The organism is bacterium (assembly GCA_026708015.1).
GTDB lineage: Bacteria > Actinomycetota > Acidimicrobiia > Acidimicrobiales > Bin134 > Poriferisocius.
Genome location: JAPOVT010000029.1, coordinates 57,672 through 166,912, shown reverse-complemented (window position 1 = coordinate 166,912; position 109,241 = coordinate 57,672). Strand labels below are relative to the sequence as shown.

The 109,241-nt window shown below is 64.7% G+C and carries 98 protein-coding genes and 1 tRNA gene (1 of these 99 only partly in view); 31 read left to right on the top strand and 68 right to left on the bottom strand.

The window, feature by feature from the left end; all coding sequences use genetic code 11:
• Positions 1 to 195: 195 nt before the first annotated feature.
• The 7 genes from OXG30_06955 to OXG30_06925 all read right to left on the bottom strand — a co-directional run bounded on the left by OXG30_06955 (position 196) and on the right by OXG30_06925 (position 9,307).
• A complete protein-coding gene (locus tag OXG30_06955) occupies positions 196 to 1,683 on the bottom strand; it encodes a CoA-acylating methylmalonate-semialdehyde dehydrogenase (protein ID MCY4134639.1) in 1,488 nt (495 codons plus the stop codon).
• Positions 1,684 to 1,713: 30 nt separating this feature from the next.
• Complete coding sequence (gene hydA / locus OXG30_06950; GenBank protein ID MCY4134638.1) at positions 1,714 to 3,123, bottom strand: dihydropyrimidinase; 1,410 nt, start codon at positions 3,121 to 3,123, stop codon at positions 1,714 to 1,716.
• A gap of 84 nt (positions 3,124 to 3,207) precedes the next feature.
• Positions 3,208 to 4,506 carry an aspartate aminotransferase family protein gene (locus tag OXG30_06945; protein MCY4134637.1) on the bottom strand — a complete coding sequence of 433 codons (1,299 nt, stop codon included), beginning with the start codon at positions 4,504 to 4,506 and terminating at the stop codon, positions 3,208 to 3,210.
• Between the two features lie 48 nt (positions 4,507 to 4,554).
• Complete coding sequence (locus OXG30_06940; protein MCY4134636.1) at positions 4,555 to 5,397, bottom strand: acyltransferase; 843 nt, start codon at positions 5,395 to 5,397, stop codon at positions 4,555 to 4,557.
• 61 nt (positions 5,398 to 5,458) lie between these two features.
• The gene (locus tag OXG30_06935; protein ID MCY4134635.1) at positions 5,459 to 5,659 is read right to left on the bottom strand and encodes a hypothetical protein; all 201 of its coding nucleotides are present in this window, start codon (positions 5,657 to 5,659) and stop codon (positions 5,459 to 5,461) included.
• Positions 5,660 to 5,797: 138 nt separating this feature from the next.
• Positions 5,798 to 7,543 carry an amidohydrolase family protein gene (locus tag OXG30_06930; GenBank protein MCY4134634.1) on the bottom strand — a complete coding sequence of 582 codons (1,746 nt, stop codon included), beginning with the start codon at positions 7,541 to 7,543 and terminating at the stop codon, positions 5,798 to 5,800.
• 36 nt (positions 7,544 to 7,579) lie between these two features.
• On the bottom strand, positions 7,580 to 9,307 hold the full coding sequence (locus tag OXG30_06925; GenBank protein MCY4134633.1) for an amidohydrolase family protein: 1,728 nt from the start codon (positions 9,305 to 9,307) through the stop codon (positions 7,580 to 7,582).
• Positions 9,308 to 9,527: 220 nt separating this feature from the next.
• Here OXG30_06925 and OXG30_06920 point away from each other — a divergent pair, with 220 nt between their 5' ends.
• The 6 genes from OXG30_06920 to OXG30_06895 all read left to right on the top strand — a co-directional run bounded on the left by OXG30_06920 (position 9,528) and on the right by OXG30_06895 (position 14,112).
• The gene (locus tag OXG30_06920; protein ID MCY4134632.1) at positions 9,528 to 9,749 is read left to right on the top strand and encodes a hypothetical protein; all 222 of its coding nucleotides are present in this window, start codon (positions 9,528 to 9,530) and stop codon (positions 9,747 to 9,749) included.
• A gap of 124 nt (positions 9,750 to 9,873) precedes the next feature.
• A complete protein-coding gene (locus tag OXG30_06915; protein ID MCY4134631.1) occupies positions 9,874 to 10,650 on the top strand; it encodes an RDD family protein in 777 nt (258 codons plus the stop codon).
• The gene (locus OXG30_06910) at positions 10,640 to 11,710 is read left to right on the top strand and encodes an ABC transporter ATP-binding protein (protein MCY4134630.1); all 1,071 of its coding nucleotides are present in this window, start codon (positions 10,640 to 10,642) and stop codon (positions 11,708 to 11,710) included. Before OXG30_06915 ends, OXG30_06910 begins: the two co-directional genes overlap by 11 nt.
• A 33-nt stretch (positions 11,711 to 11,743) precedes the next feature.
• Positions 11,744 to 12,766 (top strand): ATP-binding cassette domain-containing protein, encoded by a 1,023-nt coding sequence (locus OXG30_06905; GenBank protein MCY4134629.1) that lies wholly within the window; start codon positions 11,744 to 11,746, stop codon positions 12,764 to 12,766.
• Positions 12,767 to 12,864: 98 nt separating this feature from the next.
• The gene (locus OXG30_06900; GenBank protein MCY4134628.1) at positions 12,865 to 13,074 is read left to right on the top strand and encodes a hypothetical protein; all 210 of its coding nucleotides are present in this window, start codon (positions 12,865 to 12,867) and stop codon (positions 13,072 to 13,074) included.
• A gap of 9 nt (positions 13,075 to 13,083) precedes the next feature.
• Positions 13,084 to 14,112, top strand: coding sequence for a serine protease (locus OXG30_06895; protein ID MCY4134627.1), 1,029 nt, complete (start codon positions 13,084 to 13,086; stop codon positions 14,110 to 14,112).
• Here the strand turns inward: OXG30_06895 and OXG30_06890 are convergent.
• From OXG30_06890 to OXG30_06855, 8 genes are all read right to left on the bottom strand, one after another.
• A complete protein-coding gene (locus OXG30_06890) occupies positions 14,048 to 14,758 on the bottom strand; it encodes a hypothetical protein (protein MCY4134626.1) in 711 nt (236 codons plus the stop codon). The two genes, OXG30_06895 and OXG30_06890, sit on opposite strands and share 65 nt — an antisense overlap.
• Complete coding sequence (locus OXG30_06885) at positions 14,742 to 14,885, bottom strand: hypothetical protein (GenBank protein MCY4134625.1); 144 nt, start codon at positions 14,883 to 14,885, stop codon at positions 14,742 to 14,744. Before OXG30_06885 ends, OXG30_06890 begins: the two co-directional genes overlap by 17 nt.
• An 11-nt stretch (positions 14,886 to 14,896) precedes the next feature.
• Positions 14,897 to 15,214: a DEAD/DEAH box helicase family protein gene (locus tag OXG30_06880; protein MCY4134624.1), complete on the bottom strand. Its 318-nt coding sequence runs from the start codon at positions 15,212 to 15,214 to the stop codon at positions 14,897 to 14,899.
• Entirely contained in the window at positions 15,211 to 15,666 is a 456-nt protein-coding gene (locus OXG30_06875; protein ID MCY4134623.1) for a hypothetical protein, read from the bottom strand. The genes OXG30_06880 and OXG30_06875 overlap by 4 nt, the downstream gene beginning before the upstream one ends.
• Positions 15,663 to 16,190, bottom strand: a complete 528-nt coding sequence (locus tag OXG30_06870) for a site-specific DNA-methyltransferase (GenBank protein MCY4134622.1) — start codon at positions 16,188 to 16,190, stop codon at positions 15,663 to 15,665. The genes OXG30_06875 and OXG30_06870 overlap by 4 nt, the downstream gene beginning before the upstream one ends.
• Entirely contained in the window at positions 16,076 to 16,402 is a 327-nt protein-coding gene (locus tag OXG30_06865; GenBank protein MCY4134621.1) for a hypothetical protein, read from the bottom strand. Before OXG30_06865 ends, OXG30_06870 begins: the two co-directional genes overlap by 115 nt.
• Before the next feature lie 60 nt (positions 16,403 to 16,462).
• Positions 16,463 to 16,636 (bottom strand): hypothetical protein, encoded by a 174-nt coding sequence (locus OXG30_06860; GenBank protein MCY4134620.1) that lies wholly within the window; start codon positions 16,634 to 16,636, stop codon positions 16,463 to 16,465.
• 135 nt (positions 16,637 to 16,771) lie between these two features.
• Complete coding sequence (locus OXG30_06855; GenBank protein ID MCY4134619.1) at positions 16,772 to 17,203, bottom strand: GNAT family N-acetyltransferase; 432 nt, start codon at positions 17,201 to 17,203, stop codon at positions 16,772 to 16,774.
• 64 nt (positions 17,204 to 17,267) lie between these two features.
• Between OXG30_06855 and OXG30_06850 the strand changes: the two genes are divergently transcribed.
• Together OXG30_06850 and OXG30_06845 are read left to right on the top strand one after the other, a co-directional pair.
• The gene (locus OXG30_06850; protein ID MCY4134618.1) at positions 17,268 to 18,152 is read left to right on the top strand and encodes a PAC2 family protein; all 885 of its coding nucleotides are present in this window, start codon (positions 17,268 to 17,270) and stop codon (positions 18,150 to 18,152) included.
• A 14-nt stretch (positions 18,153 to 18,166) separates the two neighbouring features.
• Entirely contained in the window at positions 18,167 to 18,670 is a 504-nt protein-coding gene (locus OXG30_06845) for a hypothetical protein (protein MCY4134617.1), read from the top strand.
• A gap of 20 nt (positions 18,671 to 18,690) precedes the next feature.
• On the opposite strand, the gene OXG30_06840 is transcribed toward OXG30_06845, so the two are convergent.
• A complete protein-coding gene (locus OXG30_06840; protein ID MCY4134616.1) occupies positions 18,691 to 19,350 on the bottom strand; it encodes an MT-A70 family methyltransferase in 660 nt (219 codons plus the stop codon).
• A gap of 335 nt (positions 19,351 to 19,685) precedes the next feature.
• On the opposite strand from OXG30_06840, the gene OXG30_06835 reads away from it, so the two are divergent.
• Together OXG30_06835 and OXG30_06830 are read left to right on the top strand one after the other, a co-directional pair.
• On the top strand, positions 19,686 to 22,022 hold the full coding sequence (locus tag OXG30_06835; protein MCY4134615.1) for a [protein-PII] uridylyltransferase: 2,337 nt from the start codon (positions 19,686 to 19,688) through the stop codon (positions 22,020 to 22,022).
• A gap of 70 nt (positions 22,023 to 22,092) precedes the next feature.
• Entirely contained in the window at positions 22,093 to 22,791 is a 699-nt protein-coding gene (locus OXG30_06830) for an NUDIX hydrolase N-terminal domain-containing protein (GenBank protein MCY4134614.1), read from the top strand.
• Positions 22,792 to 22,798: 7 nt separating this feature from the next.
• Here the strand turns inward: OXG30_06830 and OXG30_06825 are convergent, their stop codons facing one another.
• Genes OXG30_06825 through OXG30_06810 form a run of 4 tightly spaced genes read right to left on the bottom strand, consistent with a single transcriptional unit; the run spans position 22,799 to position 26,749 of the window.
• Positions 22,799 to 23,530, bottom strand: a complete 732-nt coding sequence (locus OXG30_06825; protein ID MCY4134613.1) for an ABC transporter ATP-binding protein — start codon at positions 23,528 to 23,530, stop codon at positions 22,799 to 22,801.
• A gap of 30 nt (positions 23,531 to 23,560) precedes the next feature.
• Positions 23,561 to 24,418: an ABC transporter ATP-binding protein gene (locus OXG30_06820; protein ID MCY4134612.1), complete on the bottom strand. Its 858-nt coding sequence runs from the start codon at positions 24,416 to 24,418 to the stop codon at positions 23,561 to 23,563.
• Between the two features lie 4 nt (positions 24,419 to 24,422).
• On the bottom strand, positions 24,423 to 25,430 hold the full coding sequence (locus tag OXG30_06815; GenBank protein ID MCY4134611.1) for a branched-chain amino acid ABC transporter permease: 1,008 nt from the start codon (positions 25,428 to 25,430) through the stop codon (positions 24,423 to 24,425).
• Between the two features lie 35 nt (positions 25,431 to 25,465).
• A complete protein-coding gene (locus OXG30_06810) occupies positions 25,466 to 26,749 on the bottom strand; it encodes a branched-chain amino acid ABC transporter permease (GenBank protein MCY4134610.1) in 1,284 nt (427 codons plus the stop codon).
• A gap of 50 nt (positions 26,750 to 26,799) precedes the next feature.
• Between OXG30_06810 and larE the strand changes: the two genes are divergently transcribed.
• The 3 genes from larE to OXG30_06795 all read left to right on the top strand — a co-directional run bounded on the left by larE (position 26,800) and on the right by OXG30_06795 (position 29,456).
• Positions 26,800 to 27,672: an ATP-dependent sacrificial sulfur transferase LarE gene (gene larE, locus OXG30_06805; GenBank protein MCY4134609.1), complete on the top strand. Its 873-nt coding sequence runs from the start codon at positions 26,800 to 26,802 to the stop codon at positions 27,670 to 27,672.
• A gap of 28 nt (positions 27,673 to 27,700) precedes the next feature.
• Positions 27,701 to 28,171: a hypothetical protein gene (locus OXG30_06800; protein ID MCY4134608.1), complete on the top strand. Its 471-nt coding sequence runs from the start codon at positions 27,701 to 27,703 to the stop codon at positions 28,169 to 28,171.
• A gap of 85 nt (positions 28,172 to 28,256) precedes the next feature.
• Positions 28,257 to 29,456 carry an ammonium transporter gene (locus OXG30_06795; GenBank protein ID MCY4134607.1) on the top strand — a complete coding sequence of 400 codons (1,200 nt, stop codon included), beginning with the start codon at positions 28,257 to 28,259 and terminating at the stop codon, positions 29,454 to 29,456.
• Positions 29,457 to 29,489: 33 nt separating this feature from the next.
• On the opposite strand, the gene OXG30_06790 is transcribed toward OXG30_06795, so the two are convergent.
• From OXG30_06790 to OXG30_06750, 9 genes are all read right to left on the bottom strand, one after another.
• Positions 29,490 to 30,761 carry an ABC transporter substrate-binding protein gene (locus OXG30_06790; protein MCY4134606.1) on the bottom strand — a complete coding sequence of 424 codons (1,272 nt, stop codon included), beginning with the start codon at positions 30,759 to 30,761 and terminating at the stop codon, positions 29,490 to 29,492.
• 42 nt (positions 30,762 to 30,803) lie between these two features.
• Entirely contained in the window at positions 30,804 to 31,505 is a 702-nt protein-coding gene (locus OXG30_06785) for a chlorite dismutase family protein (protein MCY4134605.1), read from the bottom strand.
• Positions 31,506 to 31,514: 9 nt separating this feature from the next.
• Entirely contained in the window at positions 31,515 to 32,663 is a 1,149-nt protein-coding gene (locus OXG30_06780) for an ABC transporter substrate-binding protein (GenBank protein MCY4134604.1), read from the bottom strand.
• 139 nt (positions 32,664 to 32,802) lie between these two features.
• On the bottom strand, positions 32,803 to 33,102 hold the full coding sequence (locus OXG30_06775; protein ID MCY4134603.1) for a DUF1330 domain-containing protein: 300 nt from the start codon (positions 33,100 to 33,102) through the stop codon (positions 32,803 to 32,805).
• Positions 33,103 to 33,124: 22 nt separating this feature from the next.
• Positions 33,125 to 34,762 (bottom strand): OB-fold domain-containing protein, encoded by a 1,638-nt coding sequence (locus OXG30_06770; protein ID MCY4134602.1) that lies wholly within the window; start codon positions 34,760 to 34,762, stop codon positions 33,125 to 33,127.
• 11 nt (positions 34,763 to 34,773) lie between these two features.
• Positions 34,774 to 35,568: a formate dehydrogenase accessory sulfurtransferase FdhD gene (locus OXG30_06765; protein ID MCY4134601.1), complete on the bottom strand. Its 795-nt coding sequence runs from the start codon at positions 35,566 to 35,568 to the stop codon at positions 34,774 to 34,776.
• Positions 35,565 to 36,035, bottom strand: coding sequence for an FABP family protein (locus OXG30_06760; protein MCY4134600.1), 471 nt, complete (start codon positions 36,033 to 36,035; stop codon positions 35,565 to 35,567). Before OXG30_06760 ends, OXG30_06765 begins: the two co-directional genes overlap by 4 nt.
• Before the next feature lie 35 nt (positions 36,036 to 36,070).
• Positions 36,071 to 37,696, bottom strand: a complete 1,626-nt coding sequence (gene groL / locus OXG30_06755; GenBank protein ID MCY4134599.1) for a chaperonin GroEL — start codon at positions 37,694 to 37,696, stop codon at positions 36,071 to 36,073.
• A gap of 169 nt (positions 37,697 to 37,865) precedes the next feature.
• On the bottom strand, positions 37,866 to 38,141 hold the full coding sequence (locus OXG30_06750) for a MoaD/ThiS family protein (protein ID MCY4134598.1): 276 nt from the start codon (positions 38,139 to 38,141) through the stop codon (positions 37,866 to 37,868).
• A gap of 99 nt (positions 38,142 to 38,240) precedes the next feature.
• Between OXG30_06750 and OXG30_06745 the strand changes: the two genes are divergently transcribed.
• Entirely contained in the window at positions 38,241 to 39,137 is an 897-nt protein-coding gene (locus OXG30_06745) for a glucosyl-3-phosphoglycerate synthase (protein ID MCY4134597.1), read from the top strand.
• A 42-nt stretch (positions 39,138 to 39,179) separates the two neighbouring features.
• Here the strand turns inward: OXG30_06745 and OXG30_06740 are convergent, their stop codons facing one another.
• Genes OXG30_06740 through OXG30_06730 form a run of 3 tightly spaced genes read right to left on the bottom strand, consistent with a single transcriptional unit; the run spans position 39,180 to position 41,128 of the window.
• Positions 39,180 to 40,166 carry a glycerate kinase gene (locus tag OXG30_06740; protein MCY4134596.1) on the bottom strand — a complete coding sequence of 329 codons (987 nt, stop codon included), beginning with the start codon at positions 40,164 to 40,166 and terminating at the stop codon, positions 39,180 to 39,182.
• A 29-nt stretch (positions 40,167 to 40,195) separates the two neighbouring features.
• A complete protein-coding gene (locus OXG30_06735) occupies positions 40,196 to 40,846 on the bottom strand; it encodes a LytR C-terminal domain-containing protein (protein ID MCY4134595.1) in 651 nt (216 codons plus the stop codon).
• Positions 40,847 to 40,867: 21 nt separating this feature from the next.
• Positions 40,868 to 41,128, bottom strand: coding sequence for a DUF3263 domain-containing protein (locus OXG30_06730; GenBank protein MCY4134594.1), 261 nt, complete (start codon positions 41,126 to 41,128; stop codon positions 40,868 to 40,870).
• Between the two features lie 107 nt (positions 41,129 to 41,235).
• On the opposite strand from OXG30_06730, the gene OXG30_06725 reads away from it, so the two are divergent.
• Both OXG30_06725 and OXG30_06720 read left to right on the top strand, forming a co-directional pair.
• Positions 41,236 to 41,308: transfer RNA gene (locus tag OXG30_06725), tRNA-Thr, on the top strand.
• An 83-nt stretch (positions 41,309 to 41,391) separates the two neighbouring features.
• Positions 41,392 to 42,531, top strand: coding sequence for a carboxylate-amine ligase (locus tag OXG30_06720; protein ID MCY4134593.1), 1,140 nt, complete (start codon positions 41,392 to 41,394; stop codon positions 42,529 to 42,531).
• Positions 42,532 to 42,540: 9 nt separating this feature from the next.
• Here the strand turns inward: OXG30_06720 and tcmP are convergent, their stop codons facing one another.
• The 3 genes from tcmP to OXG30_06705 all read right to left on the bottom strand — a co-directional run bounded on the left by tcmP (position 42,541) and on the right by OXG30_06705 (position 44,709).
• A complete protein-coding gene (gene tcmP, locus OXG30_06715) occupies positions 42,541 to 43,620 on the bottom strand; it encodes a three-Cys-motif partner protein TcmP (GenBank protein ID MCY4134592.1) in 1,080 nt (359 codons plus the stop codon).
• A 4-nt stretch (positions 43,621 to 43,624) separates the two neighbouring features.
• Positions 43,625 to 44,368 (bottom strand): phage Gp37/Gp68 family protein, encoded by a 744-nt coding sequence (locus tag OXG30_06710; protein ID MCY4134591.1) that lies wholly within the window; start codon positions 44,366 to 44,368, stop codon positions 43,625 to 43,627.
• 116 nt (positions 44,369 to 44,484) lie between these two features.
• Positions 44,485 to 44,709 (bottom strand): hypothetical protein, encoded by a 225-nt coding sequence (locus OXG30_06705; GenBank protein MCY4134590.1) that lies wholly within the window; start codon positions 44,707 to 44,709, stop codon positions 44,485 to 44,487.
• A gap of 135 nt (positions 44,710 to 44,844) precedes the next feature.
• Here OXG30_06705 and OXG30_06700 point away from each other — a divergent pair.
• Positions 44,845 to 46,040, top strand: a protein-coding gene (locus OXG30_06700) for an IS3 family transposase (protein ID MCY4134589.1) whose coding sequence is annotated in 2 segments (ribosomal slippage) — positions 44,845 to 45,109 and positions 45,109 to 46,040 — 1,197 coding nt in all. Because the reading frame shifts where the segments join, the coding sequence is not laid out codon by codon here.
• Positions 46,041 to 46,056: 16 nt separating this feature from the next.
• On the opposite strand, the gene OXG30_06695 is transcribed toward OXG30_06700, so the two are convergent.
• The 7 genes from OXG30_06695 to OXG30_06665 all read right to left on the bottom strand — a co-directional run bounded on the left by OXG30_06695 (position 46,057) and on the right by OXG30_06665 (position 53,400).
• The gene (locus OXG30_06695) at positions 46,057 to 47,052 is read right to left on the bottom strand and encodes a hypothetical protein (GenBank protein ID MCY4134588.1); all 996 of its coding nucleotides are present in this window, start codon (positions 47,050 to 47,052) and stop codon (positions 46,057 to 46,059) included.
• A 21-nt stretch (positions 47,053 to 47,073) separates the two neighbouring features.
• Positions 47,074 to 48,000, bottom strand: a complete 927-nt coding sequence (locus tag OXG30_06690) for a hypothetical protein (GenBank protein MCY4134587.1) — start codon at positions 47,998 to 48,000, stop codon at positions 47,074 to 47,076.
• Positions 48,001 to 48,812: 812 nt separating this feature from the next.
• Entirely contained in the window at positions 48,813 to 50,516 is a 1,704-nt protein-coding gene (locus tag OXG30_06685) for a DNA methyltransferase (GenBank protein ID MCY4134586.1), read from the bottom strand.
• A gap of 235 nt (positions 50,517 to 50,751) precedes the next feature.
• Positions 50,752 to 51,630 (bottom strand): 23S rRNA (guanosine(2251)-2'-O)-methyltransferase RlmB, encoded by an 879-nt coding sequence (gene rlmB, locus OXG30_06680; GenBank protein MCY4134585.1) that lies wholly within the window; start codon positions 51,628 to 51,630, stop codon positions 50,752 to 50,754.
• Positions 51,627 to 52,109 (bottom strand): 2-C-methyl-D-erythritol 2,4-cyclodiphosphate synthase, encoded by a 483-nt coding sequence (gene ispF, locus OXG30_06675; protein ID MCY4134584.1) that lies wholly within the window; start codon positions 52,107 to 52,109, stop codon positions 51,627 to 51,629. Before ispF ends, rlmB begins: the two co-directional genes overlap by 4 nt.
• Positions 52,106 to 52,744, bottom strand: a complete 639-nt coding sequence (ispD, locus tag OXG30_06670; protein ID MCY4134583.1) for a 2-C-methyl-D-erythritol 4-phosphate cytidylyltransferase — start codon at positions 52,742 to 52,744, stop codon at positions 52,106 to 52,108. Before ispD ends, ispF begins: the two co-directional genes overlap by 4 nt.
• Before the next feature lie 5 nt (positions 52,745 to 52,749).
• Positions 52,750 to 53,400: a dienelactone hydrolase family protein gene (locus OXG30_06665; GenBank protein MCY4134582.1), complete on the bottom strand. Its 651-nt coding sequence runs from the start codon at positions 53,398 to 53,400 to the stop codon at positions 52,750 to 52,752.
• A gap of 58 nt (positions 53,401 to 53,458) precedes the next feature.
• On the opposite strand from OXG30_06665, the gene hemB reads away from it, so the two are divergent.
• Positions 53,459 to 54,445: a porphobilinogen synthase gene (gene hemB / locus OXG30_06660; GenBank protein MCY4134581.1), complete on the top strand. Its 987-nt coding sequence runs from the start codon at positions 53,459 to 53,461 to the stop codon at positions 54,443 to 54,445.
• Between the two features lie 16 nt (positions 54,446 to 54,461).
• Here hemB and OXG30_06655 read toward each other — a convergent pair whose 3' ends face one another.
• Positions 54,462 to 55,892 carry a hypothetical protein gene (locus OXG30_06655; protein MCY4134580.1) on the bottom strand — a complete coding sequence of 477 codons (1,431 nt, stop codon included), beginning with the start codon at positions 55,890 to 55,892 and terminating at the stop codon, positions 54,462 to 54,464.
• 59 nt (positions 55,893 to 55,951) lie between these two features.
• Entirely contained in the window at positions 55,952 to 58,465 is a 2,514-nt protein-coding gene (locus OXG30_06650) for an ATP-dependent Clp protease ATP-binding subunit (protein ID MCY4134579.1), read from the bottom strand.
• A gap of 157 nt (positions 58,466 to 58,622) precedes the next feature.
• On the opposite strand from OXG30_06650, the gene OXG30_06645 reads away from it, so the two are divergent.
• Complete coding sequence (locus OXG30_06645; GenBank protein MCY4134578.1) at positions 58,623 to 59,618, top strand: polyprenyl synthetase family protein; 996 nt, start codon at positions 58,623 to 58,625, stop codon at positions 59,616 to 59,618.
• A 13-nt stretch (positions 59,619 to 59,631) separates the two neighbouring features.
• On the opposite strand, the gene lysS is transcribed toward OXG30_06645, so the two are convergent.
• Positions 59,632 to 61,059 carry a lysine--tRNA ligase gene (lysS, locus tag OXG30_06640; GenBank protein MCY4134577.1) on the bottom strand — a complete coding sequence of 476 codons (1,428 nt, stop codon included), beginning with the start codon at positions 61,057 to 61,059 and terminating at the stop codon, positions 59,632 to 59,634.
• Between the two features lie 8 nt (positions 61,060 to 61,067).
• A complete protein-coding gene (locus OXG30_06635) occupies positions 61,068 to 61,862 on the bottom strand; it encodes a type III pantothenate kinase (GenBank protein ID MCY4134576.1) in 795 nt (264 codons plus the stop codon).
• A 295-nt stretch (positions 61,863 to 62,157) separates the two neighbouring features.
• On the opposite strand from OXG30_06635, the gene OXG30_06630 reads away from it, so the two are divergent.
• The 6 genes from OXG30_06630 (at position 62,158) to OXG30_06605 (ending at position 69,545) form a co-directional block, all read left to right on the top strand.
• The gene (locus tag OXG30_06630) at positions 62,158 to 64,590 is read left to right on the top strand and encodes a copper resistance protein CopC (protein MCY4134575.1); all 2,433 of its coding nucleotides are present in this window, start codon (positions 62,158 to 62,160) and stop codon (positions 64,588 to 64,590) included.
• 82 nt (positions 64,591 to 64,672) lie between these two features.
• On the top strand, positions 64,673 to 65,770 hold the full coding sequence (locus OXG30_06625; GenBank protein MCY4134574.1) for a peptidylprolyl isomerase: 1,098 nt from the start codon (positions 64,673 to 64,675) through the stop codon (positions 65,768 to 65,770).
• Between the two features lie 95 nt (positions 65,771 to 65,865).
• Positions 65,866 to 67,437: a hypothetical protein gene (locus OXG30_06620; protein ID MCY4134573.1), complete on the top strand. Its 1,572-nt coding sequence runs from the start codon at positions 65,866 to 65,868 to the stop codon at positions 67,435 to 67,437.
• A gap of 143 nt (positions 67,438 to 67,580) precedes the next feature.
• On the top strand, positions 67,581 to 67,844 hold the full coding sequence (locus OXG30_06615; GenBank protein ID MCY4134572.1) for a type II toxin-antitoxin system prevent-host-death family antitoxin: 264 nt from the start codon (positions 67,581 to 67,583) through the stop codon (positions 67,842 to 67,844).
• 1 nt (position 67,845) lies between these two features.
• Positions 67,846 to 68,247 carry a type II toxin-antitoxin system VapC family toxin gene (locus tag OXG30_06610; GenBank protein MCY4134571.1) on the top strand — a complete coding sequence of 134 codons (402 nt, stop codon included), beginning with the start codon at positions 67,846 to 67,848 and terminating at the stop codon, positions 68,245 to 68,247.
• Positions 68,248 to 68,414: 167 nt separating this feature from the next.
• The gene (locus tag OXG30_06605; protein ID MCY4134570.1) at positions 68,415 to 69,545 is read left to right on the top strand and encodes an ATP-binding protein; all 1,131 of its coding nucleotides are present in this window, start codon (positions 68,415 to 68,417) and stop codon (positions 69,543 to 69,545) included.
• Positions 69,546 to 69,663: 118 nt separating this feature from the next.
• On the opposite strand, the gene OXG30_06600 is transcribed toward OXG30_06605, so the two are convergent.
• The 8 genes from OXG30_06600 to folE form a co-directional block, all read right to left on the bottom strand.
• Positions 69,664 to 69,921 (bottom strand): helix-turn-helix transcriptional regulator, encoded by a 258-nt coding sequence (locus tag OXG30_06600; protein MCY4134569.1) that lies wholly within the window; start codon positions 69,919 to 69,921, stop codon positions 69,664 to 69,666.
• 2,552 nt (positions 69,922 to 72,473) lie between these two features.
• The gene (nadC, locus tag OXG30_06595) at positions 72,474 to 73,316 is read right to left on the bottom strand and encodes a carboxylating nicotinate-nucleotide diphosphorylase (protein ID MCY4134568.1); all 843 of its coding nucleotides are present in this window, start codon (positions 73,314 to 73,316) and stop codon (positions 72,474 to 72,476) included.
• Positions 73,317 to 73,363: 47 nt separating this feature from the next.
• A complete protein-coding gene (panC, locus tag OXG30_06590) occupies positions 73,364 to 74,227 on the bottom strand; it encodes a pantoate--beta-alanine ligase (protein ID MCY4134567.1) in 864 nt (287 codons plus the stop codon).
• Positions 74,228 to 74,232: 5 nt separating this feature from the next.
• Positions 74,233 to 74,715 carry a 2-amino-4-hydroxy-6-hydroxymethyldihydropteridine diphosphokinase gene (gene folK, locus OXG30_06585; protein MCY4134566.1) on the bottom strand — a complete coding sequence of 161 codons (483 nt, stop codon included), beginning with the start codon at positions 74,713 to 74,715 and terminating at the stop codon, positions 74,233 to 74,235.
• A 47-nt stretch (positions 74,716 to 74,762) separates the two neighbouring features.
• Positions 74,763 to 75,131, bottom strand: coding sequence for a dihydroneopterin aldolase (gene folB / locus OXG30_06580; GenBank protein MCY4134565.1), 369 nt, complete (start codon positions 75,129 to 75,131; stop codon positions 74,763 to 74,765).
• Positions 75,124 to 75,636 carry a hypothetical protein gene (locus tag OXG30_06575; protein ID MCY4134564.1) on the bottom strand — a complete coding sequence of 171 codons (513 nt, stop codon included), beginning with the start codon at positions 75,634 to 75,636 and terminating at the stop codon, positions 75,124 to 75,126. Before OXG30_06575 ends, folB begins: the two co-directional genes overlap by 8 nt.
• Positions 75,637 to 75,724: 88 nt before the next feature.
• The gene (folP, locus tag OXG30_06570; GenBank protein MCY4134563.1) at positions 75,725 to 76,522 is read right to left on the bottom strand and encodes a dihydropteroate synthase; all 798 of its coding nucleotides are present in this window, start codon (positions 76,520 to 76,522) and stop codon (positions 75,725 to 75,727) included.
• 72 nt (positions 76,523 to 76,594) lie between these two features.
• On the bottom strand, positions 76,595 to 77,179 hold the full coding sequence (gene folE, locus OXG30_06565; protein MCY4134562.1) for a GTP cyclohydrolase I FolE: 585 nt from the start codon (positions 77,177 to 77,179) through the stop codon (positions 76,595 to 76,597).
• A 293-nt stretch (positions 77,180 to 77,472) separates the two neighbouring features.
• Between folE and OXG30_06560 the strand changes: the two genes are divergently transcribed.
• Both OXG30_06560 and OXG30_06555 read left to right on the top strand, forming a co-directional pair.
• Positions 77,473 to 80,985 carry an indolepyruvate ferredoxin oxidoreductase family protein gene (locus tag OXG30_06560; GenBank protein MCY4134561.1) on the top strand — a complete coding sequence of 1,171 codons (3,513 nt, stop codon included), beginning with the start codon at positions 77,473 to 77,475 and terminating at the stop codon, positions 80,983 to 80,985.
• A gap of 56 nt (positions 80,986 to 81,041) precedes the next feature.
• On the top strand, positions 81,042 to 81,338 hold the full coding sequence (locus OXG30_06555) for a transcriptional regulator (GenBank protein ID MCY4134560.1): 297 nt from the start codon (positions 81,042 to 81,044) through the stop codon (positions 81,336 to 81,338).
• 441 nt (positions 81,339 to 81,779) lie between these two features.
• Here OXG30_06555 and OXG30_06550 read toward each other — a convergent pair whose 3' ends face one another.
• The 5 genes from OXG30_06550 to OXG30_06530 all read right to left on the bottom strand — a co-directional run bounded on the left by OXG30_06550 (position 81,780) and on the right by OXG30_06530 (position 87,524).
• Positions 81,780 to 82,841 (bottom strand): ABC transporter permease, encoded by a 1,062-nt coding sequence (locus tag OXG30_06550; protein MCY4134559.1) that lies wholly within the window; start codon positions 82,839 to 82,841, stop codon positions 81,780 to 81,782.
• Positions 82,834 to 83,952: an ABC transporter permease gene (locus tag OXG30_06545; GenBank protein MCY4134558.1), complete on the bottom strand. Its 1,119-nt coding sequence runs from the start codon at positions 83,950 to 83,952 to the stop codon at positions 82,834 to 82,836. The genes OXG30_06550 and OXG30_06545 overlap by 8 nt, the downstream gene beginning before the upstream one ends.
• A 61-nt stretch (positions 83,953 to 84,013) precedes the next feature.
• On the bottom strand, positions 84,014 to 85,870 hold the full coding sequence (locus OXG30_06540; GenBank protein MCY4134557.1) for an ABC transporter substrate-binding protein: 1,857 nt from the start codon (positions 85,868 to 85,870) through the stop codon (positions 84,014 to 84,016).
• A 113-nt stretch (positions 85,871 to 85,983) separates the two neighbouring features.
• On the bottom strand, positions 85,984 to 86,889 hold the full coding sequence (locus OXG30_06535; GenBank protein ID MCY4134556.1) for an alpha/beta hydrolase: 906 nt from the start codon (positions 86,887 to 86,889) through the stop codon (positions 85,984 to 85,986).
• Entirely contained in the window at positions 86,886 to 87,524 is a 639-nt protein-coding gene (locus tag OXG30_06530) for a 4'-phosphopantetheinyl transferase superfamily protein (protein ID MCY4134555.1), read from the bottom strand. Before OXG30_06530 ends, OXG30_06535 begins: the two co-directional genes overlap by 4 nt.
• A 38-nt stretch (positions 87,525 to 87,562) precedes the next feature.
• On the opposite strand from OXG30_06530, the gene OXG30_06525 reads away from it, so the two are divergent.
• On the top strand, positions 87,563 to 87,937 hold the full coding sequence (locus OXG30_06525; GenBank protein ID MCY4134554.1) for a hypothetical protein: 375 nt from the start codon (positions 87,563 to 87,565) through the stop codon (positions 87,935 to 87,937).
• Positions 87,938 to 87,954: 17 nt separating this feature from the next.
• Here OXG30_06525 and OXG30_06520 read toward each other — a convergent pair whose 3' ends face one another.
• From OXG30_06520 to OXG30_06480, 9 genes are all read right to left on the bottom strand, one after another.
• Complete coding sequence (locus tag OXG30_06520) at positions 87,955 to 96,351, bottom strand: SDR family NAD(P)-dependent oxidoreductase (protein ID MCY4134553.1); 8,397 nt, start codon at positions 96,349 to 96,351, stop codon at positions 87,955 to 87,957.
• 19 nt (positions 96,352 to 96,370) lie between these two features.
• Positions 96,371 to 98,137, bottom strand: a complete 1,767-nt coding sequence (locus tag OXG30_06515; GenBank protein ID MCY4134552.1) for a hypothetical protein — start codon at positions 98,135 to 98,137, stop codon at positions 96,371 to 96,373.
• Positions 98,138 to 98,222: 85 nt separating this feature from the next.
• A complete protein-coding gene (locus OXG30_06510; protein ID MCY4134551.1) occupies positions 98,223 to 99,290 on the bottom strand; it encodes an ABC transporter permease in 1,068 nt (355 codons plus the stop codon).
• Entirely contained in the window at positions 99,283 to 100,236 is a 954-nt protein-coding gene (locus OXG30_06505) for an ABC transporter permease (protein ID MCY4134550.1), read from the bottom strand. Before OXG30_06505 ends, OXG30_06510 begins: the two co-directional genes overlap by 8 nt.
• 112 nt (positions 100,237 to 100,348) lie before the next feature.
• Positions 100,349 to 102,247 carry an ABC transporter substrate-binding protein gene (locus tag OXG30_06500; protein MCY4134549.1) on the bottom strand — a complete coding sequence of 633 codons (1,899 nt, stop codon included), beginning with the start codon at positions 102,245 to 102,247 and terminating at the stop codon, positions 100,349 to 100,351.
• Between the two features lie 51 nt (positions 102,248 to 102,298).
• Complete coding sequence (locus OXG30_06495; protein MCY4134548.1) at positions 102,299 to 102,862, bottom strand: hypothetical protein; 564 nt, start codon at positions 102,860 to 102,862, stop codon at positions 102,299 to 102,301.
• 36 nt (positions 102,863 to 102,898) lie between these two features.
• Complete coding sequence (locus OXG30_06490; protein MCY4134547.1) at positions 102,899 to 103,339, bottom strand: hypothetical protein; 441 nt, start codon at positions 103,337 to 103,339, stop codon at positions 102,899 to 102,901.
• Positions 103,340 to 103,446: 107 nt separating this feature from the next.
• The gene (locus OXG30_06485) at positions 103,447 to 103,656 is read right to left on the bottom strand and encodes a hypothetical protein (protein ID MCY4134546.1); all 210 of its coding nucleotides are present in this window, start codon (positions 103,654 to 103,656) and stop codon (positions 103,447 to 103,449) included.
• A gap of 125 nt (positions 103,657 to 103,781) precedes the next feature.
• On the bottom strand, positions 103,782 to 105,440 hold the full coding sequence (locus OXG30_06480; GenBank protein MCY4134545.1) for a putative DNA binding domain-containing protein: 1,659 nt from the start codon (positions 105,438 to 105,440) through the stop codon (positions 103,782 to 103,784).
• A gap of 107 nt (positions 105,441 to 105,547) precedes the next feature.
• Between OXG30_06480 and OXG30_06475 the strand changes: the two genes are divergently transcribed.
• The 3 genes in view from OXG30_06475 to OXG30_06465 are tightly spaced (at most 33 nt apart) and all read left to right on the top strand, a layout consistent with a single transcriptional unit that may run on beyond the window.
• Positions 105,548 to 106,750 carry a CoA transferase gene (locus tag OXG30_06475; GenBank protein MCY4134544.1) on the top strand — a complete coding sequence of 401 codons (1,203 nt, stop codon included), beginning with the start codon at positions 105,548 to 105,550 and terminating at the stop codon, positions 106,748 to 106,750.
• A gap of 33 nt (positions 106,751 to 106,783) precedes the next feature.
• A complete protein-coding gene (locus OXG30_06470) occupies positions 106,784 to 107,629 on the top strand; it encodes an SDR family NAD(P)-dependent oxidoreductase (GenBank protein ID MCY4134543.1) in 846 nt (281 codons plus the stop codon).
• On the top strand, positions 107,622 to 109,241 hold the 5' portion of the coding sequence (locus tag OXG30_06465; protein MCY4134542.1) for a molybdopterin-dependent oxidoreductase. The gene runs 369 nt beyond the window's last position; 1,620 of the gene's 1,989 nt are visible here — the first part of the coding sequence; it begins with the start codon at positions 107,622 to 107,624; its stop codon lies beyond the right edge, outside the window. Before OXG30_06470 ends, OXG30_06465 begins: the two co-directional genes overlap by 8 nt.

The window sequence follows — 109,241 nt, the reverse complement described above, 5'->3', positions numbered from 1 at the left end:
ACCGACTAGAACAAGCCGCATAAACCAAGTGACCGGACAACAGGGGGAACCTCAGATCCGCCAATTCCCTGCCGGGATTCAACTACAAACGAGCCAACTCGGGGGGGGGGGGGGGGAAGCAGTCACATTTGCACCCTACAACACCACATCAACGCCCCAGCCAATCCGTTGTCAACCAGACAACCGGCCTAGCTATCACTCGTTGGTGGGAAAGCCCAGGTCCACTGAGCTGGTGGCGGGGTCGGGCCAGCGGGAGGTGATGACTTTGGGGCGGGTGTAGAAGCGGATTCCCTCGGGGCCGTACATCGTGGTGTCGCCGAAGAGGGAGTCCTTCCAGCCGCCGAACGAGTGGTAGCCCACGGGCACGGGTATGGGGACGTTGATGCCCACCATGCCGGCGTCGGCGTCGGTTTGGAACTGGCGGGCTGCTCCGCCGTCGCGGGTGAAGATGGCAGCCCCGTTGCCCCAAGGGTTGTCGGCGATGAGCTGAACTGCTTCGCCATAGGTGTCGCACCTCACGACGCTGAGGACCGGACCGAAGATCTCGTCGCGGTAGGCGTGCATCTCAGCGGTGACGTTGTCCAGCAGCGACACCCCGAGGAAGAAGCCGTCGTTGTCGAACCGGGTGTCGCGGCCATCCACCACCACGGTTGCCCCCTGCTCGGCGGCGGAGCCGATGTAGCCGGCGACCCGGTCGCGGTGCTCGCGGGCAATCAGCGGCCCCATGTCCGATGCCGAATCAGTGCCGTCGCCGATCACCAGCTTCTCCATGCGGAGTTTGATGGCCTCCACCAGGGAATCGGCCACATCGCCCACCGCGGCCACCACCGAGATGGCCATGCAGCGCTCCCCCGCTGAGCCGTAGGCCGCCGATACCGCCGAGTCGGCCGCCAGCTCCACGTCGGCATCGGGCAGCACCACCATGTGGTTCTTGGCCCCGCCCAGCGCCTGCACCCGCTTCCCGTGCGACGTGCCGGTGGTGTACACGTAGCGGGCGATGGGAGTGGAGCCCACAAAGCTGGCCGCCTTCACGTCAGGGTGTTCCAACAGCCGGTCGACCGCCACCTTGTCACCGTTCACCACATTCAGCACGCCGGGCGGGAAGCCCGCCTCTTGGAACAGCTCAGCCATGAACATCGGTGCTGACGGGTCGCGCTCCGACGGCTTGAGCACGAAGGTGTTCCCGCAGGCGATGGCGTTGGGCACCATCCACATCGGAACCATGGCCGGGAAGTTGAACGGGGTGATCCCGGCTACCACCCCGAGCGGGCGGCGCACGGTGTAAACGTCAATGCCGGTGGACGCCATCTCGTTGTGGCTTCCCTTGAGATGCTCGGCCAAACCGCAGGCGTATTCGATATTGTCGATGGCCCGGGCCACCTCGCCCATAGCATCGGCGTACACCTTCCCGTGCTCGGCAGTAAGGCGCTTGGCGATCTCTTCAGCGTTGTCCACCACCAAGTTCCGGAAGGCGAACATCAGGGTGGTTCGTCGGGCAACCGAGACATTGCCCCACTCGTCGAACGCGGCCTGGGCCGAAGCCACCGCGGTGTCCACTTCAGCGGCTGACGCCAGCGAGAGCCGCCCGGTCTGCTCTCCGGTGGCCGGATTGAAGACCGGCGATGTTCGGCCCGATTCGCCAGTAACCGACTGGCCGTCGATCAAATGATGGATGTCACGCATTCGCCCTCCTCTTCCGCGTGGTCCTCGGCTCTAAATCAGATAGGAGCTGAGGCCTCGGCGCAGGTAATGGCCGTGGCCCATGGAGCCCAGGTACTGGTCGTTGTCGATGATGACCCGGCCCCTCGACAGCACGGTGTCGACGTGACCGCCGACCTGGATCCCCTCGTAGGCCGAGTGGTCGATGTTCATGTGGTGGTTCTCGACGCTGATAGTCCAGGTTGCCCGAGGGTCGTAGATGACGACATCAGCGTCAGATCCGGGTTGGATGATGCCCTTGCGGGGGTAGAGGCCCATCATGCGAGCCGGAGTCGTCGAGCACAGCTCCACCCACCGGGGCAGAGTGATCTCCCCGGTGACGACACCCTGATAGATCAGGTCCATCCGGTGCTCGACGGTGCCGATGCCGTTGGGTATGGCCCGGAAGTCGCCCACGCCCAGTTCCTTCTGCTCCTTCATGCAGAACGGGCAGTGGTCGGTGGACACCACGGCGAGGTCGTTGGTGCGCAGCCCCTTCCACAGCTCGTCTTGATGGTGGTCGTGGTGGGAGCGGATCGGCGTCGAGCACACGTAGGCCGCGCCGTCCCAGCCCTGGTCGAGGTGCTCCTCGAGGCTGAAGTACAGGTATTGAGGACAGGTCTCGGCAAACACGTTGGCGCCGTTGTTGCGGGCAATGGCCACCTGCTCCAGCGCCTGCTTGGCCGAGAGATGCACGATGTAGAGAGGAGCGGCGCCCACCTTGGCCAGCTGGATGGCCCGATGGGTGGCTTCTGACTCGAATTCGGCCCGACGCACGTATCCGTGGTTCACCGGGCCGGTCTCGCCCCGCTCGAATGCCTGCTCGGCCAGCACATCGATGGCAATTCCGTTCTCAGCGTGCATCATCATGAGCCCGCCGTTGCCGGCGCACTGCTGCATGGCCCGCAGGATCTGGCCGTCGTCGCTGTAGAAGACTCCGGGGTAGGCCATGAACAGCTTGAAGCTGGTCACCCCCTCGTTCACCAGCAGGTCCATCTCCTTGAGGGCGCCGTCGGTCACGTCGCCGATGATCATGTGGAAGCCGTAGTCGATGGCGCACCGGCCCTCGGCTTGTGCCATGCGGGCGTCGAAGCACTCGCGCACGTCGAGCCCGTAGCTCTGGGTAGCGAAGTCCACAATGGTGGTGGTGCCGCCCCAGGCGGCGGCCCGGGTGCCGGTCTCGAAGTCGTCGGACGCGATGGTGCCGCCGAAGGGCAGCTCCATGTGGGTGTGTACGTCCACCCCGCCGGGCACGACCAGTTTGCCGGTGGCGTCGATCACCCGGTCGGCCCCGTTCTCAGCCGACAGGGCCAAATCGGATCCCGGTTGCAGCACGGCGACGATGGTTTCGCCGTCGATCAGAACCTCAGCCGGACCAGCCCCGGTAGAGCTCACCACCGTGCCGTTCTTGATCAGGGTGGTCACGGCAAGAGTCCTTCCGTGCCGTTCTTGATGAGCGTTGTCATAGTCTCTGCCCCCTATCTCTCCTCGATGAAAGTTGTCATAGCGTCATACCTGCCTATCGATCTCCTCAATCGTCTCCAAGATGGCGGTCACGCCCTCGTCGATCTCCTCCTCGGCCACATCCAGCATCGGGGTGATCCGAAGGGCATTGCCGTACAGCCCTCCCTTGCCCACCAGAAGCCCCCGCCGCTTGCAGCCCTCCAGCAGCTCGCCGGCCCGGCTGGCGTCGGGTTGGATCGTGCCCGGCTCCACGATCTCTATGGCCTGCATGAGGCCCTTGCCCCGCAGCTCGACGATCCATGGCGTCTGCTCGGCCACCGGCCAGAGGGCGTCGGCCAGCCGCTTGCCCATGCGCAGGGCGTTGCCCTGGAGGTCGTTTTCCCGCACGTAGTTCAAGGTGGCCAGCCCGGCGGCGGTAGACAGCGGATTGCCGCCGAAAGTGGAGAAGCTCAGGGCAGAGATGGTGTCCATGATCTCGGCCCGGGCCACGATGCCGGCCAGCGTGATCCCGTTCCCCACGCCCTTGGCGAAGGTGAGCATGTCGGGGATGATGTCGTGGGCCTGATAGCCCCAGAAGTGTTCGCCGGTGCGCCCCCAGCCGGTTTGCACCTCATCGGTCACGAACAGGATTCCCCGGTTGGCCAGCACCTTGTGCATCGACCCGAAGAAGCCGTCCGGTGGCGTGGCGAAGCCGCCCACTCCCTGAATGGGTTCGGCGATGAGGCAGGCCGCTTCTCCGGTGGTCATCATGTCGATGACCTGCCGGAGATCATCGGTGCAGGCCTCGGTGAACTCGTCATCGTCCAGGTGCCGGAAGGGACTGCGCAGCCGGTAGGCCCCGTGGACGAAGTGTACCGCCAGGCCCGACAGCGCGGTCGACGACCACGACGAGTGGGAGGTGATGGCCTGCGCGGTAAACGAACGCCCGTGGTAGCTGTTGCGCATGGCCAGCACCTCGTTGGACTTGCGATAGCTGGTGGCCAACAAGATGGCGGTGTCGTTGGCCTCGGTCCCTGAGGTGGTGAAGAACACTCGGGCGTCGGGGATGCCGCTTATGGCCGCGATCTCCTCGGCCAGCTCGATCATCGGCTCGCAGAGGTACAGCGTGGAGGTGTGCAGCACCTTGGACGCCTGCTCCTGGATGGCCGCAGTGACCGCGGGGTTGTTGTGTCCCACCATCGTGGTGAGCACGCCGCCGAAGAAGTCGAGGTACCGATTGCCCTCCACGTCCCACACATAGCTCCCCTGGCCGCGCTCAATGCTGATGGGTTCGGCGTAGAGCGGCTTGACGTAGGAGGGCAGAATCGCCTGATAGCGCTGATGCAGAATGGCGTTGGTGGTCACGACAGCTGGCTCACGGGCAAGTCGGCGTTGGCGGACACGGGACTCGGCTTACGCCTCGGTGAGGGGCCCATACATGTCGGGACGGCGATCGCGGTAGAACGCCCACAGGGAGCGGATCTCATCGATCATGTCGAAGTCCAGGTCGCGGATCACCAGCTCCTGTTCCTGGTCTGATGCCGGATCCTCCACGAACTGGCCCCGCGGGTTGGCGAAATACGACGTGCCGTAGAAGTCGTTGTCGCCCAGCGGCTCGACGCCCACCCGATTGATCGCCCCAACGAAGTACATGTTGGCCGCCGCCGACGCCGTCTGCTCAAGCTTCCACAGATAGGCCGACAACCCCCGGCTGGTGGCCGAGGGATTGAACACCACCTGGGCGCCGTTGAGGCCCAGGGCCCGCCATCCCTCGGGGAAGTGGCGGTCGTAGCAGATGTAGACACCGACCCTTCCCACCGCGGTCTCGAAAACCGGATAGCCGAGGTTTCCGGGACGGAAGTAGAACTTCTCCCAGAAGCCCTTCACCTGGGGGATGTGGGTTTTGCGGTACTTGCCCAGATAAGTCCCGTCGGCGTCGATGACCGCCGCAGTGTTGTAGAGAATCCCGGGCTGCTCCTCCTCGTACATGGGCAGAACCAGCACCATGCCGTGCTTGGCGGCGGTCTCCTGGAACCGCTTGGTGGTGGGTCCGTCGGGAATGGCCTCGGCGTAGCTGTAGTAGTCGGTTTCCTGCACCTGGCAGAAATAGGGGCCGTTGAAGAGCTCCTGGAAGCACATCACCTGAGTTCCCGCCGCGGCGGCTTCCGCCACGTATTTCTCGTGCTGCTCGACCATTGACTCCTGGTCACCGGTCCACGCGGCTTGCACGATTGCGGCCCTGACGACACTGGACATGGGGCGCCTCCCAAGCTCATTCGTCCGGTGCAATAGGGGGTTAAATCCCAAATGCGCCGACTTAAGGAATAAACCTCCGATTATTGCCGATGCCGACCCCCTTCCGCCAGAGGCTCTTTCCCAACTTGGGGTTTTCGATGGAATTCCCCAGAAGCAGTTGTTCGATGCCGTTGGAGGCCATTCCAGCCTGCACTCGGCCGATGCCGTCGAGGTCTTGGTTGACCACCTCAGCGATGACGGTTCCCTCGGGGAAGTGGATCATCTCGGGGGCGGGCCTGTTTTTGCTCGATCGCCCAGCCGATGGAACAACCAGAAGTCGAAATGCGAGTGACCGGCGTGGTCGCCGTTGCCGGATCGGAGCCGGTAGCGGTCCAGGTCGATGCCCATGTCGGATCGACGGCTACCGGGTGCCGCGCACCAGTCGGCCGGGCCGGGCCCCGGTGTCGGCTCCGTTGTTGCGGGTGACCTCGCCGGCCACCACGGTGGCCACATAGCCGTCCGCCCGCTGGTCCAGCCGGCGGCCTCCGGCGGGCAGGTCGTGAACCACCCGGGGAGAGCGCAGGGTCAACGCCTGGTGGTCGATCACGTTGGCGTCGGCCCGCTTGCCCACTTCCAGGGTTCCCCGGTCGCCCAGCCCGTAGAGGGAGGCGGTGTCATGGGTCTGCTTCTTTACCACCCACTCCAGAGGGAGCTGCTCGCCCCGGGTACGGTCCCTGGTCCAATGGGTGAGCATGAAGGTGGGAATAGAGGCGTCGCAGATCATGCCGCAGTGGGCCCCGCCGTCCGACAGCCCTGACACCCCGGCGGGATGCAGCAGCTGCTCTCGAATGACGTCGTGGTTCTCCTCCACGTAGTTGAACATGGGCAGCATCATCAGCGCGTGCCCATCTTCTTCCAGGTAGAGGTCGTAGAGCATCTCGAATGGATCCACCCCCCTTTGGGCGGCCATGGCGGTCACCGTCCGGTCGTTGGTGGGCTCATAGTCGGGCGGATCGCCGATCACGTACAGCTTGTGGATCATCGACGCCACCATGTTGGGCATCTGGTCGAATAGCACGGTCGGGTCGGGGGGCAGGTCGTCCTCGGCCAAGATGGCGGCCCTGACCGCCGGCTTGCGCAGCTCGGCCACCAGCTCATCGAAGGACAGGTGGGCCAGCGATGCGAAGGTGGGCCGCTTGGCGAAGGCGTGGTTGGTCTGCAAGCCGATGAGCATTCCGAACGGCCGGCCGGCGATTTGGGGGTACACCCGGGCACCCTCGTCGGTCGCCCGCAGCGACTCGTCCATCATCTCCCGCCACAAGTCAGGAGCGGCCTCAAGCTGCAACAAGGCGAACGACACCGGCACGTCGAAGCGAGCCGACAGGCGACGCATCCAGTCCATCTCTTTGGGCGGGGCCACCAGATCAAGTCCCGCTGCGCCAGCCGGGGCCAACTCGAACACCCCAGAGCCAGAATCGGCCAGCGCTTGGCCCAGGCCGAACAGCTCGTCCTCGGCGGCGAAGGTGCCCGGCACCGGTTCGCCGTCGATGGCCCGATGACCCAGCGTGCGCGACGTGGACACTCCCAGCGCGCCAGCTTCGATGGCCTCGCGCACGATGGCGTACATGGCCTCGATGTCTTCGGGGGTGGCCGGCTCGTTCTTGGCCCCCCGCTCCCCCATCACGTAGCCCCGCACCGCGCCGTGGGCCACCTGGGCGGCCACATCGATCGACAGGCGGCGCTCGTCCAGAACGTCGAGGTACTCGGGGAAGCTCTCCCACCCCCAGGTAATGCCCTCGGCCAGGGCAGTGCCGGGGATGTCCTCCACCCCCTCCATGAGCTGAATGAGCCAGTCCTCCTTGCCGGGCTGCACGGGGGCGAAACCCACCCCGCAGTTGCCCATCACCACGGTGGTCACCCCGTGGTTGGACGACGGTTGGAGCTTTTCGTCCCAAGTGACCTGGCCGTCGTAGTGGGTGTGGCAGTCAACGAAGCCCGGGGTCACCAGGAGCCCGGTGGCGTCGATGGTTTCGGTCGCCTCGGGGGCGGGACCGCCGCTGCGGTCCACCACCGCCACCTTGCCGTCTTTGACCCCGATGTGGCCCACGAACCGGTCGGCGCCGGTCCCGTCCACCACGGTGCCGTTGGCGATCACCAGATCAAGCATGGTGTTACCTCTCTGTCTTACGGCTTGCGTTGTCTCCTAGACGCCCGCTCGGAGCAGCTTGCCGGGGCGGGCCCCGGTGTCTACTCCGTTGCGACGGGTCACCACTCCGCTGACCAGGGTGGCCACATACCCGGTGGCCCTCTGGTCGAAGCGCCGGCCCCCTGCGGGCAGGTCGGCCACCAGCTTCGGCGGGTGCAAGGTAAGCCCCTCGTGGTCGATGATGTTCACATCGGCTTTCATACCCTGTTCCAGGGTTCCCCGGTCGGTGAGCCCGAACAGCCGGGCGGTGTCGCGCGACTGCTTCTGCACCACAAACTCCAGGGGGAGCTTGTCACCCCGCTGGCGGTCGCGGGCCCAGAAGGTGAGCAGCCAGGTGGGCATGGAAGCGTCGCAGATGGCCCCGCAGTGGGCCCCTCCGTCCGACAGCCCCGACACCCCAGAGGGATGCATGAACATTTCTCGCACCGCGTCGGCGTTGCCGTGGCTGTAGTTGAGGAACGGGAACAGCAGCAGCGCTCGGCCGTCGTCCCCCAACAGCAGGTCGTACAGCAAGTCCTCGGTCTCCCGGCCTTGGGTCTCGGCGATGGCGGCCACCGACCGCTCTGGGCCGGGCTCGTAGTCGGGGGGGTCGCCCAGCACGTAGATCCGGTGGAGTTGGGTACCCATGTACTCGGCGAACTGATTGGTGAACGAGCTCTTCTCCGACAAGATGGCGGCCTTGCGTTCAGGACGGCGCAGCTCGGCCACCAGCTCTTCCAGGGGCAGTTCGGCGATCTCGGCGAAGCTGGGCCGGCTGCTGAACGCGTGGTTGGTCTGAAGCCCGATCAAGATGCCGTTGCACCGGGGAGCCACCTGGGGATGGAGCTGGGCCCCATCGGCCACCGCGTCGGCCGAAAGATCCATGACCTCCCGCCACAGCTCAGGGGCGGCGTCCACCTGCACCAGGGCGAAGGTAACCGGACGGCCGGTTGCGGCCGACAGGCGGCGCATCCAGTCGACCTCTTTGTGGGGAGCGGCCAAGTCCTCACCAATTACTCCGGCAGGGGCTAGCTCGTACAGGCCGTGTCCTACCTCGGTCAGCGCCTCTCCGATGCCGAACAGCTCGTCCTCAGCCGCATAGGTGCCGGGTACCGGCTCGCCGTCGATGGCCATGTGGGCGATGGTGCGGGACGTGGAGAAGCCGAAAGCGCCGGCCCGCAGCGCCTCGGCCACGATGTCGCGCATCTGGGCGATGTCTTCGGGGGTGGCGGGCTCGTTCTTCGCTCCCCGCTCCCCCATCACATAGGCCCGGACCGCGCCGTGGGGCACCTGGCAGCCGATGTCCAAAGACAAGGGCTTGCGCTCCAGGGCGTCGAGGTACTCGGGAAAGGTCTCCCACTCCCAGGTGATCCCCTCCGACAGGGCAGCGCCGGGAATGTCCTCCACCCCTTCCATAAGCTGGATGAGCCATTCTTCGGTGCCGGGCCGCACCGGGGCGAACCCCACCCCGCAATTGCCCATCATCACCGTGGTCACCCCGTGGTGGGCCGACGGCTCCAGAATCGGATCCCAGGTCACCTGGCCGTCGTAGTGGGTGTGGCAGTCCACGAACCCCGGGGTAACCAGCAGTCCGGTGGCGTCAAAGACCTCTTCGCCGTCCAGGTCGGGATTGCCGCCCGGATACACCCCGGCAATCTGCTCCCCGTCGATGGCCAAATCTCCCGTGAACGGCTCGCCACCGGTGCCGTCCACAATCAAACCGCCCTTGATCACCAGGTCGTGCATAACGCCATGGTAGATGGTGGCGTACTCCCACCGCCGATCCGCAGACGGTCTCGGAAAAGAACAACTTGCCGTGCTGGGGTAACGTCGAGGGATGGCTGAGATTGTCGTGTACCACAACCCCGGTTGAGGCAAGTCCCGGGGCGCGCTCGACATTCTCGAGTCGCGGGGCGTCGAGTTCGACGTCGTCCAATACCTCAAAACCCCGCTGAGCCGCGACGACTTGGAGCGGTTCTTGGAGATGCTGCCCAATGAGCCTGCCGAGCTGGTGCGGGTAGACGGCCACTTCAAAGAACTCGGGCTCGACATCGGCGACTACCAGAGCGCCAATGCGGTTGCGGATCTGCTCATGGAGCACCCCAAGCTGATGCAGCGCCCCGTGGTTGTGCGCGGCGACCGGGCCGTGATCGCCCGCCCCTCGGAGTTGGTTGAAGAGCTGCTATGAGGGCGCGGCCATGATGGGAAGAGGCAGTCCTTTGGGAGACTCTGCGATTGCCCGTGCGGAGTCCAAGGCGCGTCGGCAACTGGCTTCTGCGCCAACAAGGCGCTCGAAGCCCAGAAAAACACCAGTGGGTGACGAGGAGTTCCCCGAGGGCGCGACCATCGTGGCCGGGCCCGACGGCAAGCCGTATCCGGTGGCCGCGGTGTGGCGGCGGGCGCTGGCCCGGATCATCGACGCCATCACCGTGTTCTTCATCCAGTGGATGCTCACCGTGATCCAGCTCTTGTGGTTCATGGACGACGTTTCCACCCGCTGGCAGCCCGAACCCTGGGGCCGGGCCACCGCCGCCATCCTGGGCTACATCTTCTTCCACTTCGTCTACACGATGGTGTTCCTGCGCTGGAACGAGGGCCAGACCCCGGCCATGGATCTGATGAAGTTGCGGGCCGTGCGCACCAATGACGGCGGCCACCTCAGTCTGGGCCGGTGCGGTGCCCGATGGCTGGTGGGCGGAGTGCCGTGGATCTTGCCCCCCGTGGTGCTCGGCGGAGTCATCGCAAACGCGGCCACCTACCTCACGGTCCCCTTCGACCGCCGCCGCCGCACGGTGTCGGACTGGGTGGCCGGAACCACCGTCATCGCCTACAACCGAGACCAGGAAGACCCCGACGGGGAACTTGAGGAAGTGCTGGATGAGTTCGGCCAGCCGATGACGGTTCGAGAGCAGATTCGGCGCAAGTACGGCCTCTTCGGCGGGCTTACCGGGATAGGCCGACAGGTCGAGGGCCGACGCCGAAACAGGCCGGGTGCGCCGAGGGATTCCCAGTCGGACCGTGATTCGCTTAACATGTCAGCCACGTCTGGGCCAGCCCACAGAAAGCAGGGGGAACGCAGTGGAATCTGAGCGTCCGCTACTGGAGGTGGAGAACCTCCGAACTTACTTCGACACGCCGCGCGGGATCCTCAAGGCCGTTGACGGAGTGAGCTTCTCGCTGGCCAAGGGCGAGACCATCGGCATCGTGGGCGAGTCGGGCTCAGGCAAATCGGTGCTAGTGCGCTCGATCATGAACATCTTGACCAGCAACGCCATCGTTCCCGACGGCTCAAAGGTGATCTTCGACGGCAAGGACACCCGCCAACTGAGCCGCAGCGAGGCAAAGCACTTCTGGGGCACCCAGATGGCGATGATCTTCCAAGACCCCATGACATCGCTGAACCCGGTCAAGAAGGTGGGCATCCAGATCACCGAGTCCATCCGCTACCACCTCGGGGCATCCAAGCAGGAGGCCATGGAGCGAGCACTCGAGCTGATGATCCAGGTGGGCATCCCCGAACCCCGTAAGCGGCTCAAGGAGTACCCCCACCAGCTCTCGGGCGGAATGCGCCAGCGGGTCACCATCGCCATCGCCTTGGCCTGTAACCCCAAGCTGCTGATTGCCGACGAGCCCACCACCGCGCTGGACGTGACCGTGCAGAAGCAGATCCTCGACTTGTTGGCCTCGCTCCAGGAGGAGCTGGGTATGGCCATGATCCTCATCACCCACGACTTGGGCGTGGTGGCCGGCCGAGCGCGTCGCATCGGGGTGATGTACGCCGGAAAGATGGTGGAGACCGCCGACACCACCACGCTGTTCCACCACATGAACCACCCCTACACCGAGGCGCTGTTCAAGTCGATCCCCCGAGTGGAGCACCAGAGCCACACCCGGCTGGACGCCATCAGCGGCCGCCCGCCCGACATGGTGCTGGAGCTGGTGGGTTGCCGGTTCGCCCCTCGGTGCCGCTACGCCCAGGAGCAGTGCACAACCGAGGAGCCAGAACTGTTCGACACCGGCCAGACCGGCCACAAACAGGCCTGCTTCTATCCAGTGGGATCGCCGGAGAACGCCGAGGCGCTGGCCGCCAACCAGGCGACGGGTATCACCGCCGCCGGTCTTGATCTGACCGCCGCCGCGGTCTCGTAGTCCGGCTTTCACCAATCCGAGGAGGACGAACGAATGGCTGGAACAGGCAAAGTCCACATGAGGGGCGACGAAGCCCTGGTCACCGTGGAAGATCTGGTGATGGAGTTCCCCGCCGGACGCCGGGCGGTGGTGCATGCGGTGTCGGGCATCAGCTTCGACATACTCGAGGGCGAGACCTTGGGGTTGGTCGGCGAGTCGGGCTGCGGCAAGTCCACCACCGGACGGGCCATGATGCAGCTTCCCTCGCCCACCGCAGGGTCGGTGCGCTTCGACGGCGTGGAGATGACCGAGCTATCCAAAGAGGAGCTGCGCCGCACCCGCACCCGGATGCAGATGATCTTCCAGGATCCGATCTCGTCTCTGAACCCCCGGCGCAAGGTGAAGGACATCGTGGCCGAGGGCCTGTCCATCTGGCACAACGATTCCGGGGATATGGCCAATCAGAAGGTGAACGAGGTGCTCGATGCGGTCGGGCTCGACCCCGAGGTTGTCTCCGACCGCCGCCCCCATCAGTTCTCGGGGGGCCAGTGCCAGCGCATCTGCATCGCCCGGGCCCTGGTGCTCGACCCCAAGGTGATCATCTGCGACGAGCCGGTGTCGGCGCTGGACGTGTCGGTGCAGGCCCAAATCCTGAACCTCCTGGAAGAGATGAAAGACCGCTACGGGCTGACTCTGGTGTTCATCGCCCACGACCTGGCCGTGGTCAAGAACGTCTCCGACCGGGTTGTGGTGATGTATCTGGGCAAGGTGTGCGAGGTGGCCGGGCCCGACGCCCTCTACGCCCACCCCGCCCACCCCTACACCGATGTGCTGCTGGCCTCGATCCCCGAACCCGACCCCGATCACCCGGTGTCCGATCGCCAGATCGAGGGCGAGCTTCCATCGCCCATCAACCCCCCGTCGGGGTGCCGGTTCAGAACCCGGTGCGAGAAGGTGCAAGACGTTTGCTCAACCGAGGAGCCGGTGCTGCGGGAGATTTCCGAAGACCACTACGTGGCCTGCCACTTCCCCAACGAGGTCCCCGTCAGCGTCAACGGCAACGGCGACGACAGTTAGCCAGACGGCATTGAGCATGTGCCACTAGGATTATTGGAGCAATTGATGACACGACTCACCGTTACAATCGCTACATTCTACCTTCTAGGAGGTGAGTGGTGACCACGTACAACGATAGTGAAGGTGCCATAAGCAGGGAAATCGCTGAAGTGCCACTTGACGACCTCGAAGCCCCAGCCGGAATAATCGAGGCCGTGCAGCTATACGAGTCGGCCATGGCTGCCTATTCGGCCGCGCAAGGCCAGATGAGTTACACAGTCACTATCTCATCTTCTTCGTCCACCGGAAAGTACATGCCCGCAATATAGAGTTACCCGGTGGCCACCTGGGGACAAGTAGAAAAAGAGCTGATCAATAGCCAGGCAGGAAACGGGCCGCCTGACTTTGACGGGGTACGACGCCGCTACATGCGCGACCTTGCTGACTATACCGAGCGATCCCTCATCCTCTACGAAACCGCTGGCTTCGCACCACCCCCAGGAGCAGCACCAGACGACACCCAAATCTCTCTAGATCCAGATGTTGGTGCGTTCATGGAAGTGGTCCACGGCCTCGACCGAGAACGACCAATCGACCTGATCCTTCACTCTCCTAGAGGCACTGCAGAAGCCGCAGAGTCGATAGTCGAATACATACGTGGGCGATTCCCAGGTCTTCGGGTCATTGTTCCGGTGGCCGCAATGTCAGCGGCAACCATGATGGCCATGGCAGCCGATGAGATCGTATTGGGGGATCACTCACAACTGGGGCCAATCGACCCTCAGATGACTATCGCCACGCCAGAAGGTCCAAGGACTGCTCCAGCGGCAGCGATACGAAAACAGTTCCGAGATGCCACCGAAGACCTCAAGCAGAATCCTGACCACATTGCCGCCTGGCTTCCAATTATTCGAGGTCTATCACCAGCGCTCCTTCAAATCTGTGACGACGCTGAGCACTTGGCTACTTCGATGGTGACAGACTGGCTCGAGAAATACATGTTTGCCTCCGAAGACGATGCACGGGCCAAGGCAGAGGCGGTCGCAAGAGTGCTCTCTGACTACGACCAGCACATGAGCCATGGTCGACGCCTTGGCAAAGCGCAACTCAGAGACCTTGGCCTACGTGTAGTGGACTTAGAAGAAGACGACAAGCTTCAAGACCTCGTCTTGAGCATCCACCATTCAGTCAATCACCTGATGAATCACACGGGAACGGTGAAGATTGTCGAGAACCATCTTGGCAAGGCATTCATTAGGCGCGTGGGCCAGATTGCCGTACCAGTACAACAAGGTCCGCCCCCTAAGCCACCACGCGTTCAATCGCAAAAGGAAATCCAACCCCGGCCGCGAAAAAAGAAGCGCTAAAAAGGCACGGGTCAACGCGAGCACCTGACATGGCTTCTTTGCTACGCCGACGGCAGTTGGCGCTCAGCAAGTGAACGCGAGCGGGAGTCCTGTCTTTCATGTTGCCATAGAGGACCCCTCTCTCTTCGTCTGAGAACAGCATCCCGTTCAGGCGGGCCTGCCGCTCGTCTTCATCGACGACCACGAAGCGGAGCACCTTGGTCTGCATGGTGGGTACGAATTCAGCCCAATCGGTCTCCCCGGCGTGCTTGCTGCAGATGTCGAAGACCGTTCGCTTGTACTCCGAGTCTTCTGAACCACTGAGATGGACGCCCTTGGTCTCGACTACGAAGACCTTGTGGAAGTCGTCGTCTCCAGGTTCGTCACCTTTCAGTGTCACGATGAAGTCGGCGTAAATCCGGCGTGGCTTCCAGCCCTGTACGTAATAGTCCTTGCGGGCACGGTTGCGGTACCAGAAGAACAGCCTCGCTTGGGCGTCGAGATACGTCGCGACGGAGTTTTCGAACTGGTTGAGGTCATCCTCAGTGGTGATGTCGAAAAGGTTGTGCTGGTAGTGCGCGCCATCGTCGCGGTTTGCTTGTCTCATCTTGGGTGCCTTGATCTCGTAGGGAAGCCGATTGAAGTGGAGGTCATTGGCGACGACCAAGAATCGCATCTCGCCAGTCGCCGCTCGCCTTGTTGCGAATGCGAAGGTCTAGCTTGATCATCTCCTCCGCGTGGCGAAGCACCGCCAAACGGTGCCGGATCTTGCGCTGCTGGTCTCTTTCGTCCATAGGTCTTCCTCTCACGAAAGACCCCGACTGTCAACAACCTCCGCCAGTTTTAGATTGACGAGACCGATGACCAGCGTCGCGAGCAACGTCTTGCCGCCTCCCGTCGGGATCTTCAGGCAAAAAGCGGGCAGTTGCTCGTCAAGGCCGTTACGGCGCGAGGAGTAGGGACGCCCAGTCGTGGACTTGGTCCAGGCCCGCTCTATCCAGTCGAACCCCCAGCCAGGATCCTGGCTCCGAGCTTCCTCCTCCTTTTCCCGCCACACCGCGAGCTCTTCAAGGAAACTGCGCACAGCCGCCAGCGCCCGCTGCTGGTACTCCTTTAGGATCAACTTTCAAGCCTCTCGATGGCTTCGTAGATCTGGAAGGGGAGCTGCTGGAAGTCGATCCGGTGCTGGTGAAGGAACTCGGGGTCTAGGTATTTGGTCGGAGCGAAGACGAGCTTGCGCCTCGATCCTGCTGGCAGGACGCGGGCCACTGGAAGCGATAGCGCCAGGCTCTTGAGCTTTTCGACGTCCGGCTCATAGATGAGGAATACATCGTGGGACTCAGTGCTTCCCACAAATCCGGTCTCCCGGTCGGTCTGGGCCGGGTCGAACTCCTGTCCGGTTGCGGTGAAGAATATGTATGAGGCGAGTTTCTCCCATGTCGGCAGGTGGGATCCGTCGAGGAGTGACTCCTGGCGCATGGGACGCCCGAGCTCGAAGTAGCTGAAGGTGCCGCCGAGCCCGGCTTTAAGGTCGTCGTCCTTTGCCTTTGGCACGCCGTTGATGACACGCCTCACCCGCTCAGCGGTGAGCTGTCGGCGTAGTCCTCAAACTCAACAAGGATAAAGCGACGGTTGCCGGCGTCTTCTCGGTTTTCTGCAAGAACCGCATGGGCCGTGGTACCAGAGCCGGCGAAGGAATCCAAGACGATGGAATCCGGGTCGGTAGCGACCTGGAGGATGCGGCGGATGAGTCGGGAGGGCTTGGGTGTTACGAAAGCGTCTTCCCCAGGTCCGAGATCCAGCGCTTGACTCAATTCCTGCTTGGCGTGTCGCGTACTACCAACATCTTTCCAATGCCAGATTGTCTGCGGAACAACACCTTGCTGAACTTCGGAAAGGAATCGTTTGATTCCTGGCCGATTCGAACCAGATTCTCCCCACCAGATCCGGTTGTCGGCGTCAAGCTCCTCGAATTTCTCCTTGCTCACCCGCCAATAGCTCTCTGCAGGTGGCCCTTCGATAGTCTTGCCGGTTGGCGTCGTGATCGAATAGCGGCCTTTGAGTACGCATTTCTCGCTGCCAAGTCGCTCAACAGCCATTCGCCTCGCGGGTCGTTGTCTGGATTCTTGTAGCGCTTCAACATCTCCTCGGACCGGGGCAGACGATTTGGTCGCCACTGTTCAGCACTTCGCGCATAAAGCAATACGTAGTCATGATCCTCACTGAAGTGACGAGCGGTGTTCTTGGGACTCTCCATCTTGTGCCAGCAAATTGTTGCGACGAAGTTCTCCTCTCCGAATACCTCGTCCATTAGGGCGCGCAAGTGGTGCATCTCGTTGTCATCGATCGATACGAAGATCGCGCCGTCCTCTCAGAGCAGTTCGCGCAGGAGTTTGAGGCGCGGCAACATCATGCAGCACCCCTTGTCGCGCACCGGCAGCAGTTCGTGGAAAGGCACAGCCAGATGGTAGATCTCAACAAAGACCCTCCCCTTGAAGCTCAGCCTTGGCATGGCGCCCTCCTCCAGCATCTTCAGCGCAGGCAAATGCTACTCCCAGAGCATCCTTCCCAGACCGGACTAAACACCTTCAATTGATCCGCACACCAAGGCCAGCCGGGCGGAAGCCCTGGGACAATGCCCGCAGTCAGCGTCAACGGCAGCTAGCCGCTCTGGCCCAACTCAGAGCTTGTAGCGGTAGACGTTGGTGTCGCGTACTTCGAAGCCGAGGCGCAGATAGAGGCGATTGGCGGCCTCTCTCGACGGTCGGGAGGTGAGATCCACGGTCACCGCGCCAGCGGTGCGGGCCACCTCCAGCGCAGCCTCGTTGAGCGCCCGGCCCACGCCCTGGCCCCGGGAGTGCTCGTCTACCACCACATCCTCGATGATGGCCCGCAGCCCGGTGGGGATGCGCACCAGCACCAGGGTGAGGCTGCCGACGATTTCGCCGTCGGCATGGGCCACCAGCAGGCGGGTGGCGTCGGAGGAGGCGACTGCCCCCAGGGCCTCAGCCGACGGCGGCGGGTTAGACGACGACAGCTGGGGGGTGAGCTGCTCGAACGCCTCTACCAGTTCCGCGGTGGCCGCGGTGGCCTCGGTGATCTCAACCGCCATGGGGCGAGACTACCGGCGCGAGATGGGGTTGATCGGAGCGGGGCGATAGGTTGGGCGGGTGACGATGATCACCTGGGTGGATGAATCCCCTCGCAATCGGCCGGCCCTGGTGGCCGCCTTCACCGGTTGGAACGATGCCGGAGACGCAGCCACGGGGGCGCTGGCCTGGCTAGCCAGTCGTTGGGACTCCACCGAGGTCGCCACCCTCGATCCCGAGCCGTTCTACGACTTTGCTGAGACCCGGCCCCATCTCCGCTTGGAGGACGACGGCTCCCGATCGCTGATATGGCCCAGCAACGGCCTTGTCGCCGCCACTGTCAACGGCGCTGACACGTCCGACGGCGACGACACCGAAGTGGCCCTTCTGGTGGGTGCCGAGCCCCAGCTCAAGTGGCGCACCTTCGCCCAGCAGATCGTGGACATGGCCAAGCGGCTCGACAGCCCCCTAGTGGTCACCCTAGGGGCGCTGTTGTCCGACGTGCCCCACACCCGGCCCACCCCGATCTATGGCAGCAGCGACGACCCGGCGATGGCGTCCCAGTTGGGGCTCACCCCCTCCAGCTACGAGGGCCCCACCGGCATCGTGGGGGTGCTGCACAATGCCTGCGCCACCGCCGGACTGCAAACCGCTTCGCTGTGGGCCGCCGTGCCGGGCTACGCCTCGGAAATCCCCTCACCCAAGGCCTCCCTGGCCCTGGTGCGCCGACTCGGAACCCTGTTGGACCTCTCCCCCGATACCTCAGAGCTGGAGGAGATGTCCGAGAGCTACGAGCGCCACGTGTCAGAGCTGGCCGAGCAAGCCGACGAGACCTCCGAATACATCGCCCAACTGGAGAGCGCCTACGACCAGGAAGCCACCGAGAACGGCGAGATAGAAGAAATGCGCTCCACCGACCCCGGCGAGTTCGTCGACCAAATCGAGCAGTTCCTCCGCGACCAGCGCAGCTAAGTACCATCGCCTCGGTGGAACACGACGGTGAGACCATTACTGACTCACAGGATGTCGTAGATCTCGCAGGCCAAGTTCGCGGCATCACGGTCAGTGGCCTCCCCAACGGGTACGACTACAAGGCAACCCGCTATGCCGACGTCATCCTCAAGGAGGCGTTCCCCAACCGGTTCCGTGACCTGACCAATGCCCTGGAGCAATTCGAACCAACCCTCGATGAGCTGAGATCAGGAGGCGGCGGCAGAACTGTATTTGTTCGACGGTTCGACGAGTCTTTGGCAGAGCAGCAAGAAGATGGCAACACCGTCTGGGGGAAGCAGAACATCACCATTCAGAAGGGTCTTGGGTTCGAGGGGATCGAACTGGCTTACCAAGTTCGAGACGGCTTGGACGACGCAGAAGAACTAAAAGCCAATTGGCGAGAACTGCAATATTCGAGTTGGAGTGAAGCGAAGCCTGACTATGAAGAACTCAGGGACGAGGCATTGGCACTCATGCCTCCCGTGTCCGGCAACTAGCCCTACGAGCGTTCCCTTCGTCAGCTATAGGCAGGGTAAAGTTGCCCTCGTGGGGTGACTTTTTCGTCAGCCTCAAGGCCCCAAGACACCCAGTCAGGTCTGGAGTAGCGGGCAAACAGCTCCAGATACGGCCCGGGAGAGCAGCCTTCGATTATGTCGTACTGCTCGTCCGGCTTTCGGGAGTGCTCACGCTTTCGGGTCTCGATCATGTTCACTTGCCGACGGCCAGGGGGCAACGTCCTCATGCTGCCTCGCACCCCGAACAAAATCAGCTCAGTCACGTTGCGGAAATAGAAGCCCACACCTCGGCCGTCAGGGCCGCCGTCCTTGCGCCGCTTCGCCCAAACGATGTTCGACTTGTAGGTGAACCCCCACGACTCCAAGACCTGGAGGCCGTCGGAGATGAGTGCATTGGGCACCCACAGGTAGAGGTGGGCGTTTTCGGTCATGACCTCTGAGATCGGAAGCGCACGAATCTCGGCCGTCGTCATCGTGTCGTATCGCGATAAGCGGCGATGCTCAGGGGCCACCTTCCCGGTGCGATTCATAAACCGCCATGGCAGGTCGGCCAGAATCGTCGAAAACGGGCCCCCCTCCACTCTTCGAAGCTCCTCAGCGGCCGACACAGTGCCAGTCGCCCTTTCAGCAGCCGCCGTCAGCTCTTCCCTCGACTTGGGCATGACGCGAATCTCGTGCCCAAGAACCTCAGCTAGGGCAGCCACAGTAGAAATCTGCGGATTGTGGCCGCTCCCTGAGAACAACCGGCGTACTGCCGCCGGCTGTGTCCCTGCCAATCGAGCTAATTCAGTCTTGGAAAGCCCCGCCCTTCGACGAGCCTCGTCCAACTCCTTCAACAACAAGTTCGACTCCATCCGAATCTAACCGTAACACCTGTGTTACGCCTCCTTGGGTATTTCTAAGCCACCTCATCGCACCGACGAGAAGCGGCACCCTACTCGCGGTCGATGACACTTACGTCGCTATTGGAGCGATGGACAACTAGCCTCAACGGGTAGTGGCGATAGGCGAGGCGAGAACGAGCGCACTGCGCCGCGATGAGCTGTTGGCTGATCGCAGCATGGTGGGAACAGTTTTGTGCCGCGCGCTGGCTCGGCGGGTTGACGAGTGGCTCCAAGGCATCTTTTCGGCGGAATTGGCTGATAGCGAGAACATCGCTCTGGTGGCGGTGGGCGGGTACGGCCGGGCCGAGCTGTGTCCCTATAGTGATATCGACCTGCTGCTGTTGCACCGCGACCGCCCCGACATCGGCGACATCGCCACCCGGTTGTGGTATCCGATCTGGGATGAGGGGTTGAAGCTCGGCCACTCGGTGCGGACGCCACGGGAAACCCGGGAATTGGCCAAGGCCGACCTGGATACGGCCACGTCGCTGCTGGATGTCCGGCACATTGCCGGCGATGCCGAGCTATCCGGCGACCTAGCCGGCGACAACGCGGCCCAATGGCAGCGCAACGCTCGGCGGTGGCTTCCCATGCTGGCTGAGGGCGTGGCCGAGCGCCATCGACGCAGCGGCGAAGTGGCCTACAAGCTTGAGCCCGACCTGAAACAGGGCCGGGGTGGGCTGCGAGACGTTCACGCGCTGCGCTGGGCTGAGGAGGCCGTGTTCGAGATGGACGAGGCTGACAGCCGCAAGCTGTGGGCCGACTACGAGGTGATTCTGGCGGCACGGGTGGAGTTGCACCGAACCACCGACCGCCCCGGCGACCAGCTTCTGCTCCAAGAACAGGATGGCGTGGCCGCCGCGCTGGACTACGCCGATGCCGATGAGATGATGGCCGCTATCGCCAGCTCGGCCCGGTCCATCGCATGGCGCAGCGACGAGATCTGGGCATGGCTGCGGGATTCCGAGCTGCCCCCCGAATGGCGCCGGAGGCTGCGCCGCCGTACCAGCCGCAACAACACAGTGCTGGATGCCGGCGTGATGACCCACGAAGGCCGAGCCATGCTGGCCGATGATGCCAATGCCGCTGACCCCTGCACTGCGCTGCGCTTGGCCCGGGCGGCCGCATCCCACGGACTGCGCATGGACCGTCCCAGCCTGGAGCGGCTCCAGGAGCAAATGGCCCCCATGCCCGAGCAGTGGCCTGATGAGGCTCGCAAGATGTTCGTGGATCTGCTATTGACTGGCGCGGCTGCCCCACCAGTGATCGAGGCCCTGGATCAGATGGACCTCTTCGTCCGCATCCTGCCCGAGTGGGCCCCCAATCGCAGCCGCCCCCAGCGCAACGCCTATCACCAGTTCACCGTGGACCGGCACTTGTGCGAGGCCGCTGCCCTAGCCGCCGATCTGGTCGACCGGGTGGACCGTCCCGATCTATTGGTGCTGGGAGCCCTACTCCACGACATCGGCAAGGGCTACCCCGGAGACCACACAGAGGTGGGTATGGAACTGGTGGCCGACATCGCCCACCGAATGGGCTATCCGCCCACCGATGTGGACGTGCTGGTGTCGATGGTGGAACATCACCTGCTCTTGCCCGATGTGGCCACCCGGCGCGATCTGGAAGATCCCGACACCATTGCCGAAGTGTCACGCAAGGCTCGCACTGTGCAGACCCTGCGCCTACTGGGAACGCTGACTGAGGCCGACTCGGTGGCCACCGGACCCTCGGCATGGAGCAAGTGGAAGGCCAGCCTGGTACGCGAACTGGTGGCCCGCTGCGCCCACGTGATGGAGGGCGGCGACATCGACGAGATCACGTCGAGGTTCCCCACCCCCGAACAGCGGGACATGATGGAGGCCGGCGAGCGACTGGTACTGGGCGAGGGCGACACACTGCTGGTGATCGCTCCCGACCAGCACGGCATGTTCTCCAGAGTCGCCGGAGCGCTGGCGCTAAGCGGCCTGCGTGTGCTTCTCGCCGCCGCTCACACTGAGTACGGGATGGCGCTGGAGCGGTTCCATGTGGAGAGCAACCTGGGTTTGGAAATCGACTGGCCCCTAGTCACGGCTTATGTGGAGCAGGCTCTGGCCGGTCGGCTGGCCATTGAGGCCAGATTGGCCGAGCGGATCAGCACCTATGAGGTGGTGCCCGATCTCTCGCCTAGGCCGGTGGTGGCCCCCAAGGTGACCATCGACAACGACTCCTCATCCACCGCCACCATCATCGAGTTGGCCGCCCAGACCCGCATCGGTCTACTGAGCCGGGTCACCAGCGCGTTGTCCCATCTGGATCTGAACATTCTCAGCGCCAAGGTGCAGGACCTCGGCGGCGACGTAGTCCACGCCTACTACGTTCGCAACGGCCAAGGCGAAAAGGTAACCGATCCCGATCACCAGCACGAGATCAACCTCGCCCTCCAGCACGCCATCGACTCCTGCAACGCTTGACCATGGCGCCATCCCAATCCGAGCTGCAACGCTTGACAATAATGGCTCCCCTCTTAGTCGCTGAGCGTCCATGACCGACGAGGACCGGCCCGTGGTGGGGGCGGACGATCTCCGGCGGTGGTCGGAAGCTCTAGCCGGAATCGCCCGCACCGGGCTGGCCTTCACCGACAACAAGTACGAGCAGGAACGATTCGAAGAGGTGCTGCACGTGGCTGCCGACATGGCCGCCGCTCTGAGGTCAGGCTGGACACCGGACAATTTCGTGGCCGAATGGATGAAGTCGGTGGGCGAAGGCGTGCCCGGGTACGTCACCCCCAAGGTGGCGGTGGGCGCAGTGGTGGGCAACGACGCCGGCGAGATCCTGCTGATGCAGCGGGCCGATTCCGGGGTGTGGCTGTATCCCACCGGATGGGCTGATGTGGGCTATTCGCCATCAGAGGTGGTGGTGAAGGAAGTACTGGAGGAGACCGGCATTGTGTGCGAGGTGGACCGGCCCATTGCCATCCACGACGGTCTGCGCCGGGGGTTCACCACCGTTCCCATGTATTCAATGGTGTTCCTGTGCCGGGCCGTCGGTGGCCAGCTAGTTCCCCATCCCCTGGAATGCAGCGATGTTGGATTCTTCGGTCCTGACAACCTGCCCGACGGCGTCCACGGCAGTGATTGGTGGCTGTCTCATTCCTTTGCCGCCATCCGCGGCGAGTCCATAGAGTTCCTCTTCGACCGCCCCCGCACCCCTCCCTGGCGCGGCGACGGCCATTTAGGCTGACGGCAGACTACCTGCCCATCAAAGTGCCCAGGTAGAGGCTGATCACCTTGGGGTCTTCCAGCAACTCCTGGCCGGTTCCGGTGTAGGCGTTGACCCCCTGATCCAGCACGTAGCCCCGGTCGCAGATATCCAGGCATCGCCGGGCGTTCTGCTCCACCAGGATCAGCGACACCCCATGTTGGGCTATGCGGGTGATCTGTTCGAAAACCTCGTCTTGGTACGCCGGCGACAGGCCAGCGGAGGGCTCGTCGAGCAGCACCACTTGGGGATCCATCATCAGCGCCCGGCCTATCGCCACCATCTGGCGCTGCCCTCCCGACAGTCCGTCAGCCCGCTGGCCACGGCGTTCGGCCAGCAGGGGGAACAACTCGGCGACCACCTCGAAACGCTCGTCGAACAGGTCGGGCTTCTGGAACGCACCCATCTCCAGGTTCTCCTGAATGGTCAGCCGGGGGAACACGTTCTCGGTCTGGGGCACGAAGCCGATGCCCCGGGCCACCAACTGGTGCGGCGACAGGCCGGTGATTTCTTCGTCGCCCAGATGGATGCTCCCCGACCGAATGTCCACCAGACCGAACACCGCCTTCAACAAGGTGGATTTGCCCGCGCCGTTGGGGCCGATGATCCCGACGACCTCTCCGGGGTGAAGCTGCAAGGAACAGCCGTTCAAGATGTCCACCTCGGGCAGGTATCCGGCCACCAGGTCATCAGCCCGCACCAGCGCCTGACCCGCGCTCATGGCCCCGCTCTTCTCATGATCCGACCCCGCTCATGATCCTGCCCTGGCCCGGCGCCGGCCCAGATAGGCATCGATGACCACCTCGTCGTGGATGGCCTTCCACGGCGGCCCCTCGGCGATTATCTGGCCTTGGGCCAGCACCACCACCCAGTCGCTGATGCCGGTGACCACTTCCATGGCGTGCTCGATGAACACCACGGTGAGGCCCTCGAAGGCCAGTTGGGTGATGTGGCCCATCAGCGACTGGGCCAGGGCGGGGTTCACTCCGGCCATGGGCTCGTCCAGCATTATCAGCACCGGATCGGCCATCAATGCCCGGGCCACCTCCAGCAGCTTGCGCTGCCCGCCCGACAAGGTGCCGGCCAGGTCGTCGCGCATGTGGGCCAGGTTGAACCGATCCAGCAGCTCCCCGGCCTTTTCGGTGTTGGCCTGCTCCTGGTCCTGCCACCGCGACCGGAACGGAGCAGCCAACAATCGCTCTCCAATCTGGCTGGGAGCGCCCAGCAGCACGTTGTCGAGCACGGTCAGCTTGGCCAGCGACTTGGTGAGCTGAAACGTGCGGATCATGCCCTTGCGAGCTAGCTGGTCGGGCGAGGGAGCGACTACCGCCTCCCCGTTGAACGACCAGCGCCCGGTGTCGGCCCGGTCAAAACCGGTCAACAGGTTGAACAGGGTGGTTTTGCCCGCGCCGTTGGGGCCGATGAGGGCGGTCACCACGCCGCGCTCGACTTCCAGGTGGTCCACATCCACCGCTCGCAGACCGCCGAAGCTCCGGCTCAGGTCGTCCACCACCAACAGGGGATTGGGTTTGGGAGCGCCGGGCACCGGAGGCACGGTCAGGATCGGCTCGATTTCGGCCTTGGCGGACGCCGATTCCGGTGGCGGCATCACGTCATCGGGCATCCAACTGCATTTCTGTGCGATTGCCGGTGACCCCCTGGGGGCGGAACAGCATGAGCAGAACCAGCGTCAAGCCCACCATGGCCACGCTGATGACCCCCTCGGCGCCGCTCAGGAAGTCGGCCACCGCATCCGGCAGCCATGCCTCGGCCGACAGCTGGCGCAAGAACGACTCAATCCACTCCCGCAAGAACCAGAACAAAATGGCGCCGAGCACCGGCCCCAAGTAGGTGGCCGTCCCGCCCAGCAGCAGTGCGGTGTAGGCGAAGAAAGTCACCTGGGGGCGGAACCCGTTGGGGTCGGCCCCCGATGTCTTGATGGCATCGATCACCCCGCCCATGCCGCCGATCACGCCGCCGATGATCAGGGCCTGCATCTTGTAGGAGAACACATTCTTGCCCAGGCTGCGGGCCGCATCCTGGTCTTCTCGGATCGACTTCAGCACCCGTCCCCATGGGCTGCGCACTACGAGAAACACCACCAGGCTGATCAGCGCCACCAACACCCAGCCCACGGTGATTACCCACATCTGCTGGCCGGTAAATTCAAACGTGCCGACGCCATAGCGGTCGTGGGGACCGTCGGGGTAGGGATTCAGATCGTAGAACGCTCCGGCGTCGAAGCTCACGCTGAGCGGCCCGCCGGTGAGGCCGATGGCATCGGTGGAACCGATGAGGATCCGGATGATCTCGGCCGCGGCAATGGTGACGATGGCGAACATCACCGCATGCAGGCGCAGGGTCGGGAAGCCGAGGGCCACCGCCAACGCCACCGACAGAACCAGGCCCACCACCACGCCCACCCACAACGACCAGCCGAAGGTGGCCACCGACACGCTGGTGCCGTAGGCCCCCAGCAGCAGGAACCCGACTTGACCGAAGTTCAACAGCCCGGTAAAGCCGAAGTGGACGTTCAGGCCGATGGCGGCCAGCGCCAGGATCACCGCCTCGGGTCCGAAAGCGGCTCGGGCCGCGTTGCCGAAGATAATGTCGAAGTCCACTTACCGCGCCCGTCTCATCTGGAGACCCAGTCCACTTATCCCACCCTGGCCTTGATCCCGAACAGGCCATGGGGCCGAATCAGCAGAACGAGGATGAGGGCGGCCAGCGGCACCACAAACTTCAGCTCGGGCGAGATCCACAGCGTGCTCACCTCGGTGGACATGCCGATGATCAGCGACCCGGCCAGGGCGCCGAACGCCGTGCCTAGGCCGCCGAGCTCCACCCCGGCAAAGATTAACAACAAGAGCTGGAAGCCCAGGAACGGGTCGATGTCGGTGTCGAGACCCTGGAACACCCCGCCGAGTCCGGCTAGGGCAGCTCCCATGGCCCACACCATCAGCACCACCCGGTTCACGTTGATGCCCGATGCCTCGGCCAAGCTGGCGTTGTCCGACACCGCTCGGGTGGCCTTGCCGAAGCGGGTCCACTGAAGCATTATCCCCACTGCCAGCAAGATGGCGACGATCACCACCACGGTCACCAGCTCTCGGGGGGTCACCGCCCAGGGTCCGAACTCCCACCGCTCCTGCACTTGGAAGTCGGTATAGGGAAGGGGCTCGGCCCCGAAGAACAGTTGGATCACCTGGCGTCCCAGCAGGGACAGGCCGATGGTGACCACCACGAGCTGGAAGATGCCCAGCCGTCGGTGGCGCAGCGGGCGGAACAGTCCCGTTTCCAACCCCGCACCCAGCATCCCGCACACGATCATGGTCACGATCGCGGCCAAGACCAGGTTCAGCCCTCCCCACGAGCTGTTGAAGTACCAGGCGATGACGGCGCCGAAAGTCACCAACTCCCCGTGGGCGAAGTTGACCAGGCCGGTTGTCCCGTAGATGAGCGACAGCCCGATGGCGCTCATGGCGATGATCAGGCCAAATTTCAGGCCGTTGAACACCGTTTGCGCCGCCCGCTCCCCAAACGGCGTGCCCTTGGGGGCGTCGCCCACCGCGAACACCACCGCTCGGGACGCCCCCTCGGTCACTGCTGCCTCGACTGTGGACTCGAAGCCCTCCCTCAACCCGGTCCCGTCGGGAAGCGTGCTCTCGTCGAGGGTGACCCGGTAGGTGCCCGCGCCGGGCACCACCACCGACCATTGGCCATCGGCATCGGTGACCGCCTGGCCGATCAGGGTGCCCGACTGGTCGGCCACGGTGATCTCAACTCCGGCGAAGAACTGGTCGAAACCCAATCGAAGGGTGCCCACCAACTCCGTGGGCTGGGAACCCTCTGTATCGCCCTCTGCCTGGGCTGCGGCAGAACCCGCCCAGACCAGCATGAAGCTGAGCACAATTCCCGCGAGCGCGACCCATCTCCGCATCCAGAATCACGTTACCGCCCGGCACAAGACGCCTAGCGGAGCAGCCAACAGTGACCAATTATTCCTGCTTCCCGTTTCATGAGCGGTCGAATCGCGACCACAATGGGAGCGTGGGCGACTGGGAGCGGCTGCGGAGCAACCTGGCTGAGATGGACCGGGTGATGGTGGCCTTTAGCGGCGGGGTCGATTCCTCGTTCCTGGCCTGGGTGGCCCACGATGTGCTGGGCGACCGGGCCCAGGCGGTGACCGCGGTGTCGCCGTCGCTGGCCGAGGCCGAGCGTCGAGACTGCGCTTCTCTGGCCGCCGAGTGGGGGATCCAGTGGCGGGAGGTACACACCGCTGAGATGGAGCGGGCCGACTACGTGGCCAACGACGGCGAGCGGTGCTACTGGTGCAAGGACGCGCTGATGGAGGCGGTGGCCCCGCTGGCCGAGGCCGATTCGTACACAGTGGCGCTGGGGGTGAACACCGACGACTTTGGCGACCATCGTCCAGGCCAGCGGGCCGCGGCCGAGCGGGGAGCGGTGTTTCCCCTGGTGGATTCCGGTTTCTCCAAAGCCGATGTTCGAGAGTGGTCTCAGCGGCTGGGGCTGCGCACCTGGGACAAGCCGGCCGCCCCGTGCCTGGCCTCCCGAATCCCCTACGGCACACCGGTGACGCTGGGCGCGCTGGCCTCGGTGGAAGACGCCGAGGCCGCCCTGCGGCAGATGGGCTTCGCCGAGCTGCGGGTGCGCCACTACGGCGATTTGGCCCGTATCGAGGTGCCCGATGACCGTTTGGCCGACGTGGTGGCCCAGCGGGCCGAGGTGGTGCAGGCCGTGCGCCAGGCCGGCTACCGGTACGCCACGCTCGATTTGGAGGGCCTCCGCTCCGGCAACCTGAACGCCGCTTTGGGGCTCGACTCCCCGACGCCGTGCCCATGAGCGAGGCCCTGGGCCTGGACGTCTGGCCTTGAGCGATCACGAGCTAGCCGCCGCCGAGCAGCAGTTGGCCGACAGCGCCCGGAGGCTGGCCGAAGGAATCGCCCAAGCCCTGCCCGGCTGGGTGGTGGCCGCGATTCACAGCCGCCTGCCACACATGGACTCCGAAACCCGAGAGGCCGCTGAAGCCGCCGGCCTCGCCGCCGCGGCCGACATCGGCGGCCAGGTGGCCCGGCTGCTGGCCGTCGACATCGACGATCAGCGGGACAATCCCCTGGCCCTGTTGCGCCGGGCGGTGCGCTATCCCACCGAGGTGCTGTCGGCCGCCGGCGCAACCCCGATAGAGCGGGATGACTTCGCCACCGAGCGGTTCCCCGACGACATCTACCACCTGACCCCAGCGTCGTTCGCCGACATCCACCCCGACCTTCAAGCCCCTGGGCTGGAATGGGGGGCGGCCAAGGCATTTGCACACCGCCGACGCCATGGCCAATCGGGCTGAAGGCAGTTCGGAGCCTGAAATACCCAAATCTGGCATACTTGTGTTGCCGACAGGCGGAGTAGTCGTCAACCCAAGGGGAGTTGAGATGGACGCTGATACCGCATGGGTACTCATATCTGCTGCGCTGGTCTTGTTCATGGTGCCGGGCCTGGCCTTGTTCTACGGGGGCATGGTCGGGGCGAAGAACGTGCTCAACATGATGAACATGAACCTGTATTGCCTGGGCATCGTCCCCATACTGTGGGCCGTGGTCGGATATGGGTTTGCCTCCGGGAATTGGGACTTCCCGCTGTTCGGAGACTTCGACGCCTTCTGGCTCAACGGGGTTGACGACATGGTGGCCAAGCGGGAATTCGTGTTCGGCATGACCTTTGCCGCCATCACCCCTGCGCTCATCTCCGGCGCGGTGGCGAGCCGAATGAAGTTCTCAGCCTGGGCCATCTTCGTGCCGTTGTGGTCGTTTTTGGTGTACTCGCCGGTGGTCTACTGGATCTACGCCAACGAAGGCTGGATCTACAACCTCCCCGCCCACGACTTCGCCGGCGGTACCGCCATCCATATCAACGCCGGTGCGGCGGCCCTGGCCCTGGTTTTCGTACTCGGCCCCCGCAAGGGCTGGCCCCGTGAGGTGGAATTCCCCCATAGCCTCCCCCTCGTGCTGCTGGGCGCGGGCATCCTGTGGTTCGGCTGGTTCGGGTTCAACGCCGGCTCCGCGCTGGCCTCCGACATCGCCGCCTCCCACGCCTTTCTGACCACCTTCCTGGCCGCGGCCGCCGGACTGTGCTCGTGGATGGTGGCCGAGACCGTCAAAAACGGCAAACCCACCGCATTGGGCATGGCTTCGGGCATCGTGGCCGCCCTGGTAGCCATAACCCCGGCAGCCGGTTTTGTGGGGGCCATGTCCTCCATCGTGATCGGCGCCGCGTCAGGGGTGCTGTGCTTTTTGGCCATCGGGCTCAAGCTGCACTACAAGTACGACGACAGCCTCGATGTGGTGGGCATCCACATGTTCGGCGGCATCATCGGCGGCGTGCTGATCGGGTTCTTCGCCGACTCCGGCGCCAGGGGAGAAGGCGCCGATTTCATCGACGGCGTGTTCTTCGGCGGCGGCGAGCTGCTGGGTAACCAGATCATCTCCATCGTGGCGGTGATGGCCTATAGCTTCGTGGCCACCTACATCATCGCCATGGTGCTCCACCGCACCATGGGGATCCGGGCCTCCGCCGACGACGAAAGCGTCGGCCTCGACCAGTCGCTCCACGCCGAGACGGCCTACAACAGCTAGATCACTCTCCGCCCGAACGGGCTGGGTTTCGGCTCAGCCCAGTTCGGCCAAGTCGACATCCTGGCTGCCGGTGACGGTCAACTCACCGTCGATGAACTCGGCGATGATGTAGCGGCCGAACGTGGGATCGCCCACGTCGTCTAGTTCCAGCGGGCCGGAGACGCCGTCATAGTCGATGTCGGCGCCATCGGCTATCAGACCAGCGCATTGGGCGTAGGAGAAGCACTTCTGGCCGCCGCGGGTCACCGTCTGAATCTGGTCGATGATGGTAGGACCGGCGGTGGAACCAGCGGCCAGCGCGGCCAAGGCCAACACGGTTACGCAGTCGTAGGCTTGGCCTCCGTAGGCCACGTCGCCCCCGGTCCGGTCGACTAAGCGTTCGCTGAACTCATCGCCGCCCCCCGCCGTCAGAGCCACGAAGCCATCGAGCACGTTGGGGTTGGATGGGTCCACTGTTTCGGCCAGGTGCCGGTCGTAGATGCCGTCGGTGCCGTACATGACCTCGGGGGGGATACCGGCCTCAAGCATTCCGCGGATGATCTGAGCGCCCTCGGCAAACGTGACCAAGACCACTGCATCGGGCACCATGTCCTCAATCGCTGCCACTGTGGCGTCGTAGCTGGTGGCATCATCGTCGTAGGAGATGATCTGGTAGCCCACTCCCAGCTCGGTGAAGCTCTCCGCCAGCAGGCTCGACAGGGCGTTGCCCCAATCGTCGGCCCGGGCGGGAATGGCCACGTTGGTGGCCCCGTCGGCCGCGACAATGCCGGCCAAGATCGGCGACACCGCCTGGTCGGGCGGCACCGTCCGGAAATAGAAGGCGGCGTTTTCCTGCGTGGAGAACGATGGCGAGGTGTTGGACGGGGAGCACTGGGGGATCTGGGCGTCGTAGAGGGTCTGAATGAACGACTGCGACACTCCCGACGCCGCCGCGCCCACGATCACGTGGGCCCCCTCGCCCAGCAGCCGGTTGACCGTCTCGGGGGCGGTGTCGGGATCAGTGGCGGTGTCGCCGGTCAATAGCCGCACATTCCCGCCCGCCGCCACGGTGTCTTCTATCGCCAAGCGGACGCCCTCGATCATCGGCGAGGTCAGGAACGCCAGCGAACCGGTCTCGGGCATCACCGAGCCGATGACCAACTCGAAATCGGCTGACCCTGGGTCCGCCGGTTCGGCGGTTGGCGCCGGCTCGGCGGTCGGCGCCGGCTCCACCGGCTGGGCAACATCGCCACCGTCGTCGTTGCCGCACCCTGCGGCAATCAGCGCCACGAAGACAGCAACCCAGATACAGCGAGTCCTCTTCATGCCCACGAGCCTTTCATGTATGTGTGACAATTTCAGCAACAACTAGGCCAGTCGGTGGAGCACGGCTTCGATCGGGGCCACCATACCGGTGTAGAAGGGGCCGAATTCGGCGTAGCGGGCCGACGCCTCGTCGTAGCGCATGGTGTACACCACCTCTTTGAGGTCGTCGGGGTGCTCGCAGAACAGGGTTACTCCCCACTCGTGGTCGTCGATGCCGGTGGAGCCGGTGATGAGCTGGAGCACACGGCCAGCGAACTTGCGGCCGGTGGCCCCGTGCTCGTACATGAGCTCTCGCCGGCGCTCGAAAGGCAGCTCGTACCAGTTCTGCTCGGGGTTGCGCCGCTTGGACATGGGATAGAAGCACCATGCCGGTTTGCCCTCGGGGGGGAGCTGGGGATACAGCCGGGCCTGCTTCGTCTCCTCCGGCAACCCGGCGGCGTACTCCGACAGTTCGGTGAGCGAGACGTAGGAGTCCACGATGTCAAGGCCGGCCTGCTGCACGGAGGCCTGGAAATCCCGAAGGCACCACAGGTCGGCGTGCAAGGCCATAAAGGCGATGTCGGCTTTGTGGCCGAGCACGGCCGCGGCCACCACTTGAACGCCGTTGCCCTCGGCCTGCTGGACCGCAGCAATGATGCCATCGGGTGCCGAAGTCGAACCCAGTTTGGCGAACAGGTGAAGCACGCCGATCCCGACCGACGGCTGCACCGCGCCTACCGCTCCGCTCCCCTGGTCGCTCACCATCGTTGAATCCTACGGCCCGAGAACGACATCCTCGATATCGACCACCTCGAGGGTCCCGCCGCGCACATTGGCAACGGCGTAGCGCCCAACCGTGGTGTCGCCCACATCGTCGAGCTCCACCGGACCGGAGGCGCCGTCGTAGTCGATGTCCACACCGTCGGCCAACAGAGCGGCGCATTCTCGGTATGTGGTGCACTTTTGGCCCCCGCGGGTGATGTCGGGAACCACGGCGATCAGCTCAGGCCCGTTGACGGTACCCGCGGCCAGCGCGGCCAACGCCAGCACCATCACGCAGTCGTAGGCCTGCCCGCCGAAGATGATGTTCCCGCCCACCGTCTCCGACAGCCTCTCGTTGAACTCGTCCCCTCCCGATGCGCCGTAGACGGTGAGCCCGTCCAAGTCGGACGGATTGCCAGGACTCACCAGCGAGGGCAGCTCAAGGTCGAACATGCCCGCACCAGCGTGGATGACGCGGGGCGGCACGTTGATCTCCAGCAAGCTGCGCAGTATCTGGGCACCCTCGGCAAAGGCAAGCACCGCCACGGTGTCGGCACCCATCGTCACCACCGACTGGGCGATATCGTCAAAACTGGGGGCGTCCTGGGAGAACGGCACGATCTCAGAGGCAATGCCCAGTTCTTGCAGGCTTGCTTCCAGCAGAATCGAAAGCGACCTCCCCCAGTCGTCGGACCGGGCCAAGATGGCCACGTTGGTCCCCCCACCCCGGCCAATGTTGTTGGCCATGATCGGCGCGTCGGCCTCGGCGGTGACCACCGTGCGGAAGTAGTACTCAGCGTTCTCCTGCGTGCTGAACAGCGGCGACGTGTTCGATGCCGCACACTGGACTATCTGAGTCTCATACAGGGTCTGGATGATCTGCTGGGAGACTCCCGATGCGGCCGCACCCACGATGACCTGGGCGCCCTCCCCCAGCAGTCGTTCCACCGTATTCGCAGCGACATCGGGGTCGGTGCCCGAGTCGCCCTCCAGTATCCTCACCTTGCCGCCCGCGGCCCGGATGTCGTCCACCGCCAGTTTCACGCCGGCAATCTCCGGTGGATGCAGGTAGCTGAGCGCTCCGGTCTCGGGGAGGACGGTGCCGATCACCAGTTCAGGAGCGTCGGCCAAGAAGTCCGCTGAGCCCTCGGCCTGCGCCACCCCCGTTGGCTCGGCTGTGGTGCTCTCTTGGCTCGATCGGTCAGAGCTGCCGCCACAGGCGGATGCCAAGAGCCCAAGGACAAGAACCAGGGCGACAGAACCGGCGCCCCGACGTCCTATCACCCTTGTCTGGGCATGGTCAGTCGCCGAAGCCGTTCACCAGCACGGCGAAGTGGCGGCTGGTGGCGTCGTGGCGCTTGCCCACCACGGCCCGGTAGGCATCCGACTCCCAAACTTCGCGAGCCTTCTCCTTGGAGTCGAACTTGAGCACCACCGTCTGGTGACCGGCGGTGTCGCCCTCGACCACCTCCGACTCGGTGTCGAAGGCGATCAGGTCAACCCCGTCGCCCACGCCCAGAGCACCAGCGGCACCCTGCATGTACTCCCCGTACATCTCAGGGTTGTCCACCTGATAGTTGACGATTATGTAAGCAGTCATGACTCACTTTTAGCAGGTCGAATCAGCCGCGGACGAAGAGGAAGGCACCGCCCGGGTGACCGCCTCCGGTGCTCACCACCGCCACCTCGGCGTTGTCCACCTGCCGTCCGCCGCCGTGACCCCGGAGCTGGGTCACCGCCTCGTGCAGAAATCCGTAGCCGTGCAGCCGCCCCGCCGAAAGCTGGCCACCGTGGGGATTGAGTGGGATCTCACCGTCTCGGGCGATGCGGGTACCGCCATCCACAAACGCCGCCCCCTCGCCCTTGCCGCAGAATCCCAGGCCCTCCAGCCACGACAGGGCGTTGAAGCTGAACCCGTCGTACAGCAGGGCCACGTCCACGTCGGCGGGCTTCAGATCGGTGCGGCTCCACAGGTGGGCCGCCGGGCCGTCCACCATGGGCTCGTGCAGCAGCGTCCCCTGGTCCCACGACATTCGCTCGCGCATCTGAGTGCCCACCGCCTCCACCAGCACCGGGCGATGCGGGCCGTCGGCGGCGGCATCCACTGCCGACACCACCAGCGCGGTGGAGCCATCGCAAGGCACATCGCAGTCGAACAAACCAAACGGCGTGGTGATCATGCGGGCATCCAGGTAGTCGTCGATGGTCATGGGCTCCTGGTAGATGGCCACTGGGTTGTGGGCCGCGCCAGCCCGCTCGGTCACCGGAATCCACCCCAGCTGCTCCCGGGTTGCGCCGTAGCGGTGGAAGTAGTGGCTGGCCATGAGCGCGATCCAGTTCCCCGCCGACATGGCCCCATACGGCAGCCGCCACTCCATCTCCCCGGAGATGCGGGCGCCGCCGCCCACCCCGGTGTTCTGGCGGTTGCCCCAGGCGATCGACGTGGTCTCCCACACCGTGCGATAGCACAACACATGGCGGCACAGCCCCGAGGCCACCGCCAGCATGGCGTTGACCACCGCCCCGCTCTGGCCGGGGGTCTCCATGGTGCCGCAGAACCAGGTGGGGGCGATGCCCAGGGCGTCGGCCACCGGGTAGATGCCGCCCTCGGAGTGGCCGCCGTCTTTGGCCCCGCCGCCCGGATAGGTGGACAGGCCGTCGATTTCACCCATGGTCAGCCCGGCGTCGGCCACCGCGGCCCGGCAGGCGTCAACGGCCAGGCTCATGGGGTCGCGGCCCAGCCGGCGTCCCACGTCCGACAGGCCAACCCCGGAAATGGCCACCTTCGACTCGAACTTCTCGGTCGTCGGCATGGGCCGTACCGACGCCGGGGTTGGCTCGGGATACTCCTCTATCTCAGACACCGGCTCGCCGGTGGGGGCGAACACCGGCAGCCACACATCCTTGTGCTGCTCGAAGCGCGCCGATACCCGCAGGCCGATGACCACATCGTCGGGCTCCGCGTCCACGATCAGGGTGGTGAGCCGCACCAGGGGGTCTTCTTCGATGGCCACCAGCCCGATGACGTACGGGATTTCCATGTCGGGCAGCCACGGCTGATAGTTGACGGTGAACCCCACCACCGTTGCCCGACCCGATACGTCTCTCACCTTGGGAACGCCACCGCATCGCGAGCAGACCACGCCGGGCGGGTGGAGATAGCGGTTGCAGAGCTCGCAGTACTGAAACCGCAGCACACCATCGGCCCCGGAAGTCCAGAAGAACTCGTTTTCCGGAGTGAGCTTGGGCAGGGGGCGCATGCCCAGGATTCTTATGCAGACGGGAAGTAGAAGTTGAGTTGGCCGTCGCGGACAAAGCCGGCCAGACGCAAGCCGGCAACCGCCGCCGTTTCCACCGCCAACGCGGATGGAGCGCTCACCGCGACCAACGTGGCGAAGCCTGCCGCCCACGCTTTCTGCACCATCTCAAACGAGGCTCGGCCGCTCACAAACAGTCCCTGGCCATGGGCCGGCAGGTCGCCGTCAAGCAGCAATCGGCCCACCACCTTGTCCACCGCGTTGTGGCGGCCGATGTCCTCCCGCACCAGGGTGGGCTCCCCCTCGGCCCCGAAGACTGCCGCGGCGTGGACTCCACCAGTGGTGCCGAACAGGTCTTGGAAGGCCCGAACCCTCTCCGGCACCGCAGCCAGAACGTCGGCAGAGATGGGCGTTTCTCCGAGGGGCAGCGGATCCAACCGTTCGCTCAGCGCTTCAATGCTCTCGGCCCCGCACAGCCCGCAGGCCGAGGTCGTGAGGCCGAGTCGGGGGGTGGCCGGAGGAGCGCCGTCGGTCTCCACAGTCACCAGATTGAATTCAGTGTCGGCAGCCGGCTCGGTGGCGCAATAGCGAATGGACGTAACCGACGCATCGCCGAGCAGGCCCTCGGTGAAGCAGAACCCGGCGGCCAGCTCGAAGTCGTGCCCCGGGGTGCGCATGGTGGTGGTGACGGTCACGTCGTCAAGCTCGATGGTGAGGGGCTCCTCCACCACCAGGTCATCGGGACGCCGGTGCTCTTTGCTCCCGTCCCAATGGCGAACCAGCACTCGCTGGGACCTGCCTCGGGTCATGACAGCCGGTACATCTCGGAGACCACATGATGCTGGAGGTCCAGCCCCATAGCCGCCATGGCTACCGAGGAGTGCAAGACCTCTCCGTCCACCCAGAAGCGCCGCTCGGTGGCGGTCACCGGCTTGGCCGAGAGGGTGCCTAGTACCGCGGTCGACGCCAGCTGGATGTTGTGCCCCTCCAGCTTGCCCTCCAGAATCTCGGCAATGCCCGACGGCTGCACCAGCACCAACTCCACCCGTCCGTCGCCTTGAGGACGCAGATACCCAGCCTCAGCGTGCAGGGGCAGGCCCGTGCTGGAGTCCTTGGTCTTCTGCGCGTAGGCCACGAACGGCTTGCCCACATGGGTGAAGGAGACCTCCTCTGCATAGGAGAAATCCTCAATGGTGGGATACACCCCCGTGCCTGTGCCCTGCCAAGTTCCCAGTAGGAACGCCAGCGATACACACGCCGGATGAAGCTCGGCCATACAACGACGTTACCGCCGCTGCCAGTGTTTTCGGGCTAGAAATCCATGTCAGGCATACCGCCGGGCATGCCGCCGTTATCGTCGGGCTTGTCGGCCACCACGGCCTCGGTGGTCAAGAACAGGCCGGCAATAGAGCCGGCGTTCTGGAGCGCCGAGCGGGTGACCTTGGCGGCGTCGATAATCCCGGCGGTGAGCAGGTCTTCGTACTCGCCGGTGGCCGCGTTCAGCCCGGAGTTGCCCTCCAGGTTGCGGACCCGCTCCACAATCACGCCGCCCTCAAGGCCGGCGTTGACCGCGATCTGGGCCAGCGGGCCTTCCAGTGCCTTGGACACGATGCGGGCGCCGGTGGCCTCGTCGTCGGCCGACAGGTCCTCCGCGGCGGAGTTCACCGCCTCCTGGGCCCGCAGCAGGGTCACGCCCCCGCCGGCAACAACGCCCTCTTCGATGGCGGCCTTGGTGGTGCTCACTGCGTCCTCTATGCGGTGCTTCTTCTCCTTGAGCTCCACCTCGGTGGCAGCGCCCACCTTGAGCACGGCCACACCGCCCGACAGCTTGGCCAGGCGCTCTTGCAGCTTCTCCCGGTCGTAGTCGGAGTCGGTGTTGTCGATCTCACCCTTGATCTGGGAGATGCGGCCCTCGACGTCGCTGCGGTCGCCGGCGCCCTCCACGATGGTGGTCTCGTCCTTGGTGATGACGATCTTGCGGGCCCGGCCCAGCAAGTCGAGCGTGGTGTTCTCCAGCTTCAGGCCCACCTCTTCGCTGATCACCTGGCCGGCGGTCAAGATGGCCATGTCCTGGAGCATGGCCTTGCGCCGGTCGCCAAAGCCCGGAGCCTTCACCGCGGTGGAGTTGAAGGTGCCCCTGATCTTGTTCACCACCAGGGTGGCCAGGGCCTCGCCCTCCACATCCTCGGCGATGATCAGAAGCGGCTTGCCCGCCTGCATCACCTTCTCCAGCACGGGCACGATGTCGCGCACTGCGGTGATCTTCGAGCCCACGAACAGGATGTAGGGCTCGTCCAGCACGGCTTCCATCCGCTCGGCGTCGGTCACGAAGTACGGCGAGATGTAGCCCTTGTCGAAGCGCATACCCTCGGTGAAGTCCAACTCCAGGCCGAAGGTCTGAGACTCCTCCACGGTTACCACACCGTCTTTGCCCACCTTGTCGATGGCTTCGGAGATCAGCTCGCCGATCTCGGGGTCGGCAGCAGAGATGGCGGCCACGTTGGCGATTTGGGCCTTGTCCGACGACACGTCCACCGACTGGGATTGAATGGCACCCACCGCGGCCTCAACGCCAGACTCGATGCCCTTTTTGATGGACATGGGGTTGGCCCCGGCGGCCACGTTCCGCAGCCCTTCGCGCACCATCGACCAAGCCAGCACGGTGGCGGTAGTGGTGCCGTCGCCGGCCACGTCGTCGGTTTTCTTGGCCACCTCTTTGACCAGCTCAGCGCCGATCTTCTCGTAGGGGTCCTCCAGCTCGATCTCCTTGGCGATGGACACGCCGTCGTTGGTGATCGTGGGGGCGCCCCACTTCTTTTCCAGCACCACGTTGCGGCCCTTGGGGCCGAGAGTGACCCGCACGGCGTCGGCCAACTGGTTCATTCCCGACTCCAGCGCGCGCCGGGCTTGCTCATCGAATGAGATGATCTTGGGCATCCTCGAATACTCCCTTTTGTACTATCGGCCCGTACCCCATTGGCATGGTGCCGATTCTTGGCCTTCCGGCCGTTTAGCACTCTCAGTGTGAGACTGCTAAAGGTTACCGATGAGTCGCGGGAACGCCAAACTCAAGTGGAGCTAAATCAAGCAGGACAACAGTGAGAAATCAGCCGCCAGCCACCGCGGGAACGATGGCCACGGTCTGGCCGTCGGGCACCGACGTGGCCAAGCCGTCGGCGAATCGCACGTCGTCGTCGTCCACGAACACGTTGACGTACCGGTGCAGGCCGCCCGACTCGTCGATCAGGCGGTCTTTGAAGCCGGGGTGGGTGGCGTCCAGCGAGGCAATCACGTCGCGGACGGTGCTGCCCTCAACGGTGACCTCGCTGGCCCCGCCAGACAGGGGGCGAAGGGTGGTCGGTATCCGGACGGTCACGCTCATGGGCCATGATGCTATTCGGATGAAGCTCGGGAAACGACTCGTGAATCAGGGATTGGCACGTATGGAGCTCGGGAAGCGAGCTATGAATCGGAGGACGGCGTGAGCGGGCGGCGGAGATTCACCGCCGGGGAGTTCTCAGCCGACGACCTCGCGGCCCGCAAAGGCTCGAAAACGGTGTCGGTGTGTCTGCCGGCCCGCAACGAAGAGGCCACCGTGGGAGCCATTGTGGAGGTGGTGCGAAACGAGCTCATGGACAAGGTGGGCTTGGTGGACGAGCTGATCGTGATGGACGACCACTCCACCGACCACACCGCCGCGGTGGCCAAAGACGCCGGGGCCAACGTGGTGGCCTGCGCCGATGTGCTCATCGATCTGGGCAATCAGCCCGGCAAGGGGGAGACGCTGTGGAAGTCGCTGTACGCCTCCACCGGTGACATCGTGGTGTGGTGCGACGCCGACGTGGCCAACTTCGGCCCCCACTTCATCTCCGGCCTTCTGGGACCGCTGTTGGTAGACGATGCCATCTCCTATTGCAAGGGCTTCTACCACCGCCCGGTGGGGGCCGACCAGCGAGGCGGGGGGCGCACCACCGAGTTGGTGGCCCGACCGCTTATCGCCCTGTTGTTCCCCGAGTTGGGCGACATCGTCCAGCCTCTGGCCGGGGAATACGCCGGGCGGCGCAAAGTGCTGGAGCGGGTGCCGTTCGTGCAGGGGTACGGGGTGGAGATGGGCCTGCTCATCGACGTCTGGCGCCTGGCCGGCTACGAAGCCATCGCCCAGGTGGACTTGGGCACCCGCGTCCACCGCAATCGACCCCTGCACGAGCTGTCGTCTCAGGCCACCGAGGTCATGCAAGCGGCTCTGCACCGGGCCGACCGCACCCTGGTGAACACCACCATCACGCTGCGCCGCCCCGGCTTCGGCGGCACCGAGATAACCATGCAGGAGCGCCCTCCCCTAGTCGAGGTCACCGGCTACTTCCGCCAAGCCCTCTGAGCCGCCCGCAGGCTGGGGCCCGCTGGCTGGGGTAGAGCCCGGCTATGCCTTCAAGTAGTCCAGCACCACCCTGGTGACGAGTCCGGCCGTGTCGTCCATTGCCGCCTCGGTACCGAACCGTTCGCTGAGGCTCACCAGCTCCCCGCAACCCGGCGCCGCAGTGTCGTCGGCCCGGCCCACCACTGCCAGCACCGGCACTCCGGCAGCAGCGGCCATTTCCGCCACCCCGCCCACCACCTTGCCCTCCAGCGAGGTGGCGTCGAGTGCGCCCTCCCCGGTAACCACCAGATCGGCCTGCTCGATGCGCCCGTACAGGTCCACCTCCTCGGCCAGCAGATCGAAGCCATTGCACAGCTCGGCGCCCACGCACGCCAGACCGCCGGCCAGGCCTCCCGCCGCCCCCGAGCCCTCCAGGTCGCCCACCGCCACCCCATAGGTCTCGGCATACACCCCGCAGAGCCGCTCCAGACGCCGGCGCAACAGCTCCACCTGCGATGCAGTGGCCCCCTTCTGGGGTCCGAACACCTCGGCGGCGTCCACAAACCGGGTCCTCACGTCGCAGGCCACGGCCATCTCCACCCCCCGGAGCCGCTGAGTGGGATACAACGCCCTCAGCGCGCCCAAACCACCGTCGGTGGTGGCCGAGCCCCCCACCCCCACCAACACCCGCCGGGCGCCCCGCTCCACCGCCGCGTCTATCAACTCCCCGGTGCCGTAGGTGGTGGCCCCCAGCGGGTCGTTGCCCTCGGCCCCGCCCACCAAGGCCAACCCCGACGCCCGGGCCATCTCGATCACCGCGGTGTGGCGGTGCAGGCGCCACGGAGCCTCCACCGGGTCGCCCAGAGGCCCGGTCACGATGCTCGACCGGTTGGCTCCGCCTACCACTTCCAGCGTTCCCTCGCCTCCGTCGGCCATGGGGACGGCATCAACGGAGGCCCCGGCCTGTGCTGCCGCTTGGGCTATAGCGTCGGCAACCTCGGCAGCGGTGGCCGTTCCCCGAAATTTGTCGGGGGCGGCAACGATATGCATGCAGTCGCAGCCTTTTGGCTGTGAGACTGTCAGCCGGGGCGCTGGGCCAGGCTGTCGGGTCCGATCAGGATGAGGATGAATGCGTTGCCCAGCGATTCGAGGGTGAGGCCACCGGGGGGAGGATCGGGCATCGGCCACAAGGGCTTCTCAGACTCGCCCAGCAGCCGGGCAATACACTGGGCGTCCACCTCATACCCGGCCCGGTAGTAGAAGGCCGAGCCCGTCTGAGGACTGGCATTATGCGGACGCAGTGTCACGTAGTTGGCCGCATTCAACTCCCCCGAGAGCCGACCGGCTGCTCCGTTCACGTCGGTCCCATTGGCCACCAGCACGCCGATGGTGGACGGATCGCGGCACTCGAGCTCCTCGTCGGGAGGGGGAGGGGGAGGTTGGGTTACCTGTGGAGCGGGCTCGGTGGTCTCCGACTCCCCGGCGTCATCGGTCTGAGGCGCAGGAGTGGCGGCCGGTTCGCCTTCCTCGGCCGGGGTCTCCACCGGGTCGGGGATCTCCTCGGGCTCCATCGTGGCCTCGGCCGTGGGCTGGTTGGTGGTTACCGCCGTCGAATCCTTCTCGTCATCGAGGCCGCGGGCCAGCACGAAGGCCCCGGCTGCGATGAGGGCGAGAACCAGCACCACTCCTTTGAGCGCCATCTGGTTGTTGGGGGCTCGATTTGACTCCATATTGCGTCTGGCTCCGGACTGTCAGCGCGACGGCTGCCGGCCAACCGAGGTCTGGCCGAACTTCGAACGCCTGCGGCGATCGCGCAGTCGCCGCAAACGCCGCACGACCATCGGGTCGTACTCCATGGCATCCGCCTGTTCCAATAATTCGTTCAGCAGCTGGTAGTACCGGGTTGTGGAGAGCTCGAAACGCTCGCGGATCGCCGCCTCCTTCGACCCGGTCTCCTGCCACCAAGTGCGCTCAAAATCCAAGATCGCCCGATCTCGTTTCGTGAGAGCCATTCCACAAGCGTTACCCACCACTAGGCGCTATTCAAGCACCCTCCCCAAACCGCGCCCCTTATGCTCTTTGTGGAGGGGCAAGAAACCTCTCAATAACCAAATTCGACGCCCGAGTAGCTCAGTCGGCAGAGCAGCTGTCTTGTAAACAGCAGGTCGCAGGTTCGATTCCTGTCTCGGGCTCAAGTCGAGTACTCGTCGCCAGAAAGCCGACTTGACTCCTCCTAGCCGCCTAGCCTCGCGGTGGCAATCGGAGAGGAGCGCCAGTGGCAGACGAACCTGCCTGGTCGATAGGGATCGAGGAGGAATACCTCATCGTCGAGCGTGAGAGCGGGGCCCTGATCACCGAGCAGCCGCCCGGGATCCTGGAGAAGGTGGCCGACCTGCACCACGGCATCGTCGCCCGGGAGCTGTTCAGCTCGCAGCTCGAGATCGGCACCGGCATCTGCACCGACTTCAAGCATCTGCGGGCTGACATAGGACTCCTGCGCCTCGCCGTCACTGAGGCCGCCGACGAATACGGGCTGGCTCCCATCGCGGCCTCTTCCCACCCGTTCGCCAGCCCGCAAGATCAGAAGGTGACCGAGGGTGCCCGTTATCAGGCTCTGGCTGACGACCTGCAAGGCGTGTCCCGCGGGCTGGTCATCTCCGGACTGCATGTACACGTCGGCATCGAAGACCCCGACCTCCGGGTGGACCTAATGAACCAGGTCTCCTACTTCCTGCCCCACCTGCTGGCCCTGTCCACCTCGTCGCCGTTCTGGGAGGGCCGCGACACCGGTCTGAAGAGCTACCGCATGGCGATGTTCCGCTCGCTTCCCCGCACGGGATTGCCGGAGAAGTTAGACTCGTGGGCCGAGTACCGGCGCCATGTAGACGTGCTGGTGCAGGCCGGAGTCATCGAGGACTCCACCAAGGTGTGGTGGGACATCCGGCCGTCGGAGCGCTACCCCACCCTGGAAATGCGGGTCACCGACCTGCCCACGAGGATGGAAGACACGGTTTGCGTCGCGGCTCTGTACGTCTGCTTGCTGCGGATGCTGTGGCGGCTCAAAGTGGAGAACCGCCGGTGGCGCAGCTACGCCAACTTCCTGGTGTCGGAGAACATGTGGCGGGCTGAGCGCTACGGAATCAGCGATCGCCTCATCGACTTCGGCAAGGGCGAGATGGTGCCGATGCCCGACTTGGTGGAGGAAATGATCGAGTTGGTCCGACCCGACGCCGAAGCCCTCGACTGCGTGTCGCAGGTCGAGCACGCCCGCACCATCTGTCAGCGCGGCACCTCGGCCGACCGCCAACTGGCCGTGTACTACGGAGCGCACGAGGACGGCGCCACTGACGAAGAGGCTCTGAATGCCGTCGTCCAAGCCCTGATCGCCGACACCCTCGCCCCACCCCAGACCTAGTCCAATGGCTCAGAAAAGTTGCTCTGCCGCCAAGCGAAACACTCGATCCGCATAGGACCGGCCGGTTCGCACCTGTTCCACTTTGCACTGCGATAGGAGCTGGTCCACAACTGGCTTGACGTGGGTCTCCTTATAAATGGTTTCGAGGAGTGCGTCCTCGCAAAACTCCGCCATGCTGTAGTCACGCCCACTGAGCAGTTCCAAGATACGACTCTCTAGTGGGGTGAAGTCTGGGTGCAGAATGTCGAACGACATCTGGTTGGGATCACGCGGGTCTCGGAATCGCTGACCGGAGACGCCGTCGACCTCCCACAATCCGTCCTTGAACTTCTGCACGGCGACTTTGCTCGTAGTCCCGAAGAAGAGATGTAAAGAGTGCCCACCTTCGTCGATCATCTCGAAAGTCAGCACGTACGGAAAGCCAGCCGAGTGAAGTCCCTTGCGGTACAAATTCAAGAGGAACGGCTTCTTCTCAGCAGTCGGTAGCCGATCAACGCGCCGCCAATCGCTATGCCCAAAGACACGCTCGCCCGCTTGCTGTTCACCGTTGGCGAAGCGGATGAAGAACTGATCCTCAAAAGTGACGAGCACCTCGGATGATTGCTGTTGAGCAATCCGCTGCACAATCTCATAGTCGGTATCAACACCCCAGCCGTCGAGATTGGCGAACACTGGCCCATCCCATCCGTCCACTTCAGCGATCGCCTGCTCAAAGAGGTCACTGCACTCGCCGCGGCGGACCCTCACTACTAGGCCGGGCGGCCGAGCGGTGAGCGGGAACCGAGCGTCCAGAAGCTCCTCGAGGTGCGCAGCGCGTCCGAGATGATCCTCGACGAAGACGAGCCGTGTCTGAGTACCCCAGCGCGTCACCTCGCCCCGCAACGCTTGTTCCATTGCGATCACAGGCGAACTGTCCTGAGCGTTCTTGTACTCTCCTGGACCTGCGAAGCCGTCAAAAAACGTGATCCCGATGTCGCGAAACTGCCTTGCCATGATCGGAAACCACGCTGACATGTACCGGCGCAACAGCGTGTGTTTTGCAGCTGTGTGGGGGTCGCGCTCCCAGAGGATCCCGGTTGGAACGGCCATTAGGTCAGGCCGCCGCCTCCGGAAGCTCGTCCCAAACTTCGCCCTCTAGTTCTCGACCACCGGCCTTGGGGGTTCTGCCTCCCCATTGTTTGAAGAAGAATGCTACGCCTGCTGAGGTGCAGGTATCGCGAAGCTCGGTGGCCCAGTCAGCCTCCATGGGCCGCGCGTTTGCACCAGATTCGCCGCCAGCAATTAGCCACTGGATGCCCTCAAGATTGAGTGCGCCGAGTGGACCGAGAAGAGGTTCGGCGCTTACGAACCGCACTGCTGCCGGAACCTTACGTAGATGATCGATGCGGAAGGCGTATCGGCGAGACTCCACGCTGACGCCCATCCATAGGTTCGGTGGCCAGTCGAGCTCACCTGCGACGCGACTCAGTCGCTGCGCTCTCTTGGTGAGCACCTGATAGGTGTGCTGTGGCGTTTCTCGAATTACCTCGAAGACCTGCTTGATGAACTCAAGTGGAACGTCGTCATGAAAGAGGTCGCTCATCGAATTCACAAAAACGAGCCGCGGAGTACTCCAGCGGTGAGGCACATCGAGCGAAGAGGGATGGAGCGTAAGCCTGAAGCCCGGCCCACTCGTTCTCGGGTCACCATCATGCTGGTACTTCGGCGAGCCCATTGCCTTAAGCCGCTTCGACAGCGTGAGTGCATAGCAGCGATCACACCCCGTCGACACGCGGTCGCAACCCGTGGTCGGATTCCACGTGGCTTCGGTCCACTCGATCGCCGAATTGTCAGACACGCCTCCAATGTAGGCCCGGGGTATGACAGTCAAGAATTTGGCTCCGTGGCAACTCGCTGAGCAGCAGCGGGAAGCCGTCCTAAACGCGTCCAGATCCGAGGTGTTGTTCGGTGCACTTAGAGCTCCTGAAGCGTGCCGTCCTCCTTGGCCTCAAGAACGCCTGCGATGAGGAAATCCAACGCCCCTTCATCTGCATCGGCTTCGATCTGCTTGTCCCACCTTTCCCAATCCAAATCGCTGAACCACTCCCTTAGCTGCGCATACTCGTCTTCTGGAAGTCCAAGAATCGCCTGCTGAATGTCAGACACGGTCGACGCTGACCCATCACTGTCTGTTCCCATACGCTGATGATACGTACCCAAGTTAGCGGTGGCGGACGATTTCGCAGTAGCCACTATGGCGTGACCCCTTGAGGTTGGTTCGCCTGTTGTGGGAGTTCGTTGTCCGGTATTGCTGGATGGAGGAGGGTCACGGCTGTGGCGGATCGGGGGCGGCGCACGCCCGAGCAGGTTGTGCGCAAGCTGGGTGGGGCGGACCTGTTGTTGGGCGGGGGCGCTTCGGTGGCGGATGTGGCCCGGCGTCTGGAGGTGTCGGAGCAGACGTTTCATCGGTGGCGCAGCCAGTGCGGCGGGATGAGGGCCGATGACGTGAAGCGGCTCAAAGAGCTGGAGGCCGAGAACGCCCGCCTGAAGCGGGTCGTGGCCGACAAGGAGCTGGAGATCGACGCCTGGAGGGAGATCGGCCGGGCAAAATGGTAGGCCCGCCGCAGCGGCGCAGAGCCGTCGAGATGCTCCAGGAGCGGCTCGGGGTGTCGCAGCGGCGGGCTTGTCGGATCGTGGGCCGGCACCGCTCCACCCAGCGCTATGAGCCGGCTGAGCCGGACCCGGACTGGGATCTGCGGGCCGAGTTGCGGGAGTTCGCCGGCGACTGCCCCCGGTGGGGGTATCGGCGTGCCCATGCGGTGCTGCGGCGCGAGGGCTGGAGGGTGAACCGCAAGAAAGTCCAGCGCCTGTGGCGCGAGGAGGGTCTGCGGGTGCCGCCCGCAAAGCGCAAACGCCGGCGCACAGGCGGCTCGGACGCCGACGCGGGCCTGCTGGCCGCCGAGCGCCCCGATCACGTGTGGGCGCTGGACTTCCAGTTCGACGCAACCGCGTCGGGCCGCAAGTTCAAGATCCTGCACGTGATCGACGAGTTCACCCGCGAGTCCTCGGCGGACCTCGTCGACCACAGCATCGACGCCGACGCGACGGTGGCCTGCTTGGACAAGGCCGCCTCGGCCAGGGGCCGCCGCCCCGAGCTCGCGCGATGCGACAACGGCCCCGAGCCCACCGCGAACGCGCTGCGCGACTGGTGCCAGCTCACTAACACCAAGACCAGCTGCATCGACCCCGGGTCGCCCTGGCAGAACCCCTGGGTCGAGTCCTACGGCTCCCGCATGCGCGACGAGCTGCTGGCCATCGAGCAGCTCGACAGCCTGCTAGAAGCCCAAGCACTTGTCGCCGACTGGAGAAGCGACTACAACACCTACCGCCCGCACTCCGCTCTCGGCATGCTCACACCAGCCGAATACTCGGACCAACGGGCAAAGAACAACCCGAAAAAACTCTCACAGCAAGCGGACCAAAAAACGGGGTCCGGTCAGCGGGACTGCGCCGTAAGCAGATGCACCTAAATGGCCGACCTCGGAGCTAGGCGCAGGAATCCAGTAGCTGGTCGAACGCTTCTGGCCACGACAAGGCCACACCATGGGACTCGCAGAGGTCAGGCCAATAAGCCGACGATGGTTCCCGCTCTACGGCCAGCACTGGCCGATTGATGTCGACACCCCAATCGACAAGATGCGCGTAGCTGAGCACTTGCCCAAGACCCAGCCGCAGCTGCCGCTCTTCGTTGGCGGAGGTGAGGCTCTTCACTTCCGCGATCCATGCCGCATCGGCCGCAATCCAGCCGACATCGAAGAGAGGATCGGAATCACTTGGCGAGAGCGGCTCCCAGCCACGGGCATTGATAGCGTCGGCAAGCTGGTTCTGCACCTTCTTGTGTGCGTTCGTTCCCCGGTCGATCGCATCAGGGTCAAATCTGAACACTCGCGATCTGGGTGTGGCGGAACCACCGGGTGGAGGACGCATGTACGGCTGTCCCGGAGTTACGGAGGGGCCTGCACTACGTGACTTGACTTCCCCGCTTGACGCACGCTCCTCAATGGCCTGAATCGCTAGCTGACTCGGTGCACAGATCACGACCTCCATCCCGGTCTTCAAGCGACGGTGTTGACGCACACGTTCGCCCGACGCAGCCGCCGCCTCAACTTTGGGCGTCTTCACCTGGAGGTTTGTCGAGTAGGCGAAGTCGATGCGCAGAGCAGCGTCCCAAAACACGAAAACGTCGTGCTCAACGGCATAACCGCAAAGCAACACGAAATCGACTTCCGACCAATCGAAGTCCCCTCTTTCCCCACGTCGCTGACCAGTGAGTTGAATCTTGTATTCCCGCGTGGATCGACCGCCGGGTGGATTCGTCGCGTTGTAGATGTAGACCCGAACTCGGTTGGGGAGGGGAGAGCGGAGTTCCACCACGAGTTCGCCAGAGGCATCCGTCCCTGCGGCAACTAATGCGGCAGGGCCGATTGCAGCAACGAATCGGTCGTGTAGCTCTGCTTTCGAGAGCCGGTCAGACAATGTCATCCTCCTCAACCCACCCTTGACCTACAAGAAGTACGCTCCATCTACCCGCTCGAAGTGATCATTGCAGAGCTGCTCGAATGCTCTGAGCGACAGTCCAGCAGGCTTTCCACCTCCTCCGATCACTGCCCCTACTGCGACAGAATAGAGGTAGTCAAGATGACGCTTTGGTGAGTTGTCGCCAACAATGCCCTCAAGATGCGCAGCTACGGCATCTACAGCCAAGTCTCCCGCACCGTTGAGCCGAGGGACTCTATGGCCCGCGACATCGAAGGTCATGACAAGGTCGTAAAACGGCACGAGCTCACCTCGCCTAACCTTGTAGCCCTTCTGGCTGCGCTGCCCCTTGTCAAGGATAGAGACCTCTACCTGACGTAGACCTGAGTCTTCGACTGCATCAAGGAGGGCCGTCCACACGGCGTCGTCCGAATTGTGAAAAACAATAGAAACGCGGCCGTCTTTGACTACTACTCGCTTCGCCTCTAGGAAAGATTCTGTGAGTAACCGCTGGTAATCGCCAACCGTCTTGCCTCCGTGTTCGACGCGACGTGACTTGTTCACAACGATCTCTCGATCATTGTCGGTCGGATCTCCTAGCCAGGACTCCCAGACAATGTTGCAGTCTGCGTAGTGGATGTTGTTGCCAAACGGCGGATCGGTAAACACGTAGTCGACAGAGTCGTCGGCGATCCAACAGAGATTCGTTGCCGACGACTGACTCACGTCCACATCACCGTCTGGAAGTACGTCGTACAGCCGACGTACTTGGCGTACCTGATGGCGGAACACTTCGAACACGTTGGGCTCTGAGACGAGTTGTGGGATGAAGAGGGTGCCCGTAAGTGGGCGTTGACCGCCCTTCGCGTTATAGCGGCGCATACGGCTTGCGTGCCACGCCGTATTTGTAAATGCGAACTGAAGCGCCTGGCGAACAGTAACTTCCTTGATCAAGCCAATCTCATACCAAAGCCGGGACAGCGCTATGGCAGGCCGGCGAGCGAACATGTCGGCAACAGTCCGCACTCCCCTAAGGTGTAGCGCGGACCGGATATACATCTCGCGAGACGAATGAATTGGTGCGTCCGGCATCCAGCGTGTGACCCGGCGACGTACGATTTTGTCGATCTGGTGATGCGCTTCTGGAGTCAGGTCGCCGTGGACGAGCTTTCCGCCCGACTCAGGAGCAAGCGTAAGCCACCGGGGTACGGATGCAATCGGAAGGACGCGTCGACGATCAAACCACCTTCTACAGCTATCGCAACGAAGGTCGCGTGGCAATGGCCGATCCGGCTCGATCGCGTCCCAAAGAACGACTTCTGACGCGCACTTAGGACACTCATATACCTCCGACCAGACCGTATGGCGCGCTAGTCCATATACATCGCCATTAGCGGATTGGACCGACGACCAATAGAGGGCTCGCTCTGCGCGGCGCATCCACGAGCGATCAAACGCCAGGATCGTCTCGGCTAGCAGCTCAGGGGACACGCGTCGAGTGTGGTTTCGGGCAAGGTGCACCGCGCCTGGCGATAGATCAGAAAGCACTGCTCGGCGGCCTGCAAGCACTGCGGCCACTCCTGTCATGCCGGACCCGCAGAAGGGGTCGGCCACTGAACCTCCTGGCATTGTTGACGCTTCGATGAACGGAATGATCGTTTCGGGAGGAACTTTGGTCGGATATGTGTGCGAGGTGTACCACGGTCCACCCTTCGTTCCGGCCACGTATTCAGGGAGTGGTTGCCGACGGGCTAACGAAGGTCGGTTTACTTGCTCGACTTGGGCAGACGCCATGATTTGCCTCTCTTCTCAAGAATCTCGGAGCAAAGGCCTTCGACTGCGGCGAAGCTCCAGCCCGTCGGCGATGCACCCTCAGCAAGTAGATGACGCATAACCTGCGAATGCAGCCATGGGGTGGTGCAACGCGAAGGAGGTTGGCGCGCGACATACTCTTTTAGCTCTATCTCAATTTCGGCTCGACCTGCCTCTCGGCGCTTGGCATTGAGACTTGGCCGAACCCCGGTGGCAAGGTGCATCACAAGGTCAAAATTCGCGACCCTCTCACCCTTGTCCGCATGACGGAGACCCTTAAACGAAGCCTGCCCTTTGTCCATCACAACAGCGGCCTCCACGTGAAGTCCAGCCGAATCGATAGCGTTCTGGATGCTTGACCATACGGCATCATCCGAGTTGTGAAACTGCAAAGAAGCCCAAGTCCCCGGCCGCATAACTCGACTGATTTCCCCTATCGCGCGGCTCATCTCCTTCTCATAGTCGTCGAGAGTCGTCCCACCCAGCTCGGGGGTTAGCCGCCTGTTGACGACGGTCTCAGCAGCGACATCGGTCTGTTCGCCAAGCCACGCTTCCCACAGGAACGACGAATCGCCGTAGTAGATGTTCGAGCCGAATGGTGGATCCGTGAACACGTAGTCAACACTGTCATCCGCTACCCATGTGAGTTTTTCGGCGGTGCCAAGATGCACCTCACAAGTACCTGGTGCTTCCCAAGTCCTCCGGTACATCTCAGAGATCGTGGCGAGCTTGCGGCGAAAAAGGCTGAACACGTTGAACTCGTAGTTCAACGAAGCCAGATACATAGTGGACGATAAGACATTGGTCGGCCGACTTGGATGCCATTGGTAGCGACGCGAGGCTCGATTAACACTCGCGGTGAAGACGAACCGTAGACCAGCGCGAATCGACTCGTCATCCACCTGCCCGATGGCATCCCAGAGTGCCGATAATGCATGGAGGTTGCAAGCAGTAAAGAAATCAGCTGAGGTCGCGATCCCTTGCACCTCGTGCTGTGCCCGCCACATCTCACGCCAGCGATCCCAAGGGGCCGTCGGGTACCAGTGAGGGATATGGACTCGGTCTCCTTGGTCGTCCTTGGCCGCCCCATCGACCGGCTGCACGAGTCGTGTGCGTTGCCCTTCTACGCGAATGTTCCTTTGCACCGGCTCAGAGCGCACCCAGTCGAGTTCAGTCTTCTTAAACGGTCCATGGCCGACCGGGCACGACAGTGTCCTATTCACAGCCCCTGCCTCGTGATCGACAGCTGCCTCCCAAAACAGGATCTCGCGCTCGCAGGTCGAACACTGATACACGTCGGACCAGACCGTGTACTCGATCAGCCCTTCGGGTGCCCTGTAAAGGACCATCTCGAGTGGTTCAAGCTGCGCGAGTAGTTCGGATGCGACCTGTCCGAAGTGGTTGGGATTCACCCGCCCGGTATACCCACGCGCAATATGAACTGCAGCCGGAGAGACATCCGAAATGATGGCGTGCCGCCCGGTCAGCAAGGCAGCGATACCGGTCTGCCCGGACCCACAGAACGGGTCGAGCACAACGTCTCCAGGATCGGTGTAATGCTCAATCAGCTGGATTAGGCCTTCGACGGGCACTTTCGTGTGGTACGAGTGCGCCCGGTAGAAGACGCTGCCCTTACCACCCATGATGTTCTCCAGCATCGGCTCGCGCGCCTTATCCTCGCTGCGCGATGGCTGCCGACAAGCAGTACTACTCATTGCAGGCTGCCTACACTTTCTTGCAGCAGCCAGCAAACATCGCAGCAAGCTTAGATCGGTACGGCAATGGCCTCCGGAAAATCAATCTGGACACCTACCTACGGTAAGGGTGAGAGTGACAGTTTCCAGCCTTGCGCCAATAGCAGCCGGTCGCTGGATCGATTGCTGTTTCTGGCCTTTAGGAACTGGCCCCCTGGCGGTGGCGGGCGATTTCGAAGCAGCCGATGGCAACGGCGGCGGCCGCGTTGAGGGAGCTCAGGTGGCCGGACAGGGGGATGGCGGCTACCACGTCGCAGCGCTGGCGGGCCAGGCGGGACAGGCCCCGGCCCTCGCTGCCCACCACTAGGACCACGGCTTCGGAGGCCACGCTTATCTCGTACACCGAGGTGGGCGCGGCCACGTCTAGGCCCACCGTCCACACCCCGAGCTCTCCGAGGCGGGCCAGCGCGTTGGGGATGCCCGGCACTACCGCCATGGGCACGTGTTCGATGGCCCCCGCCGCCGCTTTGGCCGCGGCGGGGGTGATGTGGGCCGACCGGTGCCGTCCCAGCACCGCGCCGGTGACCCCGGCGCACTCGGCGGTGCGCAGGGCGGCCCCCACGTTGCCGGGATCGGTAACCCCGTCGAGCACCAGCAAGAACGGGGGGCGGCCATCGGGGAGACGGACTAGATCCTCCAGATCGTGCTCGGCCAAGGGTGCGGCCCGAGCGATCACCCCTTGGGGGGCCTCGGTGGCGGCCATGGACTCGAACTTTGAGCGGGCCACCTCTTTGACGGGCACCCGCAGTTCGGCGGCCAGCTCCACCACTTGGGCCAGCACCCCGGTTTGGTTCTGCCCCGTGGCGATAACCACCTCTCGGACCGGGCGAGTGCCGGCTAACAGCAGCTCCCGCACCGCTTGGCGGCCCTCCACCCGATCGCCGCCCAAACCGGCCTTTTGGCGGCGGCGGCGCGGTTGGTCGCCCGGCGGTCGGCCCTTGCTGTGACCCTTGTTGGAGCCCCTGTTGCCGCCGCCCCGACCCCGCCGGTTGCCGCCCTTCGGACCCTGTGCGCTCACCGGCGCTCGATGAGGGCCACCGCCCAGCAGGCCAGGCCCTCGCCCCGGCCCAGCGCGCCCAGGGCCTCGGCCCGCTTGCCCTTGACCGACACCGGGGCGCCAACCGCCGCACTAAGGCGTGATTCCATCTCGGCGCGGCGGAGCGCGATGCGGGGGGCCTCGGTAACCACCGTGCAGTCGGCGTTCACCACCCCCCAGCCGGCGTCGTCCAGCCGGGCCACGGCGTCGGCCAGCAGCCCGATGCTGTCGGCCCCGGCCCAAGCCTCATCAGTGTCGGGGAACAGCACTCCGATGTCGCCTAACCCGGCAGCGCTCAACAAGGCGTCGGTCACCGCGTGGGCCACGGCATCGCCGTCGCTGTGGCCCACCAAACCCGGTGCGTCCTCGAATCTGACCCCGCCCAGGATCAGCGGCCGGTCGGCGGCGTCGCTGAACCGGTGGGTGTCGAATCCGTGGCCCACCCGCATGGCGCCGGTCATGTCGCCAACCAGACCTCGGCAGCGGCCAGATCGTCGGGGTGGGTGATCTTGATGTTGCGGGGATGACCGTCCACCGCGACCACCTCATAGCCAGCCGCCTCCACCAGGCTGGCATCGTCGGTGGCGTCGGCGGCGTCAGCGTGGGCCATCCTCAGCAGCTCGGCCCGAAACGCCTGCGGGGTTTGCACCGCTTGCAGGGCACTGCGATCCACAACTCCCCCGTCCACGCTGCGGATGGTATCGGTTACCGGCACCACCGGCACCGCACCAGCCGCCCCCGAATGCACTTCTTGGACCACCCTCTCGTAGATGCCCGGACTGGCCAGCGGTCGAGCGGCGTCGTGGACGCAGATGATGGTGGCATCGTGGGGCACCGCGGCCAAACCGTTGCGCACTGAAGCGGCCCGACTCGATCCCCCAGCTACCACCATGTCTGCTGCCAACCGGGCCGATTCCGCTTCGACATCCCCGGCAGGAACCACCACCACTACCCCGTCGCTTACTTGGGCGGCTACCGCCACGCTGCGGTCCACAATCCGGGAGCCGGCCAGTTCCAGGTACTGCTTGGCGCCGCCGAAACGGGTGCCCGAGCCAGCGGCCACGACCACCGTCCAAACCGAGGGATCAGTCGCCATCGCCGCTATTGACTCAGAAACTCGATGACTCGAGCCCAAGCGTCGACGGCATCGTCGGGACGGTGGGCAGGACGGACGGGGTCGTGGACGAATCCGTGATCGGCGCCCTCATAGACCACGGTCATCGCACCAGCGGCCTCCAGGGCGACCACGTCGCCAGGCGGAGTGAATGGATCTTCAGTGCCGATGATGGCCAGCAGCGGACAGGGATCACCGGCGGCCAACAGCTCCAGCGGCTCGCCTTGGCCCGGACCCCTCCAATGCTCGGGGAGACGGATCATCCCGTAGAAGGCGGCCGCCCGGTGGAATCGCCCGGCGGCCGCGGCCTTGATGGTGTACATGCCGCCCATGCAGAAACCAGTGAGCACCACCGTCTCGCACTCGGTGGCGTCGGCCGCCGCCATCACGTCGGCCAGCACCTCTTCGTCGACAAGCTCGCATACTGCGGCCATTCGCTCGTCGGCCGCCAAGTGCTCTCGACCGGGGAATACTTGGGGAGCGCACACCGTCCATCCCTGATCGGCGGCAATCCGGGCCACGTGATCGTCGAACAGGGGCCGCAGACCCATGAGATCGGGAATCAACACCAGACCTCGGCTGGCGCCCTCCACCCGAACCAACTCAGCCGAGGTTCCCGTCGCCAACTCGATCCGCATGGCTCTTGTTTACCCCATCGGCAATGCGCGGCGGGAACAGAGATGGGAGCATGGAGGCATGGCTCATCCGCATTTGGAGCTAACCGCCCGGCCCCGGCGCAACCGGCGAACCCCGGCGATCCGGGACATGGTGCGCGAGACCGAGCTCAGCCCCGCTCATCTTGCGCTGCCCCTTTTCGTACACCGGGGTTCAGACGAACCCATCGACTCCATGCCCGGCGTGAACCGCTGGAGCGTGGACGGGCTGGTGGGCGAGGTGGGCCGGGCCGCCGATCTCGGCGTTCGGGCCGTGGTGCTGTTCGAGGCCGCTCCCGACGAACTGAAGACCCCGACTGGTGATGAGGCCTGGAACCCTGACGGTCTCATTCCCCAGACCATCGCGGCCATCAAGGCCACCCATCCCGACACAGTGGTGATGACCGACGTGGCCCTCGATCCTTACAACAGCGACGGCCACGACGGCATCGTGGCTCCCGACGGGACCATCGTGAACGACGAGACCGTGGACGTCCTGTGCCGCCAGGCCCTGACCCATGCCGATGCCGGGGCCGACATCGTGGCCCCCAGCGACATGATGGACGGCCGGGTGGGGGCCATCCGCGAGACACTCGACCACCACGGCCATACCGAGGTGGGAATCTGCGCCTACACGGCCAAGTACGCCTCGGCTTTCTTCGGGCCATTCCGGGGAGCGCTGGACTCGGCCCCCCGCTCCGGCGACAAGAAGACCTACCAGATGGACCCGGCCAACAGCCGCGAAGCCCTGCGGGAAATGGAGCTGGACATCGCCGAGGGCGCCGACATGGTGATGGTCAAGCCCGCCGGTCCTTACCTGGATGTGGTGCGGAGGTTTGCCGAGACCTCGGTGGTGCCAGTGGCGGCCTATCAGGTGAGCGGGGAGTACCTCATGGTGAAGGCGGCCGCGGCATCGGGGTGGTTGGACGAGCAGGCCATCATCACCGAGACCCTGACCGGCATCCGCCGAGCAGGGGCCGACGTCATCTTGACGTACTTCGCGGTACAGGCTGCCCAGATTCTCAGCTAGCCCTACGGGCCCTAGCTCAGGAGCGGGGCCGGCGGCGGAAGAAGTCGGAGAAGCTCGTCACCACCGCGTGGCCGGGGGCCTCGCCATCTTTGGGGCGAGCATCGGCCAAAAGAGCGGTGGCCATCCCCAGTGCTTGGGCCGCGTCGAGATTCTCTGTCCTCACATCCACCAGCAGCGAGTTCTCGTAGGGAACCGACGTTGTGCGGCGCAGTGCCTCGTAGATTCCTGGGGCAGGCATGCACACCCCCACGTCGCTGCTCACAATCCAGGTGTCCACGCCGTCGATCTCAAGGCGCTCCCGGAGGGCAGTCGACCACGAGGACACGTCGTTGGTGAGACAGGCCACCGGGAGCTCCCGTCGGACCATCTCGGCCACAAAGTCCCGGGCGCCCGACCGCACGGTGTACTGGGACAAGAACTCCTCGGCGAGCTCCGCGGGGTCGTCGTCCAAACCGATCCCCGACCAAAGCTCCGCAGGGGTGATGCGGCCCAGAATCGCCTGGTTGTGGAGCTGCTGCACCTCTTCGTCGTCTGGCTCCAGGCCGCGCTCGGCAGCAAAGGAAGCCAGAAGCTCGGCGGGATCGTCGGCCGGTTCGTATAGCACCCCGAGCGGATTCAACACCACCAACCGCAGCCGCCGCTGAGGGGGCTGCACCGGGGCAGATCCTGTGGTGCGCGCCAGAGAATCCTGGGTAAAGGTGGGGTCGATGCTGCGGTCCCGGGCCCGTCGTTCCAGCAGATAGCCGGCCACCGCGATCAGAATCGACAGGCCAACCAGGGCGAACGCGGCCCAGGCCACCCATCGCAAGGTCACCGCCGCCCCGCTCTCGTCTTGGCCCGTCAAGGTGATGCGCTGCGCCTCCTGGCCCAGTTGCAGCACTTCCTCCTTCTCGGGGCCCACCGGCAAGTCCAAAACGAGGCGCACGGTCACCGCCTCAAGAGCGTCGGCCAGATTGGCGGTCCACTCCCCGAAGGGCTCTCCGCCGAGGCGAGCGGTGAGCTCGGGGTCAGTCACCAGGTCCAAGCCGCCGGACAGGTCGACCACTCCGGTCACCTGATAGTCGGTCTGGGCGAAAGAGGTGTCGCGCTCGAAGGTGAAGTCGCGGAACACGTCGTCGGAGATGAAGATCTCGGACAGCACCGACTCAAGTTGCTCAGTCGAACTGAATGGCTTGGAGGCCGAGAAGCTGGTGCGACCCTGGTCGTCGATGCGGGGCTCGTTGTACGACCAGCCCGACGCGGGGTCTTCGATGTCCTCGGTCAACAGCCGCATGTCGGGAGCCAGGTCCATGGCCCGCTCGTCGAGGGCCACATCCACGGTGACCACCCCGGAGCCGTCCTCGTTGAAGCCGATGCCTACCTCGATATCAACCTGGCAGGCGGTCAGCACCAAGATCAGCACCAACAGAGGCACCGCTGTGCGAAGCCGCTTGAACCTGCCAACCATTGAGGGCAGGCTAGCCCGCCGCCTTGCCATCCCCCTCCGAACCCACACGGGCATGTCTGCTAGGCGCCGGCCAGTTCTTCCACCGGAGGCGGTTCGAAGCCTTCGACGGCCCGGAAGCTGATCCGCTCCGCGCCGGCTTCATCGGGGTCGTCTTCAGCGTCCACCAGAATCGTCTCCCCGGCTCGGAACTCCTTCCACAGAAGCCGCTCCGACAGCGGATCTTCCACCAGCCGCTGGATAGCCCGGCGCAGAGGTCGAGCCCCCAACGTGGGGTCGTAGCCCCGCAGGGCCAGCAGCACCTTGGCTGAATCAGTGAGCTCCAGCCCGATGCCCTGGGCCTCGAGCTGGTCTTGCAGCCGCTTGATCATCAGGTCGACGATCCGGGTGACCTCTTCGCGGGTCAGCTCGTGGAACACGATGACCTCATCGATGCGGTTCAAGAACTCGGGGCGGAAGTGGTCCTTGAGCGCATCGGTGACCTTCTCCTTCATGCGCTCATAGGTGATGGCCTCGTCGGCCTTGGTGAACCCCAGGTTAGCCTTGCGCAGGTTCTGGGTGCCCAGGTTGGAGGTCATGATGAGCACGGTGTTGCGGAAGTCCACCGACCGGCCCTGGCTGTCGGTGAGGCGGCCCTCCTCCAAGATTTGCAGGAGGGTGTTGAACACATCGGGGTGGGCCTTTTCGATCTCATCGAACAGCACCACCGAGAACGGCTTGCGGCGCACGGCCTCGGTGAGCTGGCCGCCCTCCTCATAGCCGACGTAGCCCGGCGGGGAGCCCACCAGCCGGCTGACGGTGTGCTTCTCCATGTACTCCGACATGTCGAGGGCGATGAGGGCCTGCTCGTCGCCGAACAGGAACTCGGCCAGCGTCTTGGCCAGCTCGGTCTTGCCCACACCCGACGGGCCCAAGAAGATGAACGACCCGCTGGGCCGCTTGGGGTCTTTGAGCCCGGCCCGGGTGCGGCGGATGGCCTGCGACACCGCTTTGATGGAGTCCTCCTGGCCGACCACCCGCTTGTGCAGCTCGTCTTCCATGCGCAGAAGCTTGGCCGTCTCCTCCTCGGTGAGCTTGTAGACGGGGATGCCGGTCCAGATGGACAGCACCTCGGCCACCGCCTCCTCGTCCACCTCGTCAAACAGGTCGACGCCCTTGGCCTTGATCTCGGCCTCCATCTGCTCCTTGCCGGCCAGCAGCTCCTTCTCCTTGTCGCGCAGCCGACCGGCCTCCTCGAAGTCCTGCTGCTCCACCGCGCTCTTCTTCTGGGACACGACCAGGGAGAGCTCGTTCTCGAAGTCCTTGTAGTCGGTGGGGGTCTCCATCCGCTTGATGCGCAGGCGGGAACCGGCCTCGTCGATAAGGTCGATGGCCTTGTCGGGCAGGTGGCGGTCGGATATGTAGCGGTCGGCCAGATTGGCCGATGCCACCAGGGCCTGGTCGGTGATGGTGACCCGGTGGTGGGCCTCGTAGCGGTCTCGCAGTCCCTTGAGAATCTCGATGGTGTGGGCGATGGTGGGCTCGTCCACCTTCACCGGCTGGAACCGGCGCTCCAGCGCGGAGTCTTTCTCCAGGTGCTTGCGGTATTCGTCCAGGGTGGTGGCCCCGATGGTCTGAAGCTCGCCCCGGGCCAGCATGGGCTTGAGGATGGAGGCGGCGTCGATGGCCCCCTCGGCGGCACCGGCGCCCACCAGGGTGTGCAGCTCGTCGATGAACAAGATGATGTCGCCCCGGGTCTTGATCTCCTTGAGCACCTTCTTGAGGCGCTCCTCGAAGTCGCCCCGGTAGCGGGACCCGGCCACCAGCGCGCCCAGATCGAGGGTGTAGAGCTGCTTGTTTCGGATGGTCTCGGGCACGTCGTCGGCCGCGATCTTCTGGGCCAAGCCCTCCACGATGGCGGTCTTGCCCACGCCGGGCTCGCCCACCAGCACCGGGTTGTTCTTGGTGCGCCGCGACAGCACCTGCATGACCCGCTCGGTCTCCCGCTGGCGGCCGATCACCGGATCGAGCCCGCTGTCTCGGGCCAGCTTGGTGAGGTTGCGGCCAAACTGGTCGAGCACCAGAGACCCGGTGCTGCTATCACCGCTGCCTCCGGGAGAGGTGGTGGCCTTCTCCGGCGACCCCGAGCCCTGGGGACCGCCGTAGCCCGACAACAGCTGGATCACCTGCTGGCGCACACGGGACAGATCGGCCCCGAGCTTCACCAGCACCTGGGCGGCAACGCCCTCGCCCTCTCGGATAAGGCCCAACAGGATGTGCTCGGTGCCGATGTAGTTGTGGCCAAGCTGCAACGCCTCCCGCAGCGACAGCTCCAGCACCTTCTTGGCCCGGGGGGTGAACGGGATGTGGCCTGACGGCGACGACCCGCCCTGGCCGATGATCTCCTCCACCTGGTTGCGCACCGCCTCCAGGGAGATGCCCAGCGACTCCAGCGATTTGGCGGCCACGCCCTCACCCTCGTGGATCAGGCCCAACAGGATGTGCTCGGTGCCGATGTAGTTGTGGTGGAGCAGGCGCGCCTCCTCCTGGGCCAGCACAACGACACGACGAGCACGATCTGTGAATCTCTCGAACACGGCAATCTCCCGATAGGGGTTCAACTCTGAGTGTAACCACCCCACCCCCCCATTTCGTTCCCGAAGCCTCAGCCGACCTTGGCATCGGGGCCGCCGATGAGGCCTCAACCCGTGTTGATTGGGGGCAATTGGGGAAGGTGCCACTACGCTGACGGGCGTGGCTCGCAGCCCCCTAGATTTGATTCCCACCATGGCGCGCGACCTCGACCGGCTGGAGTTGCGGCTGGAGGACTCGGTGAAAACCCAAGACCCGTTCCTCACCGAGGTGGCCAGCCACCTCATCCGGGCCGGGGGCAAGCGGGTGCGGCCGGGATTCGTGATCGCCTCGGCAGCCATCTCCCAGAATCAGCCGGTTCCGGCCGCAAACGACGTGCTCACCGGGGGTGTGGCGGTGGAACTGGTCCATCTGGGATCGCTGTACCACGACGACGTTATGGACGAGGCCCAGGTACGGCGCAACGTGGCCAGCGTGAACGCCAAGTGGGGCAACCTCCGGGCCATCCTGGCCGGCGACTTCTTGTTGGCCCGGGCATCGGAACTGGCCGCTTCCCTCGGAACTGAAGTGGCGGGACTGCTGGCCGCCACCATCGGACGGCTGTGCGAAGGCCAAGTGCGGGAGTTGCAGGACACTGGCAATCCCGACCGAACCGAGTCCTCCTACACCGATTCCATCGACGGCAAAACCGCTTCTCTGCTGACCACTTCCTGTCGTATCGGTGCCCTGGTGGCCGGGCTGGACCGTCCGACGGTTGACACCCTCACCGAGTTCGGGCGCTACTACGGGCTGGCCTTTCAGGTGGTGGACGACATCTTGGACATCGTGGCCACCGACGAGCATCTCGGGAAGCCGTCAGGCAACGACCTGCACGAGGGCATCTACACCCTGCCGGTAATCCGGGCTCTGCACACCGACTGCGGTCCCCAGTTGCTGGAACTTTTGGGTGGAACGGTCTCAGATTCCACCGTCCGATCGGCCCTGCAACTGGTTCGGGCCAGCGGTGGCGTGGAAGAAGCCCTAGACGTGGCCCGCCACTATGTGAAGCAAGCCTCAGCCAGCCTGGAGTCGCTGCCCCCCACCACAGCCACCGCCGCCCTCCAGGTGGCCACCGACCATCTGATCAACCGAGCCCGCATCCCCCTCGGCGACGGCTAGGCCGAGGAGCCGTTTAGCTCGCTGGCGGCGCGGGGCGCTCCGGGGGTTCGGGGCGCAGGGTGGGGAACAGGATCACGTCGCGGATGCTGGGCACGTCGGCCAACAGCATGGCCAGGCGGTCCATGCCCACGCCCAGGCCACCGGTGGGAGGCAAGCCGAACTCCAGGGCCCGCAGGTAGTCCCAGTCCACGGCCATGGCCTCGGCGTCGCCCGCTTCCCGGTCGGCGGCCTGGCCTTCGAAGCGGGCCCGCTGCTCGTCGGGGTCGGTCAGCTCGCTAAAGGCGTTGGCCAGCTCCCGGCCGGCCACGATGGCCTCAAACCGCTCCACCCAGCCGGGGTGGTCGCGGTGCTCCCGGGCTAGCGGCGATACCTCCTTGGGGTAGTCGCACACGAACACCGGACCCCACAGCTCGGCCTCGGTGGTCTTCTCGTACAGCTCCAACAACAGCTTGCCCGGCCCCCAGCGGTCTTCCACCGGGATCTCCCGGTCGGCGCAGTGCGACCGCAGCTCCTCCAACGGGGTGTCGAGGTCCACGTCCAGGCTGCTGTGGGCAGACAGCAGGTCGGTGAACCGGGCGCGGGGCCACGGCGGGGTCAGGTCCAGCTCCTTTCCGCCGTAGCTGATGACGGTGGCGCCCTTGAGCTTCAGCGCCAGATGGGCCACGAGCTGTTCGACCAGATCCATGATGTCGCCGTAGTCGGCGTAGGCCCAGTACAGCTCCAACATGGTGAATTCGGGATTGTGGCGGGTAGAGATGCCCTCGTTGCGGAAAACCCGGGCAATCTCATACACCCGCTCCAAACCGCCCACCACCAGCCGCTTCAGATACAGCTCGGGGGCGATCCTCAAGAACAAGTCCATATCGAGCGCGTTGTGATGGGTGCTGAACGGCCGGGCCAGCGCGCCGCCGGGCACCGGGTGGAACACCGGCGTCTCCACCTCAATGAACCCCCGATCCTCCAGCCAGCGGCGGGTGAACGACATCATCTCCGAACGCAGCAGAAAGGTCTGTCGGGCCTCCTCGGTTACCCACAGGTCGACATAGCGCTGACGGAACCGGATGTCGGGGTCTGACAGCCCGTGCCATTTGTCGGGAAAGCTCCGCCGGGCTTCAGCCAGCAGTTCCCACTGCTCCACCTTCACCGACAGCTCCCCGGTGCGGGTCTTCATCACCTCGCCGCTGACCCCCACCCAGTCGCCCAGCGACAAAGCGCAGAATTCGTCGTAGTCGGGGGCGACTTTGGCGGGGGCGAACAGCTGGATGCGCCCGGTGGCGTCTTGAAGAGTGGCAAATGCCAGCCGCCCCTGCACCCGCCGGAGCATGATCCGGCCCGCCACCGATACTGTCTGCCCGGTCTCGGTACCGGCCTCGATATCGCCATGGCGCTGGTGGCACTCCCCGGCGGTGGCGGTGGTCTCGAACCGATAGGGGGGACTCACCGGCCGGCCTACTGGTTGCGCCCGTGGACCAACCACAGGCCGTGGAGAGTCAGATAGGGCTCGACATGTTGGATGGTGTCCGACAGCGGGGCAATCAGGTGGGCCAGGCCACCAGTGGCGATCACGACCGCCTCACCGGCCAGCTCATTGGCGAAACGGGCCACCATGCCGTCGATCTGGGAGACGAACCCGTAGATGACCCCCGACTGGATCGACTCCATCGTGGTTTTACCGATCACGTTGCGGGGCTCGGTGAGCGCCACCGGCCCCAGCGCGGCGGCCCGGCCCACCATGGCCTCCAGGCTGACCTCGATGCCCGGCCCGATGGCTCCACCCAGAAACTCGCCGACCTCGGAGACCACGTCGAAGTTGTTGGTGGTACCGAAGTCCACGATCACCGCAGGACCCCCGTAGAGGTGATGAGCGGCCACCGCGTTGGCAATGCGGTCGGCGCCCACCTCGCGGGGATTGTCGTACAGGATCGGGATGCCGCTGCGGGTGCCGGGCTCGATCACCACCGGGTCGAAATCTAGATAGCGCTGCACCATCATCCGCACGCTCTCGCGGATTTGGGGCACCCCCGAGCACACCGCCACCCCGGTGAGGTCGTCCTCCATGGCGACGTCGATGCTGTCGAGCAGGCTGCGCAGCAGCACGGCCACCTCATCGGGGGTGCGCTCATGCACAGTGGACAGTCGCCAGTGCTCGATCAGCCCGTCGTCGGCCCGACAGTCCTCGGCCCGTTCAGCCTCATACAGGCCGACCACGGTCTGGGTGTTGCCTATGTCGAGGGCCAGCAGCATGGGGGCTCCTGCATCATCGTTGTCCTTGCACCCGCCCGACTCTTGGATGCGCGCATCCTATTTTCTACTCCCTCCCAGCAAAGGCCCAAACATCGTGCGGCACACAGCCGTTGCCTCCCTCATCTGCCGCTTGCCAACCCTGCCTCGTCCGATGGCTGTTCGCGAGACACCCGCTGATCGCACCGTCCGGTCAAAGGCGGGAGATACCAGCCGAGAGGGCAGTTCCGCGCACTCATCAATGGGGAAGCGGGTCTTTGGGGGTCGGTGGCATGAAGGGGTAGAATTAGCAGCCGTTGTGGACGCACGAAAGCGGTGTGCTGGCAGTGGCTGGGCGTTGGCCGCGGCATTCTTCCTGGTATTTGTGGCCACGCTCGGATTCGGCACTTCAACCGCATCAGCCCACACGCGGCTCGTGGAGACCTTCCCCGCCGACCGCACCGTGTCGGCCGAGCAGCCCGAGCAGCTCACACTGGTATTCGCCGAGGCCGTGGACCCCCGATCGGTGCGGCTTGAGATCATCGCCTCCGACGGCGAGACCATCGAAGGCAGCACCCTTCTTACGCCCACCGGCAAGAACGCCGAGGTAATACAGTTCGCCCTGCCCGACCTGGGCAGGGGCATATTCGGACTCTCGTGGGCGACTGTGGGCCCCGACGGCCACCGCGTCGCCGGCGAGGTGGTCGTGGGCGTGGGCATAGTGGACGAAGCGGCCGTGGCGGCCGCCTCATTCACCCGCACTCCTACGCTGGACCGCGCCCTGGAAGTGGTCAGCGGCATCGGGCGATTCGGGTGGTACATCGCCTTGGCCGCGGTGGTGGGATCGCTGCTGGTTCTGGGCTGGAATCTGAGGGGGCCGCAACCGCCGGCGGCGGCCTCGGCCATCTTGGCCAATGCGGCCCGACGCTCCCTGGTAGCCGGGGCGCTCATTCTGTTCGCCGCCATCTTGACGAGAACGGTGGCAACCATCGCGCTCATCACCCGCGGGTACGGCGACGGCCCGCTGCGCGAGAACCTCCGTCTGGCCCTGGCGGAGGGCACCGGGCGAACACTGCTCATGGCCGTGGTGGGCACGGGAGCACTGGCGGTGCTGGCCGCTCGCCTGGGCCGGTCGCGATCGGAGCTGACACTGCTTCAGGCTGGCATTGGGATTGTCGTGCTCATCGCCTTCGGCGCCACTCCCGGCCACACGGTGACGCTGTCGGAAGACCCGTTTGGAATATGGGTCTCCACCCTGCACTTGGCCGCGGCAAGCGTCTGGCTGGGGCCGCTGCTGATCCTCGCGGCGGCCATGGCCACAACGGCTTGGAGACAGCGGCCCAACAGCGAGCGCTCGGCTGCAACCAGGGAGCTGTTCCGGCGATTCGCCCCCGCGGCCGTGGCCGCGTTCGCAGTTCTGGCGCTCACCGGCCTGCGGTCCACCTGGCTGTTGGCCGGCGGCGAACTGCTCAAAGGCTCCGGCTACGCCACCGTCCTGCTGGTGAAACTGGGCCTGGTGGTAATGGTGGCGGTGCCCCTCGCCGTGTACCACGACCGGCGCGTGGGCTGGCTGGCCCGGTTTCGCCGCCCCGCCGGCCAGCGGTCGGCGACGATTCCGCCGCGCACGCTGCGGCTGGAATCCTGGGCACTGAGCGGGATCATCGCAGTCGCGGCGATTCTCACGGGGTTGAATCCGGCGAGTCTCGACGCCCGCGACGCCCAAGATCTTCTGGGTGCCACCGCAGACGATGCCGAGGGCACCCAAACCGGCGGGTACGACCTGGCGCTTTTGAGCAACGAGCCTCCCGCCAGCACAGAGGAGTGCGCCCTGCGCACCCTCGGGATGGCCAACTGCTATCGCGACTACTTCTCATCGGTCATGCAGAGCCAGGGCGCCGACAAGGCTGTGGACATGGTGGAGGAGCTGTCCAAGACCGACAACTTCGTTGCCCGCAACTGCCATCAGATCACCCACGATCTGGGCAACGACGCGGTTGTCTGGTACGGCGACGTGGGCACCGCGTTGACCTACGAGGGCTCTGCGTGCTGGTCGGGCTACTACCACGGCGTCGTCGAATACGCCCTCGGGGAGTTCGACGACGCCGAGTTGGCAGAGGAGCTTCCGGGGTTCTGCTCTGTGGTCGCAGCCCGGCAGTACTCTTTCGATCACTTCAACTGCGTTCACGGCCTCGGCCACGGAATCATGAAAATCGTCGACGGCGACCTCTTCGAGACCATCCCCTACTGCGAGGTGTTCAGCGATCCCTGGGAAGACAGCACCTGCATGAACGGAGCGCTGATGGAGAACATGATCCTCGGCCAGCAGGGAACCCCCACCTATCTGCGCGTCGACGACCTCGTCTATCCCTGCAACGCCATTCCCGAACTGTATGTGGCCGACTGCTTCGCCACCCAGACATCGTGGATACTCCACAATGTGGGCTACGACACCTCGGGCTTCGCCGAGGTCTTCTCCATTTGCAACAGGGTCAGATCCGACATGGTGGACAACTGCTATCTGGCGCTGGGGCGGGACATCAGCAGCGTCCACGACCAGGATCCGAGCACCATCGTGCGGCTCTGCTCTCTGGGCGACCCCGCCTACCAGGCCGACTGCTACGTGGGTGCCGCCACTAACACCATCTACAACAACCACAACACGATTCAGGCAACCGTGATATGCCAGTCGATCCGAACGAGCATGCAACCGGCCTGCTTTGAAGCCAGAGACAGAGTGGCCGCCACTCTATGAGCCCGCGGCGCGGCGCCCTGGCCCGAAGCACCAACAGCAGCGTGTTATTTTTCCAACCACGCACCAGTAAGAGGAGCCTGCCTTGGAGCCCATAGAACCGGAGATCAACGTACGGAAACTGCAAGGCGAAGACCCCGCGGAGCCCTATGTCCAAGTAGTCGTGACGTTCCCGTCTCCTACAAACCGAAAACCACAGAGCGAAGACCCCGCAGAGCCCCCACACCACCCCGACGGCGACCCCGGCGGAGCGGAGCGACCACCCGGAGCAGGCGAAGACCCCGCAGAGCCCCCACACCACCCCGACCCGCCCGGCCGCACCAGGAACCCCATGAAGGTGCTTTTGGTGGCTGTCGGAGTACTGGCTTTGTTTGCCGCCGGCTTGCTCGCCGGGACCCTCCTTTCTGGCGACGGGAACGACGACTCACAACCCAGTCAGAGCGCCGCAGAAGCCGCGGCCGCTGAAGAGCCCAGTCAGGGCGCCGCAGAAACCGCAGCGGCTGAAGAGCCCGCCATCCAAACGCAGTCAGGGGCGGGCGACTCGGCCGCGCCGCAGCCCACCGGCACTTTCTACAACCCGTTCACCGGGGTTGACTACGGGTCGGGGCTGTGCGCGCCGAGCGAAGGAGCGGCCGAGGCGGTGCTGGACTTCGACGACGCCCCAGCCCTGTGCATCGACACCTCCGGGGCCTACACCGCGGTGTTCGACACCACGCAGGGCCTCGTCGAAGTAGCCCTCGACGCGGCCAGCACGCCCGGAACGGTGAACAATTTCGTGAACCTGGCCCGCTACGGCTACTACGACAACACCCTCATCCACCGCTCCGACCCCAGCATCGGCATCTTGCAGGGAGGCTCCCCCCGCACAAACGACCCCTCCGACCCCGGCCCCGGCTACACCATCTGGGACGAGGGATCGGGCTTCACCTATCGCCCCGGACTCCTGGCCATGGCCCGCACCGACAACCCCAACAGCGCCGACGCCCAGTTCTTCTTCACCGTCACCGACGCCGCGTCGCTGCTCGACGCCCAGGGCGACTCCGTGGTCTTCGGCCAAGTCACCGCTGGCCTCGACGTGCTCACCGCCATCCTCAACACCCACCAAACCCAGCCCGGCAACAACTTCGGCGGCACACCCAATCCCCCCGTCACCATCAACACCATCACCATCCGAACGCAGTGACCCGACAAGGCCCTTCTGAGGTTCCCCAGAGAGGAGGGGGGGGAGCCGCAGGAGGAACCCCGTCTTCGGAATCTTCGGACGAGCGCTCAAACCGCGTGTCCCGGCTCCTCTTGGCGGCGCTGGCATTGGCCGCGGTCGCGGTGGCCGCGCTGGCGGTCACCCTGGCCGTGGTGGCCACCTCCGAAAAGACTGAATCGGCGGACCGCCTGGCGGTTTCTCGGCCACCGGGGCCTATCCTCGTCTCCGACCCCCCGGACACCGCCTCGGGGCCTGCTTCCGGGGAGAGCGCGTCGCATCGGGTGGTCTATGGCGAAAGCGGTTTCGAGCCAAACCGGATAGAGATCGCCGCGGGCGACGCCGTGCTGTTTGTGAACTCCTCCGAGGAGTACTTCTGGCCGGCGTCCAACATCCACCCCACCCATGAGATCCTCCCCGAATTCGACCCTGAGCGCCCGCTGGAACCGGGGTCGAGCTGGACCCACCGCTTCGACAAGCCCGGCCAGTGGTACTACCACAACCACCTCTCCCCCGATGAGGGGGGCCTGGTGTCGGTTTCCCCCTCGCCCGGCACCGAGAGCGGCCGCGATCAGGCACTGGCTTCGGCGAGCGGGCGTCAGGCCCCCCTCGTGTTCGAGATGCCCGACCGTGAGTTCGCCCCCGTGCCGCAGGACGCGGCCGCCTCGCATGTGGGCATCTACACCGACGACCGCGAGCTCGAGGCGTTCATCGAGAGGTTCGGCCCCGGAGCGGCGCTCCAGGTGCTCAAGCAGATCGAGTTGGAATCGGGAAGCGACTGCCACAACCGGGCCCATGAGGCGGGGCGCATCGCCTACGAGAAGTTCGGCCCGGCCGCGTTCGCGCTGGCCTCCCACGACTGCCAGTCGGGCGGGCAGCACGGCGCCACCGAGGCACTGTTCGCCGAGCGAGGCACCGCCAATCTGGCCGCCGATATCGCCGCTCTCTGCGACAGCACCCATAACACGTTCTTCCGCCATCAGTGCGTCCACGGCGTGGGGCACGGCCTCATGGCCTGGACCAACTACGACCTGCCGGGGGCGCTCGGGCTGTGCGACCACGCGCCGCGCCTCGACCGCTTTTCGTGCTATTCGGGGGTGTACATGGAGAACGTGGTCGGCGGTCTGTCGGGGGCGATGGGCCATATCACCGAATACCTCCGCGAAGGCGATCCCATCTACCCCTGCAACATCGTCGAGGCGCGCTATCAACCGTATTGCTACTTCTACCAGACCACCCGCATGGCCGATGTTCTGAACTGGAACATGGCCGCGGTCGCCGCTCTATGCGATGCGGCGCCTGCCAACGCCCGCTCGCTTTGCTTCCGGTCGTACGGGCGCGACGCCGCCAACCTCGCCGCTGACGACCCCGCTGAGACCATCGGCCATTGCCGCCACGCCGCGGCCTCCGCCGACAACGCCGACTGCATCAGAGAAGCGGCCCAAAACGGGTTCTGGGAGCCCGTGGGCGCTGACCGGGCCGTGGAGTTCTGCGCGATGCTCGACGCCGACCCCACCGCATATCCCCAGAGCCGCGACTCCTGCTACTGGTCGATACAGCAACAAGCGGGCTACGTGCTCGTGACCCCCGAAGAGCGCTGGGCATTCTGCGAGAAGCTGCCCGCCAACCGGCAGGCCGGGTGTGTGCTGTAGCTGAGCTTCCCATTATTCGCCATAGCTCCCATCATCCTCCCAAGGACCACCAGAGCCTCCACCGAACCTGGGGCGATTCACCCAGACCACAGGCGACGCCTTGGGATCGATGACCCGCCGTTCTATGTGCTACAATGAAGCACATGACCGAGGTTGGCATCCGAGCTCTCAAGCAGAACGCTTCCGCGGTGGTGGCCAAAGCGGCCGCCGGAGAGATTTTGACGATCACCAGCCGGGGACGACCTATGGCGCTGTTGACGCCGATTCCCAAGTCGCGTCTTCAAGAGCTGGCCGATGCCGGTCTGGTAACAGAGGCCACACGAGACATCGCTGATCTGCCCGATCCCATCGAAGGGCCGAGCCTGTCGGAGGTGCTCGCTGAAATGAGAGAGGGCGAACGCTACTGAGATGGCGTTCTATGTCGATACCTCGGCGTTGGCGAAGCTGGTTGTCGCCGAGCCCGAGACACCGGGGTTCCAATCCTGGCGGGCCCAGCAGCACCGAGATCTGGTGGCCGGCGACTTCGTGCGCACAGAGCTGTTGCGCGCCGCTCGCCGACTGACGTCGGCCCACGTTCTGACCGCCACCGAAGTGCTCGCCTCAGTGCGGCTGGTCAGGATTGGAGAGCACATCTTTGAGCAGGCGGGACACCTGGATCCGCCCTCCTTGCGCTCCCTGGACGCCATCCACCTCGCATCGGCCCTCGGCCTCGGCCGCGACCTCGAAGGCATCGTCACCTACGACAACAAGCTGGCCGAGGCAGCCCGGCAAAACCACATCCCCATCATCTCGCCAGGAGCAGACCGGTAACCCCACCCCCGATCCCCAAAACCAACCTCTCCACGAAAAGGGGGGAACCTCAGCTCCCAGCACGCCGCCGAACCAGACCGGTAACCGCTAGCCCCTCAACGCGCAAGGCTAAAGGTTGCAAAAACACTAAAAGACACAAAAGCAGCGCAGCCATGTAATGTGGGTCCGTGGCCAACAGGAATCCCTTCTCTCCTACTTTCGGCGCTGCGCCCCCAGAATTGGCCGGTCGAGACGAGGTGCTCGAGGCCATCGAAGAAGCCCTTGAAACCGGCCCGACCCATCCCGACTACTCGGCCCTGCTCATCGGCGCAAGGGGCACGGGAAAGACCGTCGCGCTTGAAGCGGCTGAGGAACGAGCCCGGTCCCGAGGCTGGCTGACGATTTCCGAAACAGCCTTCCCACCCGAGCTGCCGGAGCGCATCGCCAAACATGCCGTGGATCTACTCCATGCGATGGGCGATGAGAAGGCTAGATGGCGAGTTACCGGTGTTCATGCTGCAAGCATGGGGGTAACCGTCGAGCACCATGACGCCGACACCAGCCCTCTCACTCTGCGCTCTGCCCTGACCGCCCTCGGCGAGTTGCTCAAAGCCCGCGGGACAGGGCTGCTCATCACCATTGACGAGCTCCAAGCAGGGGACATCGGGGAGGTTCGAGAAATCGGGAGCATTCTCCAGCATGTAACTCGCCGCGAGGGGCAACCGGCAGCCTTCTTGGGTGCAGCCTTGCCCAGCATCGAGGACAGCCTCCTCGCCGGTGACTCGGCAACGTTTCTCCAACGCTGCTCAATACACGAAATCGGCCGTCTCGCTCAAGCTGCCACCCGAGCCGCTATCGCCAAACCAATCCAAAACCAAGGAGCACGCATAACGGCCGAGGCCCTCGAAGCCGCCGTGGCCGCAACATCTGGCTATCCTTTCATGGTCCAGTTGGTCGGGTTCTACAGCTGGAGGGCGGCCGGGAACCCAGAAGCGGGAATCACTCCCGCAGAAGTCTCTGAGGGAATCAACGAGGCTGAGCGCCGGATCAGCCGCCTAGTCCTATGGCCCACCTGGAAAGATCTGTCCGACGTCGACCGCAAGTTTCTGATCGCAATGGCCTCTGACCGCTCCGAGTCGAAAATATCCGATGTGGCAAGCCGCCTGGGCGTCACCGTCAGCTACGCAGGTGTCTACCGCCGGCGACTGCTCCGGTCGGGGATGATCACCGCAACCGGCAAAGGCCGAATAGCATTTGCCCACCCCGCCACCTGCAACTGGATCCTCTCCCTCGCCGACCCGGACGGCGACAAGGGATAGGCCCTTACAGACTGGCCGAAGCAGCCACAATTTGGCAGCGCCCGGGCCTCGGTATCTTGAAATCACGCAAGTTCATTTCATCTCACCGTGCAAGAACACATAGAGGTTCCCAATCGACCTAGCCATGCGCTCTGATGCCATCCTGCGGCGCCTCGACCGCCCGGACTGCGATGTCCGCGCCCAATGCCGACAACACCGCTATCGCGTCGCCCACCGATCCTTCGCACCGCCCGCTCTCGAACCTGGAGACCCACTGCTGAGATCGTCCCACTGCCTCTGCCAGTTGAGCCTGAGTCCAGCCTCGGCGACCGCGCAGGTAGATGACGCAGCGGCACAGAACACCTGGCGAGTCAAGGGCCACAACCTCCGATGTCACGCATGAGAGTATATAGGCTTTACGCTTCTGTGTGACTTGCAGCCGTCTGGCCGGGTTTTCCCTGGCGTTGGTGTCGGGGTGGGGGTGGGGGCTGGTTAGCTACAGGTGAAGGTGGCGCGCAGTGTCCAGGCGTTGTTGGTGCCGGGTGTCGAGATGATGCATGTCTGCGGTACATCACTTATGTTCCGCAAGATTCGCAGGTAGTGGCCGTAGGCACCGGCGTGCCTTCCGGTCGGAACTTGGACCGCGGTCCCGAAGATAGACGTACGGAACTCGACAATGACATCTCCATAATCGGGTCCCTTAGGACCTCTCGGACCGGCCGTGCCCGTTTCGCCCGGCGGGCCCTGCGGACCCGGATCACCGGCAATACCCTTCGGACCCGCATCCCCATCAGGACCCTTCGGACCCGCATCCCCATCAGAACCCTGAACGCCAGCAGGACCAGGCGGACCCTGAACGCCGGCAGGACCAGGCGGACCCTGAGCGCCGGCAGGCCCGGGATTCGACCCCCCAGAACCAGGCGGGCCCGGCGGACCAGGCGCACCCGCATCCCCATCAGGACCCTTCGGACCCGCATCCCCATCAGAACCCTGAACGCCAGCAGGACCAGGCGGACCCTGAACGCCGGCAGGACCAGGCGGACCCTGAGCGCCGGCAGGCCCGGGATTCGACCCCCCAGAACCAGGCGGGCCCGGCGGACCAGGCGCACCCGCATCCCCATCAGGACCCTTCGGACCCGCATCCCCATCAGAACCAGCACCACCGCGCGCGCCCGGCGGACCCTGAGCGCCGGCAGGACCAGGCTGACCCTGAGCGCCGCCGCCGCTGCCGGGAGCGCCCCGCGGGCCCGGCGGACCGGGATCACCGACCGCGCCCGGCGGGCCCGGCGGACCGGGATCACCGACCGCGCCCGGCGGGCCGGCGTCTTGGGCCCGAGCCTGGGGCTGCGACGTCAGGGTCGCCGCATGTGCGATCAAAACACACGCGACGGCCGCCGCCGCCACTGCCACCGCGGAGCGGAACGAACGGAACAAGCGGAACGAGCCAGATCCAGCCATATCAATTACATGCGAAGGTGGCTACCTTCGACCACGAACTAGAGGTGTAATACCAGTATTCACAGCTAGTACTGCTGGCCTTGCGCAGGTACAGCGCTCCTTGTGGGGGGGAATTGACTGGAGATGTGGCTGTGGGATCTGGGGTGCCGTAGTAGATCTCAACGACGTTGCTGCCCACAGCACCCGGGGGCCCCGCGCCGCCCGGAGGACCAAGTAAACCCGGCGGACCGGCAGACCCCGGCGGACCGGCGTCGCCCGGTAAACCCGGCGGGCCCTCGTTGCCCTTCGAGCCCGACGCGCCAGGCGCGCCCTTGGGGCCTGTCTGCCCCGACGGACCTGTCTGCCCCGGTGGGCCTTGGGGGCCTTGCGGTCCCGCGGGGCCCGTCGGACCCGAACCAGACGGGCCGGCAGGACCCGGCGGACCCTGAGCACCCGCATCGCCCTTCGAGCCCGGCGCGCCAGGATTGCCCTTGGGGCCTGTCTGCCCCGACGGACCTGTCTGCCCCGGTGGGCCTTGGGGGCCTTGCGGTCCCGCGGGGCCCGTCGGACCCGAACCAGACGGGCCGGCAGGACCCGGCGGACCCTGAGCACCCGCATCGCCCTTCGAGCCCGGCGCGCCAGGATTGCCCTTGGGGCCTGTCTGCCCCGACGGACCTGTCTGCCCCGGTGGGCCTTGGGGGCCTTGCGGTCCCGCGGGGCCCGTCGGACCCGAACCAGACGGGCCGGCAGGACCCGGCGGACCCTGAGCACCCGCATCGCCCTTCGAGCCCGGCGCACCAGCCGCGCCCGGCGAACCCTGCTGGCCCGGCGGGCCCTGCTGGCCCTGCTGGCCTGGGGGCCCCGGCGGACCCGAACCGCCCCCGCCCGAACTACCCCTCGGACCAGGAGGCCCCGGCGGACCCGGAGCACCCTTGGCACCCGGCGGGCCCGAACCACCCCCGCCCGAATAACCACGAGGACCACGAGGCCCCGGCGGACCCGCATCGCCCTTGGGACCCGGCGGGCCCGGCGGGCCTGCCACCGCGGCCTGCTCAGGCGCTGACTCACCACCCCCGCCTCCGGTGCCTCCAACGGGCTCGCCCCCAGCACACCCACCCGGCACCGACCCCACATCAATGCCGAAACGGCACCGATACACATTCAAGAGAGCCTCCAGCGCCCCAATCAACTCATCGGCCGCCGCCAAATCCCCCACCGTGACGGGCTCGCCACCGCCCTCCGAGCCGGGACGCCCCTCAGCACACCCGCCCGGCACCGCGTCCACATCGATCCCGAAACGGCACCGATACTCGTTGAGCAAAGCCTCCTGCGCCGAAATCAACTCGGCGCGCTCCTCAGCACCCGGCAACACCTGCGAAGACGCAATCCCAGCCGCAGCAACCACCAAACACACCGCGGCGCCAAAGATTCGAACAGCCATTCTCATCAAATCTCAAGTATGCCCCCCCCCCCCGGTTTTCAAGCCTCTCCCGCTCCATAGCGGAGGGGAGTTCAGGCCATGTCCAAGGCGATGTCCAGTGCCGGCGCCGAGTTGGTGAAACGGCCCACCGAGACGAAGTCCACTCCGGTGGCGGCATACTCGGCCACCGTCTCCAGGGTGATTCCGCCGCTCACCTCCAGCAGGCAGCCGTGTCCGGTGGCCCGGTCCACGCAGGCCCGCACCTCGCTTGGGGACATGTTGTCCAGCAGCAGGGCGTCGGCGCCTGCGGCCAAAGCCTCATCCACCTGATCGATCCGGTCGCACTCCACGTAGACGGCCCGTCCGGGCCAGCGCCGGTGGGCACCCGCCACCCCCTCGGCAATGGTGATAGAGGCCAGGTGGTTGTCCTTGAGCATGACCCACTCCGACAGCCCTGCCCGGTGGTTGTCGCCCCCGCCGGCCCGCACCGCCGCCTTCTCCAATACCCGCAACCCAGGGGTGGTCTTGCGGGTGTCGCGGACACGGGCAGGGCCGGTGGCCGCGGCGGCCGCCGCGTAGCGGGCCACTTCGGTGGCGATACCCGACAGATGGCTCAAGAAGTTCAACGCGGTGCGCTCCGCGGTGAGCACTGAGGCCTGGGGACCGGCAACCACGGCCAACTTCTGGCCGGAACTCACCGGGTCGCCGTCGGCGGCCTCCCACCGCACCGCCACCGCGGGATCAACCTGGCGGAACACCTCCATCGCACAGGCCCGTCCGGCCAAGCGGCCAGCGGCCCGGGCCACGATCGCCGCGGTCACCTCGGCGAGGGGCAGAAGCGACGAGGTGAGGTCGCCGTCTGGTCCCAAGTCCTCGGCCAGCGCCCGCTCCACTGCGACCCGCACGTCGTGGGCCGGGGGGTCAAAGCCGGTCACAGCCAACTCCGATGCCCGAACGTCCAAGATCGACCCGATCAAGAAAATCAGCCCTGGTCAACGTCTACTCCCAAGTTGTCGATGAGCCGAGCTCGACCGAGGCGGGCGGCCACCAGCAGGCGCAGTTCGCCCCCCAGCACTTCAGGACGCTCCAGCGTTGCGGCGTCTACCACCGCGGCGTAGTCGGGCAATGCCTTGGGCTCGGCAGCCAGCACCGCGGCCATCACCGCCTCAACTTCACCGGGATCGCGGCTGCCGTCGAGCACCGCGTCCCGCCCGGCTTGCAGCGACCGCCACAGAACGGTGGCCGCCGGTCGCTCCTCGGCGGTCAGGTACACGTTCCGACTCGACATGGCCAGGCCATCGGGTTCCCGGAATGTGGGGCAGCCCACCACCTCCACCGGCAGCGACAGGTCGGCAGCCATCCGGCGGATGATGGCCAACTGCTGGTAGTCCTTCTCCCCGAAATAGGCCCGGCCCGGCCCCAGCATGGCAAACAGCTTGGCCACCACGGTGGCGACCCCGTCGAAATGGGTGGGGCGGAACTGCCCCTCGAGCACCGCGTTGAGCCCCTTGACCGCCACCGAGGTGATGGGGGTCTGGGGGTACATCTCCTCGACAGGGGGAGCGAAGATCAAACCGGCCCCGGCGGTCGCGCACATCTCCCGGTCTCGCTCCATGTCCCGGGGATAGGTCCCGTAGTCCTCGCTTTCGGCAAATTGAAGCGGGTTCACAAAGATGCTCACCACGGTCAGGGTGTTCTCAGCGGCCGAGCGGGCCACAAGTGATTGATGGCCCTCGTGGAGATAGCCCATGGTGGGCACCAGGCCGACTGAACCGCCCTCGCGGCGGGCGGCATCCAATGCGGCTCGTAGCTCAGATGCCCGCTCAACAGCGGGGATCTGGCTCACGGCGCTCACGAAATGTCCTCGCTCGTTCGCGGGACAAGCTCATCCCAGTCGCCCAGGCGACGACAGCCGCCGGTGCCGGGATCGGTCCACCCCTCGGCCAGGTCGGGGGCCAACTCCCCCAACGGCACCATCACGAAAGCCCGCTCGAACATGCGGGGATGCGGCACCACCAGATCGGCCTCGTCCACCGTCTCACCGTCCACCCACAGCACATCCACATCCAGCGTACGAGGACCCCAGCGGACCTCTCGCACTCGTTCAGCCGCCGCCTCCAACCGCTGGCAAAGCTCCAGGAGGCCCCGGGCCGACTGGTCTGTGTCCAGCTCGGCCACCACATTGAGGAAACGGGCCTGGTCAGGTCCTCCTACCGGATCGGTCTCATACACCCCGGAGACGGCCACACAGTCGCTCATGGTGGCCACCGCGTCCTGGAGATATCCCATGCGGTCACCCATGTTGGACCCCAACCCCAAGTACACCCTGGTCATTGGGCTAATCCCCTGATTCCATCAGCCGGTTGACTCCCGAGCTCTGGTCATTGACGGTGGCGAGTGATGCGAACACCGCTGGTGGACAGATGCTGGGGCACTGGCGGGCGCAGCTTGTGGACCTCCACGGTCACCTGCTCCACCCGGGGGTCGGCTTTCAAACACACCTCGGCCAGCCGGTGGGCCATGGCCTCCATGAGGGTGAACTGCTCGCCCTCGGCTGCCGCGGCAACCGCGGCGCACACCGCCCCGTAGTCGACGGTGTCGCCCAAGTCGTCGGAATGGCCCGCCGGAGCCAGGTCGGCGCCGATTTCGATGTCCAACTCGAACGGCTGGGCCCGGGTCCTCTCTTCGGGCAGCGCCCCGCACAGGGCCATCACCCGCAAATCCCGCAGCACCAGTCGGTCTTCAGTCATCGTCTGACGGCTCTTCTTCATCGCCGGGCTCTTCAACCATAGAGAGGTTTACCTCCGGTTTGGGGAGCGCGGCGGCCGCGTTCACAATGCGGCGGCCCACCGAGCCGATCGGGCGCTCGGTCATCTTCTCCATCACGACCACCGCTTGCGACTCGCTGGAGACCATTCCTGTCCACACCAGATAGCCCGCCAAGAAGCCGCACACCTCGTCGCTCAGGCCACGGCGGTGTACCAGCAACTTCTCCTTCTTGGCCAGCAGTGACCGCAGCTCAGCGAACAGCGGACCGAGTCGGGTGGTGTAATCCTCGTTGTCCGCAATGGGCCAGTGACTCCAGGCGATGTTCTGTTCGCTGTAGTTGTGGAGGTTGTGAGTAGACGGAATGAGCGATACAACCCGGGTAAAGCCCTGCTGGCGTATCCAATTGATCTCCTCGGTGCGCCGAACTCGCCGATGGCTCTCTCCTCTGCCCCCCGGACGCTCGCAGATTGCCAGTCGGTCCTTCATGATCCAATAGAAGTTGCGCGGTTGGATTCCCGCGGCCCACTTACCCTTCACGCCGCCACTACCTTCATGCCGCTACTGCCTTCACACTTCACGCCGCCGCCACCTTCATGGCCCCCACGGTGGCGGCCACGTCGTGGACTCGCACAACCGACACTCCCTGGGCAAACGCCCAGGCCGCGGCGGCCAGCGACCCCTCGAGCCGGTCGTCGGTCGGGACCTCCTCCAGACCTGTGCCATCGCTCACCGCGTGCAGCTCCCCGATGAAGCGCTTGCGGCTGGCACCGAGCACCACCGGTGCGCCCAGCGTGGCGAACTGCCGCAGGTTGGCCAGCAGCTCCAAATTGTGGCTGGTGGTCTTGCCGAAGCCGATCCCCGGATCGACCCATACCTCGGGAACTCCGACAGCCCGCCCCCGTTCAACCGCCTTGTCCAAGAAGTCGCGTACTTCGGCAACCACGTCGTCGTACTGAGGGGCGATTTGCATGGTGGCCGGGGTGCCCTGGCGGTGGACCGCAATCCAGGCCACGTTCAGCTCAGCGGCCACCTCGTGCATCGACGCCGAGACATCGTTGAGGATGTCGGCCCCCGCGGCTGCCGCGGCCCGGGCCACCTCGGGCTTGGTGGTGTCAATGGAGACCCGGCCGTGCGGGGCCAATCCAGCCACCACATCCACCACCCGAGCCAGCTCTTCGTGTACCGGCACTGGCTCGGCCCCGGGGCGAGTGGACTCGCCGCCGACGTCCACCACAGAGGCGCCCTCATCGAACAGCTTGCGGCCTCGGGCCACCGCCACCTCGGGCGAGGAGAACCGGGCCCCGTCGGAAAACGAGTCAGGAGTGACATTGACTATGCCCATGACCATCGGCCCCGTTTCCAATGTCTCCACGGTCTCAGAGTACCGCTGCTTTTTGGGGCGGCCCTATGCGAATAGCGCTCTGGGGAGATGTCGGAGCGGTTTTCAGCGGTCGATGAACCGCATGGCCTCGGCTCGGGTGGCGATATCGGTCCGAAATAGCCCTCGCACCGCGGAGGTCACCGTGTTGGCCCCCGGTTTGCGGATGCCCCGCATCGACATGCACAGGTGCTCGGCCTCCACCACCACCAGTACGCCCCGGGGGTCGAGAGCGTTTTCGATGGCATCGGCAATTTGAGTGGTGAGCCGCTCTTGCACTTGGGGCATCCGGGAGTAGCCCTCCACCACCCGGGCCAGCTTGGACAGCCCGGTGATGCATCCATCCTTGTTGGGGATGTAGCCCACATGGGCCTTGCCCAGAAACGGGATCAGATGGTGCTCGCACAGCGAGTACAGGGGGATGTCTCGCACCAGGATCATCTCATCGTGGTCGGCCTCGAACTGACGGGTCAGGTGGGCGGCCGGGTCTTCGTGAAGCCCCCCGCAGATCTTGGCGTACATGCGGGCCACCCGCTCCGGGGTGTCCAACAGGCCGTCTCGGTTGGGGTCTTCGCCGATGGCAGCCAGGATCTCCCGCACTGCGGCCTCGATCCGAGGCTGGTCCACCGCGCCCTTCTTGTCGTCGCCCATCGGCCACGACGGTAGTCCGGTAATGGGGCATTCTCACCGTCGGGCCACCGGAGCTTGGGGCCAGGCAACACGCCGCACCAAAGGGGTAGTGTCACAAACTCATGGTTGAGCGGCCCGCTGGGATTGGACGACGACGAGCTGGCCCGACTGGAGGCCGCTCAGATCATCGGCACCCGCCCGGCGTTTGCTCCAGCCAGTCCGGCCGTCTAGTGGCGCTCTCGTTCGCCGACCCCTCCCAATTGGTCAGATTGCACAGCCCCATTGCGAGAACTTGCTCCTAGACTGACTTCGACATGACGGCCACCGAGTCGAACCGCAGTTACCGGCTCTCCGATCGCTTCACCAACGATTCCGGAACGGTCTTCCTCACCGGCATTCAAGCCATGGCCCGGCTCCCGCTGGAGCAGCTCCGAGCCGACCGGGCCGCGGGGCTCAACACTGCGGCGTTCGCCGCCGGCTACCCCGGTTCCCCGCTGGGCGGACTCGACTCCGCGCTGGAGCGGGCCGTGAGGGAATCGGGGGAAACCGACGTAGTGCTGCGGCCGTCGGTGAACGAGGAGTATGCGGCCACTGCGGTGATGGGCAGCCAACTGGCCGCCTCCCGACCCGATGCCCGCTACGACGGCGTCATCGGGATCTGGTACGGCAAAGCCCCCGGCGTCGACCGGGCCTCCGACGCCATCCGCCACGCCATGTTCGCCGGCGCCGACCCCAAGGGCGGTGTGGTGATGCTGGCCGGCGACGACCCCAACGCCAAGTCGTCCACTTTGCCGTCCACCTCAGCCGGGGTACTGGCCGACCTGCACATCCCGGTGCTCTACCCCGGCGACCCCGCCGATGTGTTGGAGTTGGGCCGCCACGCCATCGCCATGAGCCGGGCCACCGGGCTGTGGGTGGGGATGAAGATCGTGGCCAACGTGGCCGACGGGTCGGCCGATGTCAGCCTCGACCCCAACCGGGTCAATCCGGTCATACCCCTGCACGAGGGCAAGCCCTACCAGCACCGCCCCGACACCCGGCTGCTCACCCCCTACACGCTGGACTTTGAGCGCGAGATCGTGGAGGTCCGCACCAATCTGGCCCTTCAATACGCCGAACTGAACCACCTCAATCGCGTGGTGGTGGAATCTCCCAATGCCTGGATCGGGATAATCGCCTCGGGCATCACCTACTGGGAGGTGCGGGAGGCGCTGGCGGTGATGGGCTTGGACAACGACGAGGCGATCTCCAGCGCCGGCATCCGCATGCTGCGCATGGGTCTCCCCATTCCCTTCAACGCTTCCACCATCAGAGACTTCGCTGCCGGGCTGGAAGAAGTCTTCGTCATCGAGGAGAAGACGCCCAACGTGGAGTCGAGGGCCAAAGACGCCCTGTACAACACTTCGCACCGGCCCCGGATCGTGGGCGAGTACGACGAGCACGACTGCCGCCTCATCAAGAGCCATGGCGCCCTGCACGCCGACGACCTGGTGGGCCCGCTGCGCAGCCGATTGGCCCGTCTGGGCGACCGGCTGACCCCGGAGCGCCCGGTGCGAGAGCGCATCCCCCTGGCGGTGAACCGCACCCCGTACTTCTGCTCAGGCTGCCCCCACAATCGCAGCACGGTCACCGACCCCGGCACCGCGGTGGGCGCGGGCATCGGCTGCCACACCATGATCCTTCTGGGGGGCGAGCCGCGCTACGGCGACATCGCCGGACTCACCTGCATGGGCAGCGAGGGCACCCAGTGGATTGGCATGGCCCCATTCGTGGACACCCCCCATCTGATCCAGAACATGGGCGACGGCACCTTCTTCCACTCCGGGCAGCTGGCCATGACCGCGGCCATCGCCGCAGGAGTCAACATCACCTACAAGCTGTTGTGGAACGGCGCGGTGGCCATGACCGGTGGGCAGAATCCCACCGGCGGCATCCCCCTCGACCGGGTGTGCCGGTCGCTTCTGGCCCAGGGCGTGGTCCGCATCATCATCACATCCGACGACCCAGCCCGCACCCGCCGACTCGGGCTTCCCTCGGAGGTGGACGTAAGAGACCGCACCGAGCTGGCCGAGGTGCAGCGGGAGCTGGCCGCGGTGGCCGGGGTGACCGTGCTCATCCACGACCAGCGGTGCGCCGCTGAGCTGCGCCGAGACCGCAAGCGGGGCAAGATCAGCCCGCCCCAGACCCGGGTGGCCATAAACCACCGGGTGTGCGAGGGCTGCGGCCACTGCGCCGAGGTCTCCAACTGCCTGTCGGTGCAGCCCTTCGACACCCCGTTCGGCCGCAAGACCACCATCGACCAGGACAGCTGCAACATCGACCTCTCGTGCTTGGAGGGCGACTGCCCGGCATTTGTAACCATCACCCGGCCGAAGCGCGCTCGCAGAAAGCGGGCCTCCGCCCCGGCCGATCTCCCGGTGCCGGCCACGCCTATCCCTGCCCCGCCGGAGTCGGCCGGCGCCGACGTGAACATCCACATCACCGGCATCGGCGGGACCGGGGTGGTGACCACCGCCCAACTCATCGGCACCGCCGCCATGCTGGATGGGTCTAACGTGCAGGGGCTAGACCAGATCGGCCTGTCGCAAAAGGCCGGCCCGGTGGTCAGCGATCTGCGCATCACCCGCCACGGCCGCTCGGGCAGCAACCGGCTGGGCGACCGCCAAGCCGACCTGCTGCTGGCCTTCGACCTGCTGGTGGCGTCGTCGGCCACCGGGCTGGACGCGTCCGACTCTGCCCGCACCGCGGTGGTGGGCTCGCTCGACGTTGTGCCCCCCGGCGCCAAGACCGCTCACCCCGAAATCGACATGCCCACCGCTGATGAGCTGTTGGAGCGGGTGCGGGCCGAGACTCGAGCCGACGCCCAGTTCTGGGCCAGCGCATCCGACTTGGCCCAGATGCTGGTGGGCGATGCGGTGGGGGCCAACGTGTTCGTGGTGGGCATGGCCGTGCAGACCGGGCTGCTGCCGGTGACGCCCAAGGCGCTGGAAACCGCCATCGAGCTCAACGGAGTGGCCGTGGAGCTGAACACCGCTGCATTTCGCTGGGGACGCTGGTGGGTGGCCGACCAAGCGATGGTGGAAAGCGCCGCCGCAGGGCGCGCCGCGCCGGTGCCCGACGACGCCCAGACACTGGAGCACGACCACTCCGGGGTGTTGGGCCGAAAGCTGAGCGGCCGCATCGAAGACCTCGCCGAAGGCGACACCGTTTTGGCCGCCGCCCTGGAGCTGTTCACCGCCGAGTTGGTGAGGTTCCAGAATCGGGCCTTGGCTACCCGCTATCTGGACGCGGTGGCCGAGTTTGCCGCCCTGGAACGACAGGTGAACCCCGGCTCCGCCGCGCTGACCGCGGCAGTGGCCGCCGGTCTGTTCAAGCTCACCGCCTACAAAGACGAATACGAGGTAGCCCGCCTCATGCTGGATTCCGACGGCCACGCGCCTGCGATAGCCGCCGCGCAACCCGGCGACCGCCTGGCCTGGCTGCTGCATCCGCCCACCCTGCGGGCCATGGGCCGCAAGCACAAGATCGCCCTGTCAACAGCACGCTGGCGTCCGCTCATCGCCCTGTTGGCCAAGGGCAAGCGCCTGCGGGGAACCCCCTTCGACCCCTTCGGCCGGGCCAAGGTCCGCCGCGAGGAGCGCCGCCTGCCCGCCGAATATCTGGTGGCGTTGCGCCAAGCCGTCGACGGCGCCACCGCTCCTGAAGACATGCAATCGGCCCAGGCCATCGCCGTAGCCGCCGACCTCGTCCGCGGCTACGAAGACATCAAGCTCGCCAATATCGCCAAGTTCCGGTTCCGCCTGGCCGACCTGGCCAAAACCCCTTGACTCACTTTGGCTGAAAACCCTGCGGTTTGAGCAGGCATGCTTGCTATCATGCAGTCATGCGGCAAGTTACTTGGAGAGCAGACGAAGAACTCGTGGCCCGGGTCAAGCTGGGTGCCCAACATCTGGACATGTCGATGAATGAGTACCTCACTCAGATACTCGAGACGGCAACCGATCCTTCCCGGTCGTCGAGCACAATGGAGGAGGTTAGGGCACGGCTGAGGCTGGCAGGACTCCTGGTGGAGCTTGATTACCCCAACTTCCCTCCCCCAGACGAGGCACTCGTTGCAGAGGCTATGGAGCGCGCCGGCCAGGGAACCCCGCTTTCCGAGTTGGTCCGCGCCAACAGGTGACGGTTTTCCTTGACACTTCCGCCCTTCTAAAGCGCTATGCAAATGAGCCGGACAGTGGTCTAGTTAGGGATCTGGATACCACTGTCGTCGTCAGCGAATTGGTGAAGGTCGAGCTGCCATCTGCGCTGTGGCGGAAGCATCGAATCGGCGAGTTCTCATCTCGTCATGCTCAAGCTCTGTGCCAGCGGTTCATAATCGACATTGGCCCATTGTCGAGCCGGCCTGCACACGTCATCAGGGTAAGCACAGACATATTGAATGCAGCAGCCGACCTTGTCGCACGCCATCCGCTGCGCGCCTATGACGCAGTACAACTAGCCTCTGCTCTAGAAGTTCTATACACCGTCGACAACTGCTCCTTCGGATGCTTCGATCGGCAGCTCTCAACGGCTGCCGCCATAGAAGGACTTCTCCTGCTTTGGTGAGGGCGGCTCTGAGCCCTTAGAGCTGGGCTTCGCGGGGGTCCCAGCGCTCGCGGGCCTTGTCGCCCACCCGGTTGAGGGCGAACACAGTCATGAACATGACGATCCCGGGCACGAACACCAGATGGGGATGATCTTGGTAGCTCTCCTGGCCGGCTTCGATCATGTTGCCCCAGGTGGGCTCGGGAGGCTGGATGCCCACCCCCAAGAAGCTGAGCGAGGCCTCGGCCACGATCAGCACCGCGGTCACCAGGAAGGCATACGAAACCATGGGCAGGGCCACATTGGGCATCAGCTCCCGGAAAATGACGCGCCGGTCCCCCGATCCCATGGCCTTGGCGGCCAAGACGAACTCACGCTGCGCGAAGGTCAGCGTGTTGGCCCGGGCCAATCGGATATAGGTGGGAATGCCCAGAAGCGACAGCTCCAGCGCCATCGTCCATTGATTCTGGGTAAACACCGTGGCCATGGCCACCAGCAGGATCAGCGGGGGAAACGCCAGCATGGAGTCGGCCAGAATCCCCACCCCGCTGTCCAGCGGCCCCCGGAAGTAGCCCGCGGTGATCCCGATAACCCCGCCGATCAACAGGCCGATGGCCACCGCCCCCAAGCTGATGATCAGGGAGGTGCGGGCCCCCCACATGACTCCTCCGAGCATGTCAAGGGCCTGGATGTTCGTGCCGAGAGGATGATCTGAGAACAGGTCGGGGCGAAGCCTCGGGGTCTCGGCTAGCGCATTCTTCACCAGCTTCGACTCGGGAAGCGGCAGCCAGGCCACGGTGATGGCCGACAGCCCGACCAGTGCCAACCAGAATCCCGACAGCCATGCCGAGGTGTCGAAGCCCGATCCCCAGCGCCTCTGACACAGAGCATCCAGCCCGAAATACCCGCCCACGATGCCAACCAGCACCAACGTGACCCTGATCTCGGCGGTCACATCGTTGAGCACCATGGTGCCCACAAAAATCGCCGCAATCCCGACGGGCAGCAGCGGCCAGTACCAAATTGACCGAGGTTCGGCGCGGCGGGCTCGGACTTCTGGCTCGCCGGGGGCGATCGTGCCCCGCGCCGGGTCAGACACGGCCCCGCCTGATTCTCGGGTCGAGGTACTGATAGGAGATGTCGATGATGGCGTTCAACAGCACATAGCCCACCGCCAACACCAGTACGCCGCCTTGCACGATGGTGTAGTTCTTGGGAATCACGCCGGTGCCCACGATCAGCTTGCCCAGCCCCTCCAAGCCGAAGATGGTCTCAATGATGACGGTGCCGCCGATGAGCCGGCCCAGCGTGATACCGGCCACGGTGATGAGAGAGAACGACGACGGCCGCAAAGCGTCGCGGAACAGGATCCGCCAAGTGGGCATGCCCTTGGCCCGCGATGACAGCACAAACTGCTCTTGCAGGGTCGACAGCATGTCGGCTCGCAAGAGTCGGGTGAACACGGCGATCTCACTCAAGGCCAGGGCCAGCGCAGGCAAGAACAGGGAGCGAATCTGCTCGCGCCAGTTGTCGTCGTAGCGATGGGAGGCCGTCCGGGGGAAGTCGGGCCATTGGATGAATACCCAGAAAAGGAGGCCGGCGACCACAAACGTGGCGATGGCATATCCCAACCACCCCGACACGTCGGCTCGGTCTTCGGCCAATCGGCTGATGGCCAGATAGGCCAACCGCAAGACGATGAGCCCTACCCCGATCACCCACAGCCAACGGGGTATGGACTCCCGGAACACGAAGAAGAAGATGAACAGGAGTCCGGCCAGAAACGTTGGCACCGAGATGAAGCCGAACATGGTGCCGCTCACCATTCGATCTACCCGAGTTCCGGCCGCCTGAGCCGACCAAACCCCCAAGAAGATGGCGATGGTGAACGACATGCCCAACGCCATGGCCGACAAGCGCAGCGTGGGTCCGACGCTGCGCTGGAGTAGGTCGGAAACCGGCTCATTAGGGGCGCGCAACGACAGACCCAAGTCGCCGCTCAGCGCACCGCCCAACCAGTCCACGTAGCGGTCGGTTATCGGCTTGTCCAGGCCCAGCGACTTTCTGACCGCCTCCAAATCCTCAATCGTGGCATCGGTGCCCAGCATGTTGGCGGCCGGGTCGCCGGGAATCAGGTCGATAAGGAAGAACGTGGCCAGGGAAACGAGGAAAAGCACCGGCACGAGCCTGACCAGCTTCAAGCCGATCACCCGTAGCACGGTGCTCTTCCTCCCCTAGAGCCCTATTGACTCCAAGTAGTCGTTGTTCGAGTTAGTTCTCGATGTATGCGTTGCCGAACAGGAAGATGGTGGCGCCTGCCCGCTGGACGCCCTTGATGTTCGGCGCGAGCGCCAGGCCCTCTTCGGTTACCGAATAGACCATGGCCGGCAGTTGCTCGACCCACACGCACTGCACTCCAGCCAACGCGGCCCGCTGGGCGTCCACGTCCGCCGCTCCGTACAGCTCTCCCAGTGCGGCGTCCATGTCCGGGTGGGCGAATGCCATCCGGTTCGACCGGCTGGTTGAGAGGAGGTTGTCGTTGAGCGACGCAACCCATGTGGCGCCGTCGGCGTTGAAGCCCCATCCGGCCATCTCATAGTCGGCCTGGATGATTACTCGGGGAATCAGCACGGTGGTAACCGGGCCGAGGTCGACTTCCACGTCGAAGCCGGCGGCCTCCAGCATTCCCTCAACCGCCTGGGCGATCTCGGGGCCGGGATCGGTGTCGGCATGCACCAGCAACAGGGAACCATCCCAGCCATCAGCCTTCACTTCTTCTACTAGCGCCGCGGCGGCATCCGGGTCGTAGCCCGGTTCCTGATCGGCGCATTCCTGCAACTCGGGCGACCACAACAGGGTGCCTTCAGCAGCGATGGCATTGGTGGTCTTGAGCTTGCCCTCAAAGGCTCGCTCATTGATGATGTCCCGGTTGATGGCGTGGTGGATGGCCCGGCGAATTCTGATGTCCTTGCCAATCACATCGGCACCCCGGACTCCCTGGTTGAACAGGAACAACCCGCCAACGTTCTGATCCTCCGAGCTCAGCACCGCACCCGCCTCCCGGGCATCGGCGAACACCCGCGGATCACGCAGGAAAGCGGCATTGAAGTCGCCAGCCTGGAATGCCTCCCAGTTGGCCGTGGAGCTGCCCGGGAAGGTGAACTCGATCTCCTCGATGCACACTGGGCCGCCCCAGTAGTTGTCTCGGGCTCGCAGCACCGTTCGCACGTTGGGCTCCACCTCGGCCACCTCGTAGGGACCGAAGCTGGCGGCGTTGACCAGTTCGGGGGTGACCGCCATCCGGTTGCGGACCAGCCGGGCTGCGCTGGTCTCCTCGGTGGCGTTGGCCGCCTCCTCGTCCAGCAACTGGGCGATGATCCTCGGGTTGACGATCATGCCGGGCTCGTCGCCCAACAGCGTGTGGAAGGTGCTCCACCCCCGATGGAGACGGAATATGACGGTGCTGTCATCGGGGACTTCGGTGTTGTCGAAGTCGATGAGAGCCACCGAACCGGCCGCCCGGTTGTTCATACCATCGCCGCGGGAGTCGAAGAAGCGGAGCATCGAGTCGACCACGTCCTGGGCAACAAACGCATCGCCGTTGCCGTAGGTGATGCCCGAGCGGATCTTCAGCGTCCACTCGGTGAAGTCATCATTGGGGGTCAACGACTCTGCGGCCTGGCCATTGGACACACCAGACGCGGGGTCGAATGCCATCAAGACGTCCCACACGTTCACGATCTGGGTTCCGCCCACCAGGGCCCCGCTGCTTCCGGTTGGGTCCATGTTGGCGTTGGGCGAGTACACCGCGTAGTCGATCTTGGTGCCCGGCACGGTGGCCTCGCAGGCACCCATCATCTCCTCTTCCACAGGAGCCTCTTCACCGTCGTCAGCCGGGGCCGGTGCCGGCTCATCGTCACCGTCGTCAGCCGGGGCCGGTGCCGGCTCATCGTCACCGTCATCAGCGGGCGCGGGCGCAGGCTCGTCATCACCGTCATCAGACGGCTCAGCCGGCGCAGGCTCGTCTGGCCCGGTGGTCACTCCGTCGTCGTCGTCGTTGCCGCAGGCCGCGGCCACCAGGCCGAACACCAACAGCAGCGCCAATAGCCTGAATAGCCAGGAACGCATTTCACTTCCCCCTCGTGGATTGTGGTGCCGACACTCTACGAAACCCGACCAAAGTGGGCAACCGGAGACACCCGGCAGGGCAACAAGGTGTTTGAACAGCCCTATCTACTCGCCTAGTCGAGAACCTCTTCAATGAACTCGCGCATGATTGCGACGCACTCTTCGGGGTGCTCTAACTGGAGGAAGTGAGTGGATTCAGGCAGGAAGTCGTAGTCGACGCTGGAGATGTCGCTGAGGTTCAACGACGGCAGATATGACGAGGGCACCGTGGGATCAGCCCCGAGCACTTTGACCGGGCAGCGGATCTTGGAGAAGTCGATGAACACTCCGTAGACGCTGGCGTAGGCAATTATCTGGGCCTCGTATTCGCGGGGGCACCGCAGCTCAAGCCCCTCGCCGTCTGCGGATTCTCGGAGCGTAGTGTCGGCCAGTAGGTCGACCACTCCAGGCACTGCCGACTTGAAGGTCGGAAAGACGCGATACAGGTCAGTGAACGAGCTCTTCGACTTGAATTGAAATGTGCGACGGCTGGCTGATTTCGACATGCGAACAGCCGCCTCTTCGAAATCTAAGTAACTCCTCCCTGGTTTGCATATGGGAGGGTCAAACAGGACAAGCGCCGAATACTGGCTGCCCTTGGATTCAGATATGAGGGGTGTGAGCGTCGACACCGAGTGGAATACGCCAACCTGTGGTTTTGGGCCGAAATGCTCGTCGATCTCCCCAAGTATGCGGTCATGGTCGGCGACCAGGGTGGGCACACTGTGGTTTTCCAGATCGCCCACCGCATTCCAACCATGGTTTCTCAAGTCGTAGACGATGAGATCGAAGTCTTGGGTCAGGAGCGACCAAAACGGATAGTAGAAGTCGATGGCCAGACCATTGCCGTGGCTGAGAATCAACCGAGTCCCATCGGGGTTGCCATGGCGACGAAGCAGAATCGACGACTCGGAGCCCACTTGGACTTCGTGAACCGACCGCGGTTCGGGAACGCTCCAGGCGGCTTCTTGCTCCGTCACGATGACGGGCTTAGTTCATGAGCGACGGCAGCGGCAAAATCCTTGGTTCCGATATCTTCCAAACACCAGGACGACCCGGGGATTTGAGCAAACTGGCCAACGCACCTGGGGGCCCCGCGGCGCATGTCTTCGGGAATCTCCAATTCTGCGACCTTCATGGAGAGGCCCTTGCCATGGGCTTTCACCAGCGCCTCTTTGATGGTCCAGAATCGGAAGAAGGCATGAAGCTGCTGACAACCCTCGAGCGACTCCAGCTCGGCCTTTTCTTGCGGGCTGAACACGCCTTCGATGAGGTTGTCGAGATTGCGGCGCGGGGCCCGCTCCTCAACGTCCACTCCCAGGCGACCCCTGAGCGCCACGGCGATCAAACCGTGGTTGCCGCTGTGGCTCACGTTGAAGCTGATGGAGGCGGGCTGGCCGCCTACCAGGGCAAAGGGCTTGCCGTGCTTGGCGGCCTCGAAGGCCAACGACTCGTTTGGGCAGCCGACCTCGCGGCACAAGACGGCCCGGAGCGCGGCGCGGCACAGCACATAGCGCCGTTGAGCAACTGGGGACTGAAAGCGCTGCCAACGCGAGCGCTCTTCCCCGTCAAGCCACGCAAAAGCCTTGGCCTCGTGGTCGGCATTGGGTCTCAAGTCAACGTGGAGAATGGCGATGTCGCCGACATCCCTGAATGGGCACCACCAATTTTCAGCGGCAGAAGAAGCCCTTGAGGACAGAATTTTCAACCAGCGTGGGTTTCGAGGTATTCGATCAAGCTGCGCACGGTGAGAAGCTCAGCAAAGTCTTCACCAGAGATCTCGATGCCAAACTCTTCATTGACGAGCTTCCAAAAAGCCACGATGTCGCCAGAGGGAACGCCGGCATCAGCGATGTTGATGTCTATGTCCAGGGGACGGCCGAGCGGTTGCCCATCAACTTCCAGATTCTCGTCGATGAGCTGGGTAATGCGGTCAAGAACAGAGGACATTCTCTCGCTCTCCATGAAGTGGTTGCAATGGCAAATTACCACCCTACCCAAGCAGTTGATGGTTGGCAACAGGCATGAACGCGTGGCGGAGCTCCCTATTTGCGCGGCTGGACCCAGTGGCGCCGGCGCTGGAACGGATAGCTGGGCAGCGACAGCCGCCGGCGCCTCTCTCCGCTGAAGAGATACTCGAAATCGACAGTTTGGCCGGCTTCATAGGCCGCGCCGACCGCCTTCACCGAGCCGTCATCGCCAGGATCGAAGCCATCGGTCGACAGCACTCCCCCTTCTTCGCATGGGCTGAACTCGTGGTCGTGGTCCACAACCGCCCGAAGCCCGGCCCGCAAAGACTCCTCGTCGCGAAACACAACGCTGGTGCGATAGGAGAAGTGGCTGCGACCAATGCTCGCCGTCCACGCCATGTCCGATAGCAGCGAGTCGGCGGAATCTTCCGACGAGAGCAGGTCGGCGTGGTCGTCGAGCCAACGCAGATACCCTCTAGCCATATCTCGGACTGCCCCGTCAGATTTGCCCGACAACGGCAGCAACCGTGCTCGCCGCCCTTCCTCTCCCTCTTCAACCTCTGTGTCATCTCCCACTGCCCGTGGGGCACCCATTGGCCAGGGAACCCCCTCGAGCCCGTCCTCGCTGTGAGGGGATGGGTAACCCTCCAAGACAACGTGCGCGTTCGTGCCCGAAATCCCCAGCGAGTGGACCGCAGCAATCGGGGGTCGGTCTGGTTCGAGAGGCCACTCCGTGGGGGCAGTGGTCACTTGTACCGGCAGCCGATCCCAGTCGATCTGCGGATTGGGATTCTCGAAATGCAATTGTCGGGGAATCAACCGCCTCCTCATGGCCAGCACGGTCTTGATGAGGCTGGCAATCCCCGACGCAAATTCCAGGTGGCCGATGTTGGTCTTCACTGAGCCAATCAACAGAGGGCGATCCCCATCGCGCCCTTGCCCGTACACGGTGCCAGCGGCGTCCACTTCAGCAGGGTCACCCACCATCGTTCCCAGTCCATGGGCTTCCATGTAGTCCACCTCGGATGGTTCCACGCCAGCCCGCTCCAACGCCTTTTGGATTACCTGCTGCTGGGCTCGCCCATTGGGCAGGATGAGATCCAGGCTCGCTCCGTTTTGGTTGACAGCCGAACCCAGCACCACGCCCCAGATCCGGTCGCCATCGGCCTCGGCATCACCCAGCCGCTTCAGGACCACCATCCCGCAGCCCTCGCCCCGCACATAGCCATCGGCCGAGGCGTCGAAGGCCTTGCATTGACCGTCGGGCGAGAGCAGTCCGTGTTCGTCGAGGAATCGTGTCATCGCTGGGGACAAGACTGCGTTGGCCGCCCCCACGAGGGCTAGATCGATCTCATCGTTTCGAAATGCGGCGACCGCTTGGTGTACCGCGGCCAACGACGACGCGCAGGCCAGGTTCAATGGCATAGCCGGGCCTTCCAGACCCAACACAAATGCCACCCGTCCCACCGCCACGCTCCCCACGGTGCCGAACGTGGTGTCTTCCCGGCCGCTGGCTGCAATCACCCGGCGGTATTCGCTGTCGCCCACTCCGGCAAACACCCCGGTTCTGGAGCCCTTCAGCTGGGCTGGATCCATTCCCGCGTCCTCCAAGGCATGCCAGCTGGTCTCCAGCAGCATGCGCTGTACCGGGTCCATCATTCGAGCCTGAATCGGGGAGATGCGGAAGAAGCTGGAGTCAAACCGATCAATCCCCTCGACGAACGCTCCCCGCCGATGCGTGACGTCAACCGCTGAGGGATCGCCGGCAACCCCGCTCCAAGAACCCTCGTCTTGGCGACCGTCGGTTACCGCGTTCTCACCGGCTTCCAGCAGCCGCCAATAGGCCGAGAGATCTTCTGCACCGGGGAACCGACACGCCATGCCCACAATGGCAATCCCGTCTTGGCCCCGCTGGCGGGCTCGCGGGCGGGGCTGGGGGACAGGCTCGGGCTTTGCCTCGGCCCCGATGACCTGATCGAGGTCGCCTGCGAGGTGGCGAGCGAGGCTGGAGACATCGGGATAGTCGAACACCACCGTGTTCGATGCCATGTACTCCCCGGCGAAGGCACGGTTAAGGCGGTTCCGCAACTCCACCGCAATGAGGGAGTCCATCCCGAGATCGGAAAAATCTGCGGTGGGCGAGGGTGGTGTTGAGAGCTTCATCACCGCCTGCAACTCCTGCTGCAAGAACGCGGTCAGCAGGGCCTCGCGTTCTTCCGCGGCCGCCTCCCCCAGTTGGGAGAGCAGATCACCCGACATTTCCGCCTCGTCAGCCGCCTCCCCGGTGTCGGCCGACAGCAGCTCTTCGAAGAACGCCAGTCGGCTGTCGAGACCCTCGGTGAACACCGGCCAGTCGACCAGCCCCACCATGGTGGCCACCGCATCCTGGCGTACCAAGCGGTCCAAGGCCTTCATACCCTGCTGGGGAGTGATCCAGCCCGTCCCCGAAGCGGCTAGCTGTCTTGAGATACGGTCCCGCTGCTCTTCGGCTTCGCCCAGTTCCGACCATGCGCCCCAAGCGATGGACTGCCCGGAGAGCCCTTGGGCCCGCCGATGGGCGGCAAGCTGATCCAAGAACGCGTTGGCGGCCGAATGGTTCGCCTGACCGGCTTTGCCCAGGACACTGGTAATGCTGGAGAAGAGGAGGAACAGATCCAAGTCGCGATCCTTGGTGGCGCTATGCAGATGCCAGGCCCCCAGCACTTTCGGCCCCAGAACCTGCTCGAACCGAGCCCAGCTCAAGTTGGACAGCGAGCCGTCCGACAGAACGCCAACGCTGTGGATCACACCGCCCAGCGGAGGCATCGAATCGTCAATTCGGCTCAGCATCTGATCCACGGCCGAGGGGTCGGTGACGTCGGCCAGCTCCACCTGCACTACCGCTCCCCGCTCCCGCAGCCCGCTGATCACTGCCTGGGCGGCATTGTCGGGAGGCCGTCGCCCATTTAGCACGATTGCGGTTGCTCCCTGGTCTACAAGCCACTCGGCCACCTCGCAGCCGATCCCGCCCAGACCGCCGGTAACCAGATAGGTACGATCATCCCGCAATCGGCCGACGGCCAGCGGGGGCATGACGAGGACGTTCTTGCCGATGTGGCGGGCCGACTGCATGTACTCCATTGCGGCGCTGACCTCAGCCAGCGGCCAGAAGCGATGGACCAGCGGTTTCAGCTCTCCGGCTGCCAGTTGCTCCATCACGCTGCTGAGAGACGCCCCGACGCGATCCGGATCTTCAACCTTCAAAACGTCCAACTCCAAAATGGAGTACTCGACATCGGGACGGGCCTCGGACATCTCGGCTTGGCTCCAAATGCCCCGCCGGCCGAGTTCCACAAAGCGTCCGCCATCGGCCAAACAGGAGAGGCTGGCCTCGATGAAGCCCTCCCCGGTCAGGCTGTTCAGCACTACATGAACGCCCTCGCCCCCGGTGGCCTCGGTGATCTCGTCGCCGAAGGCGGTCTGGCGGCTGTCGAACACATGGGCCACGCCCAACGACCGGAGGTACGCCTGCTTCGGGGTGCTGGCGGTGGCGAACACCTCGGCGCCAGCGGCTTGAGCAAGCTGGATTGCCGCCAATCCCACACCGCCGGTACCGGCATGGACCAGCACCCGGTCGCCGGCCTTCAAGCCGGCTAGCTCGAAGGCGATCGCCGCAGTGGTGAAGGCCAGAGGCACCGTGGCGAGGGTGGGTGCCGGAATGCCCGGGGGCGCCGGTGCCACCAGCTCCGCCCGGGTCACAGTTTCCGGCGCGAAGGTCCCGAATCCCAACCCCACCACCCGGTCGCCCACCGAGACGGCGGTCACATCCGAGGCCACCTCGAGGACTACGCCGCACATCTCGCGGCCGAGAAGAGAGTTGTCGCCCAGCATTCCCATGCTGACCAGCACATCTCGGAAGTTGAGGCCAGCGGCCTCGATGCCGACCCGAACTTCACCCGAAGCCAGCGGAAGCGGTGGCAGCGGCTCGGCTGCCAGCCTCTCTATCGACCCCCCAGGATCTGGCGCCAGTCGCCAACCGGGCTCTTCGGGCAAGGCCATTCGGACGGTCTCAGCACCGCTATGAATCAAACGGGCGACCCTGCGGCTGCCAGCACGGTGCGCTATGTGGGTTTCCCCGTCGTTGGAGAACAGCTCCGCAACCAAATCAGACACCGGCTCTTCGCCCTCGGGGTCGAGATCGACCATCCTTGTCTTGAGGTGCGCCGCTTCCCGGGCGAGGGATTTGCCCATGCCCCACAACGTCGCACCCGCCAACTCACCGACCAACTCGCAACCCAGCACCTGAGCTCCCTTGGTGACCAACCACAGCCCATGGGTGGGCTCGACTCCGGCGTCGATCAGACCCTGAGTCAATGCCAGCGCGCTGGCCCCCGCACTCCGCACATCTTCAGCGAGATCCTCGGTAGATGCCTGGTGCCCGTGGCCGTCGAGAGCGGCAAGGTGAACGACGCCCCTCAGCGGCACGTCTTCGGGAAGGACCGCAATGAGCGATCGCCATGACTCCCGGTCTCGCACGTCCGCGGTCCAGCGATGAACTCCACCCTCCGTCGGCGCGATGCCATCGCCTGCCTCGCCGTGGGAGGCCACCACCACGGTCTGATTGCGCTCCGCCAACTCCGCAGCCAGTTCTTCGGCGACGCCTCTCTGGTCGGCGGCCACTAGCCAGGCGCCAGGAGGCTCGGTGACATCGGCTGGATCTTCGGCCAGATCTGCATCCCGCCAAACCACCTCGTACAGCAGATCTTCCAGGCCCTCCACCGCGGAAAGCAGCGCCGTCCGGGTGGCCCGCTTCACCGTGTAGCCGCTCAACCCGCCCAGCGGTATGCCGTCGGGGTCATAGAGGTGAATGTCGCCGGTGAGGACTTCCGGCGACTCATCGGGCTCGCGCTCCGATGCCCGGTCCTGAACTGCGTCCCTCATGCGGACATGGCAGACCAGTCGCTCGGGCAGCGGGCCAGAAAGCCAAAAGCGCTCGCACCCGAACGGCATGTAGGTGGCACCGCCCTCGGCGCCGGACAGACTGCGGGCCGCCGACATGACTTGGAAGCAGCCGTCGAGCAAGATCGGATGCACGTCTAACCCGCCGTGGTCCACGGTTGGAGGCAAGACCACTTCGCCCACCGCCTCGCCCGCCTCCAGCCAAATCGATTGAAGGGTGCGGAAAGACGGGCCGAAGTCGATCGCCGACTCAGCCTTGGCCTGGTAGAACGCGGAAACATCCCCTCGGGTCAAACCTGCCTTCAGGGCGTTGAGATCTACCGGCTCTGGGGCCTCATGCAGGCGAACGCCCGGCGACACCTGACCTTGAGCATGGAGCGTCCATTTCTCCTCGGTGGGCGCTTTGCTGAAGATCTCAAAGCCCCGCGACACCGCGCCCTTGGCATCTTCCAACACGAGTTGCACGCTGCGGCCTCCGCCATCCTCCGACTCCTCTTCCGAGAAAATCAGCGGGCTGTAAAGCTGCCAGTCCTCCACGGTGACCGATTGGGATCCATCGCTCAGCTGCGCCGATGCGGCCATAGCGCCATAAAGCGCCCCCGGCATCACCACCCGGTCGAATACCCGGTGGTCCGCCAGCCAGGCTGGATCAGAGGCGAACATCTCGGTCTCGAACAGCGACTCGCCCCGGGGAGAGTCGTGGCGAACGCCCAGCAGCGGATGGCCACTGCTCTGCCGACGGCGTCTTGTTCCTTCAACCCAGTAGCGCTGGCGCTGGAACGGGTAGCTGGGCAGGGAAACCCGACGGCGCTCTTCGCCGGCGAACAACCCGTCGTAAGAGATATCGAGCCCCGCCTGATACGCCCCCGCCACGGCGTCCATAAATCCACAGCGGTCGTCGGGCTCCGGGGTCCGGGTGGAAGGCCGCTTCATGCTCGACACCACAACCGGCGCGGGAGCGCTGCCCGCTTGCTCCGGCCAAGCCAAGGCGGTCATGGGCCCGAGCACCGCGCCCGGACCAACCTCGATGACAACCTGCACGCCTTCTGTGGCCAAGGTCTCGACGCAGCTTCGGAACTCCACCGCCTGACGGGCCTGACGGCGCCAATAGGAGCTGTCGAGCTCTTCGCCCGGCACCAGGGCGCGGCCCAGCATGCTGCTGACAAAGGCCAACGACGGCGACCCGACTTCCAATTCGGCCAGTAGGGCCTCCACACCGTCCAAGATGGGGTCGACCATGGCGCTGTGGTATCCGGCGCTCTTTTCCAATCGGCGGATTCGAACCTCCTCCGCCTCGAACCGCTGCAACACCGCCTCCACATCGGTGGTCGGCCCGCTGATCATCTGGTGGGCACCGTTGTCGGCCGCGATTGCCAGTCGGGGGTCACCCGATGCCGCCCTCTGCTCCTCTATAGAGGCCGCGACCTCAGATGGTGGGGCGAACACTCCGGCCATGGCCCCGGGTTCGGGCAGCTCGGCCATGAGCGCGCCTCGCCCGGCCGCGAAACGCAAACCGTCTTCCAGGCTGAACACACCGGCAGTCCGGGACGCGGCGATCTCCCCGAGGCTGTGTCCAACCACTACATCGGGCCCAACTCCCAAGCTCGCCCACAACTCGGTGAGCGCGCACTCCAGCGCGTAGATGGCGGGTTGCGTCCACGCCGGATCGTCCAGGTCACCCTCGGCGTCGGGCGCCCCGAACATCACCGCTAGCAGCGATGTGCCCCGCAGTTCGCGCATCGCCCGGTCGCAGCGATCCAATACTTCTCGCACCACCGGCTCGCGGTCGTAGAGCGCCTGGCCCATGCCAATCCACTGGCTGCCCTGACCGGTGTACGCGAAGGCCACTTTCGGGGCGGTCTGGGACCTTTGCAACTCGGTTTCTCCCTCCAAGAGCGCACTGAGCTTCTCGCGAAGCGACTCGGCGTCCCGGAACACAACTCCGGCCCGATAGGCCTGATGGCTACGACCCACTCCCGCGGTCCAAGCCATGTCGGAAAGCACCGGTACGGCCGCCGAGTTGTCCACGGCAAGCTCTTCCGCCTGCTCGTCGAGCCACGACATGTGCCGCTCGGCCAGTTCTTGAAGGGCCACAGGCGACTTTCCCGACAGGGGCAGAAGCCGGGCCAGGCGAGCTTCCATCTCGGCGGGCCGATCGGAGTCGCCAAGACTCGACACCACAATGGGACGTGAAGGGCCAACCGGTACTGACTGCCCGCCGGAATCGGGGTACCCCTCCAGCACGACGTGGGCGTTGGTGCCGGAGAAGCCGAACGAGTTCACCCCCGCTCGGGGCGGTCGGCCCTGGTTCGAAGGCCACTCGGTCATCTCAGTGGCCACCTGAACAGGAAACTGCTCCCAGTCAATCTTCGGATTCAGTTCCCGGAGATTCAGGTGCCGGGGAATGGTGCCCCGGTTCATGGCCAGCACAGTCTTGATCAGGCCAGCGACACCGGCAGCCGCTTCCAAGTGGCCGATGTTGGTCTTCACCGAGCCAATCAGCAGGGGATTCGCCTCATCGCGGCCTTGGCGATAAGCCGCGGCCGCGGCATTGACCTCGATCGGGTCGCCCACTGGAGTGCCCGTCCCGTGAGCCTCCAGATAGTCGATATCGGCGGGGACAACCCCGGCATTGTGCAATGCCTCTTCAATGGCCTGCTGCTGGGCTGTCTCCATCGGCACCGTCAAGCCGGAGCTCGCCCCGTCCTGGTTGACCGCGGAGCCGAGGACCACTCCCCAAATGCGGTCGCCGTCGGCCTCTGCATCGCTGAGCCGCTTGAGGACCACCATCCCGCATCCTTCGCCCCTCACATAACCGTTGGCCGAGGCATCGAATGCTTTGCACTGCCCATCGGGCGCCAGCATCCCGGCGTTGGCCCGAAGCTCGATCATCCGCCCCGAGGCCATGGCGTGTACTCCGCCGACCAACGCCAAGTCGGCTTCGCCCTGTCGCAAGCCAGCTGCGGCTTGATGGACGGCCACCAGGGAGGAGGAACAGGCGGTGTCCACTGCCATCGCCGGTCCTTCCAGGCCCAGCGCGAAGGCAACCCGGCCGATGGCCGTGCTATAGGACGTGCCAGTCACCGCATAGAGACTGGGGGCCGGCTCAGAAGTCCCGCTGGTGACCAGGATCAGATGGCGGTAGTCATTGGAGCTGATCCCGGCATAGACACCGGTTCGGCTGCCCTTCAGCCCGTCGGGATCGATCCCGGCGTCTTCGAGGGCCTGCCAGCTCGTCTCCAGCATGAGCCGCTGCTGCGGGTCGAGCATCTGAGCCTCTGTGGGCGAGATGCGGAAGAACTCGGCGTCAAATTCGTCGATCTGGTCGAGGTAGGCACCGAACCGGCAGGCTTCCTTCTCCGGCATTTCGGAGAACAACTCGCCCACCCGTCCGACCCCGGAGCCGGGCACGCCTTCGATGACCGCATTCGTGCCTGTTTCCAGCAGACGCCAAAACGCCGACAGGTCGTCGGCCTGAGGAAAGCGGCACGCCATTCCGACAACCGCGATCGATTCCCCTGAATGAGAAGTCATGCATTCTCCTTTGACAAGACTAGGCAGAGCCTCTGACCTGCACTGTAACGATATCTAAACCGTGGTATTTCTGATGGTGGACGGATGAGGCGTAGTGCCGAAGCAGGCGAAGCGATATCTCGCCTTCCTTCGCACCCTCGGCCTCCTCGCTCAATGACGCCAAGCGGTCCTCGAGATTCTCTGCGTCGATCACCGCGAGGAACTCCATCTCCACCATGCCGGCTTCGGGGCGGGCTTGGATGATGAGACGAGGTTGATCTTCATAGGGCTGATCAACCTCGACAAGGCTCACGATCAGTTCCTCTCCGGTCTCATCGGGTAGCACCAAGCTCAGCAATGCCTCTTCGCCGGCTGAGCACAGCCTCTGGGTGGAAGCCTCGTCCCATTGGTTCTGAACAGCTATTCCTTGCAGGAACCGATCAATCTCCGGCAGAGACGACACGCTGAGCTCGACCTCCAAGCGGCTGCGCCGCTGAGGGCTGGTCAGGTCCAAGAACACGGTCATCAACACCGCCGCCAGCGCTCCGACGAGCATGCCATTGTCGAGCAGCAGGCCCCACTTGTGGCCCAGCAGGTCGGCGAAGATGGTCTGGTTGTCGATTCCTATGCCCAGCGAGAACGACAGTCCCACCACCAGGGCCTTTTGGGCATCCAGTCCGTCCTGCACGACGGTGCGGACACCGCTCACGAAGAGCAGGGCGATGGCCGTCAGGATGTAGGCGACCATGACCGGACTGGGAAGGGTGAGCAAGAACGCGGTCAGCTTGGGTAGAAAGGCCAGCGTCAACAGGGTGCCGCCGATTACATAGCCGATGCGGCGAGCGGCCACGCCGGTAAAGCCGATGAGCGACACGCTGGTTCCCGAATAGACAGAGTTGGGGGGAGTCCCGAAAATGCCGGCGGCCAGGATGCCGAGCCCGTTGGTGTTGAGCGAGCCCTGAACCAGCCGGAAGTCGGGAACCCGGGGCCGGCGCCACGAGACCTGCTGGATGGCGACGCTGTCGCTGACATTCTTGACCCCGCCGGCCAGCACCACCACCACAAACGCGGGCAGAAGCGACCAGAAGCTCGCTCCCGGGGTGAGGTCGAACCCGGGGAATCCGCTTCCTTCGGGAATCCCCACCCAGGCCGCATCGGCCACCGAACTGATCTCATAAGCACCGAACAGCGCGGCGACCACGCTGCCGATGACGATCCCGATGAGGGGCGACCACAACCGCCACACTCCTGAAGCCCGCAAGAAGAGCAGGGTGGAAACCACCAGCGTCACCAAGGCGATCGTCGGCCCGGCGGCTTCAGGCGCATCGGAGGGAATGTCGTCCAATCGATCCAGCGCCACCGGCAAGATGGTGGCGGCGATCAGCATCAGCACCGTGCCGGTGACCACCGGGGTGACAACGCGGCGCAAGAACGGCAGCCAAAAGGCCAGCACGAGATAGAACACCGAAGCCACCACGGTGAGGCTGGCCAGCAACTCCGGACCGCCTTCGGCCAGCGCCAACACCGAGATGGCGATGTAGTTCGGGGTCGGGCCCATGATCAGGATGTGGCCAGCGCCAAACCTCTGGAACCGGGTGGCCTGCAAGGCGGTTAACGCGCCAGCAATGATCAGCGCCGCGAACAGCGCCCATGAGAAGTAACCGGCGTCTTGGCCTCCCGCTCGGGCGGTGACGATCACAATCGACACGATCGGCGCCAGCGCCAGCACCACCCCCTGAAGCCCGGCTATGGCCGCAATACCCGGAGGGCAGTGCTCATCGGCCTCGTATCGAATGGCGTCGCTCATGGTCGATGGATTCGGGAGACCGCGTGGATTTGGTCGGCCGCGTGGATTCGCACCAGAAAAAACTAACGCGAATGGCTGATCTTAATTACAGCTTGGCTTCGCGGGGGTCCCAGAGGGCTCGGAGCGATTCTCCGATGCGGTTCAGCGACAGCACGGTGAGGAACATCATCACTCCGGGCACGAACACGATGTGGGGCGCCTTTTCCAGCAGATTCGGGTCGCGGCCCTCTTGGATCATGTTGCCCCACGTGGGCGTGCTGATGGGATCGATGCCCACCCCCAAGAAGGCCAACGAAGTCTCGGCCACGATCACCACGGCCACGACGATGAAGGCGTAGGAGGCCAACGGCAGAGCCACGTTGGGCATGATCTCCCGGAACAGAATGCGGCCGTTGGACGCTCCCATGGCCTTGGCCGCGGTAACAAACTCCCGAGCCGCGAACGTCAATGTGTTGGCGCGCGACAGTCGTCCCATAGTGGGGATGCTCAATACCGATAGCGCGAGCGTGATCACCAGAACGCTGCCCCCGAAGATCGCCACAATCGAAAACAGCAAGATCAGGGCGGGGAAGGCCAAAACGGCGTCGGTAATTATGTTGAAGGTTCCCTCGGTTGCCCCTCGGAAGTAGCCCGCGGACATCCCGATAACCGACCCCACCGCCAAGCCGATGCCCACTGCGCCCAGGCCCACGATCAGGGAGATTCTCGCCCCCCGGATGCTCTGGTTCATGACGCTCTTGCCCAACCGATCGGTGCCCAGCGGCTCGTCGGTGGTGAACGACGGGGGCCGCTCCCGATCCCCGAAGTCGGCCTCCAAGCTGTTGAACAGTCCGCCCAGTTGCAAGAGCACAAAAAGCACCAAGATGAACAGCCAAGCCATCGATATCCATACGGTCGGGTCGACGCGTGATCCAAAAATCGCTCGAATCAGCTGCCCTACCCCGGTGAGGATGCCGTAAATCCCGCTCAGCGCGAGGATTACCTGAAGCCAGGTAGCGCCGTCGTAGGTAACCAAGAGCTGTACCAGCAGCATGGCCGCCCCGATGACCAGTCGGGCACTTCCTTCCCTGGCGAGGCGGGCGCGGCGACCTCGCTCGGGATCTACCACTTCCTGGACCACAGGCTCGGTGACGACGCCAGTGATGTCAGCCACGTCGAATCCTCGGATCAAGCAGGGCGTAGGTGATCTCCACCAGCATGTTCAACATGATGTAGGCCACCGCCACCACCAGCACCAGACCTTGCAGCACGACCAAGTCATTGCCGGTAATGGAGTCGACCATCTTGAGCCCCATCCCCGGGAGCTGGAACAGCACTTCGATGATGACGGTGCCACCGATGAGCCGGCCCGTGCTCACTCCCGCCAAAGTGATGAGTGAGAACGACGACGGTCGCAGGGCATGGCGGAACAACACATGGGTGGGCGACATGCCCTTGGCCCGGGCCGTCAGCACGAAGTCGTTTTGCAGGGTGGCCATCATGTCGGCCCGCAACAGCCGCTGGAACACGGCAATCTCAGTCAGAGATAACGCGACCACCGGCATGATCAAGCGGCGGGAATGGTCCCACCAGTCCCATTCAGTAAGCCGGGTCCACCCTTGGGGCGGCAACAGGTCGAGCTGATTGAACAGGATGAAGATCAAAAGGATGCCCACCAGGAATTGAGGCAAGGAGATAGCGGCAAATGATGCCGCGTTCAACGCTCTATCCACTCTGCGTCCCGCCCGATAGGCGGCATACACCCCCAGCGGAATAGCCAGAATCAGCGCCAGAGCCTGGGCCACCACTGTCAGTTCCAGGGTGATGGGTAGCCGCTGTCGAATGGTATCGGAAACTTTCAGGCCATGGGTTCTTACCGACTCGCCCAAATCACCGGTAAGCGCATCCCCCAGCCACTTGCCGTAGCGCACGATGACGTTTTCATCGAGCCGAAGCTCCCGGTTGACCAACTCCCGGGCGGCAGGCTCCTGGGCCCGCTCTTGGCCCAGTAGTCGAATGGTGGGATCACCGGGCAGCAGCTCCACATAAAAGGAGGAGAAGAAGCTCACCAGGATCAGCACCGGAATGATTCGGATGATGGTGCGACCAATGGTCTTCAACTGCTGTCACCTCCCCCTACGTCTCAGCGCGGGCCCCATAGATGATGCCCCATAGAACGAGGGGGTGGGCACGGACCGTGCCCACCCCCTCGTTCTCAGATGAGTTTCTTGGCTAACCCTTAGCGGTGAATTCCAAGAGAATGATGCCGGCGTCGGTCTGGAATATGCCCGAAACCTCGTCGGTCCAGTAGTAGCCGACCTCGCCCTTGCTAGTCACGATGACCGGGACCTGATAGGCGAATTCGCGCTGGAAGCGGCTGTAGCCCTCGTAGCGCTCCTCGAAGGTGACGCCTTCACGGCCCTGCTTGAGCGAGGCGTCAAATTCCGGATAGCACGCCTTGGCCCAGTTGCGGGATGAGACGTTGGGACCGCACACGCCGTCCTCGGTGGAATCGCCGAAGTACACGTCGTACATGTAGTCGGGGTCGCCCACGGGGATGGCCCACGGGTTGGCCACTGATTCGCCGCCGAACACGGCACCGACCATCTCGCCGACCTCCACGCAGTTGGCGGTGGCGGAGATGCCAACCGCGCTCCACATGGAGACCAAGGTCTCCGTTTGGAGCACGTTCTCCGGTGAGGTGGTGCAGTAGGTCTGGAACTCCAGCGGACCGCCCAGTTGCGCTTCACACTCTTCGAGCGCGGCAACCGACGCGTCCTGGTCAAAGCCCGGCAGCACTGCTTCGGGATCGGTCCACGGAGAGCCCGGCCTCATCAAACTGCGGATCATGTTGTTGAGGCCGTCGAACACAATCTCGTTGATGGTTTCGTAGTCGATGGCGTGGGCCACAGCCACCCGGCACTCCCGGATGTTGAACGGCTCTTTCACGTTGTTGAGCATCCAGTATCCGCCGTGGTTGTCGACTCGGGAGGTGGTGTTGACGCCCTTGGCGATGGCGTCTTGGAGGTTCTGGGGATGGCGGTCGTAGCCAATGTCGAGATCGCCAGCGTTGAACGCGTTGTAGCGCTGCGGCGGCTCGATGATGGGCTTGAAGGTCACGCTGTCCAGATAGGGGCAACCCTCACGGAAGTAATCCGGGTTGCGCACCACAACGGCTTGGTCGTCTTGGACCCACGACTCAAGCATGAACGGACCTGCGCCCACGCCCTGCGGATTGATGTTGACGTCGGAATTGAGGCCGGTTTCTGGATCCTGACCAGCCTGATACGTGGTGGGCGACATCATCCACGCCATACGGGAGGCGAAGATCTGCGCAAACACCGCGTTCTTGCTGGTGGCAGTGAGCTCAATGGTGTAGTCGTCGATCTTCTCCCACGAAGCGATCAGATCGGCCTGAGCCCGCGACTGCGACCCGATGTCAGGATTCTGGTGGTGCTCGATGTTCCAGATCAGTGCGTCTACATCCAACGGGGTGCCGTCGGTGAAGTTGACGCCCTCGCGCAGCTTCAGCGTGAACACCTCATTGTCTTCAGTGGAGATGCTCTCGGCCAGGCCGGGAATCAGCTGGCCAGTGGCGAAGTCCTCGTAGAACAGCGCTCCGTAGATGGAGATCATCTGCGTGCCACCCAGCGAGGCCCCGCCCTGGATCAAGGTGGGGTCCCATCCGACGATCTCACCGAACATGCCGATAGTGAGGTTGCCGCCAGTCGGCCGCCCGTCTGAGCATTCGGTGGTGAGGATTTCACCAGGGATGTACCCGGTGTTGCCGGTGGGCACTCCACCTGTTTCTTCCTCTTCCACCTCTTCGGACTCCTCGATGGTCACCACCGGCTCATCTTCTGGCTCATCGGCCGGGGCCTGCTCAGCCGGGGCCTCCTCAGCGGGAGCCTCTTCGGCGGGGGCCTCTTCGGCAGGAGCTTCTTCTCCAGGCTCCTCTGCCGGAGCGGGCGTAGCAGCCCCAGTGGTGACTCCGTCGTCGTCATCGTTGCCGCAGGAGACAGCGAATACTGTCAGCGCCATCAGGACGGCAAGAAGCTTCAACCAACGCGATTTCATGAGCATGACCCCCTCGGGTTTGGCTTTGAGCAGCCGGGCCTCAACCAACTGCAAGTTGTCAGACTTTAGGGATTTATCGAGAGATAGCGCAAAGTGTCGCCCCGCCTAGGTCTGCAATCGGGCGGCGGCGGGGGAAAGCTCCCGTTCCAAACGGTCGGCAATAACCCGAAAGTAGGCTAAAGACTCGCCGATGGGATCGGGGATCTCGTCAGCAGCTCGGCCGATGAAACGGGCGTTGGCTTGGGTATCGCGCAAGGTGTGCAGCCGACCTATCCAGGCTTGGGCATCGGCGCCATTGCGATCGCCCACCTGGTCGGCGAGACGACTCAGCTCAGCGGGCAGAAAGGTGGCGGCCGCCTTGGTTTCGCTGCGGGCCTCCACCGCCCAACCGTGGTTGCGAGTCATGGCGACTATGAGATCGGACTCGTCCACCAGATACTTCGAGAGGCGGCGGCTGCGGTGGGTCGACAAGTCCAGTCCCCGCTCGGCCATGGCGGCTATGGCGTACTCGTGGGCGGGCTGCCCGCTCCAGTCCATAGTCCCGGCCGAGCCCACCTCCACGTCGGGGGCCAGATGGGCAAACAGCACCTCGGCCATCGGCGAACGGCAGATGTTTCCCGTGCAGACAAACAGAACCTTGATGGCGTTGGAGTGTAAGAGCCACACCACTGGCTTTCTATGCTCAGCGCACAACAGACCTGTAGGTCAACCGTCCAGCAGATCGGCCAAGTCTTCTTCTATACCGAGTTTGGATCCCCATCTCCGCATGTAACTGAGGTCAAGGTCGTTGATGGCGGCGATCTCGACGCAGTCTCGCCACTGGATTTCAGAGCGCGATTCAAGGCGCCACCGCAGCTTGGCCAACACGACGTCTTCGGGTGTTGCAATCCATGCTTCTACGCCGAGTACTTCGGTGCGGACTTTCCGAGCTATTCGCGACTGGGTGAAGGCATCGGAGGCGGGAACGGCGAATACGTCGACCTTTCCCCCGCTTTGCGGGTGAAGAATGTTGAAGGACCCTCCGAACTCGAATGCCTGACGAGCATCTGACTCCGGAAAGTAGACCTCGCTCGCTCGCAATGCTTCGAGCATTGCTTCTGCGGATTCGGAGGCCAAGAGGACAACGATGTCCACGTCGCGAGTCATTCGAGCTACCCCCCAAGCCGCCGCCGCCGCCGAACCGACCACGATGTAGTCCACACCTGCGGAATCAAGAGCTCCAATGGTGTGCCTCAGCGCGGCAGTGAGCTCGATCAGGGTTCTATTCCTACAGAGTCAGGCCACACTTCATGGGCAAGCTCCTCGCCATAGCGCGAAACGACGAGGGCCAAGAAGACCTCGCGGTCGTTGTATTCAGGGTGGCGATTGCGCACCGACTGTTCCTCCATGACCGCACCGGCTTCATTGAGCTGCCGCCATTCCTCAAGCCGCTCGGGCACTGTGCGGGCACGGACCAAGCCCATCTGGCGCCGCCAAATGTGTTGAGGCGTGTCTTTGGGGCATCCGGGGGGATTACGTCGCTCCATTGCGAACCAAATCGTAGTGAACCCCAGTGACACTTACTCGCCGGTCGGATCGGGGATCTCGTTTACGGCTCAGCGAGGGTGTATTTTGCGCCGCGCCCGGTGCCCGACTTCACCAACCGACCCTGCTCGACAAGGTTGCGCAAAAGCCCCAAGGCCACAGAACGCGACACGCCGAATCCCTCTTGCACTCGCGAGTTGGTGACCGGCCCATCGATTCCCCAACCCAAGACAACCGCCTGCATTTCTTCGCGGCTCAATGGGCGGCCGCGCGGCGCGGGAACCGCCGACGCCAAGCGGTAGCGGGTGCCAGCACCCTCGCCTCTATGCTCCAACAACCCCATCTCGCATAGGCGCTGAAGGGTGTTGCGGGCCGGGGACACCCCGACATCGAGCATGGACCGAACTGCCGTGTTGGTGAGTTCGACACCCCTCAGCGCCTCAGCAAGCACACGGCGGTCACCGGGATGCATCTCGAGCTCGCCCCCAACCTCATAAGTCCAGGCCAGTTCCTCAGGCGTCACCGGCCCGACCGTCGGCAGCACCACCCTCACCCAACCCTCGGGTGCTTCCTCGAACCTCGGCTCGAAGCGCAGCGCTGCGGCCATTTCGTATCGAACGAGGTCGATTCCCCGTCCTGCGTCCTCGGCAAGCTCGAACGCTCTCAAAACATTGATCACCGCCGGGTTGCGGGCGAAATGCGCCTCGCCGATGTTGTCGCTGGTCACGCCGCCCGCAAATCCTCCCGGCGAGACCACTACCAACTCCCGCGGCATCAGATGCACCTCGATGGCGGCGCCGGAAAGCTGATAGTCGCGATGGGCCACGGCATTGGCCAGCACCTCGCGCAGCGCATCAACGGGAAGGCGAGGCAGTTCGTGGCGAATAGTCCGAACCACCATGAGGTCGAAGCCGATCTCGTCGATTATCCACCCCACCGCGTCGCCCACCTGCTGACGGGGTGTGCCTGTGAATACTTCGCGCCGGTCATATTCGCGGCTGCCCTCGCCGTAGCGGAAAACCTCGATGCAGAACTTGCCGAATGCCGCCTGCACCTCTTCCACTAGATAGAGAGCACCGGCAAAGGTGAGTATGCCAGTTTGATCTCCCGCAACGGCGAGGCCCCGCTGGGACAGGGCCGAAGCCAACACGTCTGGTGAATGGCTGGGATCGATTCCCAGGGCTAGGCAGAGTTGGCCCAACAACTCCGGGGCAGCATCGTCAACCGACCAGGGCGACGGGCTGGCCTCAAAGGCCCCGGGGAGTCGCTCGTTGAGCAGCTGCCGCAGCTCTCGGCCCAACAGGGGCAGATTCTGCTTGCCCCGGCGAACCAATGCGCGCCCGTTCGAAGTCTGGGCAATGCCGTCATATCGCTGGCCTACAGCGACCACGGTGACCCTGTCCCGACCCACTTCCATACCGGATATCTGGACCAGTCCGGGCGATTCGATCTGGCCAACCATTTCCCAGAGGTTCTTTTCCAACCCCTCATTGAGCGGACAGCCGACTATGCGACTCCGATCGTCCACACCGAGGATGAGGATGCCCCCGTCGGCGTTTGAGAAAGCGACGATTGCCTCTTGGATGGGACGCCGCCCCGTTCCAGCCTTCCACTCGACGTGCTGCCCCTCGCCGGGAAACGCTTCTGTGAACTCCTCAGGAGTCAGACGAGTCGGTGGCTCGCGGCCAAACCAAGAAATGCGAGAAAACGCACCATTCGTCATCAGAACATCTTATATGGATTATTAAGGACGAGTAGTGCAATAATAGTGCGATTGTGGGAGATGCCATAAACCTGGCTGAGCAATCAACCGCTTTCTAAGCTCAACCCATGGCAGGTCCGATGGATGGTGTGAAGGCGGTCGAACTGGGGGTGTGGGTGGCTGGCCCCGCGGCGGGCGGGATATTGAGCGACTGGGGGGCCGACGTGATCAAGATCGAACCCCCCGCCGGCGATCCGTCTCGCACGTTTCAGCGGATGCTGGGCGGGGACATGCCCACCAATCCGGTGTTCGAACTGGACAACCGGTCGAAGCGGTCGGTGGTGGTCGATCTGACCAGCCACGAGGGCCGGGCCATTGCGGCGGAGATCATCGATGAGGCCGACGTGTTCCTTACCAACCTGCGGTTGAGCGCCCTCGATCGACTGGGGCTGGACTACGAGTCGCTGGCCGCCCGCAATCCCGCGCTGGTGTACTGCGCCATCACCGGCTACGGGCTCGAGGGGCCCGACGCCGACCGTCCGGCCTACGACATCGCCGCCTTCTGGGCCCGCTCGGGTATCGCCGCCCAGCTAACCCCGCCCGGCGGTGCCCTGCCCTTCCAGCGGGGCGGGATGGGCGACCACAACGTGGGCCTGGCCGGAGCGGCGGCCATCAGCGCGGCCCTGTTCCACCGAGAGCGCACCGGCGAGGGCCAGATGGTGTCCTCATCGCTGTTCCGGGAGGGCATGTACACCATCGGCTTTGACCTCAACATTCTGCTGATGTGGGGCCTGAATATGGCGGTGGGCACCCGGGAGGCCATGGGCAACCCGGCCATCAACAACTACACCGCGGGCGACGGCCGCCGCTTCTGGGTGGTGGGCCTGGAGGGCGACCGCCACTGGCCGCCACTGGCCCGGGCCGTGGGCCATCCGGAGTGGATCGACGACGAGCGGTTTGCCACCGCACGAGACCGGGCCGTCAACGCCGTGGAGCTGATCGCCGCGTTGGACGAGGCCTTCGCAAAGCGAACCCTGGAGGAGTGGGCCGAGATCTTCGCAATCGAGCCGGACATGTTCTGGGCTCCGGTAAACACCCTCAACGACGTGCTGGCCGATCCCCAGACCGGCCCGTCGGGAGCGCTGGTGGAGGTGCCCGATGGGGCCACCGGCACCACCATGCTGGCCACCCCGGTGGACTTCCACGGCACCCCGTGGGCCCCTCGCAGCTTGGCCCCCGAACTGGGTGAGCACACCGACGAAGTGCTGGCCGATATGGGCCGCAGCCCCGAGCAGATCGCCGAGCTGCGGGCCAGCGGCATTGTGGCCTAAGCCCTGCCGCCGGTGCGCCCATAGGATGTCGCCGTGACCAAGGCAGCAACCGATCGTCCTTTCGAGGGTCAGACGATAATCGTCACCGGAGCCAGCCGCGGCGTAGGCGCAGGCCTGGCCGTCCGCCTCGGCGAGCTGGGCGCGGGGGTGGCCTGTGTGGCCCGAGCCACCGACTCGGCCCGATTCAAACTGCCCGGCACGGTGGACGAAACCGCAGCAGCAGTTGACGAGGCTGGCGGCGACGGCTTGGCCGTGCCCTGCGACCTGTCTCGTCCCGAACAGATCGAGGCCATGGTGGAAACGGTGGTGAGCCACTTCGGGCAGATCGACGCCCTGGTGAACAACGCCGCGGTGACTTTCGTGGGCGACCTGGACATGGAGCTAAAGCGCTATGAGCTGACCATGGCCATCAACACCACCGCGCCGCTGCTGGCCACCCGGCTGTGCCGGCCCTATTTGGCCGAACGCAACGGGCGAATCATCAACGTCTCATCGGCGGCCGGCCTCGCCTACTACCCATCGCTAATGGCCTACGGCATGTCCAAGGCCGCCCTGGAACACCTGACCGTGTCCAGCGCGGCCATCCTGGCTGAGGACGGCATCGCGGTGAACTGCTTCCGCATCGATACCGCGGTGGCCAGCGAGGGCTTTGTGATGAACGCTCCCGACGCCGATCACTCCACTTGGGCCGACACCTCGGTTTCCGCTGAGGGCATCGTGTGGATGCTCCAACAGCCCACCTCCTACACCGGAAGACTGGAGAGCATGGTGGGCATTGCCCAGCGAGAGGGCATCATGGCGGAGATCGCCGACAAGACCAGCTCCAACGCTCCCTCGGCGAGCCAATGGAGCATCGACCAAGCCCGGGGCATTGTCTAAGGCTCAGGAGGTCCACTCCTTCTGCCGCATCTGCACCGCCATGTGCGGCATCACCGTCACCGTCGAGGGCGACCAGGTATTAAAGGTGAGAGGCGACGACGCCCACCCCATCTCCAAGGGCTACACCTGTCCGAAGGGCCGGGCACTCCCCGAGTGGCACCACCACCCGCACCGGCTCAACCAACCCCAGATAGGCGATCAGGCCGCGGGGTGGGACCAATGCCTCGACGACTTGGGCAGCCGCCTCGCTGACATCATCGACCAGAACGGTCCCGATGCGGTGGCCATGTATCTGGCCAGCGGCTCCGCGTACGACGCCAACGGCCGCCGGGCTGCCGAGCGGTTCCTGGGTGCCATCGGCTCCCTCCAGAAGTACACCGCCACCACCATCGACACTCCCATGCGCCCGCTGGTGGCCGAGTTCATGGGGGGCTGGTCGGGTATCACCCCCATGTGGGATCAAGAAGCGGCCCGAATGCTCCTGCTGGTAGGCACCAATCCCGTGGTGTCCCACGGACACGGCAACGGTCTGGCTGATCCCATCCGCCGACTTCGAGCCCAGCAAGAGCGGGGGCCGGTGTGGGTGGTCGACCCTCGTCGCACCGAGACCGCCCACCTCGCCGACCACCATCTGGCCCCCCGGCCCAGCACCGACTACCTGATCTTGGGCTGGCTGGTGCGTGAGCTGTTGGTGGATGGGGCTGACTGGGACTACTTGAACGAGCACTCGGTAGGGGTAGAAGACCTCACCGCCGCAGTGGCCCCCTTCACTCTGGACCGTGCGGCAGCCGGAACCGGGATAGACACCGCTGAACTGCTCGACCTCCTCGACGCGGTGCGAACCGCGGGCCGGTTGTCGGTGCTGTCGGGCACCGGGGTGTCCATGGGCCGCCACGCCAACATCACCGAGTGGCTGCTCTGGGCGCTGGCCGTGGTCACCGGCTCCTACGACCAGCCGGGAGGGATGTGGTTCAACCCCGGTTATCTGATGCAGCTCGACACGCGTGATTGGCAGCCCTCCGACGGCCAGCCCGAACCCGGACCGGCCAGCCGTCCCGAGCTCCCCCGCCGCTTCGGCGAGTATCCGTGCGCTGCCTTGGTAGACGAGATCGAGGCCGGCAACGTGCGGGCACTAGTGGTGGTGGGCGGCAACCCGCTGATCGCCTTCCCCGATCGAGACCGGACCCAGGCGGCATTCGAATCTCTCGACGTGCTGGCGGTGGCCGACGTGGTGGAAACCGACACCACCGCGCTGGCCACCCACCTGCTGCCTGTGGCTGGCCAACTGGAACGAGCCGACCTGCCCTGGATGTTGGATGCCTACCAGCCGGCCATCGCCACCCACTACACCCCGGCGGTGGTCCCTCCCGGCGCCGACCGCCGGCTCATGTGGCAGGTCTTCGCCGATCTGGGGCAGCGGCTAGGTGTCGGCGTGTTGCCCCGGGGGATCGACCCCGACACCGCCACCGACGAAGACCTCCTAAAACTGATCGCCGAGCGGGGCCGCAGCGATGCCGCCACTGTGCTGGCCGCCCGACGGGGCTTGGTGGGCGAATCCCGCCCGGTTCACGGCTGGGTGCTAGACCGGGTGCTGCCCGACGGCCGCTGGCGA

Bases quoted from the DNA above. Each gene is read 5' to 3' on its own strand.
- OXG30_06820 (MCY4134612.1), bottom strand. From the start codon at position 24,418: ATGCCGCCACCGGAATCGGCGTCCGCCAAGGCCGAAATCGAGCCGATC.
- OXG30_06575 (MCY4134564.1), bottom strand. From the start codon at position 75,636: ATGAAGGACCGACTGGCAATCTGCGAGCGTCCGGGGGGCAGAGGAGAG.
- hemB (MCY4134581.1), top strand. From the start codon at position 53,459: ATGGCTCATCCGCATTTGGAGCTAACCGCCCGGCCCCGGCGCAACCGG.
- OXG30_06790 (MCY4134606.1), bottom strand. From the start codon at position 30,761: ATGAAGAGGACTCGCTGTATCTGGGTTGCTGTCTTCGTGGCGCTGATT.
- OXG30_06930 (MCY4134634.1), bottom strand. From the start codon at position 7,543: ATGCTTGATCTGGTGATCGCCAACGGCACCGTGGTGGACGGGACCGGC.
- OXG30_06775 (MCY4134603.1), bottom strand. From the start codon at position 33,102: ATGACTGCTTACATAATCGTCAACTATCAGGTGGACAACCCTGAGATG.
- OXG30_06825 (MCY4134613.1), bottom strand. From the start codon at position 23,530: ATGAGCGCGGGTCAGGCGCTGGTGCGGGCTGATGACCTGGTGGCCGGA.
- OXG30_06485 (MCY4134546.1), bottom strand. From the start codon at position 103,656: ATGGGCTTGGTCCGTGCCCGCACAGTGCCCGAGCGGCTTGAGGAATGG.
- OXG30_06830 (MCY4134614.1), top strand. From the start codon at position 22,093: ATGACCGACGAGGACCGGCCCGTGGTGGGGGCGGACGATCTCCGGCGG.
- OXG30_06730 (MCY4134594.1), bottom strand. From the start codon at position 41,128: ATGGCTCTCACGAAACGAGATCGGGCGATCTTGGATTTTGAGCGCACT.
- OXG30_06865 (MCY4134621.1), bottom strand. From the start codon at position 16,402: ATGGACGAGGTATTCGGAGAGGAGAACTTCGTCGCAACAATTTGCTGG.
- OXG30_06750 (MCY4134598.1), bottom strand. From the start codon at position 38,141: ATGAGCGTGACCGTCCGGATACCGACCACCCTTCGCCCCCTGTCTGGC.
- OXG30_06705 (MCY4134590.1), bottom strand. From the start codon at position 44,709: ATGGGAACAGACAGTGATGGGTCAGCGTCGACCGTGTCTGACATTCAG.
- folK (MCY4134566.1), bottom strand. From the start codon at position 74,715: ATGACCAGGGTGTACTTGGGGTTGGGGTCCAACATGGGTGACCGCATG.
- OXG30_06810 (MCY4134610.1), bottom strand. From the start codon at position 26,749: ATGCGGAGATGGGTCGCGCTCGCGGGAATTGTGCTCAGCTTCATGCTG.
- folB (MCY4134565.1), bottom strand. From the start codon at position 75,131: ATGACTGAAGACCGACTGGTGCTGCGGGATTTGCGGGTGATGGCCCTG.
- OXG30_06740 (MCY4134596.1), bottom strand. From the start codon at position 40,166: ATGCATATCGTTGCCGCCCCCGACAAATTTCGGGGAACGGCCACCGCT.
- OXG30_06765 (MCY4134601.1), bottom strand. From the start codon at position 35,568: ATGACCCGAGGCAGGTCCCAGCGAGTGCTGGTTCGCCATTGGGACGGG.
- OXG30_06515 (MCY4134552.1), bottom strand. From the start codon at position 98,137: ATGAGCGACGCCATTCGATACGAGGCCGATGAGCACTGCCCTCCGGGT.
- OXG30_06480 (MCY4134545.1), bottom strand. From the start codon at position 105,440: ATGACGAATGGTGCGTTTTCTCGCATTTCTTGGTTTGGCCGCGAGCCA.
- OXG30_06520 (MCY4134553.1), bottom strand. From the start codon at position 96,351: ATGACTTCTCATTCAGGGGAATCGATCGCGGTTGTCGGAATGGCGTGC.
- OXG30_06665 (MCY4134582.1), bottom strand. From the start codon at position 53,400: ATGCGGATCGAGTTGGCGACGGGAACCTCGGCTGAGTTGGTTCGGGTG.
- OXG30_06940 (MCY4134636.1), bottom strand. From the start codon at position 5,397: ATGTCCAGTGTCGTCAGGGCCGCAATCGTGCAAGCCGCGTGGACCGGT.
- OXG30_06655 (MCY4134580.1), bottom strand. From the start codon at position 55,892: ATGGTTGGCAGGTTCAAGCGGCTTCGCACAGCGGTGCCTCTGTTGGTG.
- groL (MCY4134599.1), bottom strand. From the start codon at position 37,696: ATGCCCAAGATCATCTCATTCGATGAGCAAGCCCGGCGCGCGCTGGAG.
- OXG30_06475 (MCY4134544.1), top strand. From the start codon at position 105,548: ATGGCAGGTCCGATGGATGGTGTGAAGGCGGTCGAACTGGGGGTGTGG.
- OXG30_06525 (MCY4134554.1), top strand. From the start codon at position 87,563: ATGGGCACCACCAATTTTCAGCGGCAGAAGAAGCCCTTGAGGACAGAA.
- OXG30_06770 (MCY4134602.1), bottom strand. From the start codon at position 34,762: ATGCGCCCCCTGCCCAAGCTCACTCCGGAAAACGAGTTCTTCTGGACT.
- OXG30_06935 (MCY4134635.1), bottom strand. From the start codon at position 5,659: ATGATCCACTTCCCCGAGGGAACCGTCATCGCTGAGGTGGTCAACCAA.
- OXG30_06735 (MCY4134595.1), bottom strand. From the start codon at position 40,846: ATGGAGTCAAATCGAGCCCCCAACAACCAGATGGCGCTCAAAGGAGTG.
- OXG30_06560 (MCY4134561.1), top strand. From the start codon at position 77,473: ATGACGGCCACCGAGTCGAACCGCAGTTACCGGCTCTCCGATCGCTTC.
- OXG30_06955 (MCY4134639.1), bottom strand. From the start codon at position 1,683: ATGCGTGACATCCATCATTTGATCGACGGCCAGTCGGTTACTGGCGAA.
- ispD (MCY4134583.1), bottom strand. From the start codon at position 52,744: ATGGCGACTGATCCCTCGGTTTGGACGGTGGTCGTGGCCGCTGGCTCG.
- OXG30_06795 (MCY4134607.1), top strand. From the start codon at position 28,257: ATGGACGCTGATACCGCATGGGTACTCATATCTGCTGCGCTGGTCTTG.
- OXG30_06555 (MCY4134560.1), top strand. From the start codon at position 81,042: ATGCGGCAAGTTACTTGGAGAGCAGACGAAGAACTCGTGGCCCGGGTC.
- OXG30_06760 (MCY4134600.1), bottom strand. From the start codon at position 36,035: ATGGCCGAGCTTCATCCGGCGTGTGTATCGCTGGCGTTCCTACTGGGA.
- OXG30_06905 (MCY4134629.1), top strand. From the start codon at position 11,744: ATGGCTGGAACAGGCAAAGTCCACATGAGGGGCGACGAAGCCCTGGTC.
- OXG30_06610 (MCY4134571.1), top strand. From the start codon at position 67,846: ATGGCGTTCTATGTCGATACCTCGGCGTTGGCGAAGCTGGTTGTCGCC.
- OXG30_06840 (MCY4134616.1), bottom strand. From the start codon at position 19,350: ATGCCCAAGTCGAGGGAAGAGCTGACGGCGGCTGCTGAAAGGGCGACT.
- OXG30_06695 (MCY4134588.1), bottom strand. From the start codon at position 47,052: ATGACATTGTCTGACCGGCTCTCGAAAGCAGAGCTACACGACCGATTC.
- folE (MCY4134562.1), bottom strand. From the start codon at position 77,179: ATGGGCGACGACAAGAAGGGCGCGGTGGACCAGCCTCGGATCGAGGCC.
- OXG30_06785 (MCY4134605.1), bottom strand. From the start codon at position 31,505: ATGGTGAGCGACCAGGGGAGCGGAGCGGTAGGCGCGGTGCAGCCGTCG.
- ispF (MCY4134584.1), bottom strand. From the start codon at position 52,109: ATGACCGGCGCCATGCGGGTGGGCCACGGATTCGACACCCACCGGTTC.
- OXG30_06850 (MCY4134618.1), top strand. From the start codon at position 17,268: ATGATCACCTGGGTGGATGAATCCCCTCGCAATCGGCCGGCCCTGGTG.
- tcmP (MCY4134592.1), bottom strand. From the start codon at position 43,620: ATGGCCGTTCCAACCGGGATCCTCTGGGAGCGCGACCCCCACACAGCT.
- OXG30_06870 (MCY4134622.1), bottom strand. From the start codon at position 16,190: ATGGCTGTTGAGCGACTTGGCAGCGAGAAATGCGTACTCAAAGGCCGC.
- OXG30_06685 (MCY4134586.1), bottom strand. From the start codon at position 50,516: ATGCTGGAGAACATCATGGGTGGTAAGGGCAGCGTCTTCTACCGGGCG.
- OXG30_06615 (MCY4134572.1), top strand. From the start codon at position 67,581: ATGACCGAGGTTGGCATCCGAGCTCTCAAGCAGAACGCTTCCGCGGTG.
- OXG30_06635 (MCY4134576.1), bottom strand. From the start codon at position 61,862: ATGCTGCTGGCCCTCGACATAGGCAACACCCAGACCGTGGTCGGCCTG.
- OXG30_06490 (MCY4134547.1), bottom strand. From the start codon at position 103,339: ATGACTCGCGACGTGGACATCGTTGTCCTCTTGGCCTCCGAATCCGCA.
- OXG30_06855 (MCY4134619.1), bottom strand. From the start codon at position 17,203: ATGGCGGTTGAGATCACCGAGGCCACCGCGGCCACCGCGGAACTGGTA.
- OXG30_06540 (MCY4134557.1), bottom strand. From the start codon at position 85,870: ATGCGTTCCTGGCTATTCAGGCTATTGGCGCTGCTGTTGGTGTTCGGC.
- OXG30_06925 (MCY4134633.1), bottom strand. From the start codon at position 9,307: ATGCACGACCTGGTGATCAAGGGCGGTTTGATTGTGGACGGCACCGGT.
- OXG30_06885 (MCY4134625.1), bottom strand. From the start codon at position 14,885: ATGGACGAAAGAGACCAGCAGCGCAAGATCCGGCACCGTTTGGCGGTG.